Raw genomic sequence first — 115,343 nt, 5'->3', positions numbered from 1 at the left:
TATAGATAAAAAATAAAGTCCGGTAATTCATAACTTTTCATAGTGATTCAAGACTCAAAATGCGTACTCGACCTAGGTTGATAGTAGATAAATGACAATGCTGTCATTTGTCGTGTTTGTAGCAGTCAAATAATAACTAAATGCGCTCCTTCAGGCAGTGTGCCGCCACAGGCCGAGCACAAGGGAGCACAACAACACCAAGGGGAAAGTTTATGAGTTATCAACTCACACCCGTCGCTTGGGCCATAGGCCTTGCTTGCATTGCGGGGTCGTTTAGCAAACCGGTGCAAGCGCAACAGCCGCAGGCCACCAGCAGCGATATGGAAGTTATTCAAGTGCGTGGTATTCGCTCCAGCGTAGCGCGTTCGATGAATACCAAACGCTATGCCAATGCGGTCGTCGATGCCGTTACCGCAGAAGATATTGGCAAATTTCCGGACCAAAATGTTGCCGAGTCGCTGCAGCGTATTACTGGCGTATCCATCACTCGCAGTTACGGTGAGGGCGAGCGTGTCAGTATTCGCGGTACACCAGAAAGCCAAAACCGGACGTTGCTCAACGGCCAAGCGGTGGGCTCCGCCGATTGGTGGACCAACTCAGCACCCAGTCGCGGCTTTAATTACACCATGCTGCCCTCAGAGATTGTTTCTGGGCTGGAAGTGTATAAATCGCCAGAAGCAGACCTAGATGAAGGCCCTATTGGCGGCGACTACACTGGTTTAGCCGGAGATTTGGGCTGGCGTCTAAGTCAATTTTCAGCGCCCTTCCCTGAGCACTATTTACGCCATATTGGCAGCAGCGATACTTTGAAACGTTACGCCTATGCCGATACCCAAGCGCTGGCAAGGCAATATCGTAGTATTGACTTTCATCAGTACGAAGAGCGGCCCAGCCGCTTTGAAATTAACGAGCGTTTATTGGCCGGTTATACCCAGCTTCAGGTTGGGGCTGACACTTGGCAAGGGAACCTGGGGGTGCGCTTGGTGGCCACCGAGCAGCAAGCCGAGGCCTATGCCGGCCCAGTCCACTCGGGCCGAACCCACTCGGGCCGAACCCAGTCAGGCCGAACCCAGTCAGGCCGAACCCAGTCAGGCCGAACCCATTCGGGCCGAACCCATTCGGGCCGAACCCATTCAGTGGCAAACGCCAGTACTGTACAACTCGGGCAATGGCAACAAAGCCGACGCCGCTACTGGGATTTTTTACCTAGCTTAAACCTCAGTAGCCACTTAAATGACAACTTACTGCTACGCCTTGGTGCGGCGCGGGTGATGTCTCGCCCGCAGTATCATCACCTTATGCCCTCAACCAACTACAACGTCACCCAAGCGCAAGGCCAAGGCGGCAATCCACAACTTGACCCTTATCGCGCCAATCAATTTGATGCCGCCTTAGAGTGGTATTTTAATGATATAGGTTTGCTCTCTGGCACCGTATTTATGAAAGATATTGCTTCGTTTATTGAATTCGAGCGCCGACAGGAGGAGCATGAGGGCATTTTGATGACCATAGATAGGCCCACCAACGGTGCGGGCGGCACCATAACCGGTGCAGAACTCGCATTACAGCATGAGTTTTGGTATGGCTTTGGGGTGCTGGCCAATTACACTTATGTACAAGGCTCTCGGGAAGCTCACTCTGCGGGGACACTCAATGCCATCCCCGGGACGTCCAAGCATTCGGTGAATTTTTCTGTTTATTATCAGCAGCCATTGTTTGATGTTCGCTTGGCTTACAACTACCGGACCCGCTATGCCACCGGCGTAGGCGAAACCTTCATGGACAACTATGGCCAACTTGACGCCAGCGTTCGCGTCAACCTTACCGAGCAATTACAACTGAACCTAGATGTGATCAATCTCAATAATGAAATCACCTACCTGTATGAGCGTAGTCACTTGGCGCCCACCGGCATCTACGAAAATGGTCGGCGTTTTTACACGGGCCTACGCTACACATTCTAAAGGCAAAATGTAACTTTCTGTCAACTTGGGTAATAGTATGTAAAACACGGAATTATTAGCTGTTTAGCGCGTCTTAGTGGCAGCTAATAAAGAGAGTGCGCAAACGTACTCGCTAATGTTTTTAGCCATTGCATAGATAGTAAACCCAATCCCAACCTTAGGGGCTCCAACATGGGGCCCTTTTATCGCAGCCAGTGTGACCTTGGGCGCAAACACTGGCTTTCACTTGTTGCTTTTGTACAATAGCCAAGGCTAATAACAAGTGAAGGACTAACATGAAACTACTGACAACAGCGTTAGCGCTGGCAACAGCCATGGGCACCAGCCTATCGGCCCAGGCCAGTGATACCATTACCGTTGAAGATATTCCGAAAGTTAAAAGTGTGATCCAAACCGCTATCAGTCCAGATGGCGAGCAGGTTGCCTTTACGCGCTCTTTACCACGCGAGCTGTACGTTGATAAAAATGGCTACAACTACAGTGAACTCTACGTGGTTGATGACGAAGGCGTAGAGCGCCCTTTTATCACCGGCAAGGTAAATATTAAAAGCATTAGCTGGTCAGCAGACGGTCAAGACATCTATTTCCTCGCCAAGTTAGGCGAAGACAAGCACACCGCCTTGTACCACATTCCGGTAGACGGTGGTCAAGCTCAGCAAGTGTTTGCCCTCAAAGGCCGCTCAATCTCCAGCTACGAGCTTAGCCCAACAGGTAAGCAAGTCGCAATCCTGGCCATGCCAAGCAAAGATAAGTCGGAAAAAGAGCTAAAAAAATTAGGCTTTATGGCCGAAGTGTATGAGCAAGGGCTGAAAAACAAGCAACTGCATTTAATTGATCTAGCCAAAGCTGACAAGCCGCTAGACCCTGAAGCGATTGACATTGATGGCTATGTTAGCGACATGAACTATGCTGACGATGGCAGCAAATTATTAGTCAAAACTCAGCCGACTGCATTGATTGATGATAAATACATGAAGTCGCAGTGGCACTTGTTTGATGTCCAAAGCAAGGCCGTTACGCTGTCGTTTAAAACGGAAGGGAAATTAGGCGATGCCGAACTTTCTCATGATGGCCGTTATGTGGCTATCTTAGGCGCCGAAGATAAACACGACCCTGCCACCGGCCGTTTATATCTAGCCGATACGCAAAGTGGCGAGATTAAAGAGTGGTTACCTGACTTTATGGGCCACATTGCCGACATTGAATGGGCCAACACCGAAAACACCCTTAACTTTATTGCCGCTGTAAGCCCCGAGACCTTTGTTGGGCAAATTGAGGTAGGCGATGAGGACTATGACACCTTGATTGAGCAAGGCGAGTTTATTGCCAGTCGTTTGAGCGTGTCTGACTCGGATAAAACTATCGCGCTACGCGCTAACACCGCCAAGCACCCGAACGAAGTATTTATGATCCGTGGTGATGAGGCAACGCGCCTAAGCGATTCAAACCCATGGCTCAACGATAAACGTTTTGCCAAACAGCAAGCGCTTAGCTTTGAAGCACGCGATGGTGTAGAGATTGGCGGCGTCTTGGTATATCCATTGGATTATCAAGAAGGTCAGCGTTACCCACTGATTATGGCCGTGCATGGCGGTCCAGAAAGTCACGACAAGAACGGCTGGGTAACCAGTTATTCTGATCCGGGACAAATGGGCGCGGCGCGCGGGTATGCGGTCTTTTATCCGAACTATCGCGGTTCTACCGGTAAAGGAGTTGCATACTCTAAGCTGGGCCAAAATGACTACGCTGGCAAAGAGTTCGACGATCTTGTCGATATGAAGCAATACTTGGTAAAAATGGGCTTAGTCGATAGCGACCGTGTTGGTATTACCGGCGGCTCTTACGGTGGTTATGCATCAGCCTGGGGCGCCACTAAATTAACCGAGCATTTCGCAGCCAGTGTGATGTTTGTTGGCGTGACCAACCAGCTTTCTAAGTTCGGTACTACCGACATTTCCAACGAAATGTACTTAGTACACGCACGCTCTTACCCATGGGAAAAATGGCAGTGGTACTTGGAACGTAGCCCAATTTACTGGGCGGGTCAGTCTAAAACACCGCTATTGATTATGCATGGTAAAGACGATCCCCGTGTACACCCAGCGCAATCAATGGAGCTATATCGCTACATGAAGGTGCAAGGGAAAGACGTTCGTTTAGTGTACTACCCTGGTGAAGGTCATGGTAACCGCCGTGTCGCTGCCCAGTATGATTACAGTCTGCGCTTAATGCGCTGGATGGATAATTACCTGATGGAAGGCAACAAAGACATGCCTGATTACAAAATTGACCACGCCAGTAAATTAAAAGCAGTTAAAGACGCCAACAAAGCGGACTAAGCTGTACTCCTTGAGAAGCCTGCATCACGCAGGCTTTTTCATCTTAACAATTAACGTTCTGTTGTATGACTTCCGCCCGCGTGCCTAAATGGATGCTTGGTGTGGTGAATTTTCCATTTTTACTTGTAAAAGCTACATTGCCTCACTTCTTTAAAATAAAAAATATTTACTAATCATGGACTTGAAATGTGGCATTTGACTTGCTCTGTGTAGTTGGTAGCAAAGTAAAAAGGAGACACTATGACCATATTTGAAGCACTACGTCATGACCATGACACCCAACGTGAGCTCATTGATAAATTGATCGAGACCAGTGGTGACACTAAAACACGCCATGGCCTGTTGGAAAAACTCAAACATGAGCTGCAAGAGCATGCCAAATTTGAGGAGCGTTACTTCTATGACCCACTTATTTTTAAAGACCTAACTCAAGAAAAAGCGCGTCACAGCATTGCCGAACATCATGATATTGACGAATTGATCGAAGAGCTTGAAAGCACCGATATGAGTTCACCTGCTTGGCTGGCAACGGCGAAGAAGTTACACCATAAAGTGCACCATCACCTAGATGAAGAAGAACAAGAGGTATTTCAATTAGCTGGGCGTGCCTTAAGTGATAAACAAAAACACGATTTGGCACAAAAATACGATGCGAATATGCACTAAGCCGTAACAGTGATGACGCCGCTGCATCTAGAAAACTAGGTGCAGCCCTATCCAAGCTAGGCGATAAGCCCACTTACCCTTGCTATACATCCACCATTGAGAAATGATGGCTGGCGATGTTAAAACCCTCACGCAAATAGAATCGATGTGCAGCAAAGCGTTGAACGCCCGAGTCTAAGTGAATTTGCTCACAATTATTAGCCCGCGCATAAGTTTTAAACCAATCCAGTAAGAATTGTCCTACACCACGCGAGCGATACTTCGCATTAGTCACCAAATCCTCAATATAGATATGTTTACCCCAAGCCAGTTTTTCACCAACACTGAACCCTGCCACCGCAAGCACTCCATGTGAGGATTTCACATACACAAGCTGGTAATGATTTACTAACGAACGCGCTTGGATAGCTATTAATGATTCTGAACATTAGATACTAGACAATCCAAACTTACTACTAATCTGTTGAATTTGTCGCCAACATAATACAAAATGCATCCTTTGAACATTAGCAATAAGGATGTTATATGGCTCAAATGGATACCCAAAAAGCAGTCCATGCGATTCAAATTGAACCAGCTGATTTACTATTAGGAATTCGTCAAACTATTAGAGAATCAGGTGCAGTTTATCGCTTCCCAGATTCGGAAAAACTAATATCAGACGTTCTCGACCAAACCTTAAAAGAGACAGAGCGCCAACTTTCAGAAATAGAGATAGCTCAGCATGCTGCACGTCTCTACAATCAAATAGCCACTAGAAGTATAAAATTCGGCCTTATGGCATACTCAAAATATGCTTCACAAGCTCGCACTATGACAAAGGACATGCTTCTAACGGAAAAACACAGACCAAATAGAATGACGCGTTACATGGCCGCTACCGGTTCAGGTAAAAAGCCACCGAACACGGCTACTCATGCAATTGTTTCAGGAACTCATGAATTAGCTAGCGCTGCTAGAAAAATTCTAGCAAAGTTTAAAATACGAATAGATGACCCTGCTAACGGCGTTTATTTGCCAAAAAATGAAAACTACATACCTCATCCACAGATGCCTGATGCGTCAAATCATGCAAAAATTCATACAGTGCAGTATTACCTGAATATAACGAACCAGTTATCATTGGCAAATACACGTGATGAATGCGTTCAAATTTTACATGCCATCGCTAAAGCTTTACAAGAAGGAAAATACGGATACTAATGAGCAAAGTAATATATAAAATCACGCCTGACGTGAATAATTACAGAACAATTTTTCCTGATGATGAGTCCCTTTGTGAGCCTGATTTATGGAAGCCTAATTGTCAATCCAAAGAGTCAACCTTGCTAAACTTTAACGCACATTATAATCAAGAAACCGACACTCCATTGGGTGACTTTACCGCAATAAACCTGCTTGGTCTGGCGATTCAAGATTCAGTTGCAAATGAACTCGCACAGTTATTGGAAGCTTCTGGTGAGTTGTTACCATTCTTTGTCGGTAACGATACTTGGTATTACTATAATGTAACACGACAAGAGGCAGGGATTTTAGACATCGAAAAAAGCGCTTTCATGGTTCCTGGGCTAAACATTGGCTTGCAAAAAGCTGTATTTGTACAAGATAAGTTGCCTAAACGTAGCTGCATTTTCAAAATACCAGAAGACCGTTTCGAGGGCACTTATATACTCGACTCTCGTTTAGATGATAAGGATATAATGTCTAATCTATTTTGTGCAGTGCAGGCCCATAACTTTAAAGGACTTACCTTTGAGGAAATTGCTCGATTTGATTAGTTGATACGGCAGCCATCTATAGGTGGGTATATTGAGAATATGGTAATATACCTGCCTTCACTTAATACGCACAGATTCTCGCTCTACTAATAGCACAAAAACAAATCATCTTGCTTGCCCAACTATTTGTGAATACGAAGTAATAGCTAACCCCTTTAAATTCCAAGTAGACACTATTTGTGTATTAACACCTGATTTCAGATAATAAGTGCGACACTCATGGGATCGCGTAGAAGAGGAAGCCAACTGCTGAAAGTGGTACGCTCTTCTCGCCAAAGAAACAAGCAGTACTACCATGAGATATCAGCAGCTGACCGAGGGCAGAAGATACCAGATTTCCATATTATTGGAAGAGGGGTTCTATGCTAATGAGATCGCCAAAAAAGTAAAATGCCATCGCTCCACCGTTTATCGAGAGTTAAATAGGCATAAAGTGAAAGAAGCCTATTGCCCTGATTCGGCGCATTTAATGGCTATGGGGAAGCGTAAAGCAGCACAGAAATACCGTATTCCCCAAAAACGTATCAGATTTATCCGAATATTGCTGCAAGCAGATTGGAGCCCAGAGCAAATTTCAGTCGTTTTGACGAGCGTGGAACAGCCTGTCAGTCACGAGTGGATTTATCGCTATATTGCACAGGATAAACGTGGTGGTGGCAAGCTATATCAGCATTTGCGTCAAGGATATAAGCGATATAGGCGAGGGAGAAAGGACAAGGGTCCAGCGATTTTGAATGCGACTCCGATTGATGAACGGCCAGAAATTGTTGAGGGCCGAACACGCCTTGGAGACTGGGAAATTGACACGGTACTGGGGAAACAAGGAACGGGTGCATTGGTCACCGTTTTAGAGCGAAAAACACGTTTTTACCTTGTTAAAAAAGCCGCATCAAAATCAGCAGAGGATGTTGCGCAGGCAACCATAGAGCTGCTTGCGCCGTATAAAAATCACGTGCATACAATCACAGCAGATAATGGAAGAGAGTTTGCAGCTCATGAGCTCATTTCGGCGACTTTGAAAACAGGGTTTTACTTTGCACACCCCTATTGCTCTTGGGAGCGTGGGGCAAACGAAAATGCAAATGGTCTGCTACGACAATATATAAAGAAAGGCACCGACCTGAGAGAAGTAAGTGATACAGATGTTGATTTCGCGATGTCGCGGATAAATTATCGACCAAGAAAGTGTTTGAGTTTTAAGCAGCCAGCTGTGGTATTTAAAGAAACGACGGAGGCTGCTTAATTTTGGAAAGAGTGTCGCACTTCAGAGTTGAATTCGGGAACGTATCTTTTAAATTGAGTCGCGAACCTAACTCGACCACAGCAGTTTGAAACTACGGATAAGGAGTCATGAGTGTCTAAAATTCTTACGCCACTGAAAGATGCAGCTTACCACTTAGAGAATGTGCACCCATGATAATCGCCAACCCCCCCCACCCCCTTACTCGCATATACTCATTACTTGTCACACTAGTCCTTGGGGTATTCAGCGTCGGATGCGCCGCCAACGAATGCGTTTACGAGCAAAAAGAGAACCAAAAACAACTGTATGCCGCTAATCCAGCGATTAGCGTTCAGCAATGGCTGGAGTCGAGCAACGAAGTAAAAGGGGTGTTGGCTAATGGCAATTTATTTTCAGTGAAGCATTGGTCATGTGAGCATTATGGCAAACAGGCATTGATGGTTCTCGGCCCGCACATGGACACCGCTGCAAATCAATTGAACGCTTCTGTGTTACTGCTTGCAAAAGTTGCTCTTGATGAGCACGAGTTAAAACTGCTCACGCAATCGCTGCAAAACAGTAAACTGCGTCTCGCTGATGCGCCACTTCAGCATAATATCGTCAGTAACGAATTTGATGAGTTTTACGTTCAAATCGCTATCACCGACAGCCTCATCATCATTGAGATTAAGCTATATCACAGTTAAGTTCCCTTTTTATGCAGCAAATGAACTTGTACGGAGCACTCAAAGCCTGTTCGCTGTATCGCCCCTTTATAACTCACTTTCTATCTAAGTAAGCTCCGCTGCAAAGCGCGCACTTCAGACCTAAGCTTGCCTTCACTGAATATACTGATTACTCTAAACGCAGCGATTTTAACTGGGTGATTTAGCCTATGCAGCTTTGCATGTACATTATTGACGCCTTCACTCGTGAGCAGTTTAGCGGGAACTCTGCGGCGGTGGTGGTGCTTGATTCACCATTACCCGATGCACTCATGCAACAAATTGCCAGTGAAAACAACCTCTCGGAAACCGCATTTATCATTGCTCACCCAAGTGGTGGCTATGCCATACGCTGGTTTTCACCGCTGATGGAAATTGACTTTTGCGGTCATGCAACTTTAGCCTCGGCCTTCGTGCTATTTGAATACTTTCAGTGTCATCAGACCATACGCTTTACCACTCAGCAGGTCGGTGATTTAACGGTATGGCGCCACCATGATGGTTGTATTGAGATGCGCTTTCCCAACCTTGCTCCTACAGCAGTAGAGACTCCTGCGGCGTTGTTGGCAGGTTTATCACGCCCTCCGAAGCAGGTGTTGGCCAACGCGCAGGCCTATTTTGCGATATATGACGATGAACAGGACGTGATCTCATTGCAAAGTAACAGTGAGCAGTTAAAAACCTTGGCACCACGAGATGTGGTGGTGAGCGCCAAAGGAAGTGATTGCGACTTTGTCAGCCGCTACTTTTGGCCCGCTAACGGCGGTGATGAAGACCCTGTGACCGGCTCTATCCATGCTGGACTCACTCCCTATTGGGCAGAGCAACTAGGTAAAACCAAGTTTCACGCAAAGCAAAAATCCATCCGTGGCGGTGAGTTATTTTGTTCATTAGATGCAGAGCATGTTTTGGTCAGTGGCTACGCTGTGCTTTACGCGCAAAGCACCCTGCATATAGCCACGGCTGCAAGCTGACGGTGGCCAACAATCGCTTATTTGGTAAATAATACCCTATGGTGTTAAGACGTATCAAAGTCGCGCGCTGGCGCGCAAATAAACATTTACAGCGGCAACAGAGCCAGTGGCAGCCGCATAAAATGCGCCTGTTAAAACGTTGCCAGACGATTTGGTTTAACCTTGGCAGCGCACAAAAGCTCTACCTGCTTGCCATTCTCTGCTTAGTAGTGCTGCAATCAGGCTGGCTGGCCACTGTCATCACTATTATTGCTTTAGTGGTAGAGTTTTGGCCTAAGTTTAACCAGCTGTGGCACTCACTGGCAGGTAAAGCACTGATTTTGGTGTTCTATGCCACCATTGCGAACTTTGTGCTCGCCAGTGCCAGTGGCATTGTCAATGAAGTCACTGGAGTGTCGGCCAGCCACTTCAACTACACCCATAACTTTGCCACGTTGTTGTATCTGCCCCCTTGGGCGCTGGGGATCACCTTATGTACCCTGTTGTTGTTACAGCTTTTTCTACCATTTTATATTGTCGCACTGCTGCTTATTAAACCCTTTGGCTCGCAGCGCATTAAATTTATCAGCCAGAGCTATTCGCCACTAATGACCGCGTTGGTGCGATTCTTTCTCGCCAGTGTGGTGATTGTAAATATCATTTCCTTCGTTGATGACAAACCTGCTGAGGCTGTGCTCGATGATATCACCGCCAGCTTTAGCGAGGGTAAAGCCTTAGTCGATGAGTCGCCTGCTCGTCAAGAGCAAGCGGTGCAGCAACTGAGCGAGAAAATCCAACAAGATTTGCCCACCCAACACTCGGGCGCAAAACAACCCGGCAACAGCGCCGAAGTGCAGGTTGAGGGAGACACCGAGGCAGCAAAAAACATCCAGCAGTTTTTACACACTAAGGGCTATTTTGAGCGTAGCAAGCGCCTTATTGCCATGTTCGCATACAGCTACGAAGCCGATAGTTTCTCCCGCTGCGAAAAAGCGAACAGCGTCAAAGCGGTGGAGCTTAACGACTACGAAATCGTCGAAATTGCGCCGGATGATAGTATGCCCTATGGCTACCGCTTTCGCGTCAGAGCCTGTCAGTCACCCGGGATATCTCCGCCCTAGTAGGGACGAGTTGAAAACCTTAGGTTTTAGTCAGCACGGATTATTACCGCAATGCTGGGTTATTGATGGCCATTGCGCTGGCTCAGCGCTTTATGACCTACTTACTGAGGAGGTTTTAGTGTATGAGCACTCACCAGGATAAAGGTAAACGCGCTTTTGTCATTGCTGCGCTGTTAAGCTTTCTTGGCGCACTGGCGCATTTACTGACCATTTTCGCAGGAGCGCACTGGTATCGTACCACGGGAGCCGGTAAAGCGATGGCAGTCACAGTGCCAGTGCTAAGAGATTACTATTTGTAGGTGACGTGCAGGGGGATATCAATAAACCTCGCGAGGTCTTCTCCGTCGCGTTCCAAACGTTTTTTAAACCCTTTAGGAGCGAGGTTGAAACGATCGCCGTTAGTTAGTTGTAAAAAAAGCCGCGCATCATGACGGTCTAGCATCCGTTCATCCACAACAACCGCCTCGATATCACCAAATTTAATATGTTTTGTTTTTATCGGAAACAGCATCTTCGCGCGTATAGTCACGGCCTGTTTACGCTTATCAACCCACACCGCATAACTGCCAAACAACCCGATAAGACCAAGTGTAGTGACCGATGCCCATACAAACAGTGGCATATCACCACGGGCCACTGAGAACAAATTCGCCGCGCCAATTAAGGTAATAAATACACCGATAAACCGAGCAACGAAGATTTTACTGCCTTTGTTTAGCACCGCTAATTCATTAGAAATTTGCTTAAAAGACACGATGTAACTCCTTGGCAATAAGGCCGACCACTAGCAAAAAGAAAAATGGCCCGAAAATAAACTTAGCGAGCGCAGTTTTATCCCAAAAATACAGTTCTCGGCCAACGCGAGGGGGTGTATCAGTAGTCTGGTTTTGCACGGTTTCCGCTTGCTCTTCACTTTTGTCAGTGCCGAAAGAAATCGTTTGCTCCGTAGCCGTAACACTCTCTTTCACGCTCAGTTGGCAGCCGAAGTGCTGCGCAAGAAAGCGGGCCGCCGCTTGGGTGTCAGCAAGTGTCCCTAGCGTATATCTTTGCCCACATAACGCAAACTGATAGTGCGTGACCATGCTAGGGATGGGTTGCACCACAATTTTAACGTTTGCCAAATGACCAATAGGCATGGGAGTGCCTGCTCTGCCCGCGAAACGTGACTCTATATATGCTTGACCTTTCGCTGCATCGAGCACCAAATAATGGCTCTTAAGCCAACAAAAAAGGCAAGGGATCAATAAAATAGGTGCCACCACCGCATAAAACAGTGAATCATCAAAAACCGCGACCACGGCCGCTGATATTGAGAAAAACAGCAACAAAAAACGAAAGGTCACAATTACGTGGTGCGTTTTTGTTTGCAGCGCGACACGCTCAGGTAAGAGATCCGCTTTAATATGATGACGCGCACCTTTGGATAGTTGGCTATACTGCATTTGCTTATTACATCCTTGTTTACTCACTGTATTACTTTAAACGCTCTGCATCTTTGATTGAAGCCTTTTTATCATAAAAAGGCCTGCTTGATACCACTGTGGTTGGGTTGCTCTTTTAAAGCATAGCTACCGTTCAACCCAATCAGTGAACAGTGAGCATATGCGCAATCACCAGCAGGTGAGTGGCAGCGGAAAGAGCGATTCAGCTGTTATACCCCTTTGTTTGCGTTAACAATTAACATAATTTAAACATTCAGTCATGAATTAATAAGGATATCGCCCTATGGAAATGGCAGATTAAACATGGATACACTTTCTCGCCATCGTCGGTGCGGTGATTACCATGCATTCAGGCATAGCGCTCACATTTTATCGCCTGCATGTACTCAATGCCGATTTTGGCCCTAACTCTATAAAAGCACTGGGAGTGATGGTGTTTTTACCGTCGCTGCTGATCCTTGCCGTGCTCACCGACTTCGGCAGTGAAACCTTAGCGGCATTACTCGGTACCGTGGCAGGTTATGTTTTATCGGGTTCAGAGCCCAAGCCCGAACAAGGTCCTCACCAGTAAGTTCTAAAAATAGTAGCAGTGCCCCGTGCGCTGCTATCTCCTTTACCTTCAGTTACCTCGCCGATCACACTGACACAACGTGAATTTTTATCACTTTCTCCCGAACAAAGCGTCTCGCTTGAGCCCTTCCTCGCTTGCACCTGGTAGGTAGTCACCCCTTTAAATAGCCGGATTTACTTTAGAGCGGATGCATTATTCGAGTATGAATAATAGACATGTAATAAAAATGTAAGTTAAATTAATCCTTTTTTATTATTGTCAGTGATAACCATTATCATTACGATCCCGTTTCTAATCTTTGTACCTTAAATGGAGTTGCGTCGTGAATCAATTAGCCCCTGTGCTTGATAGCCAATCAGCTAGCAATAGTCATAGTGACCCAAGTCACCCCTATATTTTTAACGAGAGTAACCTGCTGCATTACGAGATGGCTTCTATGCAAACCATGTCGTTAATCCATCAGGCCATACGCCGTGCTAAAAAGGTTCATTCAGGTGTTAACCACCAGCAGCTTAGCCAATTGGTTGCCGATATAGATTTAAGTCAGCCATTACACAGCGTGGATAAAGCACTGGATGAAATAAAAGCACTGTACTTAGATCATGCAGTCTATTTTCACCACCCTAAGTACGTGGCGCATTTGAATTGCCCGGTCGCCTACCCTGCGGTGATAGCCGAGCAATTGCTCAGTGCCATTAATTCTTCGTTAGATACCTGGGACCAAAGCGCTGGCGGTACCTTAATAGAGCAAAAGCTAATTGACTGGAGCGTGCAAAGAATAGGCTTTGATAGTCACGCCGATGGCATCTTCACCAGCGGCGGCAGTCAGTCCAACCTAATGGCATTATTACTGGCGAGAGACGATGCGGCCAAACGCCTGCATGGCCATGTCATACGTGATCATGGCCTGCCCGCACAAGCCAAGCGCTACCGTATTTTCTGCTCAGAAGTAAGTCACTTTAGCATTCAAAAATCGGCGGCCCTATTGGGACTTGGGTATAACGCAGTGGTACCAGTGAGTGTTGATAAGCACTTTAAAATGGACTTAGATGCGCTCGATGCGGCCATGTGCCAAGCCCGAGCACAAGGTGACATTCCCATTGCCGTCATCGCCACGGCAGGGACCACCGATTTTGGCTCAATCGACCCATTAGCGAGCATCGCTGAGCGCTGTCAAAAACAGCAGGTATGGATGCATGTCGATGCCGCTTATGGCTGTGGCCTGCTCGCCACCGATGATTACACCCATCTACTTAGCGGCATTGAGCATGCCGACTCGGTCACCCTAGATTACCATAAATCTTTCTTGCAACCGGTGAGCAGCAGCGCCTTTATCGTCGCCGATAAACAGCAATTCCAACATTTAACCCACCACGCTGATTACTTAAACCCCTTCAGTGATTGCCCACAGGCAGCACCTAATTTAGTGGATAAAAGCCTGCAAACCACTCGCCGTTTTGACGCTCTGAAGCTGTGGTTGACGCTACGCATTATGGGCAGTGAACAGGTGGGCCGCGTGTTTTCAAGCGTGATGGCTTTGGCGCGCAGTAGCTTTGTGACGTTAAAACAAGATCAGGAATTTGAACTCGTTCACGAGCCAGAATTAAGCACACTGGTGTTCCGTTTTATTGACCCCCATCTCGATGACGAGCAGCTCAACACACTGAATTATCAGATTAAAGACGAGTTATTCAAACAGGGTGAATGTGCCATCGCACGCACCAAATTCAGGGGTATTAATTACCTCAAATTCACCCTACTCAACCCCAACACCGCCATTGAGGACATTAAGACCATTGCCGCCGAAATTAAAGCATGCGCCTACACCCTCAAAGCGCGCTTATTCGAAAAGGAGACAAACTATGAATAAGGTGTATGACTTTATCGCCATTGGCCTCGGCCCTTTTAACCTCAGCCTAGCCTGCTTAAGCGACCCAATTGAGCAATTGGATGCCTTGTTTCTTGAGCAGCGCCCGTGCTTTGATTGGCACCCAGGTTTGATGCTCGACGGCGTCACCTTGCAAACTCCTTTTATGTCGGACTTGGTGACTTTGGCGGACCCCACCAGCCGCTTTAGCTTTCTAAATTATGCCAAGCAGCAGGGAAAATTATACCAATTCTATATTCGCGAAAGCTTTTTCTTACTGCGTGAACAATACAACCAATATTGCCAGTGGGCAGCGAGTGAGTTATCCAGCGTGCGCTTTGGCCACTGCGTTCGCCGTGTCGAATTTGATAATAGCCAAGATTGCTACCAGTTAACCGTTGATACGCCAGAAGGTGAAAAGCGCTTTTTTTGTCGCCATCTCGTGCTCGGCACCGGTCCTTCGCCGTACTATCCACCCGCAGTGCAGCCCGATGCAGCCAATGTCTGTCATGCCACTGAATATCTGTATCGTCGCGATGTCCTTAACCAAAGTAAGAGTATTACCGTGGTGGGCTCAGGGCAAAGTGCCGCAGAAATATTCTATGACTTATTATGTGATATAAAACACCAAAACTACGACCTGCAATGGGTCACCCGCGCTCCGCGCTTTTTCCCCTTAGAGTACACTAAATTAACCTTGGAGATGACCTCTCCTGAGTACGTCGATTACTTTTACCAATTAGAAGACGCCACTAAAGAGCAACTGCTTGCCAATCAGCGTAACCTCTACAAGGGCATAAACAGTGAGCTGATAAACCAAATTTACGACAAGCTTTATGAGCTTGATGTTCAAGGTATTCAGCGAGCGCGGTTATTTACTAACAGCGAACTCCTTAAACACCAAGGAGAGAGCCTGCAATTCAAACATTTAGAGCAGCAACGTAGCTTCACCTTGCACAGCGAGCAAACGGTCATGGCCACCGGCTTTAATTATCAGTTACCCGATTTTCTCAGCGGCCTAATGGATGAGCTCTGTTGGCGCGACGATGGTCGTTTCGCCGTTAATCGCAACTACAGTATCGATAAACGCCAACGCGTATTCGTACAAAATGCCGAGCTCCATACTCATGGCTTTGTCACCCCAGATTTAGGGATGGCCTGTTATCGTAACAGCTGCATCCTGCGCGGCATTCTTAAGCGTGAGCCCTACAAGATTGAACAGCGTATCGCTTTTCAAGAGTTTGGCGCCCCAGCCAGTGTTCAGCAACCACAAAAGAGTCCAGTATGAAGCAACAAGCGCTGAAATCGACGCTTATACTGCTTACGGTGATCTCGGTGGTGTGCGACACCATGATTTTGCCGTTTTATCCGCAGTTTTTTGCCACTGAGTTCAACGTCAGCTCCAGCTTGCACGTAGGCAGCTACCTTGCCACTTGCTGTATCACCGTGATGTGCGCCTTCCCGCTCTGGGCTAAGGTGGCACGTCGCGTTCATGAACTGCACTTGTGGGTGGTGACCCAGATCATTGCCGGAGGGTTAGGAGTGGCGTGTTATTCTGCCACCGATCTCCTCGCATTCTGGCTACTTTCGCAAACGATGTTGGTGTTTAAGGCTAGCTATTTACTTATCTACCCCTTTGTTCTCAGCCTTGAAGAGAAGGAAAAGCATCTAGGCATCGTCGGCCTGTTCAGTGTGTTGATGCACTTCGGTGGCATTGGCGGGGCGTTATTGGGTGGTCTGGTCTTACACAGCTTTGACCCTCGGGCGCTGTATCTCATTATGGCGGCTGGCGATGCTGTACAAGTGCTGCTGTGCCTGTACTTAATTCGTGTTTTAGCGGTCACTTGGCATCAACGAGCGCTTGGTGAAAGTACCACTGAGCGGGCACGCATCCCCCGGTTTGTGCTCGTCCTTGGGCTGGTATCCATGGGAGTCTACTTCAGTGCCTTCTTGGCGCGCCCGTTTTTCACTCTCTTTTGGCAGCAACTAAGCGGGTTCAATAACGATATCCTCGCCGGCTTTATTTTTGCCATCCCGGCTTGGGTGGCGCTGGTATGCCTGTACCGCAATCATCGCCGCCCGCGCTCACAAGCGCACCATGGCAAAGACATCGCCTGGGCTATGCTGCTTGCCAGCATAGGTTTACTGCTGCATGGCGCACAGGCATGGCCGGTGATGATCTTTGGCCGAGTACTACTCGGTATCGGCTTATTTGTGGTCACGGTACGCCTTGAGGTGGTGCTTTTTGCCCTGAGCGAGCCTCGCTTTTATGGTAGCGACTTTGCCAAGGTGCACTTTATGCAAAACATAGGGCTGATCAGCGCCTCGTTTCTCGTCGGTTCGTTGGTAAGTGACGGCAATTACACACTGCCCTTTTTCGTTGCCAGTGCCGGCTTTGTGCTCACGTTGATGGTGTTTTATGGGCTTTATATGCGCCCGGAAGCACAGCAATTTAATCGCATTTCGCAAACCAGTACACCCAGCCATTAATAAGGAAACAATCATGAATACTCACCGTCTAACTGCCGTCGACTTTGTTCGCGGGTTTAGTGTACTCATCATGGTCTGCGTACATACGCTGTGGATGTACGGTTCCAGTTATACCCAGGGGCAATCGTTACTGGGGGAGATTATCCATTTACTTGGCAAAGGCACCGCTGCGTTCCTTATTGCTATGGGGATTTCCTTATTGCTTTCTCGGCATCATAGTCCGCGAGCCTTGGCAAAACGGGGCGTAACTATACTCGCGCTGGGCTATGGTATGAATGCACTGAAGTTTGTGCTCCCTATCGCTCTTGGGGTATTACCTGAGAGCTTTATCAAAGCGTATGGCTGGCAATCGCCGTTACAACTCCCGCACTACCTGTACTTGCTGGGCACCGGCGACATTCTGCAAATGGCTGGGCTCTCGCTACTGTTGTTAAGCCTTGTGGTGCACCCAAAGCGCAGCCCATGGCTTTATATTGCCTTAGCCTTGCTCGTTGCTTTTGTGACGCCGCTGATACGCGGCTGGCAAAGCGGTATGACTGGGCTGGATTACCTGAGTGATCTTTTTGTCGGCGCGCAGTTTAACGTCTACTTCCCGGTATTTCCATGGCTGGCGTGTGTGCTTTTTGGTCTTGCACTATCAGCGCGGCTACGCCAAGGCCGCCCTCTTGAGCGCAGCGCCCTACATCTTGGTCTGCCGCTGCTAATCGTCGGCGGCGCGCTTTGCCTATGGGATAAAGACACTCATTTTAATGACTTTTTCCATCTTGGCCCCGGTGGTGCCTTGTATTTAAGCGGACTGAATTTAGTCGCACTCGCGGCTATCGACAGGCTGTTGCGCTTGAGCCAAAACTGGCCTGTGCAACAACGGATTATGACGGTATTGACCTACTGCTCTCGTCATGTAACCAGCTTGTACATTACGCAATGGGTACTGGTGTGTTGGGGCATGGCGTGGGTTGGCTTTAAAACTCTCACGCCTTGGCAATGCGCCGCGATGATGCCGGTGATGTTACTGCTCACTTTCGCGATTCATCGTCTTTTATTTGTACGTCAGCGACGCCCTGCCACCACGCAGCCCCACACTCATAAAGTTATTGACTGAACTACTTTATCAACCAGATTGAGAACGAATTATGACGAAAAGTACTGTATACACGCACTCTCATCCACTGTTAGGCACGCTTACCTTTCGTGCTCTGGATCTTGAACACGACTTACCCCTGTTGATGCAATGGTTGCATCATCCGCAAGCCCATTTTTGGGGCGCAACGCAGCAATCTGCCGAAGAAATTAATGACTTCTATCAAGCACTCAATAACGACCCAGCGCAGTATGCTTTTATTGTCGAAATCAACGATAAACCCAGTGCGCTTATCGAGGTATACCAACCGCAGTTACTAAACCTTGAGCAGCACTTAAATCTACAAAGCGGTGACTTGGGCATGCATTTGCTCTTAGCACCGGCGCACTTGCCCGTGCGCGGCTTTAGTCTGGGGGTGATGACTTCGGTCTTACACTTTATGTTTACTGAGCTTGATTGCGAACGCGTGGTGGTTGAGCCGGATGCCGGTAACCATAAAATTCATACCCTGAATTTAAAAGCGGGGTTCAGCCATCACAAGGTGATCCAGCTAGGTGATAAAACGGCGCTGCTAGGCACCTTAACGCGCGCGCATTTTAATTATCTCAGACAGTTGCCTGAACGCTTTGATAGCTCAAGGCAAAGCCCAGAAAAACAGCGTATAACACCGAGCCTAAGTGGCCAACATTTGGATGATGAGTCATGGCAATACGCCAATCGTTTGCTGATCGCGAAAATGCTGAGCGAATTTTACCATGAGCGCATCTTTACCTACGACCAAGATGCCGAGGGTTATGTGCTCAGCACCCTCGGCGGACACAGTTATCACTTCCAAGCCCACGCCATGGCGCTCAACCATTTGCAAGTTGATCCGCAAAGCATTACCAAAGTGCACCTTGGGCAACACCACGCCCTAGACGCCATTGCCTTTGTGTTAGAGTGCAATGATAAATTAGGCGTTGCCCAAACTATGCTGGGTACCTATTTGGAGGAGCTTGCCAGTACCCTCAGTGGCTTCGCATTTAAGTATCGCAATAACAGCCTCAGCAGTGCCCAACTAGCACAGGCTGATTTTCAGGTGATTGAAACGCAGATGACTCAAGGCCATCCCAGCTTTATCGCCAACAATGGCCGCATCGGCTTTAATGCTCAGGACTTTCACCAGTACACGCCAGAGGCGGCCAGCGCATTTAATATTGTTTGGCTTGCGTGTCATAAACACCACACTACCTTTAAGAGCACCGCCGATTATAGTTATGAGGTCTTAATTACGCAGGAGCTCGATATCGCCGAGCGACAACGCTTCGATGCTCAGCTAGGCGAGCAAGGGCTAAACCCTGACGACTATTACTTATTCCCCATGCACCCATGGCAGTGGTTCAATAAGCTGGTGCATGTTTACAGCTACCACGTAGCGCAAAAACAAATAGTGTGTTTGGGCTACAGCCAAGATAAATACTTACCACAGCAATCCATTCGCACCCTGTATAACATCACAAAACCGCATAAATGCTATGTGAAAACGGCCTTATCGATTCTCAATATGGGCTTTATGCGCGGTCTTTCCAGCGCGTATATGAAAGTAACCCCTGCCATCAACCAATGGTTATTTGATTTAGTTGCCGGTGATGATTATCTGCGCCAGTGCGGCTTTATACCGCTTCGAGAGGTGGCAACTCTGGGCTTTGACGAGCAGTATTACACCCACCCGGCGCTCGGTGATAACCCCTATAAAAAAATGATGGCGGCACTGTGGCGAGAAAATCCACGCCATTATATGGATGACGATGAAAGCTTAGCGACCATGGCCAGCTTACTGCATATTGACATCCAAGGTCAGAGCTTTATCGGCGCCAAGATTGCAGCGTCTGGGCTCTCGCCACAGCGCTGGTTAGCGCATTACCTGCAGGCCTATATGACGCCTCTGCTGCACTGCTTTTATCAATACGATCTGGTGTTTATGCCCCACGGCGAAAACCTGATTTTACGCTTTAAAAACCATATCCCCGTCGGGGTGTTCATTAAGGATATCGGTGAAGAGATTGCACTATTGAATAGTGACATGGCCATCGCCGACGAAATCAGCCGGATCAAGATTGAGGTACCTGAAGAGGTGGCGGTTCTGTCTATTCTTACCGATGTGTTTGACTGCTTCTTCCGTTATTTGGCGGCGATTATGGTCGATGCCAAGTTGATTAGCGAAACAACATTTTGGCGCTGCGTGGCAAAGAGCATTCAAGCATACCAACAGGCTCACCCCGAGCTGCAAGACAAGTTTGCCAAACATGATTTGTTTGCGCCCTCGTTCCCATTGTCTTGCTTAAACCGCTTACAACTGCGCAATAACCAACAGATGGTGGATATCGCCGACCCCGCCAGCAGCATGCAATATGCCGGTGACTTGCGCAATCCGCTTGCCGATTATGCCGATGTCAGCGAACGTGCATAACAAGGCCATTGAGCAGCAATTACGCCAACAGTGCTCACTGTTGGCGTTTGCCGAGCCGCGCCCGGGTGAAATCTGGTTTGCGAATAACCACCTTGAGCGGCAGCCGTGGCAGGCGTTGTTGACCCGGCTAAACGCTCGCGCCGAGAAGCTGAGCTCAGCGTATCTCAGCGTTAATAGCTTTTTGCAGCTTAGCTGGCAACCGCTTTACCTGAGTGTTGCCTGTGTCGAAGGGTTGCACTGCGTACCTCAATTAGGCGTGATGCAACAGCAGCTGCACGCCAATGGCAGTATTTATGGTCTCAGCGCAGTGACCTATCAATATGTTGATAAGTGCATAGATAAGCAAGTATTAAGGAAGCAGTGCCATGCCCAGCTGTTAACACTAAGCCAAGGTTGGCTGCAGCACATCTCAAGGTATGCGGGGTTAAGTCTAGGGTTAGCCCAACGACTGTTAAGTGACACGTTAACGTCGGCACTGCTACATGGTGCCACGTACAGCAATGAAGCGCACCTGCACCAAGCACATCAAGGTTGGCAACAGCTTTTTTATCCGCGCTTTCGGCAAACCATTCACTGCTCACAGGGTCAATATCACAGCTCACGTATGACGTGTTGCCTGCACTATCAACTCAAGGCACAAGAGGCTTGTCAGAACTGCCCTATCAAGTGCAAAGCACAGCAAAGCGCATAAAAAAAGCCCCTAGATAGGGGCTTTAGCAGGGTAGAATAATATTAGAAACTGACGTTCACACCCGCAGTGACGCGTCGTCCAATGACGTCATAGTACTCACCGTCAGTGAAGGCGAATGGATTACGTGGCGGTGTGCGATCAGCCAGGTTTTGCACGCCTAAACGTACATCGACATGGTCATTCACAGTGTAATCGAAGTTAATATCGAAGGTTGTGTATGATGGAATGTCGTTGTAGTTATTATCCTCGATACTCCATGCAGGGCGCTCTTCAACCGTTGCATGAGTGTAGTTCGCCGCAAATACGGTACGCAAATCACCAACTTGATACTCGGTCGTGAAGCGTGCTTCCCAGCGAGGTTTGTGCTGCTCACCTGTGCGAGTACGGTTATCTTCTGCGTTACCTGTCGGGTTGAGCTCATAGTTGTTCAGATACGTGGCGATAAGCTTCATTTTAAAGCCGCCAATGCGGGTATCAAAGTCATAGACCGACTCGATATCGACACCGCTTAGCTTTTCTACTGACGCATTCAGGGACGTCTCGTAGAAATCAACAACTTCATAGGTGTCTGGGTCACGAGTGAAGGCATCACAGAACGGGTTGTTTAGGCTTTCTGAGCGATAACAGTTGCGGATTGAGTCTTCGTAGCCGAAAAACGCAATGGCGTTTTCAATTTCAAAGTCCCAATAATCAACAGTGATGTCGAAGCCTTCTAGGAAGGATGGCGTATAAACAAAACCAACGGTGATATCGTTTGATACTTCGTTATCAAGATTCGGGTTGCCGCCAAGTTTACCTTCTAGGGAGCCACCGTCACGCCAGTCGTCAGACGGAACCCAACCCTCAGGAATACCTGCAGCCGCACAGTTACGAGTAACTTGCTCTTTATACTGATCTTCTTTCGCGATGGCATCAGCCGCACACGGCTCTGCACGTTCTTGCGCATATTGCGTCCCTGACGAGCTATATAGCTCACCGATATTAGGTGCACGCACCGAGCGAGCTTGAGCAAAACGCACACGGATGTCATCATTTACTTGCCAAGTGAACCCTATTTTATACGCATAATCAGTCCCTGTAGAGCTGTAATCCATATATCGATAGGCAGCTTCCAAGTTCACTTCCTGCATTAGGTATCGGTCATAAACGAGCGGCACTAAGAATTCTGCCGCATACTCATCAACAGTTAATGAGCCTTCATAAGGCAATCCTGAGTTACCGAATATAAGGCCTTTGCGAATACCCGTTCCAGGTGTTTCATAGGCACTCTCACGACGCCATTCGTAGGTGAATGCAGATGACACATAACCCGCTGGCAACTCCATCAAGTCACCGGTAACGGTTGCACCAAAGCTTGACTGCTCATGGCCTCGTTCGGCTTTGGCAACAGTTGAAATATACTCTAACGCTTCAGCTGAATGTTGCGGTTTACCCAAGAAGTTAATTGGCGCACATCCTTGTAGTGCACCGATCACCTCGCCGTCTTCATTACGATCAGCACAAACAACTTGCCCTTCGTACTCTACGGCATCAAGAGCGTTAAATAAATTCTCAGTAAATACTTCACCGTACCACGATGTATCTTGAGTCATTTCACCGTGCTGGAAGTAAGTGGAGTAAGTCCAGTTATCATTGATATAGCCATCTAAGCCAACCGATACACGGAAGGTAGAACGGTCTTGAGAATATTTACGAGGACCAAAATCATCACTCAAACGACGCATATTAATCTGCTCTACGCCATTTTCATCCATAAGCGACGCTAGGTCGTCTTTAATGAAAGCGTTATCACGGCGAATCACCAACTCGTCACCACGTAAGAATATAGGTGTTCCCTGACCAAATGCTTCACTCTCAGAGTAAGTCACGTCAAAGCTAAGGTCATGACCATCAACAACTTCTTGGTGGCCTGCCAAATTAAACGTATGACGTTCTAGCGGCGTACGGAAGAACTCATCAACGCCATATTGGATACCATCACCGAATGGGCCTGTGTAGTACCAGTTAGTTCCTGCGCCAGGAAGACCACTGCCTGGCAATGGACCATCACCGTTATCAAAAGGACGTAAGTTTAAGTTCTCATCAAATGTCCATTGTTGCCCACCTAGGAAAAATTCACTAGATTCGTCATACAATCCATAGTGCTCTTGGTCATAGATAGGAATACGGGCCGGAATGCCATCGTCGCCTGATGTGTCGTTAGGGTTTGGCGTCGAGCCTACCGCATCAACATACCAATCTTTGTCTAATCGGGCCATCTGCTCTTGATCGGTGTAATCATAGTTAAAGATGAAACCGCCACCATCAAACTCACGGCCAAAGGTTAATGAACCGAATTTCTGGCTACCACCGCCCTCTAAAGGCTCAGTTGTAGCCAAGTCAATTTCGATGCCATCGAACGACTTACGAGTGATAATGTTAACAACACCTGCCACTGCATCTGCACCATAAACAGCCGAGGCACCGCCTGTCGAAATTTCAATACGCTCAATAAAAGATGTGGCGATGTTGTTAAGATCCACAGAGTTTCCACCCGCCTGACCCGGTAGGAAACGTCGACCATTTACCAGTACTAAAGTTCTGTCTGAACCTAAGCCACGCAGGTCGGTGGTATTCAGACCGTTCGCATAAATGAAGTTGTTTGAATTCTCTGGGCTAAGACCAACAGAGGCTGAAGGTAGCTCTGCTAGGAAGTCATTCACGTTGCTGACACCCGCATCTTCAAGTTCAGTGCGACCAATGACAACCACAGGCGTTGGCGCCGTGGCACCAATACGTTTGATTTTTGAACCTGTTACCTGAATACGCTCTACTTCTTGTTGCTCACTTTGTTGCTCGGCTGCAAGCGCTGTCTGTGCGCCAACTACACCGCCGAAAAGGATTGCAGAGTGAACTGCAACCGCTAATTTGCTTGTTTTTATCATAATTAATCCCTGATTGAACTGAAAACTTTTTTATTTATATATGCACTACTAAGTAGGTACATTATGAATGTGTAACATATCAAAATAAAAATGTAACCTTTTTTAAGAAAAAATAACTGTTTAACTACAATGAGTTATACAGAATAACAAGGGTAAAAATAAAACAGAAAAATAAAATAAATGTAAATTGAGAAAAACCAGAAACAATTTATTAAATATAAAAGCAATATTTAAACACACTTATAATCATAACTATGGGGAAGGGTGCACTGTATCAAAGAGTAAGAGCAAGGGGAGGTGAAGGACGGCGGTTCAAAATCGCCGTCCTTGTGCAGGTTACTTCAGGCCGCAGCGATTATCTAACCAATCAACTAATTCGGAGTAAAAAGTCATTTTATGGTCAAAAAACAACGTGTCAGAGAAATGGTCCGCATCCTCTAACACCACATACTTAAAGTTTTTGTTATGTTGCTTTAGCTCATTTACAAACGCGTCACTATGCTCAATAGGTACACGCCCATCAATATCACCATGAATAACCAAGATAGGAACATTCACTTTTTCCACCTGCTCCACAGGAGAAACACCAGCAATGGTAGGTTTTTGCAGTTTACTCAACAACGGATTATCGTTTAGCGTGGCATTAATGCGGTTTAAGTCACTCACGCCAGCCCCAGCGACAGTGCATTGATAGATATTTTTATCACGCATTGAAGCAGCAAATGCGGCATAACCACCGTAACTCCAACCAAACATAGCCAGCTTATCCTTGGTTGCAAGTCCTTTATCAACAAGATACAGGGCGGCATCATCAAGGTCGTCTTGCATCTTCAAACCCCAGTTCTTGTCGCCCGCCTTCCAATGCTCTAAACCATAGCCTGTCGAGCCCCGATAGTTAGGCTGGATCACCACATAGCCATGAGAGGCAAGTAGTTGTGCCCAGTCATCGAATATGACCGTATCGCGCACCCAAGGCCCGCCATGAGGTAACACGACAGCTGGGAATGGCCCTTTCCCCTGAGGAATGGTTAAATAGGCGCGAATCTTACGACCGTCACGGGCTTTATAGCTAATATATTTAGTCTCTCCCAGTTTATTTTTATCAATAAAGGGCATTTTCTCGCCCAGTTTGACGATGTCTTTTTTGTTCAAAATGACATAGTAAGTACCGGGGTCATCGTCCGACTGTGTCATCACCACTAAGGTGTTATCGTCTTCAGAGCGACTGACTACGCGAACAAATTTGTCAGGATACAACTGTTTCACGCCATCCTGGACAGCTTGATACTCGGGGTTGGTAAAGTAAAACTCCGGATGCTTTGCCGTGTAGGAAAACCCAATTAGGTTGTCTTCTTTGTCCTGCAATACTGCATCCACATCGACGGACTTCAGACCAAACAAGCGCTCGGAATACGTTTTCTCAACAATGTCATATAGGTATACCCCGGTGGTATTCTCGCCTTGGTTTGCAATAACGTATAATTTGTTTGGTTGCTCAGCAGACACACCAGCGATGTCAAAAGTTTCACGCTTTTCACCGCTGACACTGTGAATTTTAATCCATTCGTCATCGCCCTTTTTTCGCGCAAATACATCAATAGCCTGATCAGCACGATTAAAGCCTTGACCAACACGAACGTCACCATCTTTATCGGCAATAAAGCTACCATTTACCTTGTCGCTGCCGCGCACCAAAGTTTTGGTTCGACCACTATAAATATCAAGTTTTACAACATCAGGGATGTAGTTGTCATTGACGTCACCTTCGACCAAGATATGTTTGTTATCATCGTGCAATAAATCAATGATTGAGAATCCCTGACGGCTTTCACGAAAGGGAATAAGCCACTCCCCTTTACCATTTGCATTAGTAATCGCAAATTGAGTCACCCAATACTTACTGCCACTGTCTTCGAGTAACTGGCGAAACATCACACCAATTTTTTCGTTATTTAACCACGAGACACTGGATATACGCATTTTATCTGCGCCCAAGCGTACAGGTTCTGCTGCCATATCAGCTGTTTTTCTAACTTCAAGAACGTAATCACCATTCTTGCTGGTTGCTTTTAACACAGCAAGGTGCTTGCCGTCAGGAGACGTTTGTACACTGCGAATCGCAGGTAGTATAGAGAAAGATTCGATGGTAGAGACTGAAGGCTGCTCAGATTGGGGCTCAGCATTAGTCCCTGGAGCGACCATCACTAGCATTGCTAAACTAAAAATTGAGGTTTTTAACATTTTTATGTCCTCATAACGATTGAACCTAATTGTCCAAAAAAAAGGCTCCTGCAAGCAGAAGCCTTTTACCAAATTTACTTCTTTAGCTTAAAACTGTGCTTGGAAGTTAATAAATGGTGTACGACCATCTGTATCATATCCAACACCTAGAGGGATGTTAGAGCTTGAGAATGAACCATCAGGGTCTACTTTTGGTGGCTCTTCATTAAATACATTTCGAACACCCGCATTGATACTGAAGCTATCAAATTCATAACGGAAACTAATGTTATGAACATAGTAATCATCAGTGTAACCTAGTGGGCGACACTTCAACGGCTCACCGGCATTATTAGTCAAACCAGTACAGCCATCGGTACCTTCTTCGAAATCGCCAAGGTCATCCGCATCTTCAGTGCCTTCACTGATATAACGCGTTTCCCAGTTAAATGCGAGGTCGTTGTACTCAAGTTTCAAACGAGCAGTACCGCGCCATTCAGGATACTCAGGCTCGCCTAAGTTGTCATCAACGGTTCCAAGAACGTCATACAGCGACTCAGTCATCTTCGTTGCTTGTAAATCGACGGTAACACCTAAGTTGTCCTCAAACACGACAAAGTCTTGTTTATAGTAGATGTTGTAATCGTAACCTTTCGATGTAATCAAACCGATGTTAATGAAGCTAGCATCAACTAGGCCGATTTGTTGATTTTCGTCACGAGTAATTCGGCTACAGAATGCATCGTTGCCATCGGCTGAGTAACACTGATCAATACTGTAAGGTGCACTTGGCTCAGCAATCGAGTTGGTTACTTCAATATCAAAGCGCGTTAATGACACTGTGAGGTCAAAGTCATCACTAAATGGTTGTTCGAATACGAAGCCATAAGTTTTTGCGATTGATGTCTCTGGCGTAAGCTCTTGTGTACCACCGGTAACGATCTCTGTACTGGTCGAGTTAGTGAACTCTTCCTCACCGTTTTGGCCCAGACCAAGTGCAGTCGGATCAACACCTGAAGCTGCACACGCATCCAATACGCCTTGAGTACGAGTGTCTTCCGCTGGGTTATAGGTAGCTGGAACATCGTCATTCAACGGATCTTCGATTCGAGCATCATCCGGAACCACACAAGGGTCAATTACGGTGTTAAAGCCTGAAGTACCGTTTAAGAAGCGCTCACGTAAGTTGGGAGCACGGTACGAAGTACCTTTGGTTGCACGAAGCGTGAACCAATCAACTGGACGATATACGGCCTTTAAACTGTAAGTGCTTTCTGCATCATAGAAGCTTTCTTCTGAGATACGACCTGACGCTGTAAAGGTCAATTCTTCAGCCCATTGCTCGCCACGAATAAGTGGGAATTCCATCTCGGTGAAAACCTCTTTGAGGTTTCGAGAGCCGTCAGCTCCTTGGTCAGAGAAATAACCCCAAAGCAAACCTTGTGCAGCCACATCATTTGGATTTGACTCAATCTCGTCGCGACGGAACTCAGCACCAAACACCGCACTGACAGGCTCACCGTTCCAAGCGATATCGAACAGGTCACCGCCAATAAAGCCATTCACCACCAATTGGTTAACTTTTGTCTCAATGGTGCGGTCAACAAACAAGTAGTTCGCTTCGGCGTCTGTTAACGTACCACCGCCTGGCTGATAAATATTTTCGCTAAATAGGTTAACCGGAACACAGTCTGCGCCACAGGTCACTGTACCGTCATCGTTAAGCACCGCTTCGTTAAGTGACTTCAAAAGTCGTGCTTCTGAAATACCTTGACGGCTATCAGTACCTGTTGAGGCGCTGTAAGATACATATGCATCATAATACCAATTTTCTAAACCGATAGCCTCTAGAGCCGGTAGGTCAGCGGTAAAGCCCGCGACTGCGCGATATTGCTCAACCTCGATATCAAAGTGATCACGGTCACCACGAATATTGATAATCGGTAGCACGTCTTGCGCACCGTACGGGAAGCCAATTCCTGCGCGACAATCGGTTCCATTTACACCACATGGGTTATACGGGTTTGAAGCTGGCACGTTTTCAAACAGCTGAGCACCAGGGTTAAAAATAGGCGATTCACGCTTGGCATAAATACCTTCGTAGTAGAACAAAGTGCCATTGTCGTCATCAAAAGAGTATTCACCATTGAGCATAACGGAATAACGTTTGTTACGACTGCGGTAATCACCACTGCGATAATAGTCTGACTGCTGTAACGCGTATAGTGGATCTTGGAAATCTACGTCACGGTAACCGTCGCCGTTGCCATCAGGGAACCATACGTCATTGACACCATCACCATCTGAGTCACCGAAAACCCATCCAGGTACACCGAAATCTGGGCCAAGCTGCCCCCCTGTCGGATCCGTTGTTTCGCTAAAGTTTGGAACGCCGACGTTAGAGCTGCCGCCTGTGTAGTATAGGCTACCCCAAAACGGGACTGACACACGGTTTGTTAAAGGAAAGATATCACAAGTATCGTCGCCACGGGCAAGTGGGCCATCACCGCTGTAACGGGTAATGATATCACCCTCTTCTGTTTCCCAAATACGCTCTTCACAACCTTTTGTAAAAGGGTTGCCAGCATATGACTGAGCTTGGCGATCGGTGTACTCTGCACCAATAGTTACAAAGCCATTATCGAAGGTTTTACCCCACATTGCTGATAACGACGATTCTTCACCACCATCGCCATCAGGTTGTTTATATGAGCCTTGTACCTCAAAGCCTTCTACATCTTTACGGAGAATGATGTTGGCAACACCCGCAACGGCGTCGGAACCATAAACGGTTGAAGCACCATCAAACAGGTTTTCTACGCGTTGGATCATCACCCCTGGTACAAGGTTTAAGTCAGGTGAAGTTGGTGCACCACCTACCCCTGCAGGTGCCATGCGTCGACCGTTGATCAGAACAAGAGTACGTTCAGCACCTAGGCCTCGGAAGCCAATTGTTGCTGCGCCTGGACCATTATCTAGAACGTAACCACCAAAGGTATTGTCAATTTGCGAACCCGATGCTTGGTTCGTACCTTGGAGCATTTCGCCAGCATCAAAAAGACCCATTTCACGAGAAAAGTCACCACTGATAACCTGAATTGGTGAGGCATTAGAAAATTCTGCTCGGCGAATACGTGAACCAGTCACCTCGATGCGCTCTGGTGCTTCTTCTTCAATGACCGTTTCATCCTGTTCCTCAGCTGCATAAGCCCCAGAAACAAATGCTGCAGACCCTAGCATAAGAGAGTATTGCACGGCTTTTGATAGTACCGTTTTTTTAAACATTGTTATTACCCCTGACATTGTTATTTTAATTCAATGTAACATCTACTTACATTGGTCACAATTATGTACACAATTGACGGTAAATTAACAACAAAAATCGATAAAAAGTACTAAAAAACACAGTGACTTTGTAAACATTTGGTTACTTCCGTTTGATTCTTAGTTTGATGGTACAAAAATTCATCTAACACGTATCCAGTACTTGCATAACTTTGCGGTATTTATCTTGGTAGGAAATGGACGAAAAACACCTACTGAAATAGGAGGTTTAGGGGTAAAAATAATATGACCGCACTAAAATTAGCGCGGTCATATTCATTTAACAGTAGAGTTTATTTTTATCTACTCGAAAGTCACTGTCACTTCATTCGAACAAATATCCCCTTCTTGACAGATTTGATAGGTGTAAGAAGTTTGGTCTGCGCGGCGTTCAAAGTCACGATAGCCACCGGTATTGGCAGTGCTTTCTAAGAACTCGCCATTACGGTACACATCCACTTGCTCAGCGCTGCTTCCCTGCCATGCCAACTCAACGCGCATAAAGCCTAAGCGTGTTTTATTAGCACGTACCACTTCGAGTTGCACATCATCTGCGCTTAAAGTGACTTCTTGAGTTAAGGTATCACTGTTACCTTCACTGTCGGTCACAGTCAGGCTTACACTGTACGTGCCATAATCCGCGTAGGTATACATAGGACTAGCATCAGAGCTGCTGGCACCGTCACCAAAGTCCCACATCCAGCTAACAATATCGCCGTTCACATCAGAGCTTGCATCTGTAAACTGAACGCTTAGGTCATTAACGTCATAGCTAAAGCCTGCCTGCGGCGGCTGCGCCGTTACTTCGCCAATGCCTGTAAGGTTAAGGGTCCAAGCGTTTAATGTTCCCGTGTCAGCACCTACATTATCAGACACCGTTAGCGTCCAATCACCGGTGGCCACTTCACCATTAAAGGCCTCTGAGTTGAAGGTTTCGTTAATGTCATCCGCACTACCGCCACTGCGATTATGAAGCGTAGCTACCGTGCCTGATGGCGAAGTAAGCGTGACAATCAAATCGCCAATCCAAGTGTGGCTGATATCTACGAAAGTATTGGTATCAAACACCGTGACGTCATCTGCAACAGTGATCACTGACGTGATACCTGTTGCGTCATTATCAGGAATGTCCACAGCAGTGGTGTTTTCATAGCTAAACTCAGTTAACCCCTGAGGTAATACGTATAGCTCAACTGACTTTTGCTGTGCTAAATCACCCGAGGTTGCATCAATGGTAAAGCTGTACTCACCCCATTGCGTTTGCGCCGTCGTTGGCACGCTCAGCGTTACCACATCACCTGGCTGTGCAGTGTTGCTCGACAAGCTTGCGCCATCAATGCCTGCAACAAGCGCAAGGTCGATTGTTCCTTGCCACTCGGCCACCGAACTAAAGCTCAGCTCATAAGTCGCAGTGTCACCGGCAACAATCTCTTGGTTACGGGGCGCAGCCGTCATTCTAAAGCCTGGCTCAGGGTCAGCATCAATCACCGCTTGGTTCACATTTAAACGTGTACCCGCAACGGTCATTCCATCTAAGTCAGCATTCGCATCACCACTGCTCATTAGCAATTGCTTCACTTCTACTGCACTCAAGCTCGGATTCACCGACAGCACTAACGCTGCAGCGCCTGCAACATGAGGTGTGGCCATTGAGGTGCCAGAGTAGGATGCATAACCGCCCCCCGGCACAGTAGAAAGGATAGCGCTGCCTGGAGCACCCATATCAACACTTGTTAAGCCCCATTGTGAGAACCCTGACATCGCATCGGTGTGCGTTGTACTGGCAATAGAAAGCACTGATTCATGCTCATAGCTCGATGGGTAGTGAGGGTTAACATCGTTATCAACCGCGTCATTACCTGCGGCGGCAACGAAAAGAATGTCGGCATTCTCGCTCGCCGTAATGGCATCCGCAAGCGCTTGGCTAAAGCCGCCGCCACCCCAACTGTTGTTGGTAACACGAATGTTGTGACCGTCATTTTTCAGGGCCACGAAATAATCGATACACTCAATCGCATCCGATGTTGAACCCGAGCCTGTAGCACTGAGGAACTTACAACCAGCGATGGATACTTCGTGGTTTACACCGACAACCCCCTCAGCATTATTACCGGATGCGCCGATGGTGCCAGAGACGTGCGAGCCATGACCTTGGTCATCCATGGGGTCGCCGTCGCCGGTGATGGCATTAATACCGTGAACATCATCAATATAGCCGTTGCCATCGTTATCCACACCGTCACCAGCAACTTCACCAGGGTTCACCCACATGTTCATGGCAAGATCGGGGTGTGAGTAATCAACACCAGTATCGATAACACCGACAATTACATCTGCGGAGCCGGTGGTAATATCCCACGCTTCAACAGCATCAATATCTGCATCCTCTGTACCACCTGTTTGCCCAAGGTTATGAAGGCCCCATAACTCGTCAAAACGGCTGTCATCAGGCACGCCTAATGCTTTTACTTGGTAATCTGGCTCGGCATATTCCACACCTGGGTGCTTATTAAGTGCCGCCAAGGCTTGTTTGGCACTGATGCCATCGAGTTTAAAATTGGCAAGACGACCACCAAGCACATGCTTGTAGCGATCATCAACTTCATCAGCATTCAAATCGCTGATTTTTGCTTTGACTAAAGACCGTGCTTGAGCACGCACTGCGGCAGAAGTGCCTTGTTTGAATACCACAAGGATGCTGTCGTCATTGTCAGTGGCAGCTGTATCTTTAAAGTGAACGCCCGCATGAGCGCTTAATGAAAGCACCGGAACGAGCGCTAAAGTCAGCGCAGATAGTTTGGTTTTCATAGATCTATTCCATAGAAGTTGTCCGTGAGGCCCGAAGGTACACGGAAATAAGTTCTCTTCTCCAAAAGAGCACATACGCAGTCAATGTGTGGCAACCTCTTTGTTGTAGCGACTATTTTTGGAACAAGCAAAACAAAGGTGAAAAAAAGGTTAAAAATCACTCTTTTTTGTTAACTTTAATCCACACAGGTTGAGGTCCTCATGCTTTTTTTTGATCCCACTTCGAGCAATTTCAATTCATGTTTTCTCATTCTTTTTTGGTAGTAACCGCTAACCTCCGCGATAAAAAGCCACAAAAACAAACGCAACACGCTGATTTTAATGAATAAATAACCAACCACAAAAATTGCTAGTTTATCTGCTTTCAAAGTGAACTTAGAGTGAATACCTCGGTAGGAAAATGAGTGTTACTAATATTGATACCTTGCAGCACCAATCCATGCACTGTGCATGCAACTATCAATAACCCAGGAGGGAAAATGGCTCGTTGCAATTACTCAACAAAGCATTGGAAGCAAGTTTTTCCCATGCATGCTCGTAATTGCAACTTAGTGACGAGTTTTATTTCTCTCCCAACGCTTACCGAACTCTTAGGCTTCTCCGTATTCCAGCGCCCGGCTACTTATTTACGGCTAAGGCAAAGGAATGACGCCATACGCACCAGTGACCGTTGGTTTTTACTACTGCCAACACCTTTTAGGACAACAACGCTGCGCTCGTTCATACGCTTTTTTGATTAACCCAGCTCAGGTCGGCAACCCTGAGATGAGCCTTTTCATTTGTAACGTCGTCGCAGTAATAACAAACAACAAGGAGATAAGCGTGAAGCTTTCTAAATCTATTTTAACCTGCGCCATCGCGATGGCTCTATCAACAGGTGCTTACGCACAAAGCGAAGACAAACCTGGGTCAACATCTGCACTTGCTAACGTAGAGCGTGCAGCCGCCGTTGGCAATGAGCTCACAATTTCACAAACGTCTGTACAGGGTCTTGGTAACAGCGCCAGCTCTTTGCAACAAGGCGACGCCAACCTTACTGAGATCACTACGGTAGGTGATGGTAATCAAACAGATGCCATGCAAATAGGCAACGGCAATGTGGTGTTGGTGACCACACAAGGCGACAACAACCAGCAATCTTACAATCAAGATGGCGAAGCGAATGGCGCATTAAGCGAAGTGACTGGCAGTGACAACCAAATCGCGATTGAGCAAAACGGCACTGGTTTCTTAGGCATCAACAATGAGGCCATCAACGTGATTGGCGGCGATGCAAACCAAGTTAATGTTGTTCAGGGCGACGGCGGACACTGGTTCTACAACCTAGATATGCAGGGCAATGCCAACGTGGTTAATGCACAGCAAGCTGGACTATGGAATGAAGCGCAATTTACGTCGGTTCAAGGTGATGCCAACGAACTGAGCGTAGAGCAGGATGGTTTTTGGAACCAACTATCCGTCACCTCTATTAATGGCAGCATGAACGAATTTGCCAGTGAACAGCTAGGCGATACCAACGTCATCAGCATTGGCGATATTTTCGGAGATGAGAACGAACTCGCTGTTGAGCAGGAAGGCGCGAATAACAGCACTGATATCGTCTCTCTCGAGGGCAATGAAAATGCCCTGTCAATTGATCAAGAAGGCAGCGCGAATACTTTTGAGTCGGCTTTATTCTCTGGCGATGGGAACGAGCTAAACGTTATGCAAATGGGTGATAATAACGCAGCATCAGCTGAGGTATTAGGCGATGAGAACGATTTCAGCGCAACCCAAAATGGCAGTGGCAACGAAGTGTACCTTGGCGTGCTAGGTAACAACAATGAGTTTGATGCTATGCAAATCGGCAACGACAACGCCACGCATGTTGTTAACTTCAACGGCAATGACAACGACGTAGCAGTTGCCCAATCTGGTGACATGAACACCGCCGTTATTGAATCATCTTACCCAGATCCAAGCATTGCCAGCAACGATAATGATATCGCTATTACTCAAAGTGGCATGGGCAATGAAGCTGTATTGACCATGGGCTCAGTGATGGAAAGCTCAAGCAACCAAGTCGACTTGGTACAAAGTGGTGAGCTCAATGCTATCGACCTCATGGTAGAAGGCAGTGGCCACAGCATTGATATCGCCCAAGAAGGCGGCATGAACATGGTTGCCGGCATGGGACAAGGTGCGTTCGCAGTCGCAGGTGAAGGTAATACTGTGTCTATCAGTCAACTTGGTGAGGGTAACTTGGTTGAAGGCTCGGTTATGGGCACTGGTAACACCGTTGCAGTTACTCAAGTTGGTGACTATAACTCTGCAACTGTTGTACAACAGTAAAGCTCTAATGGGAGGGGTAACCCTCCCTTTCAGCCGATGATGAAGTATTTTCTCAGCATCTTGATTGTGCTCTTTGTCCTGACTCACACGTCAAGCAAAGCACAAGAAGTGGAAATTGATGGCCTCGTACTCGATCGCAGTATTAGCCGCTTTGGCCACCAATTTTACTTTAATTTCTCACAGTTATGGCGCGATCTACCTGATACCAGCGGCACCAACGTGGTGATCAAAGAAACAGTGCTCCCTCGTGCTGGCACCCGCCTTGAAGTACTCATGAATAATGAATTGGTATACGTCACTTTTATGGGCCGACGTGGTGGGCCACTTAAAGAACGCGTCGAAAGCGCGATGTTCGCGATTATGGATGCCATGGCGCGCGCCAGATTTAAACAACACTCCCCTGATCTAGCAGCAAGTGGATGGTAAAAATGAAAACAATAATTTATGCACTTTTGCTTTGTGCGTCACTGCCACTGATGGCCACTGAGCTTGTATACAAACCTATTAACCCATCATTTGGCGGAAACCCGTTAAATGCCAATATGTTGCTCTCTAAAGCACAAGCCCAAAATAAGCACCGGGCCCCTATCAGTGAAAAAACTTATGGTGAAAAGTTTCAAGAATCGTTGGAGCGTACGTACCTCAACCGCATGGTTCGTGAAATTACCGATATCGCCTTCGGTGACGATGTTGAAGACAGTATTTTTAACCAAGACTCCATCTTTATGAGTGGCGACTATCAAATCCAGATTATCACCAGCACCCCTGATAGTATCACCGTGCAAATAACCAATACCCTGGATGGCACTGTCACCGTAATCGAAGTACCAAGGTTTGGCTAATGAAACATATATGTGCATTTTTACTATTGACTTTGCTTAGCGGCTGTTCGGCTATCACCTCGACTGTGCCCCCTGATGAGCAAATTGCTGAGCAATTGGCGCTCACAGAGACCTTTGCCGAACTAAAAGCGCTACCTAATCCCAGAGGCGCAATTCCCGTCTCAGTTTATTCATTTCGCGACCAAACGGGGCAATATAAGCCGCAAGAGAACGTCAGCTCGTTTTCTACCGCCGTAACCCAAGGTGCGAACTCTATTTTGATGCAAGCGCTGCATGAAACCGACTGGTTTGTGCCCGTGGAGCGTGAAGGATTACAAAACTTACTTACAGAGCGAAAAATCGTGCGAGCGGCGATGAGTGATAAGGGCGACAATGCCCCAGAGCTGCCGCCATTAACCACCGCCAAAATCATTCTTGAAGGCGGGATCATCAGTTACGACAGTAACGTAAAAACCGGAGGCTTAGGTGCAGAATATTTTGGCATTGGCGCCTCAGAGCTGTACCGTGAGGATGTTATCTCTATTTATATGCGTGCGGTCGATGTGCGCACCGGGCAGGTATTGCTGTCGGTTGCTACCAGCAAAAAAGTACTCTCACAAGAGATGCGTGCTGGCTTTTTCCGCTATGTGAGTTACAAGCGCTTGTTGGAAGCCGAAGCGGGCTTCAGTGATAACGAACCCATGCATATTTGTGTCACGCAAGCGATTGAAAAAGCACTGACGTTACTCATAAAAGACGGCATTAACAAAGGAGTATGGTCGGCGCGAACCAGTTGATTACCTCGGCACTGACACAATAAAGGCGCCTCGTTTGGCGCCTTTATTTTTGCTCAATGGTAACCTCGCGCTCAATAGCATGCTGAGCAGGTTATTGACGTTGTTCCATGACGCGAGATGCCACCGGAATATAGCGCTGTGCCCAATTGGCCAATTCAATACGATTACGCGAGTTGGTCTTACGAAAAGCACTGTATATATGCGTTTTCACTGTGTGATTACTGATGTTCAGAGCGCAGGCGATATCATCATTTTTAGCCCCCTTAGCCAACAATGAAATCACCGACTTTTCCCGTGCGGTTAGCACACTTAAGTCGATGTCGCTGTGGCGTTGCGCCGATAGCGCATCGGTGGCAGGAAGCTGTTGAATTAGATCGCCAAAGGCATTGGAGATGGCCTTGCGGCAAAACCATAGCTCGCCACCGAGGACGCGGCGCACGCCTTTAAACATATGCTCAGGACTGTCATCGTTATAAAGCGCGCCTTTAAGATTCGCCAGCAGCGCTGTGCGTTCGTTCAGCGCGTGGCGCTGAGCATTAAACAACGCAACACTGTGCTGGCGCGCCAACTGAATAATCACCTCGCTGAGCATTTCTTGGCAATCACAATATGCAGCATCCACTAAAAATAGTGCAATGTGTTCGCGCTCACCCACCTCTGGCAGGCGGGAATCGACCTTAACGGTTGTTGCGAGCGTTTCCAATACTTTGAGTAACAACAAGAAATCATCGCTTTGAGTATTTGCATTATCTTTTGTTAAGACAAATAACTGCTTGTAATTCATTACTTCTTCCTCTGAAGCATCCAAACACTAGGGGGAGGGGGAGCATTGAGTGTACCTATTTAAGCTTTACTATCAAGACTAACCCCACATAAAACAAACATCTTGTTTACATAACAACAATAGAGCTAAACCTCTAACAACGCCTTTATTGCATCATAAGAGTGCAAAAATGCACTCTTCGAACTAATAAATTTAATGGCGTCTAGAGATAGTAACCACTTGCAGACATTCATTTTATATTCAGCTACTTTTGCGCTTAAATATATAATTGCAAAATAATCACTAATTTATTTAATAAGGCCTGCTTGGGTGTTCAACAAGGCATACAACTTGCGCCACCACATTTGTCTTTTTGGGTATTGCACGACCACAGATTCAGGGTCTGCCGCGCCTGCATGATAGTGAGTGACAAACTGCATCCCTAGGTAGGTGACAGTATGGATGAAAGGGTCCACAAACGCTTGCGGTGCCCGCTCGGTGTAACTAGTGGAGAGCAAGGATGCTTGCTTAGTGCGCAGTTGTCGTAACTGGCTACGCAATTGGGGCTGATCCATGTATTCCGTGAGTCTATCAAAAAACGCCTTCATCTGCGGTGTGGTGTTATACCAATAGACGGGCGATGCAAATACCCAATGGTCAAACTCCAGTAATCGCGTGATTAACGCGCGGAAATCATCGCTTTGTTCGCGGATATCATACCGATATGGGTTAATCTGATAGGCGTCTAAATCAATGAATTGCGCATCTAGGTGTCGGGCGAGAGTGTCGGCAGCTTGGCGAGTATTGCCTTGGCTTCTAGCACTTGAAAAAATAACAACATGTTGGTTCATAATTGCTTTCCTGCATTTGTATGTTTAACCTAAGGCTAAAAGCTCAAGTTAAGTTTAGGTCAACAACAAAATGACATTGGAAGCAAATTTATCTGTCGGCACTGTCGCCAAACGTGCTGGGGTCGCCGTATCGGCGCTGCATTTTTACGAGAAAAAAGGACTTATTCGCAGTTGGCGAAACCAAGGGAATCAACGCCGCTACAAGCGGGATGTACTAAGGCGCATTGCGGTTATCAAGGCCGCACAAAAAATGGGGATCACCCTAGAGGAGGTAAAAGAAACACTCAGTACCCTGCCCGAAAAACGCACCCCGAATAAAGAAGACTGGGCCAACATGTCACGCCAATGGCAGCGCCAACTCGATGAAAAAATTGCCTACATGCAACGAGTACGCGCCTATGTTGATGGCTGTATTGGATGTGGCTGCCTGTCAATGCAACGCTGCCCTATTTATAACCCTGAAGATAAGCTCGCTAATGTCGATGGTGGAGCCGTGTTATTAGATCACCCTGAGCTGGGAGACTAGCGCCAACAAGACACAGGCTGTTTATTACCGAGCGCAGACAATCACTCAGTGAGCTATGAGGGGAGTCACTTTGGGCCGCCGCAGATGTTAAATTTCTGTGGTTAAATGTATAAATTCACTTGTTTATTGCATAGAGTAACGTCTTACTCTTTCAAATTTGGATATGAACTGGTAGCGTACGCGCCTTTTTTTAACCTCGACAGGTGATATATGAAGTTAGGACCTGGACTACTGGTTGCCGCCGCCTTTATTGGCCCGGGCACCATTACCACCGCCAGCGTAGCCGGTGCAAACTTTGGCTTTGCATTGCTATGGGCCTTGGTGTTTTCAGTGCTGGCAACCATTTTATTGCAATCACTGGCCGCGCGTTTAGGCGTGGTCACCGGCCTAGATTTAGCCCAAGCACTGCGCGCGCATATTGAAACCCCTGTGTTTCGTTGGCTTGCCGCATTTTTGGTGATCAGTGCCATTGGCATTGGCAGTGCCGCCTATGAGGCAGGTAACCTCAGCGGTGCCAGTCTCGGTTTACAAGGGTTATTTCCCTCCGCTTCAGCGCAGCTGTGGACGCCCTTGATTGCTATTATCAGCGCCGCACTCTTATACAGCGGCAAATATAAGCTGATAGAGGGCGCACTGATCTTTTTAGTGTTGCTGATGAGTTTAGTTTTTTTAGCGACTCTGGTCATCGCCAGCCCCGATCTCAGTGCCATGTTTGCAGGTTTTAAGCCTAGCTTCCCTGAAGGATCACTGACCACCGTATTGGCGTTAATTGGCACCACCATCGTACCGTATAACTTATTTCTTCACTCTGGGGTGGTCGCACGGGCCAGCCAAGGTGAGCAAGATAAACAACAGGCCATTCGCAGTAGCAACTGGGATACCGGTTTATCAATTGGTCTTGGGGGATTGATCACCTTAGCTATCGTGTCCACCGCAAGCGTGGCCTTTTTTGGTCAGGGCAATAGTCAGCTCAGTGCCGCCAATCTCGCTTCGCAATTAACGCCTTTATTGGGTGACAGTGCCCATTACTTTTTTGCACTCGGGCTATTCGCCGCTGGGTTAACCAGCGCCATAACAGCGCCTCTGGCGGGTGCCTACGCGGTGTGTGGCATGCTCGGGTTACAAGGAGATACCAACAGCCCTCGCTTCAAGCAAGTGGCGTTGGTGATATTAGTGTTTGGTGCTGTTGTGGCCAGTCTTGGTTTAGACCCAGTGGCGGTGATTATTTTCGCGCAAGCCACCAATGCACTGTTGTTACCCATTATCTGCATTTACCTGCTGTGGCTAATGAATCAAAATAAGGTCATGGGCAGATTTAAAAACTCACTGCTGATTAATGTGCTGGCGATGCCGCTGCTGATACTGATTATCACGTTGAGCGGATATAAACTACTTACGCTCATATAATGCCTATTAAGTGAGCGCAAGGCGCTTGCCTCTGTGCTCACTTTCCCCTACCATCTCGGCTCATTTTACCAAGGAGTCGGTTATGGCAACATCCCCACCTCAGGACAAAAAAATCCCCAAAGTGCTGCAACAAGTCGACAACAAAGAGCTACGCAGTACCGGTTTTTGGCTCAACCAAGTATTTTTGGTGCTATCCACCATTTTTGGTGTCTACCTCGCCGCACAAAGCGGTTTAGAGCAGGCAATTAAATTCGATACCTACTCTAAAATGGAAGATAACTACTATCTGCGCACGTCTCTGTACGATGAGTTGCTCGACAATCAACGTAAAATTCAAGCGTATGCCGAGCTACTGGCTAAGAGCCCACCTACATCTGAGCTTGAGTTCAATAAGCCCACTTTAGATAAATATGTGTGGCACACCATGCAATACTCACCCACGACTTTGGAAACCCCAAGTGCCATTCTCTCTGCTGCGCGGCGTTTTTATAGTCAAAGTGAGTTTTATATTGAACGCGCGCTAAAGCGCAAGGTGTCAGCGCGTCACGCCAGTGAAAAGCTAGGCAAACTTGCAACCGACCTAGAGCAAAATACGCTCCCCTATTTAAAGCGCAGTGCCCAGGCACTGAAACAAGAATTAGCTGATAACGACGTGCAAATTGGCAGTCTCAAGGAGTTAGAGCATGAATAAACGCTGTCCCCATTGTGTTGATGAATACTTAGAAGTGACCGAGTATCAAGGTGAAGAAATTGATGTGTGCCTAGAATGTGGTGGCCTTTGGTTTGAAAAAAATGAAGTCAATCGCATGTTGAACGAGGTCAACGACGGTCCTGTGGGTGAGAAATATGAACACAATTTTGGTGAGCATTTAGGTATATCTGAGCGCGACTGCCCCGATTGCTCAACATTGATGGAGCGCTACCACTTATTAGAGCACTACCACAGCGAAATCGATGTATGCCGTCATTGCGATGGCAGCTGGATCGAAAAAGAGCAGTTAGAAAGTGTCGAAAATAGCCCACAGCTAAAAACGGCACTTGGCGAGCTCAACCAGAAGGTGTCATGGAAAACCTACTTATTTCAATTTCTAACGCAAATGCCAGTAGAGTACAACATCAAACCACATCGTACCCCGTGGGTAACTCGCGCTTTGGTGGCGTTGAACGTATTGATATTTGCCGCTTACTTTTTTGTTCCCAGCCATTTTGAGTTTGTACTTGAATATTTTGCCATGCGCCCGGTGGATGTGCTCGCCGGGGAAGAGCCTTGGACCTTGCTCACCTGTGTGTTTTTACACGGCTCAATTATGCACCTGGTAGGCAACATGTACTTTTTATACATCATTGGCGATAACCTCGAAGATGCACTTGGCCACTGGCGCTTCTTAGGCTATTACCTGCTTTGCGGGGTGCTCGCCTCCGTTGCCAGCCTCATGCTCTCAAGTAATGGTGCAATTCCCAGTGTCGGTGCCAGTGGTGCCATTGCTGGTTTATTTGGCATGTATTTAATGTGGTTCCGCTACGCCAGCTTGACCTTTATGTTCATTATTTACCAGAAGAAGCTCTCTGCTATGTGGTTCTTCATTATTTGGTTGGGCATTAACTTATTCGGATTATTTAGCCTGCCCGATGGCGTTGATTATGGCGCACATATTGGCGGCTTTATCGTCGGTCTACTCATTGGCTATGCGCTTAAAACCAAAGTAATGAGCGACAGACCTATGATTGCACTACTAAATAAGCCAGCCGCCCAGCTTAAACGCTAATACCGGGTTTCATCAGGTGAGTAGCGTGCATATATGCCATGCTGCTCACCATCACCTACCCCTTATTCATGATGGCGGCGCTCGATGGCCTCTAACTCGCTTTGCGGTTCGCTAGGCGCACTGGATTGCATGGGCGCAACTAAATCACACTCAGTAATAGTGTCGGACAGTTTCTTACACTCTTTATTGCTTTTACTCTGCGTTGGTTTTTGCAATGCACCGAGGACCGCCGAGTCAATCGCCAAGCCAAGTTTAGCGAAGCTAAAGCCGTCATTATCTGTTGGCGTGTAACTGGATTTACCCGGGTCGCCTTGGATGCTGGCGGTATAGTGCTTTTCTGCGCGCTGCTGCATATTTGGCTGCGCATAGCCATCGACTAAGATGCCCACCACCGTACAGCCATTTAAAATACTCAGCGCGGCCAGCGCGATAAATAATTTAAGCATGCTACGTATCCTTTCATGCCTTCGTGTGCTCGTTCTATCACTTTAACGGTAAACATTAACGCAAACTGTAAGAAAGTGTACCCTTTTAATTTTTGCACCTTGGCGGCGGTGGTTTACGCTTAAAGCTATGCACACATTATATGCTGTAAGCGCCATTGTACTGCTCATGATGCAGTTATGGTCATCATCAAGCGTAAACTGGGAGCTGACGCTAGCGGTGGCCATCAAGCGTCAAGAGAGTTTTTACGAGCAGGCTGTGCAGCGCTCCCCCATTATTCTCATTGCTGAGGAGTACCCATACCCTGATGAAGTCTATAGTGCACTAAAAGCACTCAATGCTGATATTGTTACTCGCTCCTACTACTAGTCAACAGACGCGCAAGCTAAATCATTTTTCTCCACCCTGAGCGATAGTCGCGTCGATGCCATTGTGGTGGATAGAACCTGGGCTGCGAAAATTATTCAGGATTTCGATTTGCCCGTTGCGCTTTTACACAACCTGCATATTGAGCCTCAATACATCGGCTACCATCCTAATAACGAAAAAAAGGCGTTGCGCTTGCAACACCTTTTGTCATCTATTCCTGAGAGCGTCAAAAAAGAGATTGAACGCCGCTATCAGCAACCCTAGGCTGGTTTTGTTAGCCTGTTATTGCACAGAAATATTCAAGGTTACACCGGAGTAATTGCTGTAAGCACGAAGACCTACATGCCAAGTGCCAGCTGCTGCGGCCTCTGAACACGACTCGTTATTGCCTGAACGAAACGGGCGACAATCATAGCTAGAGGTCGTTGGCTGCGCGCCTTGACGAACATACAAATCGACATCACCGCTGCCACCGGAGGTACTTACATCAACCGTGCTCGCGCCCGCAGGCACATCAACAGTAAAGTATTGCCACTGACCTTGGCTACCTGAGAGGTTTGACTCAGTGATCTCAATCGGTAAATCGCTGCCACTTTGCTCATAGCTTGCCACTAAGGTTGCGCCACTATAGGCGTTGTAACCATGGACCATAATTGAGTAAGTGCCTGCACGCGTATCTGTACAGCTCTCGTTATTCCCATTTTCATAAGGGCGGCAATCATAGTTATTCTGCGATGCCGTTGCGCCGTATTTTACATACAAGTCTAAGTCACCTGAGCCACTTGAGCTGGTAATGCTGATATTGCTGGCACCGGCTGGTACTTCAAAAGTGTATAGCGTTTCACTGCCATTAGCACCGCTGATGCTAATAGGCTGACCATTTTCAAGCTCGTTTGGAGGCGGTGGTGGCGTGCCGCCACTGCGGAAATTAGCAATCGTTGGACTGGTAATATTCAAAACACGCGTGTTGTCGCTGCGCGTGGTTGTGCCCATCGCCGTGCCATTGTAGCTCTTGTTTGGGTTTGACCAATAATTGATACGAGTACAACCACTGTTGCAGTTATACGCCATCACCGTACGCCATTGCGAGCTTGGGTCTTGGTAGCCGTGACCGTAGGCATAAGGCGAATTAGTGGGGTCGTTTTCAGGGTTGTGACGCGCCGCTTGGAGGTGACCAATTTCATGACCGAAAGAGTAATAGCCGGTAGCACAATCATAATCAACCATGGCAAAAGCACTGCTGGCGCTGGCACCAATGGCATCAGCTTGACCACAATAGCCGTTAACATCGTTCACTAATACCACCACATCGGCACCATACTGGTCACGCAAACCATGCACCTCATCCATGTAGCCATCATTGGTCCCGGCCAAACGGTTTAAATCAGTGCCTGAGCTACTCGCTTCGGTGTAGTTGACCTGTGCTTTGTGGGCAAGACTGACGGTGGCATTCACACCTGAATTTTGATAACCCTGATTGGTTTCATTGATAGCAAGGTCTATCAAGGCATCAATGTCGCCAGAGAGCTGAGCAGCCTTGGCAGTGTAAACCACCAGTAGGTCGATTTGCGTATCGGCAACGGCCTGCGGTTGCGCGAAAATACTAGGGCTATTATTGACGCTAACCTGCTTTGCGAGTGGGCCTTCTGGCATAACGTGTCCTAGTTGGTGCTCTGGTGGCATTTGCTCAGGCTTGAGTGTACGCAGCTGATGACCATGAGCGCCAACAGGCTTAAGCTTTAGCACGTCACCGTTGGTTTTAACCGTACCAGAGATGCCTTTTGCAGTTTGCACTAATGTGACCGAGTCACCATTGTCATTTTCACCTTGCCAAATAAGGTTACCGCTGGCGCTAAGGCTAGCGTTTTTGCGGGTAAAGTGTACCTGCGCACCATCAACAGGCAAAGACAAGGATGCGGTGTTGCTGGTTAATTGGAACTGCGCGCCACTGAGCTGTGACATATTTGCTTGTGCAGCGTTAACGCTGTTAGCCATTTGCTGCGATGACACTTCAAACAGTGGACCTTGAGCAAATACAGCGGTACTGCTAAGCAGCGCGCTGGCGATAAGGGTGGGTTTAAACATGGGATATCCTAGTTGTTTCTTTTATGGGAAACAGCAAAATAAAATAACATCAATCTGTTTTCAATTATTTTACATTTAAACCACCAAAACTTTGTAAACGCTTGTAAATATGAGATATTAAAGAATCAAATGCAACAAAAAAAAGAGCCAACTATTAACCCAAGGTTAATAATCAGCAAAAGTGATCTCTTTATTCTTTTTTCTTGAGCTTATCGAGGCTGTGTCTCAAGCTTAAATAAGGCCATGCTCTACCATTAAGGAACTACTATGAAACCTTTGTTTGCAGCGCTCGTGCTGCTATTACCGACTCTCGCGCTTGCGAAGAGCTCATTGTCACCTCAACTGAGTGTTTTCGAACCCTACTTAGGCACTTGGCAGGCACAGTTTCAACCCGCTCCCGCTCAAGAGCAGGTCACAGATGTAAGCCACTGGCAGCGAGCCCTCAATGGCACTGCTATTCGCACCTTACACAGCATCAATGACGGCGATTATGGTGGCGAATCACTGATATTTTGGGACCAAAGTAGGCAAAAACTGGTGTTTTATTATTTCACTACCGCCTCTTTTTACACTCAAGGCTGGCTTGAAGTGGGCGATGACGGCAGCTTCACCGCTTATGAGGAGGTAACCGGCAGTGCTCAAGGGATCACCCAAGTAAAATCCACGAGCCAATTCGAGGATGGCAAAATAGTAGTCAGTACACAATACTTACAAAACGAGCAATGGACATCACCGCAAATCCGCACCTACACTCGCTCAGATAAAGCGGTCGTTTTTAAGTAGATTTTCACAAAGAGGTATTCATGTTTCGTAAGCTGCTAAGAGCTTTGTTGCCATCGTTTGTGCCCGCTGAGGTTGACGCTAATTATGCGTTTTTTGATAAAACACCGGAAAATGAGCCCTTACCGTTCGCCGATAAAGCCCCTGTCGACGACCAAGCAATACCTTACGAAAACGACTTAGAGGGCGCCTATCTCGATTACTTATTTGGCTGTGATGCTCGACCAATGCAGCAGAGCGACAGCCTCAGTCACTTTATTTACCATCAACTGAGCCTGTTAATGCATGAGCCTGAGCAGTTGCTGTCACATCTACCCGTTATGCCGGCCTCCATCAGTCAGGTGCTTAAAGAGCTGGATAACCCTGATTTCGACGTGCAGCGATTACTCGCTGTGGTAGAGCGGGAGCCTGCGATGGCAGCGGATCTTATCAAGCTAGCGAACAGCCCTCGTTACCGCCGCCGCGAACAAGAAATCACCGAGCTTAAAGCCGCTTTTATGAGTATGGGGGCCAACGGCCTGCTTGAGGGCGTGGTGCAATCTTATATTAAGCGCTTTACGCCGCGCCCGAGTATTTATTACCGCCAGTTTGGCGAAAAAATATGGCAGCACGCGTTGCAAACGGCTGACTTTGCCAAGTTAGCAGCTGTCGATAGCGAAACCGACCCTGGCGCCGCATATTTTACCGCACTGCTTTACAACCTCGGCACCATGATTATTTTTGAGCTTATGATAGAGGCCTTTAATGTTGTTGATCCCGACGTCACTCCTAGCAGCGCAGCCTTTAAACGCCTAATTAGAGAGTACAGTCACGATTTAACCTTAACCTTGGCAAATTATTGGCAGTTGCCGCAACTGATTGTAAAAGGGTTGCACCACAGTAGGTTGGACCGCAGTCGGGCTCAACTCTCGCCTTTAGCGCAATTGTGTGAGCAAGCGGACATAGCCAGTAAACTGTGTTGCTTACAAAACCAGCAGCAGGCGAGGCAGCTCAGCGACCACCTCACCCACCCTGTACTTAAACAGCGAGTCGACACCCATTTATCGGGTGTTTGAACTGGACAATAAACACTTAGTTGGGCTGCGCTATCATAATCGATTTAACATTAACGAATTCACGCATACCAAAGCCGCCGTGCTCGCGACCGTAACCGCTGTCTTTAACGCCGCCAAAAGGCAGGTTAGGCTGTGCTAACGAATAGCCGTTAATGTTGACCATTCCGGTATCGAACTCGGTTTTTGCCAGCGCCACGGCTTTTTCTGTGTCCTCACTGAAAATACCGCCACCTAAGCCATAACGCGAGTCGTTAGCCAGTTGCATGGCATGCTCATCGTCATTGGCACGAATGAACGACGCCACCGGGCCAAATAACTCATCATCGTAGGCGGGCATGCCCGATTTAACGTCTTCCAATACGGTGATCGGGTAGAAAAATCCTTCCCCTTGGGGCACATCACCACCGAGAATACACTTTGCACCGGCTTCAATGGATTGCTGCACTTGCTGATGCAATTGGTCGCGCAAATCATCTCGCGCCATCGGGCCGAGATCGGTGCTGGACTCTTTTGGGTCGCCCATTTTCAGGTCTTTGGCCGCTTTAACAAAAGCATCGCGAAATTCATCGTACACCGCGTCAGCGATAATGAAGCGTTTGGCGGCAACACAGGTTTCACCGTTATTAACCACACGGCCTTGAATACAACACGACACCGCATGCGCAATATCAGCATCGCTGAGCACCACAAATGCGTCGTTACTGCCAAGCTCTAGTACCGACTTTTTCGATACCGACGCGGCCTGCTCCGCCACTTTCTTACCGGTTTCGTCACTGCCCGTAAAGGTTACACCGCGTACTTTATCGTGCGCAATAAGTTTACTCGCGGTAGCGCCATCGATAAGCAGTGATTGATAACAGCCCTCAGGGAACCCTGCTTCAAGAAACAGCGCTTCAATTTTTTTCGACATACCAAACACATTGCTGGCATGCTTCAACACCGTAGTATTGCCCGCCATAATATTCGAGACGCTATAACGGATCACTTGATACAGTGGGAAGTTCCAAGGCTGGATCCCTAAAATCACACCTATGGGCTGATAAGTCACCAAGGCGTGCCCATCTTCAAAGAAACGGTGTTCATCTTCTAATTCTTTGGCGCCATGCTTGGCGGTGTAGCGGCAAATTTGCGCGCACAACGCCACTTCTTGTTTACCTTGGTCGGTGACTTTACCCATTTCCTCGGTCATTAAGGTCACCAAAGCGCTCTCATTTTGTTCGATCAGGTCGGCGAGTTTGTTCAGTTTCTCAGCGCGCTCTGAAAAAGACGTTTTGCGCCATTGGCCAAACGCGTCATGGGCAGCATCGACTGCCTGCTCTGCTTGAAACTGTGATAATAAGGTGTACTCAGCTAATGGGTTACCATTACTTGGATTTACGGTTGTTACCGTCTTTGCCATAACCTTCTCCTTTAAATTTAATCGTCGAGCTTATGGGAGCAAAAACAGCACCAACTATTTAAACCTTTAAAAATCAACAAATTAAGATTAAACAGTAAAAATGAGTGGCTCTGTACTAGCAAGCACTACACACACTCAGTGAAGATTTTTCAAAAGCGCGCTTGAGCAATGCTGAGCCTATCTTTTGTTGCACTAAAAATAGGGTCAGATAAAATAGCCGCAAAACAAAGGAGTGTAAGATGTTAAAAAAATCTCTCAATATCGGCCTATTGGCTTTACTAGGCTCACCTTGGATGAGTGCCGCCGCACCCACACCTGATTTCGATGCCGCCTATGACGCCTTTGAGCAAGCACTGCACACTGGCGAGAATGTGCAGCAGCATGCACAAACCGCCTATGAGGTTGGCCTGAACACCTTTGGTGAAACATCGCCAGCTGTTGCTAAGTTAGCCATTAACTACGCCAACGCGATGGCCCCTTCACCCACTAATGCGCAGCAACGCGCGACCCTTTATAAACAGGCGTTGACGATATTAGAGCAGCAGCCTAACCCAGACCCGCTAAGCCTTATCGACCCGTTAATGGGCATCGCCAAAAGTGCGGATAAGGCACACACCGTTGAGAAGGCCATCGAACGTGCGATAGATATTGCAAAGCAGCAACAAAAACCTAAATTGGTCGCCGATTTAAAAGTAGACGGTGCCGAAATTTACTTTCGCCGCTTGGACTTTGATAAAGGCCGTGCGGCGGTAGTCTACCTCAATGAAGCCGAAGCATACTATCAAGCGCATATCGCCGATGACACGGTAGAAATGATTAATGTCACCATGCTATTAGGTGCAGTAGACAAAGCCCGAGGGCGTCGACATACGGCCATCGAGCGTTTTAACAAAGTGGTCAATATTTTTGATGATAACTTTAGTTTTGACCACCCTGCTGAGCTGCAAGCTCATTCGCAGCTCGTCGCGCTGTATGAGCAAGAAGGTGAATCCGAGCAAGCCACTAAGCATTGTGTTGCCATCGCAAAAATGCGTCCGTGGACTAAGAATCAAGAACAAACCCCATTGTATCGCACTCCTCCGCGCTACCCCGCTATCGCCGTGCGCCAACGCCGCGAAGGTTGGGTACAAATGGAGTTCACCGTGAACGAGAGCGGCTTCGTTGAAGATATTAGCGTACTGGACTCCGACGGCAGTGCGGCGTTTGAAAGAGCGGCTGTTAATGCCGTAAAACAATGGCGATACGCACCAAAATTTGAAAATAATCAAGCTGTTAAAGCAAAAACCTCGGTCCAGCTTGATTTCAAAATAGGCTAATCACTCGGCCCTTGGAACATCAGGGCCTCCTACTTTTTACTTAATTTAGAAACAAATGTTAATTTGGTGTTTATTTTTTGTTTGTTCTCTTATAGGGTAATTCCACTGCCTTGATCAAAGGCGATACCGATGGCTTACAGGAGTATAAGCAGTTGTAGAGCCCGTGGAATGATTCAAATGGAGAGAACAATGAAAACACTTATTGCATCAGCCGCTCTACTGATTGGTGGACTATTTAGCGCCCAAGCAAGCGCCGACAGCATGGAATGTTATGTCGATACTCAGGCATACGACCAATTTACACCTAACCGTTGTTTCGCACTGGTTTATGGTGCGAGATCAAGCACCGCCGTTTTTCGCGTGGTAGGGAACGGTTCACAAATCGACAGCGTTATTTGGTCTAATGCGGCCTCATCGTGCGGCACCTCGGGCACGTCGTGCTCTTTTGAAATTCGTGCTTTCCGCCCATATAAAGCCGAAGCAACCATTCTTTACAGTAACGGCTCGTGGAGCAAAGTTTCAGCTACGGCGTCATTTGAAGACGGCCGATAGTTAACAGCAACCGCCACGCGGTTGCAGGTACCTTGTTCATTGAATGGACACTTCGTGAATGTGCAAAAGCCGACTCGTTCGGCTTTTTTTATGGCTCACACAGCAAAAAAACGCAGCCAGTTGACACCCACTGCGTTTATGATGATGTGCTTGGGGTTAGCTGTTTTTTAGCTGCTGCTCTATTAGGTAAGCAGCCACCTCATCCAGGCTTTGCTTTTTTAAGCGCTTAGCAATGTTTTTGTCCTGATTATCGGTTGGCTCACCGGCTACAGGCTCGTATGCTCCTGCCTTTAACATCCCGGCACCAACGTCATATTCATCTCGCCAGGTGCACGCAAACGCTTTAGCATTCAGCGCTGTGGCAAGAGCGCCCATGGCTGCTAGCTGCTCATTAGGCTCAGGCATGTTTAAAAAATCATACTGAATTTGCAGGCCCTGAGATATTTTCTCGTACGGCATTGATAACTCTTCACACAATGCAAATAATGGCTGCTCGTGTTCTGGCACCTCGTCCTCAAAATCAGGGCGTGTTTCAAAGTCGATATAAAAACAAAACCGTGCTAAGTCCGCTTCATTGGCGAAGCTTGCAACAACCACTATGACATTTTCCATTAGGCTGCACCCTCCTTGGCGGCTTTAATATAAGGGGCGAGTAAAGCATGCACTGAATCGGGCAAGTCTGCTTCATTGAATAAACGGGTAAACTCTTGCGCCGTTTCCACAAAGCACTGCGGGTAATCGTCTGGGGAGGCAGTAATTTTTTCGAGAGCAGCAAAAAAGGTTACTAGGTTTTCCTTTAATAGCTCTTCTTTGAAGTCAGAGTCTCGATAATGCATAAATGCGCTAATACAATAAGGTAAGCGGTAACGGTAAATGAAATTAGGGTTAGGCTTTTCCTTGTTAAAGTAAATAGCTAATTTAGCAATGAATACATTTAATTCTTGCTCACAATCATCACTTATCTTGTCTTGCTCATTTCGTCTCTGACAACCGACAAACCAAGACTCATCCTCTACCGAAGCGGGTAATAATAATTCGGCCAATAATTGCTCTTTACCCTGAAAAAAGCTAGTGTCTCCATCATCTGTGGCACTTTTATGAGTTTCATAATCTCGACCACAAAGCTGTAACAAGCGCTCTCCGCCGTTGTAGTAGTCTTTAACTCTATCATTTGGGTTTCGTGTACCCGGTTCATATTTATCAAGCTCCTCAACAATATACGAGCACTCAAAAGAGGGATGAAGCCAAACCACTATCATACCGACATGACGCACTTTGCGGCGCACTTCACCGTAATTATTCACCGTTCTCAGGGGTTCTTTATCTGGCCCGTAAAGGAAATACTCTTTTATTAATTTAACGTCCTGTGGAGTATAAAAACGCATTTCCTTTAGTGACTCTTTCACTTCTTTCCACTGTGCTTTGCGTGCTTTTAACCATGTTTTATCGTCTGGGTACCAACTCATTGTCTTTACCTTTTTTATTACTTTAGGGCCAGTTAGAATTGTGGGCTCATTTCAATTAATTCTTTGACCAATTCAGGGTCTACGTTTTCAATAAGGGCTTGCCCTTCTTTTTTAAGTAGCCAGTCTTTAATATTAAACAGATTTAAATGCCTTCTTGCATGGCTCGTTTTATAGGCAGCATTATGCTCTTTGGCATCGGCAAAGCCAAGGCTAATGGCGCCAATATTATTAGCTTTACGGGGGAGTTTACGAGCATATTCCGCGACTTTATCTAGGTCTTTATTATCGTAACTTGTTACTTTGGAGCCTTTAAAACTGCGTTTAAAATCTTGAAACCACCACTCGAAGTTAGAAGCAAGAGGTGTCACTGATTCTCCATTGAGCTTGCGCCCTTCAGAAATAGCGACTCGATCGAGGTAGAATTGGCGGTGATTTTTTGTATAGCCCGCTTCTTTTCCTCTTTTATTCTTCTCTAAATCCCCAGTTTGCCAATAGTCGGTAACCTCCCCTTTTGGCTTACTATAGGACTTAGTTTCAATAAAAATACTCTTTTGGCTGACATCTTCTTCATCGCCACCAGCGACAACAATATCGACATAACGCTGATAAGTCTGAAACTTACGAACGCCATCCAAGGTTTTTACCAATAGCATAGGTTCAGCCAGATGCTCAATGGCAATAGGGCGGCGGCGGCCGGTTTGCTCATAAAGAAGATGCTCGGCAGCAATCACTAAAATTTGAAATAAGTACCCACTGTGACTCGGCCGAAAATACTTCATTTCCATATCCTCACCTTTGCGGATAAACTTCAGCGCCGCTTGCCTATAAACCTTAGGTAACTGCTCCTGAATGTCACTATGTAACGGTTTACACGAGTCACCAAAGCTGGGGTCGCAGTTCTCTACACTTCGTGACTCTAGGTACATAACGGCAGCAGCCACCGCTATTGGCGACACCCGTAAATTTTTTGCTCGCTCATTAAATTTCTTAACCGCGTTTTTGCCAAAAATGGTGCCCAGGGCAACCCATTGAGGAATATGAACGGCTTTACGTAAACTGCGGTTGTTGGTTTTCTTTGCGCCTTCGGTGACGCCCCTAATACCTGCAACAAGCTTCTTCCTTTGCTTGCGGGTTAACTCCTCGCCGCCTTTACCAAATAGTTTACCTAGCTTATTGATCATTTGGGCAAACTGTTTTGATGTGACTGATTTAAATCCACCTGGCTTTCTAGCTGCGTAAGCTGAGCCAATGAATCCCCATTGAGGGCTTTGCTGCGCTGCAGGCTGATAGCCTATCTCAACATTGGGAGGCTCCGATTCGCCATCCCACCCGTCAACTGGTAAGTTTAAATACTCAACCCAAGTTAGTAAATCGTCAGTAGAAGACACGGTTTTTATCACCAGCATAAGGCTTTGACGAGATTCACTATCAAACGCCATCTCTCCGGCAATAACCAAAAAGGGAAGCAGGTTAACCAATGTATCAAAGCGTTTGTCCAAAGCTTCGTCAGCCACTTTCCCGATTACGCCGCCTACAGATTTCATAAATTTGGGATTGGCTCGCTTAAGCGGTCTAAGCACGGCTTTAAGGGTGCGAACAACCGGTAATAAGGGCTTAGCAAGGGGGATGACGGTGATCACTTCTAAACCATTAAGTACAAGTTCTGCGGCATCAAAATCATCGTCTCCACTGGCGAGGTAATAAACTTGCTTAACGAACTCTATGCCTGCCTCATACGGAATTAACATTCCTACCGCTTCAACAAGGATTTCATAGGCATTATCCATGACCCAGTCAAAAAAGCCCGCATGGGCCACGGGGATGAGAGGGAAAGGGGTATATGGCTTATAATTGGCCGCGTATTCAGGGTAGCCTTGTGGTTTAGCAATACGCATATATAGATTCGCCATTTGCACGTAGTACTGCTTGGCTAACACACTGGCGTAGTGCAACTGACCACCGACATTTAAACCAATGCGTAAAAAAGCAGCCTGCTGCTGAGCACTGTTGAGCTGCCCTGAGCTGACGATTTCAACATTATGCTCAGTTTGTGCTGCGCTGAAGCTTATTTCTTTCTCTGTACTGCCATCACTGAATGTCAAAAGTGGCGCGGCATTGTAATCATAGAGTTTGACACTACTTAAATAACCGGTGTAGTTCTCACCAATGGTGAAACCACGCTGAGTCACTGAGTATGTTAGCTCACCGCCGCCGTCTTGTTGATAAAGCTGACCGGCTGCTTCAAGCATTAACACTCCATTTTTATAGCGTCCGGCGACAGTATGCCATTGATTTAGTGCAACTGGGTTGCTGGTAACACTTAGCTTGCCTTGTTCAGTGAAAACCGTGTAGGTCAGTGAGCCGTTGGTATTGAGAGTTAAATGCTGTACCCCCCCCTCTAAGTCGAGAACCTTACCGCCGTAGAGCTCTGGTTTCATATCAAGACGAAAACCTACGCTACTATGAGGGCGCAACTGTTCACTTGCGGGAATGGTAATACGACTGGATTCCCATTCATCTCGAGGGTTCAATGCACCTTGCTTAGAGAAGTAATAACTCTGGCCAACGGATGTGGGATGTTCATGGTGCAGTTTAATGTGTCGCGCAACGCCATGATGCTGGCCGTTAATATCCCTCGCCTGCTCTTCATCTAAGGTGTCCATTAAAAATGCAGCCACCGGCTGAATATTGGGTTCGGCTAACGTACCTAAAACGATCCGTTGTTTGCTCCCTGCGGCTCCTGAGATAGGCATAGAGGCTTTGGCTCGGTATGGGATCCCCATAGTAAGGCCATCTTGGCGTAAGTGCTCAGCGGTGCCATTTTCTTGTTCATCACCTACTAGCATTATTTTGCGGCTATCGGCGCTTAAATGGGTGTCTTGAGTACCCGCTTGAGTCTGATAATTAGCCTTTGTAAAGTCGCCACTTTGCGTGGTTGGCTGATCGCCGATCTGCTGTTGCATTGACAAATTAGTAGGGGCGTTTGCTGTGACTTTCCCTTGTACTACGTCTCCACGAACAAACCCCACTCGCGCGGTTATCTGCAAATTATCGAGACTATAGAAGCCCGTATGCAGATCAACCTGGGCAATGCCCTGACCATTAGTGGGCGCTTGTGAGCGTGTGAATGCTCCTCCGGAGGAGTGAAACACCACAGGGACACCTGAAACAGCTTCACCACCCTCTTTGGTTACTTTGACGCGCACGGAATGGGATTCATTTGCGGCTATTTCAGTTGGGTAATCTTCTATTTCTACGTGCAATGGTCGCACGATAAGATCGATAGTTTGCGACACATCACCCACTGTAACAGTTAATTGGAGATCATCGTCTGGAAAGCTATGGCCTTTAACGGTTGCTGTTGCGCGGCCACCTTGTGTGCCACTCAAGGCATTGACTAGCTTCCCATGACCATCAAGAGAAAAGTCAACGGAAGTACCATCGGCGACGGCGTTACCATGGGCATCAAAGGCCTCAACTTGAACGTCGATGCCTTCTACACCCTCAATATAGGCTTTCCCGCGCTGAGTCACGGCAAGATTAGCAGGCACTCCCGGAATAACTTCTATATTGTCAAAGTTGACTGTGTTACTGACGTCATTGCGCATGAACACATAAGGGCGAGTCCGTGCTCCCGTTATCGGCGGCAGCTCAATGTCCGCATTGGTTACACCGTTGATTATATTGTCGTTACTAATATTGGTAACGATGGCACCACCGCCTTCGGTGGCCCACTCAATATTCAGTGGACGCTTATTTTGACGGCTCGCATATCCCGGGACAAAAGCATGCATCGGTACTACGGGGTTATCAGCACTCACGTAGACAGTGCCATCTTCACCGACATCGTCATAACCAACCCAACGACTATTGATGGCAATACTTTCAAACGCATACTCCCATAATACATTGGTGGGATCTGTATTGTTGTAAAGGCTCAGCGTTACAAAATCTTCTACATCAAGTGCTGCGATGTGATCAAGGCGCTTAAATATGACTTGGCCGTTTTCGCCAATGGTGGCTTTGATCTCATCAGCACCCAGGGCGAACACCAGCTCTTGCCCTTGACCTAGGAATTGCAATGCATCACTTTGCGAAGCAATGACTTTGTAAAGCAGCGCTACCATGTTGTCACTGCTACCAATAAGCGGCCGAGACTGCGGAAACAGGTTAATACTTTCGCCTTTGCTGTTTTCACGAATTATATTTTGAACGTCTAACTCATAAGTACTGAACTGATACTCAGGACGGTACAAATAACGATAAACCGGCTTGGGCTTAGGGATGTTATTGGCCTCACCATTTGCTTGTAATTTTTTGTAGGCATACCACTGCTGATTGGTTTGCAGCTCGTCAAAAACCGGAACTTTTATAGGTACATAGTGAGCTGGGCGATACTTTAAAGGCCCCTCATCAGCGGCACCTATGGTGGCAAATGACGGAGACTCGGTAATCGGTTCACCACTGACATGAATGTAGAAGTGTTCATTTCTATTTGCCTGCTGCGGTAAACGTATTTGCACTACGTTCCGTCCAGGGCGGATGGCAAAGTTAGCCATATTGCCGCCTACGGTAACCAGGTTATTAGGCCCTTTTACTGCGGACAAACGTCCTGTGTAACCGTACTCAGCTAAGCCATCAGGTAGCGGCGTGCCGTCGTGATCAAGCCACTGTGTGGTCACCACAATCATGTCATCGGCGCCGGTGGCTGATCCTTCATAACTGATGATGTGCTGCTTTTCCCCTGGGTTGGCGGTGTATTCATCAGCTTGATAAAAGCGCTCAGCAGTTAACTGCAAGTTAGGTGGATACATGGCAATGCGCGAGACAAAGTCAGCGGCGTGCTGCATACTTGCGATATCGGCAAAGGTCTTAACTGCCGTTCCGATATACCCTGTTTTGCGGTTAATTAATACAATTTTAAGGCGCTCGTGAGGACGCAGGTGATCAGCTTCGCGGCGGTGTAACTCGGGATTCATGTGCGACTCGCCCTGGTAACGGGCGAAACCGGCTTCCCCTTGGCTACGTCCTGATGGGCTAAATGCTGAAGCCGCAGGGCCACGCATAAACAGTTGATACATGAAAACGTTTTCTTCTACCCCATAACGACTTAGGCCATCTTGTTGGCTAAGCCCTTTACGTTGGGTGACGAGCATCCCCGTTGACTCGCGAAACACTAATATGTCGGTGTCTTGTAGGTCCACCTCGGTGATTTTCTCTAACAGCCCCTGCGGCTGCATGTCGATGAGGGTATCCGCCACTCGCACTGCATCGGGCTGAACCTCTTCATTCTCACTGTCAGTGCAGTCTAACGCTGGCAGCTGGCTATAATTTGACGAAAAGTAGACCCCGACATACTTCCCTTCAGCACTTTGCTGCACACAGAAAAAGTTTCCCTGCTCATCAATATCACCCAAGACGAAATGCTCAAAGCTGAGATCACCATCAAAATCTACATTTGGAAACGCAATCGGTGCTTGTTCGGGTTGTTGATAGCTATATCGCGTACTGTCTCCAATCGGGAGCGGGCTGCCATCGTTGGTGACGAATGCACCGCCGGTGATCAAGTTAGTATCGACATAAAAGTTAGTGGGTTTTTTGACAGGTTCGCTGAGACTAGCAAGAATACCGATAATGTTGGCTTTAACCATGAGCCCAACAAGATCTGTGGCTTGCAGGGCATCATAACCCACGCAGACATCGTAACCTGGCTTTATTTGGTAGTCGAACCCAGCACCACTGCCCCTTGGGTTATAAGCCCCATAATAATATTTCATTATCGCTGGCGTGCTGTACTCGAAATGAAACATCGGACAGGGGATCAGCCGATATTGTGACACCCAACGACCTTCCGCATTCGTTGCCGCATGACCACCTAATGGCGCTACAACTTCAACCCCGGCTCCCACAAAGGGCGCATAAGTTTTCACGCCGTTTAAATCTTTAAGTGATGGAGGGAGAAGTTGCTCCCCTCCCTCGCCATCATAAAATGCCGCTTTAAAGCTGATGTTATTAGCCGACTCATGAACCACGGCTCCTCGACCATCCAACAGTAGCGAACGTATACCACTGCTAGGCGCAGAAACACTATTCAGATCAAAGCGTGCTTGCAGCAAGATATGTGCTTGAGAAGAGCTCAAAAGTGTACTTGGATCGCGTATCACCACCGATTTAATATGGCTGGGCAAATAGACTTTAGCTAAGGTGGTATCGAGGGCCGTTTTGAATTCTTTTTCACGATACTGCTCAGCACTAAGAATAATACTTTGAGGGCTTTGTGCTTTAATCACATTTAGCAGTTCATAGGTGGCCCTGACTTGTTGCGCTGATAACACGTAACCTTCGGGAAGCTCTGCAGCACTCATTGAGAAACCGCCAGCTAGATTACCTGCTTCATCATATTCGACATAAACAGGGTGACCTTCTTCTAATACTAATCCACGCGCCAGCACCCAGCCGGAACGAGCTCGATTGACATCTTTCCACCCATAAGCATAGGCCTGGCTTATTTCAAAAAAAGCACATATAGCCAACAAGCCCCCTAAAAAGAGGCACTTCATGATGTGTAAATACGGTTTAGAGGTCATGCAATTATTCCTTTAATTGAGCCGAGCGCGAAGCTGGCTCAATGACAACTGTCCCTGAGCATACTGCTGCAAGTATTTTTCTAAATCGGGGTGTACCCGACCAAAGGCTATGTAGTCTAGCGATCGGGCTTGGACTTCGCCTTGGGATTGAATGTATTTTTCATGGCGCTGAGCAACGCCTACTAACACTAAGCTATTGGTATCTGGCTGGCGGGCAAATAACGGCACCCACCGGCCTACATCAGGCAAATAACTGTAATCACCTAACATACCCGCCGGCTTTATTTTTAATTTAAGCGGCCCAGATACTCTCACGCCCTGTGGCTGACCAGCGAGAAGGTAAAATACCGGGATTTGATCAGGAAGCGCCATTTTCGCTATAGCTGGATCCTGAGTAGTAAATTGCATCGCTATCGAGTCACTGCCTTCAAAGCGTACTGCTGTTTCACTCAGGTCAAGTGTGAGGTCCCCGTTGCCTAATATAGACTGCGGTAGGTAACTAGCAACGACGTTGTATGCGACCTCTTTAGCTATGAAAGGCAGTTGCACTACACCCATGTTGTGTTGCTTCCCGGGCGTTAATTCAATATGACGAATGTAGCGACCAAAGCCTCGTTGCGGGCTGTGAACATTAAATTCAATGGTATATGTGCCACCTTCAACCACATCTAAAGACTGGTTTTGATAACCAAAGGTGAACACGCCCGATTGGCTTGTTTTAGTTGTAACATTGAGCTCTTTAATGTGCACATATACGTCGGCAACAGCCACATTGAGTGGGTCTTTTAGCGCACCATCAATCAGTGTTGGCAGCATTTGCGTATTGTAATTAAAGCGCGCCAACTCCTTGCCTTTTACTTTAATAGATACATTAATACTGGCGCCGTAGCCCAGCTCACGGTTTGGATAAAACGCGTAGCTATGATCTCCTGGTAACGAAGAAAGCTGACCCAGCACGCGCTCATTGTTACGATGTACGGTTTGTAATTCGTAGCCATGTTGCGAGAGTAAAGAGTCTTGAGGCTTACTGGTGTCCACATAGGTTTGCCCATTCAAAGTCTCATGTAACTCAACGTCAATATCTTGTATCGGTACAGATTTGTTAAAGTAAAAAGCGACAAACCCATTCGGCTGTGCATTTTTTTGCCCACCTGATGGTGACGTTTTTAGGATGCGCAAAGGGATATCTTCTTTTGCTCGAACGGTGATTTCCACTAACTCACTTGTTATTACATCACCTTGCGGGCTGATGAGCTCGATGTGAATTTGCCGTTTTTCACCTGCCGGTATTGATAGTGATTCATTTATAAAACCGTCAACAATAGGCACAACTTGGGGGCTACCTTGATCCACATATACTTGTGCTGTTGCATTATCGGCCCCCGATACTTGAGCAACAAGCTGCAATTGTAGCTGCCCGTCATCAACCACAAACTCTTGATCCATGGTGGGGGCGATGACTTCAATTTGCGCCGTAGCTCGGTTGATAAGCGTAAACTCGTAAGTTTCAGAGTTACCGGCGCTGTCTTTAGCAAGCAGTCTTACAGGTTGGGCAACCGCTGGCTGTAACGTTACGTTCTGTGAAAACTGATAACTATCGGTTGCTTCAGGCTGTAAATTAATCGCTTGATCATTAATGAATAAACTAACTGACTGCTCATCTCGCACTCGACCTGATACTGTCACGGTGGCAGCTGTAACTTCATGCTCGGTATTTGCAGACCAGCTCTGATCCAGTTCTATCATAGGGGCTTGCTGATCGAGCTGATAAACAAGCTCTTGCTGCGCTGCGCCAAACTCATTTTCAGTGCGTACAAGCCATGGTCCATCGTTAAAGTCGGCTGCGTAACTAAACTCAAAGCGCTGCGGGGAAGTCCTATAAACATGAGCGGCTTGACCATTTATCTCTAGCGTTGGTAATGAGCCACTTGCTATCACTCCCTGAATAAAGAACGAGCGATTATCTAGCCATGTGCCAGAGATGGGGTTAATTACCTGAAAACGTGGCGCACTGCCTGATGGTTCTTGAGGGCTATAATGCAAAGTGAGGTAGGCAAAACTATCACCCGCATTAGACTGCACGCCGAGTTCAATAATATTTTCACCCTCGACTAGCTCAAGTCCCTGGTAGCGGGCTTCGTAGTTGCCCTCATTTAAGGCGATAAGTTCACCCCCAGTGACACCATTGAGTGTTAAACCAAGGTGTTCTGCTGAGAGATTGGTTGTTACTTGGGCTACAATGTCAATGCGCGCCTCGTTCACACTTTGGCCATTGCTGTGGCTAAGGATGGAAATTTGCGGCCTGTTCGGTAACGCTTTAACAACTTGGACACGAGCGCTTGCCTGCTGCGCGAGATTGTCTTCCACTGTAATAGTAATCGTGTTGTTCCCATCTAATACAGGAATATCCCCTTGATAGCGCTGTTCAGCGACTAACAAATTAAAATGGGTTTCAGGGAAGCGGTCAGAGTGCGCAACCAACTTGGCTACGCCAGAGGGGACATATAAAGCTCCGCTCAAGGTGATAACGTCTTCTGCGGTCTGCATGGTTAACGTATCGGGGGTAACTTTGGGTTCAGGGGCTTGCGTTAAAAATTCTAAAGTGACGTCAGTGTGCCAACGGTTGTTATCCAAAACGCTAAGCTGCCAGGTGTGCCCTAAGGTTAAATCTATTGCCAACTCAAAAGGTTCATCGTGCTTGATATGTGTATTTTGAGTCACATCACCCACTCGCAGCTCAATCGTATTGTCTTTCAACGCATTGTGTAGCTCTCCACTTAGGACTAGTTGCTCACTATTTTTACCCACATACCAAAGATACTTGTTCCCTTGGACAGTGGCGTTATCGAATGTAAACGATAAGCTTTTAACAAAGGTAATTTGCGCGCTTGAGCTCCAGGGACCGTAAACCCAGGACGCTGCTTTAGTAAATGGGTTGGCCACCTCAAGGGCATAACGAGCTCTATATAGGTACTGTAGACCATGCAACACGTCGAGATCTTGCCATTGTTGCGCTTGAGTCAGAGCACTTCGATGCCATTGCTGACCCGCTACTTGGCGTTGAATCTCAGTGCTAAAACTTCCAGAACCACCCCAGTTGAGCTTGACTCCTTCGCTGATGGTTTGTAGTTGCAACTCGGGATTGCCATCAAGGGCTTGTACATAAAAAACTTGTTGAGATTGGCTGACTCCTAGCACGCTATCTTCGGCATGAGCTTCTAAGTAATACACATAGCCTTTGGCAAATTCGACTTGTGTATCACTCCACTGGCGAGCGTTTTTTTGTAACTGCGCGATTTCTTTAAAGTCGCCGCCGTAAGGCGCCTTAAATACCCTAATAAATTTTAAATGTTCACTGTATTCAAGCTCCCACGTTAAGGATATTTGGCCTACTTCAACTACACTACTAACGTTGAATGATATAGCCGGAAACCAGCGCTGTGGGTCATTAGGGAATGCGTCAATATTGTTGTCATAGCCATCTCCATCTATGTCAGGGTCGGAATTGTCGCCGATCCCATCACCGTCTAAATCTGACCATTCCTGAGGGTTGCTTGGAAAGGCATCTTCATTGTTGTCGTACCCGTCGCCGTCTAGATCTGAATCTGAATTATCGCCAACACCATCGCCGTCAGTGTCTTGCCATTCATTAGCATCGAGTGGAAAAGCATCAACTGCATTGTTATAGCCATCGCCATCTATATCTATATCTGCATTATTACCAATACCATCGCCGTCGGTGTCTAGCCATTCATTGGGGTTTGTTGGAAACGCGTCCTCATTATTTAAGTAGCCATCATTATCAATATCAGGATCACTATTATCACCAATGCCATCATTGTCGGTGTCTAACCATTCACTAGGGTCTTGAGGGAATGCATCCACTGCGTCGGCATACCCATCACCGTCGGTATCCACCTCATTTGGGTCGTTACTCCAACGGGTCGGATCATCAGGGAAATCATCTTCCTCATTAAGAACCCCATCACCATCTCTATCGGGGTCAGCGTTGTCACCAATGCCATCACCATCTGAGTCTCGCCATTCATTGGGGTCATCGGGATAGAGGTCGTTATCATTGTTGTGTCCATCACCATCGCGATCGGGGTCTTTATTATCCCCTATACCATCGCCATCTAAATCCGACCATTCCGTTGGGTCATATGGAAACGTGTCCTGTTCATTTGCAACACCATCATTATCAATGTCAGGGTCTGCATTGTCACCCACACCATCACCATCGGTGTCGGATGTTTCATTGGGGTCATGGGGAAACTGGTCCTCTTCGTTGGCTACGCCGTCACCATCAATGTCTGGATCTGAATTGTCACCTATACCGTCGTTATCGGTATCTTTATGCTCTGTGGGGTCATCAGGAAATGCATCGTCTTCATCGGCCACACCATCACCATCGCGATCAATATCTTTATTGTCACCGACTCCATCACCATCTAAATCTGACCACTCTGATGGGTCATCCGGAAACGCATCATCTTTGTCCGCCACACCGTCACCATCTAGGTCGGCATCGCGATTGATTTTCTGTGCAATTAGCTCTAAAAGCTCAATGAGCTTTGCAAGAAAGCCGGGTAAAGAAATCCTTATTTTTGGCGCCCTATCAGCCACTCCACGGTGATACATGATGATAAGAGAATAGCTGCCTTTTTTTAGATAAACGCTACGATGAGTGCGCGTGTCAGCCGAGCGGTTTGTCGAACTTGCGGTGGAGTGGTCTCCTTGGTATTTACTTTGTTCAATATTTACAGAAGCTTGGCTATCATTTTTGAAAATGGTGTGCTGCTCCAAACGGACTTCGATGTCACCATAGTCTTCGAAATAGAAGGTCGCTATGCCATCTTGCTCAACTTCAAGCTCAGCATCATAAATAACTGTAAAAGGCCTGGACCACTGGCTATTGTCTACTGCATGTTCTAAAAGGCCAGCCATATTAGGTAAGCGTGACTGCGCATCATCGATAAACAGGCTTTCTTGGCCATGGAAATATTGATAATTTACGCCTGGAACAACTTCCTCTGGTGGAATGCTAGGTGGTACTGATGTAACCACTGCTCGTTCGCTTTGTAAGCGCAGTTCATTGACGGACTCATACTGAACAGATCCCTTTGCTTGCGTCGTATATCCTAACGCGAGGGCTAACGCTGGTTGTTCTGACCCTGCTTTCATTTTTAGGTTGAGGCCATAGTGCCCAGCTTCTAAATAGACGCTTTCGACTATCTCATGATGCGTTGTTTTTGTGGCGGTAATTTGCTGGTTGTTAAGAGCTAAAGAGGCATTGTCATTACCTTGGAGTAAAAAGCTATATAAACCTGGCGTGTCAATTTCTATCACACCCCGATAGCTAAGAATAAAGTCGTTATTGCGATTACGGACAGAAGCATCGACATGCTCTATGTTAGCTTGCTCTATAAGCTGTTGCGGTGAAAGGTTGTCAAAATCAAGGTCCTCACCCTCATAATATTGGTAAAGCCACCCTGGTACGGGATCATTGAGACTCAAGGTCTGACTGGGTACACGACTGATTTCTGACTGCTCAACAAATAATTCACCAGCCATCAGATCAATTACTCGACCTGATTCAGTTGTCAGTGTAAATATTGCGGTGGTTTGCCATTGCGGTTTGGCGACTGCCAAAGAAACTTTGTGATAGCCCGAAGCTAACGCAAGGGTACTGCCAGATTCAACTACCTTATTGTTTACACGAACACTATGTTCTGTGCCGGTTTTGATATCTAAAGTAAAAACATCGTTTTCGGCTATATAAAGGTAGCTTTGAAAAGATATTGATTGCCCTTGTTTGGCCAGCTGAAAAGACACTGTAGGCATAACGCCTTCATAAAGGGGAGCAGCCGAGGCCATATCAGCAAGTGCAACATGGTCAGAAAATAGCGTATATCTAACAGCAGATACGGGCTCTTTAAGCTCCTGACCTGGTTGATAATCATATGGCTTTTCTGGAGTGTCTGCAGGTTTTGAACACGCTGACAACAACAATATGGCAAGCAGAGGGACACTCCACTTAGTAACTTTAAAAATATTGCTAATCCATAGCATAACGGGTGACTTGGGCTTGTTCTGATAACCTCGCCGCTTCCTCTTTGATTGCTTGTTTTAAGTTAATTGGCGCTAGCGCTTTTTTTATTTCGTTTTGTACTTGAGTGAATGGCTTGGCCGCTATATGTTGTTCCGTGAGCAATTTAAACTTCACCAGCTTACCTTGATAGGTGTAAACAGGTGACACATCACTTGGCTTTAACTTTTTAAGAGCGCCGATATAGAAAGGGTCAAGACCTTTTTCTGCTTGATGACCAGCCGAGTAGCTGAAGTACGAGTGTTGTTGAGCTTGATGCTGCCAATTACTATCGGCATCGAATTGTTTAGCTTCTTCTCGCAGTAACGACTCAGATTGCTGTGTATTATTCTTAGATAATGGCGCACTTACCATTGCAAAACGACGAATAACACGCTGTCCAAACTGCGGCAGGTTATTGTCATAGTAGTGCTTCGCCTGCTCCAAAGACACTGGGGAAGCAGTAATGTGCTCTTGTATATAGCGCTTTGCCAGAAGTTCGTCCCGATACACATTCATTGCCAATGCGATCTCTGCTTGTTGCTCTGCATCTAATGACTGCTGCATTTGCTCAACCATTAGCTTTTTAATGATGAGACTCTCAAGAATTTTCTTCTTGGTATCTGCACCTAGTTGCAATGCAGCAAACTCGCCGAGTGTATCATTAACTACCCAGTTGAGTTCAGCTTCAGTTATGTTGTGCTGGTTAACTTTGGCAATAACAGGGGACTGAGTATTACTTTGCTTATGTTGCGGCTTTTCTGCGCTGCACGCACAAAGTAGCAATACAACCCCACAAACGATTCCATGTTTCATAATCTATTTTTCTATCTTTATAGACTTTTTCAAGCGCTCTAACTCCGCATCTTTAGCGGCCTTGCGCAGTATGCGTTTGATATTTCCAGCGACTGACTCAAAGGGTTGGCGTACAGTTTTGGGGGGTTGCTCTAACTTGATAATATGAAAGCCAAATTCCGTCATAATAGGGGCTGAGACTTGTTCACTCTGTAGGTCTTCAAAAACAGCTTTTGAAAATACAGGGCTGATTGCTCCCTCTGCGACCCATCCTAGTTGACCACCTTTAGAGGCGGACACACGATCTTCAGAAAGCTGTTGAGCCACTGTTGCAAAGTCCTCTCCAGTACTAATGCGACTATATGCCTGCTGAGCTTGGGTAAGCTTCGCTTGACGTACGCTCTCGTCTGCATCAGGGCTTACCCTAACCAAAATGTGTGCTACTTTGGCTTGCTTGGACTGATATTTTTCTTGGTTTTGCGCATAGTAATTTCTTACTTGCGTATCCGAGACCGCTTGTTCTAGATAGGTATTTAGGTAGCGGCTGATGATAACATCTTTCTTTAACTCAAATAGCTCTGCTGCTACTCGGTTACTGTCAAAATCCGGTTGTTTTGTAATCGCCTCTACAAGTGCGATATTATCTAAAAAGTGCTCTACGGCCCTGTCTTTGGTTTGTTGATCCACGTTGGACAGACGCTTATAGGCAAGATAGCTATTCACCTCTTCTTGCGTCACTTCCCTATCGCCAACGACCGCAACCGACGATGGCGCTTCTGAACAACCACTGACACATGTTAAACCGGTTACAACTGTTGCTAACACTGCCATGTTCTTAAACTTCATGTTCATCCTTTTACCTAAATAACGATTATATAACGCAAATTTAACCTTGCTATTATCCACTATTTTAGAAACTAATGCCAAACAATATTTGCACCTGATGCGGTGAGTTTATCCGCAAATAGTGGATTCGCTGCGCCCAGAGCTACCTCAGTATTCGGGTCTATTTCTATATACTGCTCTTGTAGTATCTCTACTCGGTTATTTCCGAAATCCACTTTAGCACTGTTTAAAATGCTAATACCTTTTAGTTGAATCACACCTTGAAGTTGTGAGCCCATATAGTCTGTTAAGTCCTGATTAGTTTGGACAATGATTGAAGTTCCAGTATTTGCAATAACCGTCAGTAAAGCATTACTTTCATCACTTGTATCAATATCAACCAAACGACCAATCAAACTACGCTCTGGCTGGTCCTGAGAATCAAACCAAGGTGCTGTAGCATAAGCAGACTCATATTCTTTCGATTGACAATCTATGTCTAAACGCCATTTGCCTGCTCCTAAGGACTCGACGCACTCAATAGTGTGAGTCCCAGCGCCACGAATATAAGTCCCCGCCCGATAAGGGAAGTGTCCTGCATTATCGATGACAAGGGTGCCAACCTCTTCTTCACTGCTGGTCACATAAGTAGTGCCTGATGCAGAAGGTCGGTACGTACTCATAGACAAAGCGGTGTTGTAGGAACCTGTGAAGTCATTTTGTTGAGCGTATACGGCAATACGGCCACCACTTCCGGGGTAATAGTTTCTGATACTAGAAGTGCCATAGGCATCAATACGCCCTGCACCAGTGAAGTTTGCGACAGAAATATGAGCGCTACCTCCTGAACCACCCACATCATATCTACGACTCGACATCCCTTTGATATCTATATAACCATCTAGCGTTAAAGTGTTAGCATTAATGCTTACCAAGCCCCCAGTCACGCCCATATTCTCCCCTCCAGCTCCGAGGTGGTGCGCAAAGCGATAATCGCCATAAGCACAGAGGCTCGCGTCATTTGTTGAGAGAGAGCCGCCGCTGAAACAACCATAGTTATTGTAAGATGATGCACGTGCTGAGTAGCTAGCTTTTAGGTAAGCTAAAGGCGCAATGCTAACCTCTCCTGTAGCATTGACACGTAAGCTTTGCTCAGCCGTTGCTGAGGCTGATTGATGCATGTTCCAATATCCTTGGATGTTTAGCAATGCGCCGTTTGCGAACCTCAGAGAGGAACTCTCTTTTTGTTCTATCGAACCCAAAGTAAGAGGTTGATTATTTGTAGATAAAGATAACTCAACTGATGTTCCAAGCTCTAAGACTTGGCTTACCGACAGAGTCTCTACAGACTCAAGTTCGACATCTTGTTGCACCACCATATTCCCAAGCACATTAAGTTCACGACCCCAAGAGCGCGTCGATGTGTCTGTATCAATCCTCAGATCGCCCTCGACTGTAAGCTTTGCTCCATCTTGTACTTTCAGCCTCGTTTGCTCGTTCAGGTAGAGATCTCCCTTGACAACGATCTGATCGCGGACATTGAATATCAGTGAAGCATTGTTATTGACAGAGATATCACCATCAATAATTAATGTATCAGCAAACATCACGTGCTCTTCATCGTTCATTAGTAACAACTCACCATTATGAGTGTAATGTGAAGATATCTGGCGCACACCTTTGTTTGCAAACCAAGGCTGCATACTTGGATACGGCTCGGACATGGTAATAATCACGTCTTCACCCGCCTCAGATAAATCGAGATTATTGATAAATAGCTTGTCATTACCAAAGTGGAGACGAGAGCTGATCCCCAGGTTTACACTCTCAAATACATGTACCCCTACAAGTTGTTTGCCAACAAAAGAAGACAACGAATGAGAAGCGCTTACCCGGAGGTAATTATGGCCAAATTGGTCTATTTGATAAAATTGTTCTTGGTTATCATTTACGTCCAAATCGACGTGAACACCTGAAATTCCCATTCCTGTAGCAGAATTAAGATGCTGCCAAGGAGCTCCTGCAACAGTGATCTTCCAACTATCACCACCAAGCGACTCAACGTCCGTTATAGTGTGTTCACCCACCTCATTGAAGTAAAGAAACTCATCCTGAGCATAGTTTGGCTCAAGATTGTCGGTATCAGTACTGAGCGACACTGCCTCTGCGATATTAAGTGAATTAGATGATACCAAAGATCCACGCCCCCGAAGATCACTGTCATCAATTTGCGCTGATAGGTGAATCTCTCCCTCAGTAAAGCCACTTCCTTGTATGTGCTGAGCCTTGACATACGTGTTGTCACCAGCAAAGTAGCCATTTAAGACAAGCTGATTCACATCTAACAAGATGGCACTCACGCTTTCTTGAGGGCACTTGTCACCTAAGCATTGATTACTCAGCTCACTGATTTCAGGTCTTTGTCGATAAGAAAACAGCGTTTTGTCTCCATCAGGGATCGAGCTGTGATCACCACCAATGCTGTTGACTTTCATAGAGCCGTCGCTACTCACTGTCATGGTGCCACCGACATTGAATTCGGCGTAACTTTGCTCTGCAGGTGCGGACAAGGAAAGTTCTGAGCTCTCATCAATATAGAGGTCTCCGGTGATATTAACCTTCGAGGTCCTATATAGTTGGTGCTTACCATAGTAGAGATGAACATTACCGGCGAAGTCAATCTCATCACTGGCGATCTCGGTCATATTCCATTCACTAAAGCGCGTCCCCGCACTTAGATCCCCACCAATATAAAAGGAGCTGGTGTAAGCAACAGAGAGGAAGCCGCCAATATTCACGTTTTGCAAGAACGACACGCTTTCCACAACCTCAGCAAGTCGCAATCTCGAATGAGGCATCTCTACCGCTTGATTCACTGTGAAACTCTTTAGCTGCTTTTGAGCCCTTATACTACTAAAGTTGTAGTCTGTGGTGGCTAGTAATTGGCCCTCAAAGCTCACATCTATCTCGCTGACTGTAACTGGCGGTTGCTCTGTGTCGTGGTCGGACCCCATAGATTCGAAGAGGATATCAGCACGGTCCAACTCAACATTGTTAGCGAAGGTGATATCGCCGGAGCCATAGAATGTTAGCTGCACGCCTTCTGCTAGGGACACGTTATCTCTGAAGGTAACATTACCAGCACCTTCGAAGTCTATGCTCTGTCCCGGCGGCACAAAAACCTCTCCATTGATACTTAAGTCACCGAACACCACGTCAATGAATGCATCGTTTAGGTTGAGGTCCCCATTTATAGTGATCCCTTCCTGCGCACCAAGGTGTGCTCGGAAGCGTATCTCGTCAACCACTGAGTCGATTAACAAACTTCCTGAAGAGATGAGTCTGACAAACCGGTTTCCATCAGCAAACTCGTTAACCTTGATATCTCTTGCGATAAGAGTGAAATACCGCGCTCCAGAGAGTGTATCTACTTCTACATTTTGATTTACTCTTAAGAAGCTTTGCTCTAAATCAGCTGAGGCAATAAAGTTATTTACCACTGTTTCGGGCAAACTACCTGCATACAGGCCTCCGTAATTCATCCACAGAGCCTCTACTTCAACCACCTCATCACCGAAGAAGGCATAGCCATTATCTAGGCTTATTGACTTAAATCGATGTAATCCTTTCAAGTTCTCTACCTGAATACCATTGAGGTCGTTCTCCAAGGTCACCGTAAGCATTGATTCAGTATTACCGACAATGCGCGCATCGACAAACTGGCCATCTATATCACTAAGCCTAACTAGTCTACCAAGCAATTCATTCTCACGTTCACCAACGAGGTGTTGCCATGGCGCGCCTTTGACAAAGAAGCGCCATTCGTTACCACTTACCTGCTCAAATTGTTCGACTACTTGGCTTCCGACACCGGAGTAATCGACCCAGTATCCGTAATCAAATTCAGGGTCGACAGTATCAATCACCGACTGTGCACTACCTAGGCGGTCATCAGCAAGACTCTCTGCTGGCTCACCTATATGTTGTTGCGTGCCCTTTGAGGGTTGTTGCGACGATGCTGCACTTAACATCGGTCTGTTTCGAGGCTGCTCTTCGGGGGCACCTACAGCGATATGTGACTCTTGATTTCGTTTATCGAATAGATACACAGAATACAGCTTAGATAAATAGGAGTTATAGTTTTGCACTATCGCCTGTAAAAGGGCTAGATCACTTAGCGTGCTTTGATTTCCTTCATTATTTACTGTAGTGCGCAGCTCGGTGTCAGCTAGCTGAGGCCCACTGGGTGGAGGCAGTGGCAACTCTGAAATATTTATGTCTAAGGTATCAAACCAAACTGCTATACGCCCCTCCGATAGGGAGAAAGTGTCCCTCGACTCAGGGAAGTAATCGTCGTATCTCGAGACTACCAGCTGCTGCGTCTCGCTAATAGTCAAAGCTCCAGCATCGATGAACACACTACCACCAGCGCCAGGATATGCAGAACTTTCCCATTCGCGGTCTGGCAACTGGCCGCTTATATCAATCCAAGACGTCAGGTCTTGGACTTGCAACCGGTTCGCCTGAATATTAACAACCCCCCCTCCTGCATAGTCGACAGAGCCTGAGCCAAAGCTGGACGGAGCTCTGAAGTTACCGTAGCTACAATCAGGTGTTAACGCAGCGCTATGCGCCCCCAGGCAATAACCCTGTCTAAAGCCTAAACCGTAGCCGGCTGGATAGCCTGCTCCAGCAGCATCTATAGCAGCGTTGGCGGAGAATTTTTGCCCTACGCTGATATCAAGTGGATAAAGCTGCTGCTTTTGTAAATCTGCTGGGCTTGTGGAAATAATACCGTTTTGATTGAGGTTATTAGTAACGACTACTCTTCCTGTTATAGCAAGTTTTAAATTGCCATTTAGGATATTCATATCCTCACGGACAAACAGGTTACTACCTAACAATGCACTACTACCAGCAGTATTAAGGTTGGTACTGATCTCTATATTCTGATTATCAACACTTAAGCCCGCATCAAATAGGTTCATTGCACCATTGACTGCTAGGGGCTGTTGCGAATTTACAGCCATAATTGCAGGCGGGGCAATGGCATCGTGAGTGTAGACCATATCTAGGTTGTAATACCATTCCATACTTTCGACACGCACTCGGTACTCCCCCTGAGACGGAAGTATACACAAGGTATCGGAGCCACTACTTCTATTCGTACACAGCTGCTGATATGAACCGTCATCTAGGACTTGTTCAACCCAGAAGTAGTACCCTTGATCGTCATTGAATTCCATTCTCGGATTTACATGCCCCTCCTGGACTAACACATTGTAAGTAAGAGTTTCTCTGCCGTAATAAGACTCTGTCTTACCTGCAATCATATATCCTGATGGCGTATCGTCTTTTTCCCCTAACGTCATATCACCGTTAACAGTCAATTGCGATAGCGTAATGTTTAAATCCGCTGCTGGTTCGACGATGAAGTTCTCGACCACGGTGAGGCTACCAGCTATATCGACATCGACATCTCCCCGAACAATAATTGATTGAGCGAAATAATCTTCTCCTAATGACACGGTTTCGTTGTCCCATACGACATGCCCTAGGCTGGGCACCTCGGAAACAACTAAACGTGACGTATCACTGTGGGCACCAAGTGTTACCGTTAACATTGCTTCACCTTTAGCAACCGGAGTAAACCCTTGATATGAGGGGATCGCTACCGACTCATTACTAGAGGTGAATACGAGATCATAGAAACCAGCATCACTGACATCGGCAGAATAAGTACGACCATCTAACATCAGTTGAGCCACAACAGTTAGACGCACATCCTCATTTTGGAAGTTAATGTTATAGGTTAACTCTTTCGGCGTTACTTGAATCGCTGTAACAAGTTCAGGCTTAATAGCTCGACTGTGGCTATCCGTAGGATCCGACCCTGAAGCAATCTCAACAGCATCGTCAATACCGTCATTGTCACTGTCTGCACTTAATAGATCCGTTCCCCACTGATACTCAACACCATCAGCAACACCATCATCATCACTGTCTTGCTCTCTAAGATCAGCTCCTAACGCGACTTCAGTGGCATTGTTTAGACCATCTTTGTCATAATCTTCTTGACCATCCGCTACTCCATTACCATCAGAGTCCTGCAGTAGCGGATGGTAACCAAGTTGGTGCTCTAAAAGGTTACTCAAACCATCGCTATCATAATCAGACGTAGCAGTGAGCAATATAACAGTACGGCTATTTGCAACAGGCAATGCCTCGTTACCATTGTGCCCTTCTAAAGTGAGCGGTAGCGCTTGCCCCTCTTGCTCGTCGGTAAAGTTTGGCGCCACAAAAGAGCTACTCTCAGTATCAAGATCTAAGCGGTAGTCAGCAACGATTACCTCTGGGTGGTAACTAGCATAGTTCACATCTACATCGCCCCACTCGATATCTAGCTCGTTTTCAACACCGGCTAAGACATAACCAAGGCTTTGCTCTGGCAAAGACACCCAAGGGCTAAAGACGCTCAATTCATGCTCAACAATTTCATCTCCTTGAGCAACTCCGCGTAGTGATGAATCAACACTGGAAACCGTATACCATTTACCTAACTGCAATGGCTGCTCAGCTATAAATTCAATCGTGTGTTCATCTCGCAGCTGCGCACTACCATTGATAGCCTCTCCCTCTGGCCCGTAAATAAATATTGGTTCTAGGCCACCATGAGCGATCACTGGTTCCGAAACTGTAATAACAATCGGAACAATATCACTGTCGATAACCGTCTCAAAGGTCACCTCTGTCATTACCGGTGGACGCTTAGCAAAATCTAAACTGAGTGATGCATCAGTGCTTACATCCCAGTTAGCATCAAGATCTAAAATCGATATAAATAAGCTTTGTGCCACCTCTGTGCTTATACTTGCCTGCGCTCGCCCCTTGTGGAGAAGCAGTGTTACAGGGTTGACTTCATCGTTAAATAGCCCATCACCGGAGGAAACTAAAGTGATATTGGCGTCAGCACTTAGCTCCTCATCCATAAACTTCACATGAGTGACCGCATTACCAAACGTGTCAGTTAGGACCAATTCGAAATTGACAACTTCACCTGTCTCTAGCAGATCAGTGCGCCCCAATAGGTGCTCATCTATGGATGAAACCTCAAACGCAAAAGTATTCGCAGCACCCGGGTTGACAGTAATAAAGCCTGCATCAGTCACTACATACTCACCAGAGCGTTGCTCTTGGTACGCAAGGTCAATATCCTGTTGGTTTGTACCAACTAATTCAAAATAGTATTCACCTGCTTTTTCAGTGGCTTCCACTTCAATTTCTGCAGCGCCTCTGGCTAGACGAACCGTTGCCAGCTCACCTAGGTAATTATTTTCAACGTCATAATGTGACTGGGTGGATACATTACTGGCAAAGGCGAAATGGAAGTCTGGATTATTGAAAGCCAGCTGCACCTCAGCGTCTGCAATTTGCGTTGTAGTGTTACCAGCGCTATCAACCATCCGCATTGTCAGCGCAAAGACTTCGTTTGCCTCAACGTCATCAATATGCGCGATTCGAAGGGCTTTAGGTTGCCCCGGCAATACATCAAAATAGAGTGATACTGGGCTAATTGATGGATAATTACTTAAGCTAGCGACAACGCGATAACGCCCTGTTGTCAAACTATTGGTCGGTACACTAAAGTACGCATGACCTTGCCCATCAGTTGCAGATTGCCGCGTGAGTATCGGAGCTTCAGAATCACTGCCATATAGCGCTAAACGCACACTCTGTAGCGGTACACTACGGTTAGCCATATCCTTTACTCTAAAACTAAACTCGGCGACATCACCGACGTTAATAGCGCTGAGGTTAGTCCCCTCCTGAACGCCTCGAACAATCGCATTTGGCTGCTGCGTTAGCGCCACGGTGAGCTCTTCGCTCGTGCTCTGCTGACCAAGTTTATCGGTCGCTCTCAAAGACAAACTGATAGAGTCGCCACTAACCATCTCATTGGGCATAGTTGGCGCAATATATTGAACGCGAGAGCAAGTTCGATAAGTATTTGGGCTACACACTGTTTCTACTTGCTCACGACCATTGACAGTCATTACAACTGCTACGGTTAACTCATGTAAAGGTCCATCATCGATACGCTCCAGCCCACGCAAAGCAATATTATGTCTATGCCCATAAATTGCTGCTGATTCAGTGTAAATGTTTTCTAAGCGCGGTGTAGGAGCCCTGTCAGGAGCGACATTTACTGGCACCTCTAGTTGGACGGCTTGAAGTTGGTCATCCCATACCTCAACCATGAGAGTCTCAGTATAAGGTTTTTCTAGACGGTTAGTACGATGGTCAGTCAGCTCCAGCATTAATTGCGAGCGTTGTCCTGACATCGCAAACTGCTTTTCAAAATTAGGCCACGTCGCTTTTGCACCAGCAAGTTGAATATCATCTTTTGCCTCTAACAACACCGTGAATTTACTCAATTCACGCACTGGTTGTTGAATGTCAACAGATCTAATCACCGGCGCTGCATCTTCAACAACCTGAACAGCGAGTAAAGTACGAGCGGTATTATTGGCATTATCTGTTACTTCCAGAGTATAGATATATTCTTCACCTGTTTGCTGAGCTTGCTGGGCTATCGCAATCTGCTGAGTTTCAAATCCTGCCCAAATAACCTTATTGTCACGCTTGAGTAACGCTAGAGAGATACCACTATCAGGATCGGAAATGGACACATTTATATTGTAAGGTTTTGTGATCGTTACCTTATTCGACTCATCCAATGCAGAATCTAGTTCCAACATGGCAATGGACCGTTGCTCATCACTTTGACGAACAATTTCAATTGCACTCGATTCTGTAACATTGCCATAGACATCGATAGCTCTTGCTTTTATAAATTGCCCGCTATCTTCAAGGGTGAAGTTAGTACGAACAATAAACTCTGGGCCGTAATGTTTCCTGATTAACTTATATGGACCATCAGCATCATTTGCTAAGTAAAACTCTACTTGTCTTATATCCGCTGTCGAGTCTGACACCAACGCTTCAATTTTTAGTGGTGCTGGTACGTAACTTGGGTTCTTCATTTGCAGACTAACAGAGAACGGGTTTGCAGGAAGTTGCTCACTACGAAGCAACAACTGACGCTCGAGTCCTTCAAAGTGCTGACCTCTGTAGTCTGTGACATGAGCTGAGACTGTGAAGGTAGAACCATTTTTGATACTCGCTGGTATGTGCGTTGTCACATCAAAAGGCGCGCGTTGACTTCGGCCAACAACTTCACCGTTGACCAAATACTCAACATATCGAACAAACTTAGTATCCTTTAGCTTCAAGTTCAGCTTGTCGGTATGAGTGAACTGAACTAGTGGCTGCGGACTTGCTAAATCTGCAACCGCTCTGTGCTCTGTACTATGACCCCAAAAAAGCGCGACTCCATGAGTAGATAAGGCGAGCGCTATTTGATCGCCAGATACATCAAAGCCGGTTATTGGTCTTGAAGCCTTAATGATAGGTCTAGCTAAAGAGCCATCAGTTGTTGAAGGCAAACGTAAAAGCGTATCTCCTTGCGCGTACCATAATTGGCCGCCATGAGCCTTAATACTTTGCACATTAGCGTTAATAAGTTGCTTAGAGCTGTTCGTACTCAAATCAAATACCGTCACATCCGTGTCACTTTGCAGTATGATTTGATCACCCATTAACTCTATTGACTTGAATACTTTTTGCGACGCAAAGAGCTCACTGACCTCGATAGTAAAAGTATCTATGGGATGAGTTCCGTGTGTTAACCGTAACAAATGACCACTCAATGTTGCGACATAGATACCATATTCGTCAGCCGCTAAGGCTGTTATCGGATCTCCATTAGCTATGGTGTACTCGAGAGCCTGTAGACCTTGCTTGTCGCTTATAATAAGTTGCTCACCTTGGGCGATATACAAAGAGTGACTATTCGCAGCAAACGCATCAAATTGAGGATAGTTCGCGATAATCCTTGATTGATCTAGATTCACTTTATCTAACAACATCAAGTTACCGCTTTGCATGTCGTAACTATACAACTGGTCACTAGAGGGATACAGCGAACGGTAATCTCCTGCATATGCGCTTGGATACACTTCAGCCTGAGTATTTTCTGGTAGATCAGTGTATTTGGTTAGCGCATAACCTCTATTTGCACTAAATACACTTCCTTCATGTAGGAAAACATCCTCACTGGCTCCTCGCGCTCGTTGAGTCTCGTATAAAACTTGATAGTTATCCTCAGAGGCTCTTTCAATACGCCATGCTTTTCCACTACTGCTGCGAATAAGGTCATCACTGATCGAGATAAGATTAGTGTCGATTCCTAGTGCAAAACGGCCAATAACGTAAGGCTCGGATTGGTTAAAACTTAAAATATATGCTTCACCAGTGGCGAGACTATAGGCGAACGCTTGTTCAGCAAACGATACAATGCCATCAATGCTGTTAGTATCAAGTTGCGTATGTTGAATGGCACTACCGCGTTGTCTATAAATACCACCGCTGGCATCTGTGACTATGATACTTCCAGATACAAGAGTCATACCTGTGGGTTGCGCGGCGGTGGCCACTTCAACACGAGTATTAAAGGTTGAGACATCTAGGCTTAGAATACCGTTTTCGCTAATCAACCAAACAGCATTGCCGTCAAATAATACTTGTTTAGCGTAGACGTTATCAGGTTGATTTGCAGAAGGGACTAGGCTATTTCCATTAATATCAAAAACCTGAACAAGTCCTGATGCCATAACTGCAATGAGCTGATTTCGCACTACGGCAAAATCTATAATATTTTCAAGTGAAGGGTAATATCCCAATACATCATATGGGGCTTGAGCTTGAACGAATGCTAGACCAACTCCTTCTAAGGATAAGAGTAAACGGTCTTGTACGTAACTTGCACTGAGCACATCACCATCAAAACGAGCTAGCAGCCCATCCACTCCGTACATCTGGCTACCAGTGAATTCATAGCTATGCTTTTTATGCACCAACAGATGGCTATAGGGGCGTTGTTGAGAGCCAGCGGACAGTATGTAGGGCTTGTCTACAAATACGGTCTTCTCCACCAGCGCTTGATTCCCTAGCCCATCATCTAGCTCAGCTTGAATATGCAATCTGGAAATTTCGGGAACAGTAAATTTCAATGGCGCTTGACCACTAGTTAACAGATTACCGCCCTCATCAGTTACTTGAATAACAGTATCGACAGCACTATTTGTTGAAAGAGTTAGGTCGCTACCGACTAACACTCTCTCCTCTACGCCAACTATTCTCGTTTGCAAGTTCTGTCTTTGAGGTACTACACGCACTCGGGCGATACGCTCAACGTAATGATGCTGCCTGCCAAAATAAACACGAACACGAACAGTGTAAGTATCTAAGCGATCAACTTCTGACAACACTAGTTGAGATTTCAAGGCCGCTTTGTCACTGAGTACTCGATTGATTATTTGTCCGTTAAAATCTAATAGTGCTAATTCCGTATAGCGCACTTTCTCGCTATCGAAACCACTAGCTAATAACTCTACCTCTATCGTGTCGCCTTCATAAAAACGCGCATTATTGATTGGGGAAACTAGGCTGAACTGTCCTCTCGGCACCTCGTTTTCAATTGCTTGCGTTTTAATTGTGGCGAGTTCTTCTTCTAGTGTAAGTTGTATTCCATTGCTGGATTGCTCACCGCTAATCCAAAACGCGGACCCCTGGCTACTGTGATATAGAGGACTTCCTGATGAGTTAGTTAACGGTAATAATGAGCCTCTATCAGTTTCCACAATGACTCTCGCCAATGCGCTTTTAACCAGCTCTTCACCAATATCACTGACTGTCACTGCTGTGGCTGAGGAAACACTATCAACAGCCAATGATTGGTTCTGCTCATTTACAGCAAGGTTTACATGAGTTGAGTCACCAACCTGAGAAGTATTTACAAAAAGCGTCTGTCTATCAATCCAAACCGGCATTAGCAGTTGACCTTCATCGGTCTTAATCCGAACTTGATCAAATGATGCAGAGTCACCAATAGGGCCTATGGTCCAACCATTTGGAGTTGTCAAAGCCATTAAGTTACTCATATCAACTTGTGCTGATGACACTAGCTGTTGGCGTTTAATGGTTGATTTATCGAATATCAGTAACTCATCTTGTTGCACAGTTATTTGATGTGGCCAATCAATTACACCTTTTACCTCTCCACGCTCTAATGCGAGCCAAAATCTTTTCTGTTTTGGAGTTTCTAGCAGCACCCATGTCATCTCTGCTTGTTGCGCACTGATATAACGTGCAGCCAAAGGTTGTTGAGCTACAAGCTCAACAAGTTGATTATCGTCTGTTTCTTCGAAGTGACTATAATGCTGCTGTGAAAATACAGTGATCCCTGAGGTTCCTACTGTGATAGCGTCCCCTGCGCTAAAGCGATAGCTGTATTGTTTAGTTAAAGCGAGCTGAAGTGCATCGAACTTCAGTTTGACGATCTCTGAATTCGTCAAGACCCATACTTGATCACGCCAAACAGCAACATCACGCACTTTTTCATGAGCTTGGAAACCAATAACTTCTATTTTTGGTTGCCCTAGTAGATGAGCATTAACTACATGATTGTGGACTGAAATTGCTATTTGCGAGTTCGCTGCTGATAGCTTCCCATCAAGCTCGATAACAGGTCCTAAGGCGAAGTCAGTAGTATTAAACTTACGCAAGAAATGCTTAGGGCCATTGGTAACATGGGCATAGACGTGACCATGCACACTGATCAATGAGTTTAGCTTACCTTCATCTTGTGTAACTTTAACTACATCGTTAACAAGCAGTTGATAACCGTTCGTTCCATTTTGCACCCCTAGTAGTAACTCTCCAGAGTGCGCAAGCTTAATAACATCAACAAGTTGCCCTGCTGTTACATCCATCTCATACTGAGAAGTAGCATTGTCGAAGTACGGGCTTTTTAATAAGACTTTATGCTCGGTAGCCGTGTTACCTGATAAGTCTTGTAGCGTTGCGTCAACCGTGAAGCTTTCTAACTCTTGGTTCGTTGCAAAAATACGGTCAACAGGAGCCAGTGGTTGCTCTAATTCTGGTGTATTTCCATCTTTAATTACTAGGTTTGATGCCTCGTTATAGTCATCCATAGTGGGAGGAACTTCACTGAGTACTCTCACCCCTAAGCCTGCCTTCACTTCGGTACTTGGCCAAGTTGTGAGCTCGGGTAACTCTTGTATTTCGTTATCTTTTGTCACATTGATGAAACGACGAGCTATATAGTTTTCACTGGTCAATTCTAACAGTAGTACCAAACTTTCATTTGCCTTTGGAAGTTTGATAGGAACTATTTGCTGCCCGCCACCAAGATCTGGGTTTTTGATCAATACCGAAGGCGGATTACGCGAGTCATCGGCATCAGCTCCCACCTTGATCGAAAGAGTAGCTTGCTCTATATGTCTCATGCGAACCGCTACAGAAATGCTCTGCGCATCCTTGAACTGTTCTCCGTTTTGTGGAGAAACAATTGCCAACTCAGGTTCACCTTTCTGCGGATCAAAGCTGGTAACTGTAACAGGCTGCGAATAACCGACATTACCATTTGGATCTGTAGCTTTGGCTTGTAGAGTAAGCGTCTGCTCTGCTACCGGAGTAAATGTGTACAAACTCGGGTTCGTTATAGGCTGATACTGAGCACCATCTAACGATATAAAGACGTCCTCAACACCATATTTGTCGAAGGATTTTAGCACTACCTCAGCTAATTCCCCGATGGGAAATTTATCGCCATTCTTTGGCGTAAGAATTTCAATCGTTGGCGCTGTAGCATCTTTGTATAATCGATATTGTTCACTATGGATGCGAACATCTTGGTAGCCCAAGTGAATACGGCTTTGTACTTCAATGTGCTCAGCGGGTGCAATATCTGCCAGCGAAGGATGTAAATAGGTAAAGCTGACTGTGCCTTGCTCAGTACCTGCAGAGTAAACCGCTCTGTACCAACGACCATTAATTTTTAGATCGACAGAGTTAACTAAGTCGAAATCGCCTTTTATATTGTATTGCAATGTTGCCGTTGTTAACTCTTCGACTTTCTCTGGAGCTGTTTTTATCGGCTCTATAGTTAATTGAGGCTCAATTACAGAGGCGATAAACGTTGAACTGGCACTGTTGCCATTATCATCTACTGCAATGACTTTTAACCCCAGCTGACTAAAACGTTGGTCAACAGGAACCAACACATATGCCTGTCCGGGTTGGTCAAAATGAACTTTCAGCTGTTCTGAGAACAGTACTCCATCAACACTCAGATAGGCCTCTAAACCGACACTTTCAGAGATATTATCAATTGCGGATAGATTAAAACGATACTGACGGCCTCGGGTTAGGGTCATCGCTGCATTAACTAATTGTTTATCACTATCCCGCTCTGCTCGTATGGCTTTTGGAGCCAGGGTGTCATGCGTGATAATTATTTGTTCATAGGTACCTTTCGGGCTATTGTGCCCAGTGTTAAGTAAATTACCATCGGTATCACTGATCCCCGTCAATGTTATTTGGTAACGGCTATTATCGAGCAAAATTTGGTTTTGTCGTAAGCTGACAACAACATGAGGCCCGCTAACTTCAACATTAAAACTATCACTGACATCTTCAGACTCTTCGCCGTTGTAGTCCAAAGCAAACCGAGTGACTGAAAGATTCGGTAAAGATGCACTATCATCCAACGTCAGCGTTAAATTCTTTCCATAACCAAGCTGTTTTGCTGAGACTAAAACAGGTGCGGTGTCATCAATTGCCGTAAACTTCTGTTCATAGACAATACGTTCATCAGTCGCAGGCTTTTCCAGTACTAAAATATAGTCATACCCTGGCTCGACTGTTGGTGTACTTAACTTTAAACCTTGTTCGGTAAGTTTGTAATTTAGACGCGTAGCCTCCGAGCGAGCTTGTGCCAGTTGCTCTGAGTACAGGTAAACTTTTATATTTCCACTGAGCCCTGAACCAGCGATCTCTAACGTATCACCACCAGAATCTGATAACAGGTACAAACCCTGGTCATTATTCGTTTGCGCACTGCTGATACTCATCGCTTGACTTATATCCAATGCCGCGATCATTGCATCCGACTGCTCTTTCTGAACAATTTCGATACTCCGTATACCTGGCTTATCAAAGCTGGCGACGAAAGTGAGTTCCCGAGCATCATCACTTACTGTGAATTGTCTTGGTAAAATAATAGTGTTACCCAGCCTAACTTCCTCAACCAGGTGCAGGTTATGGCCTCGAATCACATAAGTCGTATCTCTGCCAGTAATACTGCTGGTTGGCGTCAGCCTATCAATCGAAGCAGGAAGATCATCAAAGAGCGGGTGCACCGTTAAGGTATGAGGCATATCGAACTCGATGTAGCCACCATTTATTTTTTGTTCCGGCTTAGCAAACAACGATAGTTCAACATCACTGCCAACAGTAAAGCCTGGCTGATAAGGTGTATATTCCAGCTGTTCAGAAAATACCTCCGTGTACCCTGCAATAGGCTGATCAGCTGTCACAGCCTGTAAAGAAGCTGGCAGCCAATTTTCTTCTCCACCTAATACCTTAAAGTATAGAGTTTGCTCAGCCCCTGTAATGATTGGTGAACCTGATTTAGTCAAGTTTACAAGTGGCGTGTACGCACAATGCATTTTCTTATCTTTGCTAAGAGCACAGATGCTGTCGTCAAAGAACCACGTACGGATAAGCTGAGATGTTGTATTATTATCGAATACAACTGGCGCTACTTTATTTGCTGATAATTGCAGCATTTCCACGTTTAAGTCGTAGACGCTGAACTCATTGCCATCAGATAAAAGAGCCAATTCACCATTTACGGAAACAGAGTTATCACTGCCAAAGCTAGTAGTAGTAGCAATAATATCTAACTGGTTTTTAATGATCGGAGCGCTGTTTACCAATGTCGATGCACTTGAACCCAATATCATAATCTTGTCTGCTAACTTAATTAGCTTCGAATATCCACTTTCAGGTAACTGCATAACATCAGAGACAGGCGAGAAGTTCGTTGGCTCAAATAACTGAAGGGTATCCTTATTAAGAACGACAATACGCCCTTGCACATATAAAATATCATCTGCCGGGGCAGGAAATGACACGGCACTTTGAGCGTAAACGGAGAATAGTTCTACGCCATTATCTGTAAATAATACTACGGTATCTTCTTGTACATCCGCGCTATGTATAGTGCGGCCTTGAGCTAACTTGACCCGACTCACCAGGACCAATTCGCCTGTCGGCAATAGCTCATACACTGCAATTGTATTGTCAATCAACACCGCTGCAATGAAGTTCTCGCCATGCCCAATTATTGAAGCTTTCTGCGGCAAGGCTACTCGAGCTAACTCGTGTATTTTCTGTGAAGATAAGCGACTAACCACCAGCTCTTGATTGCTACCTTGCATTGTGACAAGAAGGTTTTTACTGAGTGAAACATGTTCAATGTCCTCGAGCATGAGCGTGCTTTGCAGATGAATAGATAGCTCATTGTTGTGGGCTTTGGCCATTACATTGTCGCGATTGTATACAGTGACATCTAGCGTACCAATATGTTCTGCTGGCAACGCAAACTTGATTACGTTAGCGCTCACTTGCTTTACATCTTGCGCAGGTGTGTCATTGATCATAATAACCGTCTGAGCTGACAAACCATCCCCTGAAATAGCGACGGTCGCGACCTCATTATAGGCAAACTGTTGATCTAAAGGTTCCGGCAGATTGGTTTGCTGATTAAACCGACCAATCATCTCTATTTTAGGATCAGCTATGTATAAAAATGCTCCGTCAACAAAGTGACTTTGTCGCCCATGGTAAACTTCAAGCCCGACTAGCCGGTTACTAGCTGGCTGCTCAGCTAATCCAGGAGCAAATATTTCGACCTTGTTCTCGTTGATAAAACGAATGTTGTCACGGCTTATCTCAGAATTACCTAATTTAAATTGACTTTGTGAAGTAAACCCTTCTCCCATAACGGTAATCAGAGTACCACCACGCCAAGTACCTAACTTCGGTGTAATCACATCGACATGAGGAGCTTCATACTGTTCGGTGTAGAAACGATAGTTATAATCTCGGGGTAGAGTTTGACTGTCGAGGCTCCGTATATCCTTAGAAACAAAAACCTCAAATGCTTTGTTTACAGGTAGAGGCTCATTCGCTTCAAAAGCCAAAGTAGAGCCGGTATTATTCGCCGATAGTACCCATTTACCAGCTATCGGAGCCCCATCTAATGTTACAGCTAGAAGCTGTGATTCATAGTCACTAAGATATTGTGTATCTAACACTTGGTTAAATTGTAATGTTACCGATTGCTCAGGTGAAAGCAGCCCATTAATACTTGGAATATGGGACAAAATAGAAAAGTTCTGATTAGCAAAACTAACCACTGCACCACCGACTCGAGCAAAAGACTGTCCTTTAGGTATAGGACTCTCGACCGCATTACCTTGCGAGTCTTTTAAATATGACGTAGCAGCATACAAGGTGTTTTCGTGCGAACTTAAGCCGTTGACAGAACCAGTAACAGCATAATAATTATGCAACGAAATGTTGCTCGACCACTGACCCAGCAACCAAGATGCAATATCATATTGCTGCACATCGCCATGCCCTGCAGCGATAGTTAGAAGAGTACCTTGTAATAACATCTCTCCGGCATAAATATCTCCGCTGCGTAACAAGTAGGCTAAGCTAATACGGTTCAGGGACTCGCCAGAATGACGGTCTAGTAATTCGATAGTCGCTGCATTTCCAGTAGAGATAAGGATCACTTCAGGTGTGATAATAAAATCATCTATTGCTAATCGCTGACCAGATTGATTCTTAGCAACAATGTTTTCTAAAACTTGAAATTCTCCACTAGCCATTTCAAGTGCAATGAGCGAGCGGCTAGAGCCTATAGCCGCCCACAGCAAGTTGTCCTTGATTTTTAGCTTAGTAGGTACACCCCTCAAGCTTGAGCTAGAGATAATATGTAGTTGTTCTAAAAGGTCTCGCTGACGTTGATAAACAATGATACCGGCTTGTGTCGCTACGTATACAAGCTTCTCAGAGACATCAATATCATAAATACGGCCTGGCAAATCTATCTTCTGAATATGCAATGGTTCATTGACCAACGTAACGTCAAATATATGCAACTCTTTGCCACCACCAGCTAATAGTAAGTTGTCAAACGTCACGATTTCAGAGAAACCCAATGGCTCAATGACCTTGGAGAAATGGTACTGCTTTTCTTGATTACCTTGCTTTTTTGGAATGACTTTCAAGTTCACAGAATCAGAGCTATCAATCACTTGCAACTGCGCGGTATTAGTGCCTAAGGGCTTGATCGCTGAGCCATCAGTGTCGTAGCCATGATATTGGCCCCCTACTACCGCATGTACTAAGTTTTCACTCGCATATAAAGCAGAAATTGGGTTGTTCTCATCTTTTCCTAAAGAAACTCCCGAAGTTTGCTTCTCTGCGTAAAAGTAATCGACTGAGGAGAGAACAATTTGTTCACTAAACTGCGGGTTTACCGCAGATACCTGCGCTAGACCAAATGTTCCCGCTGGAACTCTCACTTTCGCCTCGGTCGCAGAGCGAATATCTATATCGTTTACTTGTTTATCAGCGAAATAAAACAAGGTATTCGGTGTGAATCCAAAACCACGGATTGTCACTATGTTGCCGCCCTGTGGAGGCCCCGTGACTGGCGATAAATCTTGTATTACCAGCTTAGGTAAAATGATGGCTGCGCCTACCAGATGTGCCTCATCTCCAGGTTTTTCTATCGAAACACTCACTACTTGTGAGTCATTCACGAACAACTGAGGAACTTTGATGTCAATACGAGAATCACTAAAGCTTAAAATGTCGTCGACGCGAATCAATGTACTGCCGAAATATATGTCTAGTAATTCAGCGTTACTACCAAAGCCTTTGCCTTCGATAACAGCAACCTCAGAGCCATCTGCATGGAAGTAGTTGTTCAAAAGCTGACTATTTGCCGATAGTCTACTAATAGCGTTAATTTGAACTGGCTCGTCAGTTGTGTAAGAGAAAATAAACGTGCCGTTGGCGCCAAGCTGCTCACCATTTATATTACTTAATGTGGCAGCGACTTTTAATGTTAATTCACCTTCCTCTAAAGTCGGCACAGTAATGTTAATTTTACCGCCACTTAAGGTGTTGATTGCCTCTATGCCAATATCGGTCTGAACCTGACCATCTACTAATAACGTAACTTTTTGTTGGATATGTTCAGCCTGAGTATTTATCAAGTTATTAAACTCGACTGAAATAACGTCCCCAGTGGTGACCTTACTACCTGTACCCGGAGTCACCTGAGAGATAGCTAGTCCATTCGCTATGAGTTGTACTAGTCCACCTTCTGTTGAGTGGAATTTCATGGCTGAACCTTCCATCAATACCGAGGTGTGTTGCTGTTGTTCGCGATGACGCAACGAGAAGTGTTTATTGTCTGATGAATCCAACCATAGTATGTGTGCGCCCAATGTAATTGTGGCAGCACCTGACTCAACCTGCATACTAACAGGGCCGCTTACCTCATCTATCTCGGCTAATTTGCTTATAGAGTAGCTCTGGCTATTAGGTAGATCAGCAAAAACCACAAGATATACTTCATTTTGCTTTCGCAGCAAGACATGTAACCGGCCGTTGAACCAAGCTAGCTGCTCAGGCTTACCAAGCAGTTCACCCTCATTAAAGCGTATGGTTCCATAACCTACCGGCGGCGCATAGTCGGCACTTGTCAAATCGATAAATCGAACGTATCCATCACCTAGATCGTTACTAGCAGAAATTGCGGCAATAGGCTTTGCCGAATGTATAGCTACATCTTTGGCATCATATGCCCCAAGGCTGATAGTGTCGACGATATAAGGAGACGAAGTGTCTCGCTTATCCACGATAACGATACCTTGGCTATTCACTGCAGCGACGAGTAAGTTATCAAGGCTGCCCATCCCAGTAACACTATCTTGAAGATGGATCTGGGCTAAACGAATCGGGCTTAGCGGCAGTTGGGTATCATATATTTCGATACCGTGTTGCAGTAAATAAGGGTTTGCGCTAGAAGGGTTTGCACCATCATGCACACCTACAAACAGGGAGTTTTCACTATTCAGTAGTGACCCTATGGTCATAGGTGGGTAATTAGGTAAATCAAGTATAGATCCGCGTTGAAGCTGATAATTGAATTCACCAATATGATATTCACGCTCTCCACTAAGCAGGTATAGCTTATACCGGCCCGGCGCAGTTACTTTAGGAATGCGAAACTTCAGCTCAGAACTTGTAACGATATTCTCTTCTAGGTTTAGAGTATAATTACCGTCGTCAGCAACTTCTGTATAAAGTTCATTTCCTTGCTCATCTCGCATCAATATTCTATCACTAGGAAGAAACACTGAATTTGATGCAGATACTGTTTGTAAGTAAGAGCCGGCAATAGGGCCGGAAGTTAAACGCACTGAGAAATCAGCACTGGATACTGGCTCTGCAATAAATACAGCTCCATCAATGCGTGTGCTTTGCTCACCGCTCTCTATGGTAATAGCATAGGCTCCAGCATCAATATCATACAGTTCCAGACCTAATGTATCTATTGTGATCCGCTGATCATGCAATTGAATAGGTAATTCGTACGGACCAATATAAGCGCGTGTTTGTGATATAAACCCACTTCCATCGATATGAATTTTTTGCTGTTCACCTAAACGAATACGAGAATTTGACACGCTACTAATTGATAAGCGTGGCTCATCATGAACATGAAAATCTAAACTATACGGTGTGAATAAACCAGAACCACGTGTATTTCGAGCATTATTAATTCGTAGATTATAGTGAGTATCGGGTGCCAAGTTGTTGTTAACTTCAAATGAGCGACTAATACTACTTTGTGCTCCCAAAGCTATCAGTTCGACGACTTCGCTATCACCTGTTGCTGAGTTAGTAATGACCCCTTCTAGAGAGTCCGTCACTATTGCTTCGTTGAAATGAATATGCAGCTTCTCGGCTTTATAAAGGGTGCCCTGTTGTTCGATACTTGCGTTCGAAACTATCGCACCAGGCAAAGCGTAAGAGACTACCCCCTGATCCTGCTCAGCTGAAATAAGACTTCCGCCACTAACAACTGTGTCTAATACTTTCGCGTGCGTTCCAGCAGATATTAACTTTGGCGACTCAATATCAGAGATGTCATAAATCGAGACGCCACCAGTATCTTGTGCGACAAATAAAGTTGAGCCTTGAATGTTAACTTTAGTGCTAGCTCCTACTTGGCTTTGCTCGGAATCGGTTAATTGTATATAGGTCTTTACCTTATTTAAGCCCAAATCAGTAATAGCAACTCCCGAGGTTCCCAAAGCTACTATTAAATTGTTTCCGTAGCGCTTAATATCTAAAACGTTACCCGGGAGTTCTAATTCCTTGATGATTTGGGGAGAATCAACATTAATTGCGCGTAATACATTACCTTCTACTTGGGTTTCAGGTTTGCTTAATGTGCCCGAAGAGATTAACCCACAAGCGCCCGGTTCACCCCAAACCTTCGAACTAACATGACCACCCACATAAAGCCAAGGTCCATGCAACAATGTTTTATTATCTGCTGACAACTCTACATCGAGGTCTACTCGAATCGGATCTGCCTGCTCCAGTAAATTTAGCCTAGATAGCTTCCTTAAAACTGTTTCCCCACCTTTTGCAGTGCAAGGGCCAGGCTTTTCTGTACCATCTGGAAGCTTATTTGTAATAGAAGTTGTATAGATGCTAAAGCCACTAGCTGCACTTGAGACAGCTATCTGACCGGAGCCAAGTGGTTCTTTATGTAATAAAGGCAAATTGCTAGCATCCTGCGCAGAGTATATAAGTACACCCGCAGCTCCACTGGTTCCTACCAGAACATCTTTAGTTGACACTGAGCCAGGTACCGGTAAACGATAAGGGACCAGTGATACGCTGTCCAAACTAAACTCTTGTCTATTCGGTAAGTGGTAATCTAAAAACAGCTGCTCTTGTGTAGTCAGCTCAATATTATGACCAAGCAGCTCTGCTTGCATTTGCTTGGCTGTAATTTCGTTGTATACGAGTAACTCACGCAGCGAAGCCTCAGAAAAACGGTCGCTTCTTAGAGCTGAGTTTGCACCAGCAACCACCAGTTGCTCAGGGTCGTTCGCGTCAATACTAAATAAAGGCGAAGGCATTGGAATTGGCTGTTTTTCCACAACTTTGGTTGGCTTATCCGCGCTATAATAACCTGTGGTTGCAGCTATAACGCCAGGCTGGTTAGTGATATAGAGATTAGTTGGTTGAGCATGCTCTCTCGTGACTGAGTGCTGCTTTATTAAGCCATACCCCAAAGAAAGCGGAGTTTCGATATATTCAGTGGTTTTAGGAGAGATTACACTTAAAGGATGTTTTCCCGAACTATTGCTTGGGGCAACAAAACGTAATTCTCGACTTGATATCACCGTGACTTGCTGTGCGGGTGCATTTCCTACTTTTATATACGTGCCATTGGAGACACTGGTACCCGGCTCAAAACCAGTTCCAGTAAGGGTGATAACCTCCCCACCTTGGGCTGATGTCCACAGTGGAGAGACATTAGTTACATTGAGTTCAGAATCAACAGAAAATGCACCAAGTAACTGTGCGGTATATTTAATACCCTCATCATTAAGATCTACTACGATGTCATATAAGCCCGCTTTGTCAAACGCTGGAATTTCTATTTCTGCTACAAGAGCCCCCTCATTTTGCTGACTTTGTTTTATCTCTTTAACAGCAACAGAAGCACCACCCACTTTAACGGACAAATCTGCATTGGAAGAAAGCCGTCCAGTTAGGGTTAGCTGCGCAGATAAAGACTCGTCAACACGAGTGCGCCGAGGTGCGACGTCATCAATTCGAATGATTGGTTGCTCGTTAACACTATACCTAAAATAAAAACTGTAGGATTTCGAGGTAGAATATAAGGTTATGACTTGATCTTGTGAAACAGGCTTAACATTCTCGATACCCGCTTCAACTTGAACCTGTACTTTATCGCCATGATTAAGGGAAGTGCTGTCCAGAGCTACAACAATATCATTTCCTTCCAGAACGATATCTTTATCCAACCGCTCACCAGCGCTGCTATAGAGTTTAACTTTTGCTTTATTTTTATCATTTAAAGAAATAGATTTATTGAACCGCACTCGAACCTTGTCAGTTTGCGGATCAAGTACTCGGGACAATGGCAACACTTCAACAATATCTAACTCATTATCAACGTACCTATCAGCCAAGTACTCGCGCTTGTACATATTTTCATAGTTTGAAAAACCATATAGTGCATAGCGTGATTTTAATAAGACTTCTACAGAGTACTCTGAATTAATGAGACCAACAGCAGGGGTAGGTGAAGATTTATCACTCACATCAAAAGCCTTGATGCCCTCATGTCCTAAGGCAAGGTATAATGTATCCCCTTTAACAATCACATCATAAACGTGGCCAACGTTTGTCAATCTTGATAGCAGTTTAGGCTTATGTGGAGTGCTAAGATCAACAATCGCGGCTCCCATACTCCCCATAGCCAAGTAAGCATATTGAGCTTTTACTTCAACTTTTGAAGCAGGTAAGTTAAGACTCGCGATATCGGTTAGGCCGTTTTCAGAGTCATTTGATAGTACGTGAAAACCACCCTCTGCCAGACTATGTGAATCTAAACGGTCAAGCCCAAAATCATATTTTCCTGTTACGGAGACAAAAAACCGTTCAGCTTGTGAATCTTGGAATGTGTTCACATCGAGTGCCGGATACGCGAAGCGCTTTTCACTGGCGACATAGAGCTTGGTATGTAAATAGCTATCTAGTAACTGCACGCCCGCTTCACCTGCCGCTACGACTAGCTGGTAGTTTTCACCAATCACAGACTTCGCAAAAGACGACGAAGTTGGTAACTCTTTGACTAAAATAGTTTTGCTAATATCAAAGCTGTTAATAGCAAGAATAAAAATACGGCCAGAGTCCGCTATTGGCTTTCCGTTAGAGTCAAACTGAGCCGCCGCAACAACGAGCCTATCACTACCTCGCTCAAAATAACCATATAACCCCAAAGCGTGATAATTATTGGGGAGCGCGTAGTTCGCTACCTGCGAGTCTAGGTCTTTCTCTGCTCGAGAAATATCTTGGACAATAATTCCATCGGAACCAGCGGCCAAAAATAGGTAGTTACCTGACGGGTCGGCAACTGCATCGACTATTTTCCCTTCACCTTTAAGACGCATTTGGCTGGGGACACGATATGTGAGTGCATTGTTAAGCTGCGCGCGTTGGTGATTTGCTAATAATTTTACGCTTGCAAGTCCTGGGCTACCTGCTGGAGCAGTAATATTAATGGTATTGGAGTCAATAATAGTTACGGCTTTCGAATCTAACAGCACATCCCCTACAAATACTTTTAAGCTATCTAAAATGCCAGCAAACCCTTGCCCGTTGAGCGTTACAGAGCTTCCACCAAGTGTTGATGCATATTTAGGAGTCACTGAGTGTAAAGCTAGAGGAGCAACAACCTTAACTGCCGCAACTTCGCGGACCAAGTGATGCTCGCTTTGTACAGCGAGTGACTTTAAACCGGGTTCCTGTGCAGGGACTTTAATCCTTACCTTACCATTGACTGAATCAACATCTAGGATTTTAGTGAGTTTTCCCCCTACTTTGATCTGTAAATCGTCTGGGGTAGCTGACAGTTTTAACTCTACTTCACCACCCGAGGTGCTCAGTGTTTTAGGATAAACGTCATCAATTGCAAACCTTGTAGCGCCTTGGTGTGCTTTAAAGTTCAATTGATAGGGTGGGAGCCCTTCAGCTCGGTAGCTCGCTGTCTCACCATGTAACTTTAAAGTGTACTGTATTCCGCTTTCGAGGCTAACTACTGGGGTTACTCTTAATTCCTTATTTGTAACCTCGAAGTCAAACTCAACTGCTTTAGCCTGCTGGGAACCATCGTCAGCATATAAGGTGACATAACGCTGAATAAAATCTTCAGCATCTAACCCATCAAAATCCAGCTCTCGGCTGAGCTTTATTAAAACTGACTCGTTGATGTCAATTGTCCCACCCTCTCTGGGGTAAGTATCAACTATGTCGATAATTTTCAGATCAACCAAAGAGAGTTTACTGGTGTTTTCAGATGAGTAGTTAGCACTAACAAAAGCAACACTATCGTTTGCAACTATTTGACTCAATTCACATGTTTCATCGCATAAATTGATAGCATCTAAAAAAGGAGTTTTCTCCCGTGATGTATCGAACACAGCTAAAGAAGAGACAGCTCGCTCCGCTAAGGCATTAGCCCCTTTATTATAAAGCTGAAATGCTAGTGTATTTGTAGCGTACTGATCTACGTATCTTTGGCTAGGCAGCTTGGGAGAAAAGCCAATGTCCAGGAACTCTCCCCAAAGAACTTGCGATTGATGTTCCAGTAACCATACCCGTAACGGGGTGTATTCATTGATATCAACTACCCGTTGATAATTTGGCTGAGTAACTACAAGCGCTCCAAAGTTAAACACCTCTTCTGTCAAGACAAGCGTGTCTAAATCAATAGATTTTGTAATGGTCTCTCGCCCTTCGACGACTGATACTAATAGCCTATCTTCCAATAACACTGTATCTGTAATCTTAGTACCCAAGTCAAACTGATTGGCTACAACAGGTTGAGAAGCAATAGTAATGTCCACAGCAACAATTTCATTGTCACTGACCAGCAATAACAGGTTATCGATAAGATGAGACTTTTTAATTTCTCTGCTTTGTACAGGAATAATTGATTCAATGCCTCGGTTTTGAGGCTCCTGAGTGCCAAAATCAGGTTTGGTGAAGGTCACCAGATAGTTTGGCTCTTCGTATGCAGCCTTGACAAACGGAAATTTCGTTCCAGTTGCGGTGACATATAGATTGCTTTCACTCTGCTCTAATGTTGACGGTTTTAATGATTGAGGCAGATCGTAAAAGCCCAAGCCATGCATTGGTGCTGCGGCGCCAATATTACTCACGTCATACTTAACAATCGACAACCACCCTGGAGCATAGTATTGACGAACGTACTCTTCATCATCGACTTGTTCTGGAGACAGTACTTGCGAATCATTTACACCTTTTCCTAAGATATAAACGACGTCTTGCACTCTATCTATTGAGAAATCAACAATTTGACCAGGTGGAAGCTTGAGAGGGTCAAGCTCTCGAAATTGTTCACCTTGGTTATACTTTATGATTTGTTCTTTTGTCAGATTATTCTCTGTTAGGATCGCTCGGTCTTCGGCCAATCCTCCATAAAATAATGCTTTGTTTAGGTATGCATGTTTTCCTCGTTGGTCGCTGACTGTTACATCAACATACCCTCTAAAGGAATTACCAAAATCAGGAGCACTCAGTGTTACTCTCTGTGGGCTATATAACTGAGCATCAGAAGATGATACCTTCACACTCACTTTGGAGCCTACCCCGTCACTTCTTTGAAAAGTAAACTCTGTGGACGGGTTAAAACCGTGACCAATAACATCTATGTTTGTACCTTCACCGCTTTGACTAGCTGCTATGACAGCTGGGGTGATATAGGAAATACTTAAAATATCTGTGTAAATGTACTCACCCGGGTATACAGAAAATGCACTCTCGCTATTTTCCAACTTCAGTGCTGCCGGGCCGGCATAGTTGGGTTGAGTCGTTATTTTTACTTCTGCTGTATTATTATTTTCATCAAGTAGTTTGAAGCTTTTCTGTCTATGTTGAAGCCCACCTAGTTCAATTTGAGTAGCTGGCGTTAGGTTCTGTCCGACAATAGTTAGCTCCGTCCCCCCGTCTATGCCCCCTCGGTTAGGGGTCACTGTTAGCAGAAGCGGTCGCTCAGCGCTGTTATCTGCCGTCGAGAAATCGAAAATATAATCCGTAGTCATTGGGTATCCAGATAAACCTGGAATCGCTTTACTGGCGGTGATATAGACGCTGACATTCGCTGGCAATTGGTACCCAGGAAGCTGCTTGAGCACTACTCGCGTATAGTCAACGCCCTCATCAAGCTGCGCAAAACTAGCCTTAAAGTACTGACTGATATCTTGCCCCATACTTGGGTGGGCAAGGTTCACTCTAAATAACTTCTGTAATTCAGCCTGGGGCAATAAGGCGCCTGAAAATGAAATTTCAATATCAAGTGTTTCACGTGTAATAAACCTAGCACCATCGTCTGGATAGTGACTGACAACATTTAAACTTGGAAAAGAGATTTCGCTAATCCCCGAAAAGCCTGAAGTTGCTAAAATACGATTATCGTGGGCAACGACCATGGGTGCAATAAAGCTGTCACTTTTGATGGGTCTATGTGTCAAAACTCGTTGATTGATATCTTCACCTGTAGCGAGAAGCTTTTCTATATCTACGATTTCGATAATGCCCTCAGCAGGGGCGTGCTCTTCATTAACAGAAAACCCTGATACATAGGCTTTATTGCCTATTACGCTTACTTTGTATGCTCCTGCCGAGTTTAAGTTGTCTTGCTTGGAGGTAATCAAGTGGGTGGCTTTAATTGACGGTGAGAGAGGATCACGAATTGACGCGAGGTGGACAGCCCCCTCACCGCCCCAAACAGACGCATCAGCAATAACTAACATATCATCGCGAAGAGCTAGACTCATTGCCATACCCGCAGTATCGATCTCGCTAACAATGGGCATATTGGGCTTGTTAATATCGGCTACTACAACACCTTGATAACCTGAGGCTATATAGGCATAGCCGTCTTTAACGACAACATCTGTTACATATCCATCAGGCTTTATCTGACCCACATGATATGGTGAAGTTAAGTCATTAACATCAACAACTTGAACACCACCAAAACCATTTGCGATCAGAGCTAGATTGCCACTTTTAGCAACACTGTAAGCCTGCCCAAAGGGCAGCTCTACAGCTCCTTGGAGTAGAAAAGGTAGGCCAAACTGGTTGTCACCATTTTCTTTAGAAAGTATTAGTAATTCTGAATTTTGGTGCAAATGGTCACTAGGAAGTGCGTCACTATTGCGCTGAGACTTGAGTGCTGAAACGAACTCACTGTCCCTAGCACAATCAATGCACTCTACTTTACTTTTTACGGCGTACAGACTTCCATCTTGCGCTTCGAGATCAGTGATAGTGCCAGAGTAAAGCTCCACATTTTGATTAAGTAGGGGCGAGTAAATATAAGTTATACCATCGTCACTATCGGTATCCTCATTGACATAGTCAGCTAAGAAAATCCCTGTGTGCGGCTTAATGTTGCTACGACTATGCTGTAAGTCAACAAAGTCTATGTAAGGAGGTAATATCGTTAACGGAGAATGGGAAGCCCAGCTGGCTGCTAAACTTTGTTTATTACTTTCATCTTTGTGCTGTGCTAAAGAACTGTAATAGACAGTTTGACCAAGAGACATTAATTGGCTGTTGGGCGCGAAATATGTTTTACCTTTTATGGGTAGTGAAACTTCATGAAAAGTCTCATGCTTTACAGAGTGGTTCGACGCTACAACCTCTGTCGTTAGCTTTACGCGCTCATTTCTATGGTTTTGGTCACTCAGAATATTACCATCACTGAACTGACTCCAATATACATATTCATTAGCTCGGCGGTTGCCCGGCTCAAAACCGTGACTTTGCAGCCCTTGATCGTCTAAGAGCAATTCACGAGAAACTTCAGCCAAGGTTACCCATAACCCATCGGGACCTTGATATTGTCGAGTCCATGTTTGTGTTACTCCGCGCTCACCAGAGCTGCCTATGTCTTTCAACAAAACTCTAGAAATAATAGGCTTGTTAACATCGAGAATTTCACCATTTACTGGATAAACACTCTGAATTTCAGGCTTAACCGTATCAGTAAGAATCCCCACATTAACGGGTTGTGATACCCCTTGTTGGTTTAAACTGTCATAAGCGATAACCTGAATAGTGACGCCGCTAGCATCCACGGGAGGATGCACCAGCGCTCTGTATAAGTTGCTTAAACTATCGTCTGGAATTCGAACAACTTCTACTGGCTGTTCATTCAATAAAAACACAACTCGATCAATGCCATCAACGCCTAAGTCATCTTTCACTCTTGCAAATACTTCTATAGGTTCTCCAGAAACACTGAAGCTTTGCGCTTGACTAGGTTGTACAATCTCTACTTCAGGCGGTTGGTCCGCGACTATTGTAAATTCGTAAGGTTCAGACTTAAGAGAAGATAATCCTTGTATATCCGTAGCAACCGCACGGTAAAAAACTTTACTTCCAGGCTCCAAACTGGCGCTGGTGTCTTCAAACGAAAATGGCGCTAACTGATCTTCACCTATTTTTGTATAAGCGCTTTCTGTATCGCTACCTATAGCTTTGTATAGAGTGACTTTATCAATCCCACTTTCCACATCAGTTGCACGAACTTGCACTTTGTAGGTTCGACCAACAACTATTTCAGGCTCAGCAAACAATAAGCCGTTTTGGTCTATTAACTCGATAGCATCGATGTTTGGTACTGTATTGGCCTTAATTCTAATCGAACGGGTGGCAATACTCTGATTTCCAGCTCCATCATTGACGGTTGCGACCAAAAGAGCTGTGACAGAGTCTGTATCTACGCCAAGCGAGTCTAAATGTGGGGCCTTGAATGAACCATTGTAAGGGGCTTTACCTAAAAAGTTTTGGGCAATAACTTCATTACTCTCGAGCTTACCATTGCTATTTTTGTCGATGCCTAGCTCTGTATTAATAGCCGTGACCTTAACATTGTCTGTTGCATCCAAGCGGTAGGCAAAAGACAATCCCTCTGTCACCGTCGCATTGGCTTGAGGTGTTATTATTGTCAACTCAGGGACTACTGTATCGGCATTGACCTGCAATTCAACTGCGCTTGAAAATGCACTTCTAGCATTAACTTCTCGCCGCTCCGTAGCTTCTGCAGTAAGGGTAATTGGTTGCCCTTTCTGGCCGTAGGGGAAAGTCAAAACAAACTGATAAGGCGCCTTGACATCACTGAGCGTTTTCGCCCCTGATGCTAAACCTGAAACGTGCAAGCTTACGCTGTCGATAGCGACATCATCTGTTGCCAAAACTTCAACAATTGTGGTTTCACCTTCAGTGAAACTTGATTGGTTTTTTGGTGTTGAAATGCTCACAACCGGAGGCTGATCAGAACGTACTGCATAGGTACGAGTTTCAACAGCCTTGTGGTTATCTAAGTCTCCAAACTTTTTACCATAGCTATCGAGTGCTTCAACTTTTAACATCAACTCTTGCGTAGCTAGTTGCTCAAGATCAGGTACTTTAAAAGAAAAAGTGTAAGGGCCATTTTCAAATCGCTGTGCTTTAATACGCTGATTACCAGCGATTACTTCTGCCCGGACATGGTCAATAGCGACATCATCCTCAGCTTGAATGTTGACTGATACAGTTGCTCCAGCAACAAGACCTTGCTCCACTCGCGGGGATAAAATATCAACTATGGGTTTTTCATCAATACGGATACCGTAGGCATTTTCTACCGAGCTACTATTACCTGATATGTCCAGAGCTTGAATTTCGAACCATACAAAATATTTTGCTTCCTCGCTTAAACTCTGATTGCTGAACAGCTCTTTTATTTCCGGGACTGTTTTAATGGAAACCGACTGCTTGTAAATTGGCGTATCTATATTGGAAACTGTAACTACGTTACTGTCACGATTTGGAATTGCATCAATAACACGAATAGGCGAGCCATACTGAGTAGCAAATGTTTGCCCCCCGTCACGTACAGCGTACTTTTTAAACAAGCGAATTTGCGATACTTTGACATTATCGAAAGCCCCAAATCTTAGATCTATTTCACTATTTTCTGTCACACCTAGACTTGCTAACGGCGAGATAATTGCACTCACTGGCGGTGAATTATCTGCAACTCCAACGAAAGATAACGTATCACTTCCTACTGCATTATCAGCATCGACTATATTAGCGCTAACTTGATATATCTCATCCTGCTTAACGAGTGTATTTGGCATTTCATAACTAAGTGTAATAACCCGAGCAAATGGAGCCCCCTCTGAAGCGTAGAGGGAAGCTAAGGATTCCCCATATATGGCCTCATAGTCATCGTATATTTCAGCAAGTTTCTGATAATCATTTTCGTTGAGCTCAAGCTGAGTTTGCACGTCTGTAACAGCAAGCTCGACCCCTTCAACCTCTACTCTTAATTTGTCTAGGTTCCACTCCCTATCATCTGTAATCAACACCCGTAATTGTAAGTTAAAAGTACCCGCGACTATTTGCTGATTCTGCGCTGGTGATACAATTTTAACCGCAGGGCTTAAATTATCGAGAGGGTGAATATAGAACTGCCGTTTGGACTTATTTCCTAACGTGTCTACAGCAGTTATCTCATATAGCTGTGTATTTGGGTTATCGAAGCTAATCTGCGGCTCTAAAGTGCTTTGCTTGATCGGTATTTGACCACACTGGTTGGGGTAGATGTGCTCAAACTCTTTAATTCGTGCTCCACCTTCCTCTACACGCTCTATAAGTACATGTGATAGCGCCACATCCTCGCTAATATCTAATGATAATTTAAAATCCCCTCCTTGGCGTACCCAAAACTCACCATAATTTAGACGAGCTGCATCCGTCACCTCAATGTGCGAATAGAATCCTCTTAGACCAATTAATGGCTCTTCATTATCAGCTAGCGTGTATAGTGTTTCCTCGCTATGCGAATTACCAAAGTAATCAACAAACTCAGTTCTAAGCTTAACCGTCTGATTTGCCCTAAAAGAATTTTCTAACTTAGCAACAATCTCCGATGTAGATCCGAATAACGTAGAACCTTTTTTAGATATTATATTATCATTTATAAAGTAATTAACTTCCTTGAAGTGCGCCTGTGAGCTGCTTACATTAACTTTCCAAGGAAAGACTTCCCCAGGTCTTAACACGCTCTGCGTACTTGGTGTTGTTTGAGATAAAGAAGGCACTGCTTCTGGGGTCGTTAGCGAGCGAGAAATAGATGGTTTCCAAACACCTGACTTGTCAGCTTCATTGTTCGTATTGACGCTCAAAGTGTATACATCAACACCATGGTTTCCCATAGTTACTGGCAATCGAGCAAGTATTTTGTATGAAAACTCAATACCATCAGCTTTGCCACTAGTATTTTTCCGTTCAATGACTGGCATTGGATTAAACCAATGTGCATTACCTTGTTCATCAACAATATTAACAACTGCATCTATGTGCCTTTGGGTTACATCTAACTCGCGGTTTCGGGCAGGATATGCTTCGATCGCCATCAACTTAGCAAGGCTGAGGTTTATTTTGTTGAGAAATGGTAGTGGCTGCCCCTCTCTCAATATTTGTAGGTCGATGTCGCTTACTAGATTAGTAAGTTCACTTAGCTCTAGAGCAGAGGTGGTATCATCAGATAGGCTTAGCTCGGAATCAATACAAAGGTCTGTATCTCTTACTCTGACTTGAAGAGCTAACTGTTCATTACCCATTTGCGCATGAATACGGCTTTGCGTAGTGAGCGTAAGAGGCGACACTTGAATTTCACCATTTTCGAAGACTAACCATGGCCTATGATCAACGAAAATAGTTACGTCTTGCGTTGCCTTAAAAGGCCAGGAATAGCTCAGCTGCGACTGTTCTGATGTTTGGTAGACCAAGTCACCTTGCTTCGCAAATCCTTCTGATGTCATCAACGTCACAGCTTTTACCGACGCTTCCGGCTGCACTAGGTCATCTCCCACTAATGCAGATAGAAATAGATGGTCTCCCAGCAGCGGCTCCTCGGGGAGTAGCTCATTAAGAGAAAAATAAGTAGGTTTATCTTCAGTCACCACTACTGCGTGTTCAATAGTGTTTATATTTCCGAGCTCGTCGCTGGACTCAACAACGATTACAATTTCTTCACCTATAGGTGTTGTATTGTCACCAATTAACAGTTCATCAGACTGTGGGAGATTAACTGATTTCTGTCCCTGCAATGAAATTTCTAACAGCGGTGAACTCTCCTCCCCCAAATAGTAGGCTTTAACATCTTTTATTCCCGCCTCATCTTTAACTATTAGTTCAAATGGTAACTTTTGCCCTTCAATAATATTAGTTAAAGGTGATTGCACATGGACTTGAGGTCCTTCACTATCACCTAAAAGAAGTAAAGGAATGGAGTTACTATATGATTCGTTTCCACCACCATCTATAACTTTTACTTTAAATACCAGCTCTTGGTCTTTTGCTTTCCATAATGAAGAGGGTAGTTCAGGTGTTCCTGACACCTCGGCAACTATTATCTGCTCAACAATAGTAGTACCGATTGTGATTGGGTTAGGAATTTCTATATTTTTTAATTCATCTTTGCGGTTGAATGCTTTCCACTCCAACGAAAACTCTTCACCATTAATGTCTATAATTGGAACTATTTTTTCGATGTAAAGGTCATCTTCTGCCAGTAATTTAAGGTCAAAACTAGAACCTATAACCAGACTTACTGTCTCCGTTGGCCTCAGTAGGCTAACCGTTGCTGCATTAGTATCTTGTTTTGTATCAAGTAGTATTGATTTTTGGGTGGCTTGTCCTACTGAGTTTTTGGCTGTAAACACAACCTCAACTTGCTCTGATATAACTTTTGGTAACCGCAAATTGGCACTAAAATAATCTCCATCTTGTGACTGAAGACTTTTACTAATTATTTCATTGCCTTGCTCTAGCAGTGTTACTTCAACGTCAATGGCTTGATTATCCCCAGCCCTTACAAGTAAGGGAAGCTGTTCGCCTTCAATGAAAGAACTTCCGTCTATTGGCTGGCTTATCTCTAAGTAGGGCACAGGGTCTTTATCAACCGTAAATTGCCACTCTACTTGACTAAGTTCTCCATAAACATCCACTGCCTCAATACGGATAGTCAGACTTCCTTCAGTATTTGGCTGGAAATTGAAATTCCCCTCTAACGTTTTAGCTTGTCCAGGCTTACTGTGAACCTCTGCATCATCAACAAACGCAGTTACTCGCTGAACACTAGATTCATCACTAGCTCGATAACTTAAAGTATATGAAGAGCCCGTATACAGAAGCTTTCCGGCTTCTAAACCGGAGAGAGTAATTACTGGAGCAGAGTCATCTGTAACTACATTAATCTCCTGACTTGCATCCTCGGTGATTTGCCCAGCGCTGTCAGTTACAGTAACCCTAAGAGATAGATCATACGCACGGTTTTCTAATTTCAATTTTGACAATTCAATAGCAAACTGAGTTTGGATGACCTTACCTGAGACTAAACCATCTCCAGATACTTTCTCAGCTTCAAAAACCGTATTTGCTCCCTCTTTCAGTTCTATTTTCACTGCATTCACAGCTAAGTCATCCCGTGCCGCGACCACGATATTCATAACATCAGTCACGGTATACTGAGGCTTTGAGGTTTTGATAGATGTAACCTCAGGGTTAGCATCAGCAATAACATTCAGGAAAAGCTTGCTTGTGGTCTTATTACCCGCTTCATCAACAACCTCTGCGCTCACCTCGTAAGTATTGGCACTTGAAGAATTTAATGGCGGTACTTCTACTAAAGCGATAGCAGAAAAGCTGTTGCCCTCGCCAGGCAACTGCTGCAGTGGCAGCTCAGTATCCGTGACTACATCATTAGGGTTGCCTGTTAGCTTGTAGCGACCACCGACCTTTCTAATACCTTTCATTACTAAGTTGGTAACACCCACGTTGTCGTATCCCGTGATCTTGAGTGTTTCACTGCTTCGCGCTACGACTTTGGCTACACTTTTACCAGCGGATGTGGCATTTAACTTAGGGGAAACAAAATGCAGTACAGGTCTAATGTTATCTAGACCTACCGAAACCTCTACTTGCTGCGACTTTCCTATTTGTCCTTGAGTATCGACGCCATAAGCCTGAACCGTATAGCTTTGCGCAATAGAATTAAGCTCTGGTACCAAATATTCGAAAGAATATGGGGCGCTATTGTCAGTCCCTACTTTTTTACTATTGATGTAGAAGTCTACTTGCTTGAGCCCTCGATCATCACTGGCATTGGCCATAAGGCTAGCTTTTGTACCAGCAACCCAATAATCTCCAGCCCCCGGAGCTACTAAATTTACTGTTGGAGGTTGATCTCCTTTTGCATTAACGACAATAGTACTCGTTGTTAAATCTTCCCCATGATAGTCTTTTACAACGACATGCAGTGAAACTGGTTCACCTAACAACTCAGGATCTATGAATAATTGTTCAGTAACTGTAACAGATTGCTCAAATAAAGATCTCTGGTCATATTGTTCTAAGTCTTGAAGCGATGTGGAGCTTAACTTTTTTCCATTTACAAAAAAGCTAATATCAGTCCCAAGAAACAAAGTGTCATCCGTTACATTAACGCTAATATCAACTGTTTCACCAGCAATCACATCTTGGCCATCTTGTGGAAAGACAACCGTTGCTGTTGGTTTTTTATTCGCTCGGAGTCTTAATACTTTGCCCGGAGCGGACTCTGACTTTGATTGTCGAAATATTTTAGCGGTAACAGGCAGCGCACGCTCTCTCAAAGAGGTATTAGGTGAGAACACGTCTAAAGACCATACTTCGAAGAGGTAATCTTTCTTACCGTCTGCACTAACTACTTCTCTCGTTTCATAATTCGGAAGAGAAACTGTACCGACATTTTCCCCATCGATAAAATATTGGACTTTATCAATTCCAGACTTCTTAGCATAAGAAGTTTCCAACGTACCTAATTCATGAGTAATTTTAAATTCCAGAGGAGTATTACTAACTACAATAGTTCCCTCGGTGGGCGCTTCGAATAGATATTCAGGTATCGAGATAGCATCCTGAGTTATAACCTCAATTAATTTGACTGCAGGACTCGAATAATTACCAGCACTATCCACAGCAATCGCAGAAAGCTCTATGCTGGAACCATAACCAACTGACTCAGTGTTAAACTCAAAGTTAAATGGGGGATTCGTAGCGAGCGCAGCTCGTTTACCGTTAAGCCGATATATAACATGATCAATAGCAACATCATCAGACACGTCTGCGGTAGCAGATACTTTGTCTCCTTCAATAACGGAACTAGCAGCTGTAATTTTGATTTCCGGCGGAGCATCAACAGACGTTAATTTAGCCTTCGCAGCAATTTCAGCCATTTCTTCAATCACCACTTCAATGTAAGCATTTGATTGCTCTGAAATAGCTTGTGTCGCTGTTATATGAGTATCTGTCGCTTTAACCAAGTGACGTACGTTATCTGATATGCTCAATGTTGCAGAAAACTGCTCAGTAAGAGGCGTACTCGAACCATCATCAAATTTAACTATCAGTGATGGCAGTGGATAAGGTTCGTTTAAGCTCGGTAAGGAAATAGCTTGCTGAGGTAAATCGAACTCGAGCCCTGCTATTTGTTTACTAAAATTAACCTCTACTGGGATGAGAATTGGGTCAAGGCCTGGGTAGTTGGCTGTTATGGTTGCACTTGCTCCATCACCTGTAGGGCTGGCATATAATATCCCTTCGGGGCTGACGTGAACTATATCTGGGTCAGACGAAGTATAAGAAAATCCATGACCACTCCCAGCAAGTGAGACATTGCCACGAAACTCGAACTCTACATCAGCTATTAAAGAAATACTTTGAGTGGGATCAGTAATACTAACCTTATTCGGAAAAATATCCCAGCCTATAACTCGCTCCTCTAACGAAGAACCCGTTTTCCGAACGGCTGTAGTGGCTGAGCGATTGCCCATAGCATCTTCAGCATAGGCGTTAATGATTAACAAACCATCGGATGCAATCTGTGCGGGTGTAAGTTTACCTTCCACCGGTATTGAGAACGAAAACTCAGATTGGGTATCTGTTGAAGGATGTACAATTTCATACCCATGAGTACTGGCAAAAGCATCACTTAGAGCCTTTTCTAAAACCCCTCCGTATTGACGCAGGCTACTACCAGTTACACCTGATAAATTGACCCCCAATGCACGAATATCTTGATCATCATTAACACTAAACGTAACGTGGATATTTTGCTGTGGGGAGTTAACATCAATCTTGGTGTCAATAAGCTCTAAGCTAGGCGGAGTAATGTCATTAAATTGAAAATTCTCTTGGTAATCGAATACTGTACCATCAGTCAGCCGGACTCGAGTTTGAGGCTGAATATTTGCAGGAATATCAAAATGAAAAGCGCATGAGGAAGTTGAGCCACTTATTTCAACATACTCGGAGCCATCAAAATAACTCACTTTATCGATGCTTGAGCACTGATTGAGCTGTAAAACGAATTGGTTGGTACCATCGGAGTATAACGGAGCATTCGCCCTGATGTCTGCGTCTTCTGCCTTAATCTCGAAACTCAAGAAGAGCACACTAACCACTAAGGCTAGACGAAAAATTCCGTTTCCAATAGTCATTCCATTTTCCCAATTATTTCACCCAATGATATTAAATTAATGAGTGAAGCTACAACAAAATCCGCGCTATTATAGAGAGCTGAATCGGTACATTCAACATAAATTAACAACAAATGAACAAAGATGAAATGCACCTAACCCTTCACCAACATCGTACCTCTTTTGAGAACTCACCATTAAAGCTAAAAGCCTTTAGTCATAAAACTGTCATTTAACTGCGGCATAATTGTGCGCAAATTATCAATATTAAGCAGGATATGGCGCAGTATCGCTCCCCTCTCGCTGTGTTCGCATTGCGAAGCGAAGGGTTATTATCAGATTTCGAAACTTTGGCTGCCCGGCCAACCACTCTGGGCGGTGTGGGTGTGCCTGTGCAACTGCTGTGTCGATTGCCCAGCAGTGCGCAGCAAGGCGATGCGCTGCAGGCAAGTATCACCTTTGCACAGCAACGTGATGCCCAACTTTTGGCGCATCAGCCATTGCATTACAAAGATATCGACAGCGGTATGGTGGCATTAACTCTCTGTGCGCATAGCACGATGCAGGGTGAGTGTGATTATGAACATGCACAGTTGCAACTTACGCTACATGGCCTGCACAACACCGTAAAAGAAAGCGCGCAATACACCGTGCATATTCATCCGCAAGCGCAGTTAAGCTCGCCACAAATGATGAATTACACCGGCCTGCGCCAACGCCTCGGCCAGTATTGTCAACGCCTTTGGCGCAGCACGGCGTCAGTCGGGAAAGCTTAATTTACCCATAGAGATTTGCGGCATCCCCTCTATGGCCGCTGCTTTCGCTGGCTGACCGGCAAGGGTTTCATTGGCGAGTAAGGCAAACAACACCGCCTCTTTGGCGTCGGGGTTCATGCCCAGCTGCGTCAGTGAATCTAGCTGCACCTGTTCACCGCTGAAATGGGCAATGCGCGCCATTAGCAATGGGTTGTGCACACCGCCGCCACTGGCATAAACATGCAGCGGGCCGTGGACTTTCGCCAACCGTGCCAGCTGCGTTCCTACATGATAAGCCGCAAACTCACATAAGGTTGCCAGCACATCCTCGTGAGCCAGGTGCGTTTCCCCAAGTGCAGCTTGGCATTGTGCTAAATAGGCAAGATTAAACACTTCCGGCCCGGTGGTTTTGGGCATGGCGGCGTGTAAAAAGGGATGCTGCGAGAGCTTCGCCAAAAGAGGCTTATACACCTGCCCCTGCCGCGCCAAGGTGCTATTTTCATCGAATTGCCGTGGTGCGAAATAGCGCTGCACATAGGCATCGAGCATGGTATTGCCAGGGCCGAGATCAGCACATAGCGTATCGCCCAGCTCCCCGGCCTTGGGCAGCCAGGTTATATTGGCAATGCCCCCTAAGTTTAACAACACCCGGTGCTCGTGGGCGCTAGCAAAGTATAGGTAATCGCCATAGGCAGCCAGGGGCGCACCTTCACCGCCTGCGGCGATATGCTTTTGGCGAAAATCACTGATAGTCAAAATACCGCTGCTGCAGGCAACATGGCAGCCATCACCAATTTGTAAGGTGGCGTTAGGGTAACCATCCAAACCATGCTGAGCTTTAGGGCAGTGATACACGGTTTGCCCGTGACTGGCAATCGCATCGACCTCATCCGCATTGACCTGCCACTGTGCTAAACATTGCTTGACCAACTGGCCATGCAAACGCCCCACCCACGCATTTAATAAGGTGAGGTGTTGCAAATCGATATCGCGCTTGGCAAACACTTGGCGCAGCCGCTGCGAATACTCCTTCGGGTAGGCACAGGTGGTGAAATGTTGCACCTTAATACGGGTATCGCGACCCGCGCCGCTGATTTGGCACAAGGCGACATCCAACCCATCCATGGATGTGCCACTCATCAGGCCAACAATCGTGCGTTGCGGCTTGGCACTGAGCTCATATAGGGCATGAATGTGCGGATGCATAGGGGCTCCATGGAATAATTTATGCCAACAAAATAGCCTGTTTATTGTCATCATTCAATCTTTACGCTGCGGATGACATTGCCACGTTTTAGGCGTAAGCTAAGAGTCGGAAATCCTCAAAAACAAGCAGTTAGCCCCTGGGTTAATGATACCCAAGTGCATTTAAGCGGTACTGGGCGTGCATTTGGGTATGCAATTTTTGAGGAATAAACCATGAACCAAGACTCTGTGGAGCGTATAATTGTTATTGGCGGTGGTGCTGGCGGACTCGAGCTGGCAACCGGTCTGGGAAAGTCTCTAGGCAAAAAAGGCCGCGCTGAAATTGTACTCATTGATAGAAATCGCACCCATATATGGAAGCCGCTGCTGCACGAAGTCGCGACGGGCTCTCTTGACGCCAGTTTAGATGGCGTGGTGTACTCCGCCCATGCCGCCAAGCACCATTTTCAATTCCAGCTTGGCACCTTCTGCGGCCTAGACCGCGATAGTAAACACATTACCTTAGCCCCGCTTCGCGACGAGCGCGGTAACGCTATTCTCCCCGAGCGTACTCTCAGCTACGACAAGCTGGTAATTGCCATTGGCAGTGTCAGTAACGATTTTAATACCCCTGGGGCGCAAGAGCATTGCTTCTTTTTAGACTCGGTCAAAGGAGCGGAGCACTTTCAACATACCTTATTGGACAGTTTTACCCGTTTACAGCAAGGCGAAAGCGATAAAAGTGCGCTTAATGTGGCGATTATCGGCGCTGGCGCAACCGGTGTGGAACTCTCCGCCGAGCTTTACCATGTTACCAATTTGCTCAAAGCCTATGGCCTTAATAAAGTCTCCAAAGAACGTTTAAAAATTCATTTACTGGAAGCAAGCCCACGCATCTTACCGGCTCTGCCAGATAAAATCGCAATCAAAGCCAGCAAAGAGCTGCAAAAAATTGGCGTACAGTTGCACCTTGGACAAATGGTAAAAGGCATCGACGAACACGGTATTGATGTCGGCGATGAACGTTTGGATTGCGATATAAAGGTATGGGCCGCCGGTGTAAAAGCGCCCGACTTCTTACGCGACTTAAATACTTTTGAGCTTAATAAAAACAACCAAATTTTGGTTAATCAGTACTTACAGGTGCGCGGCGATGACACGCTTTTTGTGATTGGCGATAGTTGCGCCTTTGAGCAGCCAGATGGCAGTTTTGTGCCGCCGCGAGCACAGTCTGCGCACCAAATGGCCAGCAACGTACTTGCTAATATTAAACGTCAATATAAAGGTCAGGCGCTGCGTCCATTTCACTATAAAGACCATGGTTCACTGGTCAATTTAGCGCGCTTTAGCGCGGTCGGGAACCTCATGGGTAATTTAAATAGCAATGTGTTTATCGAAGGTAAACTGGCGAGATGGATGTACATGAGCTTGTATCGTATGCACCAACAAGCAGTGCATGGCACATTGAAAATGATGGCTTTATGGGTAAGCGAAAAAATAACGCGGGTGGTACGACCGAAGATGAAGTTGCACTGAAGCATCAAGTTTAGGGGTGCGCGGCACCGAGCTGGTTTTGCAATAACGCCGTGATAGCCTGTTGCTGCGCTGTGATGGCTTGGTTGAGCTCGCGCATAAAGCCTGTGTTACTCAGCTGATGGCTAATCAGAAAATGAATGGGTTGTGCCGAGACTACCTTGGGGTGCAGCATCAGTTGCGCGCCGCCATACTCGCTCAATAAATGCTTGGCGACCTGCTCATCCTCTATGGTGACATCAGCACGGCCCGCTTTAAGCATTAAGTAACGCTTCACCGGCTCACTCACGGTTTGAATTTGCTGTTGATAACGGCTTTGTTGCACCAGCGTTTCCACTTCTTCACCATAATAAGCGCCTGGCGTGTACACCAGCGTTAGGCCACTTTGCAGCATAGCCTGTAAATCGGCCAAAGCAGATGCTTGCACCCGCTCGCTCACAACCAAACGCACGATTTCTTGCCGATAAGGTGCGCTAAATTGGCCGATGTCTTGGCGATAAGCGGCGAAACTCACCCCACTGAGCAAGTCAATCCGCCCAGCGCGCAGCTCGTTCATAGACCGCCCGGCACTGGGCAAACGCACGTAGTCAAAACAACGACCCATACTTTCAAGTAATAAAGTAATGATGGCCATGTCTAAGCCGCTGATATGGTCATTCTCAATCGAAATATAAGGTGGCCACTCGCTGTTTACGCCAACTCGAATGGGGTTTGTGCACTGGCCAAACGCGGTGCTAGAGAAAAGTAAAATAATAAGCAGAAATTTGCCCACGCACATCTCTGTGGAAACAACCTTAAGTATCCTTGAGTATGGTGGCGAACATGAAAAAGGGCAACTTTCGTTGCCCTTGGTCTCTCAAGTAGGAATCTTATTTATAGCTGGTTCCACACAGCGGCAACGCCAGGCTCTTCACCTTTTGTCCACCACTTAGCTTCAAAACGTGCGCCGTTATAAGACACAACATCACCGGTGTTGTAGATAGACGAGGCACTCCAAACTAGGTCGCCGTTACCGTCTGTGGGTGCTGATACTGGCTCCCAAGGACCACCCAAGTCAGGTTGGTCGCCTTGAGTCCACCATTTAGCACGGTACTCAACACCGCCATAGATCACGGTATCACCACCGGTATACACAGCTTGCGCATCCCAGGTGTCACCCGGTGTGGTGGCGCCTGAATCGGTCACCGTAACGACAAAGCTCTGGCTGCTGCTGGCTTGGCCATCACTGACTGTCACCGTGACGGTATAGCTAGTATCCGCATCCACAGGGTCCGCACTCAGTGTCGCACTGGCACCGCTACCAGAAAGCGTCAACCCGGCTGGTACGTCCCAGCTGTAGGTCAAAGCGTCATTGTCAGCATCGCTGGCAACCACGTTAACGGCTAGGCTTGCGCCCTCTTCCATACTGGCATCAGCGATAGCATCAACCACAGGTGCTGTGTTGCTGCCGCTGCCATCCGCTACAACATTAACACTAACCACTTTACTGACCGTGTCTTTGCCATCAGAAACCGAAACAGTCGCACTGTACTGCGTGTCTTGGCTTACTTGCGGCGCATTGATCACTAAGGTCGCTGAGTTTGCACCACTCACGCTTAGCGCGCTATCAGCCTGCCAGCTAAAGCTGAGAGGGTCATTATCACCGTCAGTGGCTGAGGCAGTAACTGATACCGAGCCACCACTTTGCACTGTGACACTGCTGTCTACACTGAGCACAGGGCGTTGGTTGGCCGGCGGTACATCACCTAAACCTTCATGCATAGCATTAAGAATATCGCCATTATCGGCATCAATTTCCCATGCGAACAAACCACCGAGGTTATGCTGTTGCACGTATTGACCTTTGGCCATGACTGTTTGCGGGGTGTCTAAAGTGATCAGCTTACCGCTGCTGCGATTCCACACATAAGCCGCTTGTGCTTGCGCATCATAACCCGCTTCAAAACCGTTAATACCTTGGAAGTTAGCACCGAGCATATTGGCTTTTACGCCTTTATAATCAATGACTCCATCTTCCCATACACCTTGTGCTGTGGTGCCTTTAAGCGGTCCATTACCAGATGCAGTCATCGGGTTGCCTGCGGTACTCGCGTTTTCAGGATACACGCCTTCCCAACCACGACCATACATAGCCACACCCGCCACTATTTTTTGCGAGGGCACGTTTTGCGCTAGCAACAGCTGAATGGCGTTATCCATGGTGTAAGCCGGGCCTTTATAAGGCTGGCCGTTTTCATCAGTGCCGGAGCCGTCACATTGACCTGGGCGGAAGTGTTCGCCACAATAAACGGCTGTTTGGTGTCCGGTCACATTGCTCCAAGCCCCATAGAAGTCATAGGTCATGGCAAAGATGTAATCCATGTACTGCGCTGCGGTAGCATAGTCAACATCTTCAATCTTGTCGTAACCAGCACCGATGGCTGAAGTCAGCTCATACTGGCGGCCTGTTTCCGCTTCCAGCTCATCGAGCATGACGCGTAACTCACGCATCAACGCAATGTAAGTAGCGCCATCGGTGGTTGGGTCGCCAAGGTTCGGGTTAGCACCATCGCCCCCAGGGAATTCCCAATCAATATCAACGCCGTCATAGAACTTCCACGTTTTAAGGAACTCTTTCATCGATGCCACAAAGGTATCGCGGTTGGCTTTATCGGTGAAATAGTAGAACGGATCAGAGAGTGTCCATCCCCCCACTGAAGGCACGATTTTCAGATCTGGATAACGCTGCTTCAGCGCCATTAACTGTGCATAAGTACCACGAATAGGGTCATCTGCACTAACACCCGGTAGGGCTTTTTGCACTGCCGCCCACGGATCGTGAATAACCACCTCAAAGTCTTGTGAACCCTGACAAGCGGTATCAAGCGCACGCTTTGGCCCGCCAGTCAGTGAGTCATTCGGGCCACAAATCGGAATAAAGCCGTATAAAATGTGGCTAAGGTTTTGTGCTGGCATGTTAGTGACATCATAGTCACGACCATAAATGCCCCACTCAACAAAGTAGGCCCCCGTAACCATGCCTTGCTTTAAGCCATAGTCTTTGTTGTTAGGATCATAATCCATCGGTAACGGTGCTAGATGCGCGCCGTCGGTATCGGCAATGACGATGGGCTTGCCATCACTGCGCGCGCACACGGTGCCTTCACACAATTCAACATACAAGGTATGACGGCCAGCCTTATCATACGGGAAAGTGATCACGCCACTTTTAGTGCCCGCAGGCAGTGCACCAGAGTTCACAACTTGGTCATCAAAATAGACTTTATAGTTGTCACCGCCATCACCACTCCAGGCATTCCACTCGATGTTGATGTTGACTTGGTCTTGGCGACGTACCAAGGATTTATAGCCACCAGTGCCTTCTAAATCTACTTCAACAAAGGAGTACTCTTGCGGCTCCCAGTTTAAGCTCGGTGTCGAAGGCGCGGCAACGGCGACACCCGATGCCATAGCCAGCGTAATGGCTGCGGTTAATTGAGTTAATTTCATATCTTTCTCTTCTTGTTGTCTTATTAAAGGCTAAGCACGACGCATAGGTACTTGCCCGACTAGCGGCGATTTAGGCGCCTCCGTGTGTCCATCATCGCCATTGTTTACTGCTTAAAGTGCTTGCCAAACGGAGGCCTGACCCGGGGTATCCCCTTGAGTCCACCACTTGGCTTGGTATTGTTGCCCTTGATAGAGCACCGTCGCGCCACTTTCATAAGCGCGCTGACTATCCCATTGTGCGCTGCCAGCATCTTTGCTCAGCGTTTGCCATGCCGAGGATTGATCGGGTTGTTCACCTTGATTCCACCACTTCGCCTCATAGTCGCTGGCGTTGTAGCTCACCTTGTCGCCCGCTACATAAGTAGCACTGGCCTGCCACGCAGGGTAACTTGGAGCAGGGTTAGTGCTGGTATCGGTAACGGTGACGACAAAGCTTTGGCTGGTACTGAGTTCACCATCTGAGACAGTGACTGTAATGGTGTACGGGGTATCGGTATCGACATTGGCAGCGGTGATCGTTAGGTTGGCACCCTCACTGCTCATAGTCAGTGGTGCTGGCACATCCCAGCTATAGTTCAGAGTACTTTGCTCATCGTCAAAAGCATGCACATGAACGACACTGGATTGTCCTTCAGCCAAGGTAATATCATCAGGCTTAACCACAGTGGGCGCACTATTGCCTGGTGCCTGTTTCACACTTAAGCTATAGCTGTAGTTGGCATTGGTGGTGTATACCTGATTTACCAGCGGGTCGCCGCTTTGGTAGACCACTTGACCTTGCTGGTCTTGCAAACCAATTTGCATATATTGGCTGTAGTCGAGATTAAGCATAGCCGCGAGGTCTTGCTGCCAGCTTGCTTGGTTATCGGCGCTGACGGCAAACATTTGGTTAACTAGCTCTTGACCACTCTCGTCAAATAGCCGCACCCAAATAGAATCACCCACCGCCGGCGTTTGACCTTGTTGCAAGTAGTAACCAATGCTTTGCCACTGGCTGGGATCACTAGGCCCGCCATCACGCACTATGGTGATGTCACTACAGTTGTAAAACCCCTCTCCAGCTGCGTCATCACGCTGCCAGCGTGTGTACAAGATGGCATCACCTTGGCGCTCAGCGGGAATAGCGACATTCATTTCATAGTAGCGATGGCCCTCTGCGTCCTTGATAAAGTCGATATTGCCCACTTCTTGCACCAGCTCTAGATCGCTCCAGGCAAGTGTTTGCGTGGCGCCATCAAACCCGGGTTTGCTTAGGTAAAACTTCCAAAAGCTGGGGTTATGTGGAGTGGTCGCACGAAAGCGCACCTTAATCTCGCCATTAGCATTGGGGGTCACGTCACTGCGTTGCCAATGCGCTGAAGGTAAATTCATACCGCGCTTGTTGGTGTCTCCAGCGGCGCACAAGGTGCCATCGGGAACGCTGGCCTCAACCGCTGCTTGGTTGTAGTAATCAGCGGTGTTAACGGCAAATTCATGTTCTTGAATAAACTGAAAGTGCCCTGATTCCAAATAGGCTGCGCGACACGCCAAGTTAGGAATGTTGGAGCCATCTTCTGGCCACCAATAACCGCCCTGAGCCTGACAAATAGCTTGGCGAGCCTTCGGGCTATCCATGTAACCATGGGCATAAGCTTGGCTGGCGCTGAGCGCAGCACCAACGGCTAGCGATGACACAGCCAGTGATAATAATTTCGCTTGTGGTGTTCTCATATCAATGTCCTCGTTGACAAAAGAGACCCGAGGCAGCCCTTACAGGGAGGGCATGGGGCCGCCTCAAGTCTAAGATGGCGAGTTACAGGCTACAGACCTGATCCCAATCAGCGCTGCTACCCGGCTCAGCAGAAGTCCACCACTTCGCCTTATAGACAGCATTACCGTTGACCATTAAGTCGCCACCCGCAGCATGGCTAGGGTTGCCGGCGTAGTCACTTTGTGGCCAGTTAGGATAAACGGGGATATCGGCAATCGCGGTGCCTTCACAGGTACCATCGCCGCTGCCATTGCCACCGCCAGTGTCGCCGCCGCCATTGCCACCGCCAGTGTCGCCGCCGCCTGTTCCAGGCTGAGCATCAGGAAGGTGCGGGTATTGCGATTTAAAGGCATAGGTTTTGCCATTTTTCTCGATGGTAAAGTTTGCAGGACCGGTAATAGGCATGTAATACATTATCTGCGCATTCACCGTGTCACCTGGAGCAAAGGCTTTCTCTTGTCCGCCCCATTCGTTGGTCAACGTGATTGAGAAACGGTGGAACTCATTCTCAAAACCACCGATATTGTTACCTGCTGCATTCGAGCCATTGACGTCGACCGCCATGCCCAATTTCTCTTGTGCGTTCCAGTTAGACTTGAAAATGGCGGAGGTCGCCACTGGCACATCGAAAGAAATCTTGGCACCACTTAAATCAATGTTTGAGTTGTTAGTGAAAGCAAAGGTTGGAGCAATCGGGTAGTTGTCATCACCGACTGGAAAGTCCTTGGCTTCAAAGCTCACATCAACCGCTTCTGTTGGCACTACAAAATTAGTATTGCCTTGGTCAATGCTGTACGGCACGCCGCTTTGATTAAACTGATTATAAGCAAGGGTAGTGAGCGTTGAGCCCATGAAGTATTCGCCCTTGGCCTGGTCATAATCGTAGTCACCCGCCAATTCCCAGAACATAATGCCACCAATGCCTTGGTCGATAACGTATTGCACTTTAGTGGCCATTGATTCCTCGTCTTCCATAGACAAGAACACATTCTTATCGGCATTCCATAACCATGGCGCAACGGCCACGTTGTCATAATGACGCGTGTAGGTGCCAATCAGCTGATCATCTGGATCGGTTTGTGGCGTTAAACCGTAAGTTGCGCCATAGCTTGGGTAAATGCCGTTTTCTAAGTTCTTGGCATGCCAAAGAGGGTTAGAGCCTGCTGGCATTTCTTCGCCATTGGCATCTTTATCGTGCCAAAGGTTATCAATGCCAATGGCACCGTTACCGCATTTGTTTTGCTCGCCAACGCCCGTGCCTGCTGGACACTCGCTTTGGTTCGGCAGCGCCGCCTGGCCCCACAATCCATTGGTGCCACCTTGTACGTCTTTAAAACCACGGGTGTAATAAGGAATACCAATATTGATACGTCCTGCCGCTAGCGCGCCACGGAAATAGCGTACCGCCCAATCGGTGTTCAAATAGCCAATGCCTTCGAACTCCTTGGTGCTGTATACATTCCATTGCGCCAACTCCGAGTCTTCACCGGTGTCGTACAATGCCGCATTGTGCCCGACATGAGAGTTCCACGCGCCGTGCAAGTCGTAAGACATGATGTTGACGTAGTCTAAGTATTTAGTGACCTGAAAGGTCTCCATACCCCGCAGTAGGTAACCCGATGACGGTGAAGCAATCGTGAGCATATAGTGCTGACCATCTTGTTCACCCGCTTTATCAAGCTCTTCACGTAGCACCTTCATCAATTCTTTGTAAGATGCATTGAGACTAGCGCGCAAAGGGTTGGAGATAGCAAAGTCATCTGGGTGACCAGAGTCCTTCATTGACGATGGGTATTCGTAGTCAATATCCACACCATCGAAATCGTAGGTACGAATAAATTCAACCGCACTTTGTGCGAACGCGGCAATACCTGCGTGATTAATTGAGCCATCAGCATTGGTGGTCATGGTGTAGAAGCCACCGCTATTGACGCGATTGCCATTTTCGTCAAAATAACCGCCAGTTTCAGCCCAGCCACCAACAGAGATCAGCGTCTTCACGTCTGGGTATTGTTTCTTGTACTTGTTAAGTAGGTTGAAGTGACCTTTGTACGGCAGGCTTGGGTCCATTTCGGCGCCTGGTTCACCTGGCCATTCCATGTTCGTTGCTGGATTGCCTGGGGCACTGGGGTTACCAATGGACAACTTATTGTTGGCATCAACGTGTGCGAAGGCATAGTTAATATGGGTAATTTTATCCCATGGAATATCGTCAACTAAATAACTAGGTTGCTCATTGGCGCCGTTACGCCAACTGGTAAAGTAACCGATGATACGACGAGGGTGATCTGGGCCCATGAGCTCACGGCCGTCTTGATCATAAATAGTACAATACGGCGTGTTCACTCCCGGCGTTTGGTATAAACCTGCTGGGCGACAAGCGTCAACGCCAGTTCCTGGCTCAGACACATCTACCACGTTGATCACTTGAGTGGCCGTCCCCGTGGCCCCTTGATCGTCAGTCACATTGAGTACGAATTCAAATTGCCCCGTTGCTGGAGCCTGCCAAGTGTAAGCTTCACTGGCGTTTGCTGAACTCAGCACTTGGGTGCCATTCTCACTGAATGTCAGCGCGGTGACTTGGCCATCGCTGTCTGTGCCGCTGAGGGTAAAGTTCAAGCTATCTCCCACCATCACTTGCGTGGGCAGATTAGCAATTTGAATGCTTGCGCTTGGCGCTTCATTCACGGGGGTGCCGCCGCTTACGCTAACAGCATTAGCAAGAGCTGTAGATAGCGCGCCCTGATCGTCTGTAGCCACAGCGCTTATGGTCGCGTCGCCGGCTACAGCTTGCCACGTAGTGCTAAAGGGCGCGGTGGCATCAACCGCGATAGATTGATTATTAACGAAGAATTCTACCTGGCTAACTTGACCATCACTATCACTGGCTGACGCCTCGATGATAACGCTGTCATTTTCAGCAAATTGACTGCCTGCAGCGGGGCTCAACGAGGTGACCTCTGGCGCCTGGTTGACAGCGCTGTCACAAGCACCCAAAAGAGTCCAGTCTTGCCATTGTCCAGAATTCTCCACAGGATTCGTTTGCGTCCACCAGTTCGCCTCATAGGCACTGTTTTGGGCCTGGACTTGGCTTCCGCCAACGTAAGCGTCACCACTTTGCCACTGGGCTAAATTGCTGCAATCAACAGCAAAAGCACTGGCGCTGCTCATACCTAAGCTGGCAAAACACATCGCCAGGGCGCTGCGTTTAAAGCCGCTTTCGCGCATACTTTGTTTACTCATTTTGTTCTCCACGACGTAAGGTTTGTTGTGTTATTTTTATAACAATATATTTACAATGCTTTTAAAACTTATCACACCTATCCGGCTCTTCAAGCAATAGTCGACCACTTTTTAGACGTTTTAGTTCTAGAAGAACCGTTTGTTTATTCGAATAAATTGCTAAAAACTGGGGTAAGCATGCCACTTTATTCATTCAGTTTTTTGTAAGTTTGTACCTCAAAGCCGCGTGGAGTCTAGCAATCACAAAATGAACAAAAGATTAACCTTTGGTAAACA

57 protein-coding genes are annotated in these 115,343 nt (G+C 46.2%); 33 read left to right on the top strand and 24 right to left on the bottom strand.

The features are described 5' to 3' along the window. Positions 1-212 precede the first annotated feature (212 nt). From W04_RS02355 to W04_RS02345, 3 genes are all read left to right on the top strand, one after another. On the top strand, positions 213-1,964 hold the full coding sequence (locus W04_RS02355; protein ID WP_053909651.1) for a TonB-dependent receptor domain-containing protein: 1,752 nt from the start codon (positions 213-215) through the stop codon (positions 1,962-1,964). Positions 1,965-2,239: 275 nt separating this feature from the next. Beyond that, complete coding sequence (locus tag W04_RS02350) at positions 2,240-4,303, top strand: S9 family peptidase (protein ID WP_053909650.1); 2,064 nt, start codon at positions 2,240-2,242, stop codon at positions 4,301-4,303. Positions 4,304-4,543: 240 nt separating this feature from the next. Then, positions 4,544-4,969 carry a hemerythrin domain-containing protein gene (locus W04_RS02345; protein ID WP_045978902.1) on the top strand — a complete coding sequence of 142 codons (426 nt, stop codon included), beginning with the start codon at positions 4,544-4,546 and terminating at the stop codon, positions 4,967-4,969. 82 nt (positions 4,970-5,051) lie between these two features. On the opposite strand, the gene W04_RS02340 is transcribed toward W04_RS02345, so the two are convergent. Beyond that, positions 5,052-5,333, bottom strand: a complete 282-nt coding sequence (locus tag W04_RS02340; protein WP_231657982.1) for an N-acetyltransferase — start codon at positions 5,331-5,333, stop codon at positions 5,052-5,054. A gap of 161 nt (positions 5,334-5,494) precedes the next feature. On the opposite strand from W04_RS02340, the gene W04_RS02335 reads away from it, so the two are divergent. The 7 genes from W04_RS02335 (at position 5,495) to W04_RS18825 (ending at position 11,067) form a co-directional block, all read left to right on the top strand. Beyond that, entirely contained in the window at positions 5,495-6,172 is a 678-nt protein-coding gene (locus W04_RS02335; RefSeq protein ID WP_053909648.1) for an AHH domain-containing protein, read from the top strand. Then, entirely contained in the window at positions 6,172-6,747 is a 576-nt protein-coding gene (locus W04_RS02330) for a hypothetical protein (protein ID WP_053909647.1), read from the top strand. The genes W04_RS02335 and W04_RS02330 overlap by 1 nt, the downstream gene beginning before the upstream one ends. 295 nt (positions 6,748-7,042) lie before the next feature. Continuing rightward, positions 7,043-7,990: an IS30 family transposase gene (locus W04_RS02325; protein WP_053909646.1), complete on the top strand. Its 948-nt coding sequence runs from the start codon at positions 7,043-7,045 to the stop codon at positions 7,988-7,990. 170 nt (positions 7,991-8,160) lie between these two features. Beyond that, a complete protein-coding gene (locus tag W04_RS02320) occupies positions 8,161-8,676 on the top strand; it encodes a hypothetical protein (RefSeq protein WP_053909645.1) in 516 nt (171 codons plus the stop codon). Positions 8,677-8,864: 188 nt separating this feature from the next. Further along, positions 8,865-9,668 (top strand): PhzF family phenazine biosynthesis protein, encoded by an 804-nt coding sequence (locus W04_RS02315; protein ID WP_053909644.1) that lies wholly within the window; start codon positions 8,865-8,867, stop codon positions 9,666-9,668. 38 nt (positions 9,669-9,706) lie between these two features. Next, positions 9,707-10,768 (top strand): hypothetical protein, encoded by a 1,062-nt coding sequence (locus W04_RS02310; RefSeq protein WP_231657981.1) that lies wholly within the window; start codon positions 9,707-9,709, stop codon positions 10,766-10,768. A 122-nt stretch (positions 10,769-10,890) separates the two neighbouring features. Beyond that, on the top strand, positions 10,891-11,067 hold the full coding sequence (locus tag W04_RS18825; protein WP_157576240.1) for a hypothetical protein: 177 nt from the start codon (positions 10,891-10,893) through the stop codon (positions 11,065-11,067). Here W04_RS18825 and W04_RS02305 read toward each other — a convergent pair. Beyond that, the gene (locus tag W04_RS02305; RefSeq protein ID WP_053909643.1) at positions 11,058-11,522 is read right to left on the bottom strand and encodes a hypothetical protein; all 465 of its coding nucleotides are present in this window, start codon (positions 11,520-11,522) and stop codon (positions 11,058-11,060) included. The two genes, W04_RS18825 and W04_RS02305, sit on opposite strands and share 10 nt — an antisense overlap. Then, positions 11,512-12,210, bottom strand: coding sequence for a hypothetical protein (locus W04_RS02300; protein WP_053909642.1), 699 nt, complete (start codon positions 12,208-12,210; stop codon positions 11,512-11,514). The genes W04_RS02305 and W04_RS02300 overlap by 11 nt, the downstream gene beginning before the upstream one ends. Before the next feature lie 343 nt (positions 12,211-12,553). On the opposite strand from W04_RS02300, the gene W04_RS02295 reads away from it, so the two are divergent. The 7 genes from W04_RS02295 to W04_RS02265 all read left to right on the top strand — a co-directional run bounded on the left by W04_RS02295 (position 12,554) and on the right by W04_RS02265 (position 21,359). Then, positions 12,554-12,781: a hypothetical protein gene (locus W04_RS02295; protein WP_157576237.1), complete on the top strand. Its 228-nt coding sequence runs from the start codon at positions 12,554-12,556 to the stop codon at positions 12,779-12,781. Between the two features lie 322 nt (positions 12,782-13,103). Next, complete coding sequence (locus tag W04_RS02290; protein ID WP_053909640.1) at positions 13,104-14,651, top strand: aspartate aminotransferase family protein; 1,548 nt, start codon at positions 13,104-13,106, stop codon at positions 14,649-14,651. Next, complete coding sequence (locus tag W04_RS02285; RefSeq protein ID WP_053909639.1) at positions 14,644-15,936, top strand: lysine N(6)-hydroxylase/L-ornithine N(5)-oxygenase family protein; 1,293 nt, start codon at positions 14,644-14,646, stop codon at positions 15,934-15,936. Before W04_RS02290 ends, W04_RS02285 begins: the two co-directional genes overlap by 8 nt. Next, positions 15,933-17,138 carry an MFS transporter gene (locus W04_RS02280; RefSeq protein WP_053909638.1) on the top strand — a complete coding sequence of 402 codons (1,206 nt, stop codon included), beginning with the start codon at positions 15,933-15,935 and terminating at the stop codon, positions 17,136-17,138. The genes W04_RS02285 and W04_RS02280 overlap by 4 nt, the downstream gene beginning before the upstream one ends. 13 nt (positions 17,139-17,151) lie before the next feature. After that, positions 17,152-18,240 (top strand): heparan-alpha-glucosaminide N-acetyltransferase domain-containing protein, encoded by a 1,089-nt coding sequence (locus W04_RS02275; RefSeq protein WP_053909637.1) that lies wholly within the window; start codon positions 17,152-17,154, stop codon positions 18,238-18,240. A gap of 31 nt (positions 18,241-18,271) precedes the next feature. Next, positions 18,272-20,668 (top strand): GNAT family N-acetyltransferase, encoded by a 2,397-nt coding sequence (locus W04_RS02270; protein WP_053909636.1) that lies wholly within the window; start codon positions 18,272-18,274, stop codon positions 20,666-20,668. Continuing rightward, the gene (locus W04_RS02265; RefSeq protein ID WP_197275933.1) at positions 20,616-21,359 is read left to right on the top strand and encodes a (2Fe-2S)-binding protein; all 744 of its coding nucleotides are present in this window, start codon (positions 20,616-20,618) and stop codon (positions 21,357-21,359) included. The genes W04_RS02270 and W04_RS02265 overlap by 53 nt, the downstream gene beginning before the upstream one ends. 41 nt (positions 21,360-21,400) lie before the next feature. Here W04_RS02265 and W04_RS02260 read toward each other — a convergent pair whose 3' ends face one another. The 4 genes from W04_RS02260 to W04_RS02245 all read right to left on the bottom strand — a co-directional run bounded on the left by W04_RS02260 (position 21,401) and on the right by W04_RS02245 (position 32,635). After that, positions 21,401-24,283, bottom strand: coding sequence for a TonB-dependent receptor domain-containing protein (locus tag W04_RS02260; protein WP_053909634.1), 2,883 nt, complete (start codon positions 24,281-24,283; stop codon positions 21,401-21,403). 336 nt (positions 24,284-24,619) lie between these two features. Beyond that, positions 24,620-26,524, bottom strand: coding sequence for a S9 family peptidase (locus W04_RS02255; RefSeq protein ID WP_157576235.1), 1,905 nt, complete (start codon positions 26,522-26,524; stop codon positions 24,620-24,622). An 87-nt stretch (positions 26,525-26,611) separates the two neighbouring features. After that, a complete protein-coding gene (locus W04_RS02250; RefSeq protein WP_053909633.1) occupies positions 26,612-29,788 on the bottom strand; it encodes a TonB-dependent receptor domain-containing protein in 3,177 nt (1,058 codons plus the stop codon). A gap of 342 nt (positions 29,789-30,130) precedes the next feature. Continuing rightward, positions 30,131-32,635, bottom strand: coding sequence for a S8 family serine peptidase (locus tag W04_RS02245; protein WP_053909632.1), 2,505 nt, complete (start codon positions 32,633-32,635; stop codon positions 30,131-30,133). 822 nt (positions 32,636-33,457) lie between these two features. Here W04_RS02245 and W04_RS02240 point away from each other — a divergent pair. From W04_RS02240 to W04_RS02225, 4 genes are read left to right on the top strand one after another with little or no spacing between them, the layout of a single operon-like run. Beyond that, positions 33,458-34,966 carry a curlin gene (locus W04_RS02240; protein ID WP_053909631.1) on the top strand — a complete coding sequence of 503 codons (1,509 nt, stop codon included), beginning with the start codon at positions 33,458-33,460 and terminating at the stop codon, positions 34,964-34,966. A 36-nt stretch (positions 34,967-35,002) separates the two neighbouring features. Continuing rightward, positions 35,003-35,392: a curli production assembly/transport protein CsgE gene (locus W04_RS02235; RefSeq protein ID WP_053909630.1), complete on the top strand. Its 390-nt coding sequence runs from the start codon at positions 35,003-35,005 to the stop codon at positions 35,390-35,392. Then, positions 35,386-35,808, top strand: a complete 423-nt coding sequence (locus tag W04_RS02230; RefSeq protein WP_022945045.1) for a curli assembly protein CsgF — start codon at positions 35,386-35,388, stop codon at positions 35,806-35,808. Before W04_RS02235 ends, W04_RS02230 begins: the two co-directional genes overlap by 7 nt. Beyond that, positions 35,808-36,584, top strand: a complete 777-nt coding sequence (locus tag W04_RS02225) for a CsgG/HfaB family protein (RefSeq protein ID WP_053909629.1) — start codon at positions 35,808-35,810, stop codon at positions 36,582-36,584. Before W04_RS02230 ends, W04_RS02225 begins: the two co-directional genes overlap by 1 nt. 91 nt (positions 36,585-36,675) lie before the next feature. Here the strand turns inward: W04_RS02225 and W04_RS02220 are convergent, their stop codons facing one another. Further along, entirely contained in the window at positions 36,676-37,368 is a 693-nt protein-coding gene (locus W04_RS02220) for a response regulator transcription factor (protein ID WP_053909628.1), read from the bottom strand. Positions 37,369-37,655: 287 nt separating this feature from the next. Next, entirely contained in the window at positions 37,656-38,198 is a 543-nt protein-coding gene (locus tag W04_RS02215; protein ID WP_082342087.1) for a flavodoxin family protein, read from the bottom strand. 70 nt (positions 38,199-38,268) lie between these two features. On the opposite strand from W04_RS02215, the gene soxR reads away from it, so the two are divergent. The 4 genes from soxR (at position 38,269) to W04_RS02195 (ending at position 41,897) form a co-directional block, all read left to right on the top strand. Beyond that, positions 38,269-38,724 (top strand): redox-sensitive transcriptional activator SoxR, encoded by a 456-nt coding sequence (gene soxR, locus W04_RS02210; RefSeq protein WP_022945041.1) that lies wholly within the window; start codon positions 38,269-38,271, stop codon positions 38,722-38,724. 210 nt (positions 38,725-38,934) lie between these two features. Further along, positions 38,935-40,131: an Nramp family divalent metal transporter gene (locus W04_RS02205; RefSeq protein ID WP_053909627.1), complete on the top strand. Its 1,197-nt coding sequence runs from the start codon at positions 38,935-38,937 to the stop codon at positions 40,129-40,131. 82 nt (positions 40,132-40,213) lie between these two features. Then, positions 40,214-40,822 carry a hypothetical protein gene (locus tag W04_RS02200; RefSeq protein ID WP_022945039.1) on the top strand — a complete coding sequence of 203 codons (609 nt, stop codon included), beginning with the start codon at positions 40,214-40,216 and terminating at the stop codon, positions 40,820-40,822. Continuing rightward, entirely contained in the window at positions 40,815-41,897 is a 1,083-nt protein-coding gene (locus tag W04_RS02195; RefSeq protein WP_053909626.1) for a rhomboid family intramembrane serine protease, read from the top strand. Before W04_RS02200 ends, W04_RS02195 begins: the two co-directional genes overlap by 8 nt. Positions 41,898-41,959: 62 nt before the next feature. Here W04_RS02195 and W04_RS02190 read toward each other — a convergent pair whose 3' ends face one another. Continuing rightward, positions 41,960-42,343 (bottom strand): hypothetical protein, encoded by a 384-nt coding sequence (locus W04_RS02190; RefSeq protein WP_053909625.1) that lies wholly within the window; start codon positions 42,341-42,343, stop codon positions 41,960-41,962. Between the two features lie 127 nt (positions 42,344-42,470). Between W04_RS02190 and W04_RS02185 the strand changes: the two genes are divergently transcribed. Together W04_RS02185 and W04_RS02180 are read left to right on the top strand one after the other, a co-directional pair. Further along, positions 42,471-42,710: a hypothetical protein gene (locus W04_RS02185; RefSeq protein WP_053909624.1), complete on the top strand. Its 240-nt coding sequence runs from the start codon at positions 42,471-42,473 to the stop codon at positions 42,708-42,710. 66 nt (positions 42,711-42,776) lie between these two features. Beyond that, entirely contained in the window at positions 42,777-42,974 is a 198-nt protein-coding gene (locus tag W04_RS02180) for a hypothetical protein (RefSeq protein WP_053909623.1), read from the top strand. 18 nt (positions 42,975-42,992) lie between these two features. Here the strand turns inward: W04_RS02180 and W04_RS02175 are convergent, their stop codons facing one another. Next, a complete protein-coding gene (locus tag W04_RS02175; protein ID WP_197275932.1) occupies positions 42,993-44,795 on the bottom strand; it encodes a pre-peptidase C-terminal domain-containing protein in 1,803 nt (600 codons plus the stop codon). Between the two features lie 267 nt (positions 44,796-45,062). On the opposite strand from W04_RS02175, the gene W04_RS02170 reads away from it, so the two are divergent. Next, positions 45,063-45,578, top strand: a complete 516-nt coding sequence (locus W04_RS02170; RefSeq protein WP_053909622.1) for a hypothetical protein — start codon at positions 45,063-45,065, stop codon at positions 45,576-45,578. 20 nt (positions 45,579-45,598) lie between these two features. Continuing rightward, on the top strand, positions 45,599-46,630 hold the full coding sequence (locus W04_RS02165; RefSeq protein ID WP_053909621.1) for an HDOD domain-containing protein: 1,032 nt from the start codon (positions 45,599-45,601) through the stop codon (positions 46,628-46,630). Positions 46,631-46,646: 16 nt separating this feature from the next. On the opposite strand, the gene W04_RS02160 is transcribed toward W04_RS02165, so the two are convergent. Further along, a complete protein-coding gene (locus W04_RS02160; protein ID WP_045978877.1) occupies positions 46,647-48,029 on the bottom strand; it encodes an NAD-dependent succinate-semialdehyde dehydrogenase in 1,383 nt (460 codons plus the stop codon). A 239-nt stretch (positions 48,030-48,268) separates the two neighbouring features. On the opposite strand from W04_RS02160, the gene W04_RS02155 reads away from it, so the two are divergent. Then, complete coding sequence (locus W04_RS02155) at positions 48,269-49,345, top strand: TonB family protein (protein WP_053909620.1); 1,077 nt, start codon at positions 48,269-48,271, stop codon at positions 49,343-49,345. A gap of 189 nt (positions 49,346-49,534) precedes the next feature. Next, positions 49,535-49,897, top strand: coding sequence for a hypothetical protein (locus W04_RS02150; protein ID WP_045978876.1), 363 nt, complete (start codon positions 49,535-49,537; stop codon positions 49,895-49,897). 156 nt (positions 49,898-50,053) lie between these two features. Here the strand turns inward: W04_RS02150 and W04_RS02145 are convergent, their stop codons facing one another. From W04_RS02145 to W04_RS02115, 7 genes are all read right to left on the bottom strand, one after another. Further along, positions 50,054-50,509: a hypothetical protein gene (locus W04_RS02145; RefSeq protein WP_053909619.1), complete on the bottom strand. Its 456-nt coding sequence runs from the start codon at positions 50,507-50,509 to the stop codon at positions 50,054-50,056. Further along, positions 50,509-51,363, bottom strand: a complete 855-nt coding sequence (locus tag W04_RS02140) for a hypothetical protein (RefSeq protein WP_053909618.1) — start codon at positions 51,361-51,363, stop codon at positions 50,509-50,511. The genes W04_RS02145 and W04_RS02140 overlap by 1 nt, the downstream gene beginning before the upstream one ends. A gap of 32 nt (positions 51,364-51,395) precedes the next feature. Next, positions 51,396-57,950 carry a hypothetical protein gene (locus tag W04_RS02135; protein WP_053909617.1) on the bottom strand — a complete coding sequence of 2,185 codons (6,555 nt, stop codon included), beginning with the start codon at positions 57,948-57,950 and terminating at the stop codon, positions 51,396-51,398. Positions 57,951-57,962: 12 nt separating this feature from the next. Then, the gene (locus W04_RS02130; RefSeq protein ID WP_231657980.1) at positions 57,963-63,794 is read right to left on the bottom strand and encodes a thrombospondin type 3 repeat-containing protein; all 5,832 of its coding nucleotides are present in this window, start codon (positions 63,792-63,794) and stop codon (positions 57,963-57,965) included. Between the two features lie 214 nt (positions 63,795-64,008). After that, positions 64,009-64,854: a peptidyl-prolyl cis-trans isomerase gene (locus tag W04_RS02125; protein ID WP_053909615.1), complete on the bottom strand. Its 846-nt coding sequence runs from the start codon at positions 64,852-64,854 to the stop codon at positions 64,009-64,011. A gap of 3 nt (positions 64,855-64,857) precedes the next feature. Beyond that, positions 64,858-65,760, bottom strand: a complete 903-nt coding sequence (locus W04_RS02120) for a peptidylprolyl isomerase (protein ID WP_231657978.1) — start codon at positions 65,758-65,760, stop codon at positions 64,858-64,860. Next, complete coding sequence (locus W04_RS02115) at positions 65,751-103,133, bottom strand: Ig-like domain-containing protein (RefSeq protein ID WP_053909613.1); 37,383 nt, start codon at positions 103,131-103,133, stop codon at positions 65,751-65,753. The genes W04_RS02120 and W04_RS02115 overlap by 10 nt, the downstream gene beginning before the upstream one ends. 257 nt (positions 103,134-103,390) lie before the next feature. Here W04_RS02115 and W04_RS02110 point away from each other — a divergent pair, with 257 nt between their 5' ends. Continuing rightward, positions 103,391-103,888 (top strand): hypothetical protein, encoded by a 498-nt coding sequence (locus W04_RS02110; RefSeq protein WP_053909612.1) that lies wholly within the window; start codon positions 103,391-103,393, stop codon positions 103,886-103,888. Here W04_RS02110 and W04_RS02105 read toward each other — a convergent pair. Then, a complete protein-coding gene (locus W04_RS02105) occupies positions 103,871-105,073 on the bottom strand; it encodes an anhydro-N-acetylmuramic acid kinase (protein WP_053909611.1) in 1,203 nt (400 codons plus the stop codon). The two genes, W04_RS02110 and W04_RS02105, sit on opposite strands and share 18 nt — an antisense overlap. 213 nt (positions 105,074-105,286) lie before the next feature. On the opposite strand from W04_RS02105, the gene W04_RS02100 reads away from it, so the two are divergent. Next, on the top strand, positions 105,287-106,588 hold the full coding sequence (locus tag W04_RS02100) for an NAD(P)/FAD-dependent oxidoreductase (protein WP_053909610.1): 1,302 nt from the start codon (positions 105,287-105,289) through the stop codon (positions 106,586-106,588). Positions 106,589-106,598: 10 nt separating this feature from the next. Here the strand turns inward: W04_RS02100 and W04_RS02095 are convergent, their stop codons facing one another. From W04_RS02095 to W04_RS02080, 4 genes are all read right to left on the bottom strand, one after another. Continuing rightward, complete coding sequence (locus W04_RS02095) at positions 106,599-107,357, bottom strand: ABC transporter substrate-binding protein (protein WP_197275931.1); 759 nt, start codon at positions 107,355-107,357, stop codon at positions 106,599-106,601. 101 nt (positions 107,358-107,458) lie between these two features. Next, on the bottom strand, positions 107,459-110,074 hold the full coding sequence (locus W04_RS02090) for a glycosyl hydrolase family 18 protein (RefSeq protein ID WP_053909608.1): 2,616 nt from the start codon (positions 110,072-110,074) through the stop codon (positions 107,459-107,461). Positions 110,075-110,185: 111 nt separating this feature from the next. After that, a complete protein-coding gene (locus tag W04_RS02085) occupies positions 110,186-111,784 on the bottom strand; it encodes a lytic polysaccharide monooxygenase (protein ID WP_053909607.1) in 1,599 nt (532 codons plus the stop codon). Between the two features lie 82 nt (positions 111,785-111,866). Beyond that, entirely contained in the window at positions 111,867-115,067 is a 3,201-nt protein-coding gene (locus W04_RS02080; protein WP_053909606.1) for a glycosyl hydrolase family 18 protein, read from the bottom strand. Between the last annotated feature and the right edge of the window lie 276 nt (positions 115,068-115,343).

This window comes from Pseudoalteromonas sp. SW0106-04, from assembly GCF_001293805.1.
Classification (GTDB): domain Bacteria; phylum Pseudomonadota; class Gammaproteobacteria; order Enterobacterales; family Alteromonadaceae; genus Pseudoalteromonas; species Pseudoalteromonas ruthenica.
The sequence above is the reverse complement of the archived record's forward strand: the minus strand, read 5'-3'. Positions and strand labels throughout refer to the sequence as shown.

Bases quoted from the DNA above. Each gene is read 5' to 3' on its own strand.
- W04_RS02355 (WP_053909651.1), top strand. From the start codon at position 213: ATGAGTTATCAACTCACACCCGTCGCTTGGGCCATAGGCCTTGCTTGC.
- W04_RS02350 (WP_053909650.1), top strand. From the start codon at position 2,240: ATGAAACTACTGACAACAGCGTTAGCGCTGGCAACAGCCATGGGCACC.
- W04_RS02345 (WP_045978902.1), top strand. From the start codon at position 4,544: ATGACCATATTTGAAGCACTACGTCATGACCATGACACCCAACGTGAG.
- W04_RS02335 (WP_053909648.1), top strand. From the start codon at position 5,495: ATGGCTCAAATGGATACCCAAAAAGCAGTCCATGCGATTCAAATTGAA.
- W04_RS02330 (WP_053909647.1), top strand. From the start codon at position 6,172: ATGAGCAAAGTAATATATAAAATCACGCCTGACGTGAATAATTACAGA.
- W04_RS02325 (WP_053909646.1), top strand. From the start codon at position 7,043: ATGAGATATCAGCAGCTGACCGAGGGCAGAAGATACCAGATTTCCATA.
- W04_RS02320 (WP_053909645.1), top strand. From the start codon at position 8,161: ATGATAATCGCCAACCCCCCCCACCCCCTTACTCGCATATACTCATTA.
- W04_RS02315 (WP_053909644.1), top strand. From the start codon at position 8,865: ATGCAGCTTTGCATGTACATTATTGACGCCTTCACTCGTGAGCAGTTT.
- W04_RS02310 (WP_231657981.1), top strand. From the start codon at position 9,707: ATGGTGTTAAGACGTATCAAAGTCGCGCGCTGGCGCGCAAATAAACAT.
- W04_RS18825 (WP_157576240.1), top strand. From the start codon at position 10,891: ATGAGCACTCACCAGGATAAAGGTAAACGCGCTTTTGTCATTGCTGCG.
- W04_RS02300 (WP_053909642.1), bottom strand. From the start codon at position 12,210: ATGCAGTATAGCCAACTATCCAAAGGTGCGCGTCATCATATTAAAGCG.
- W04_RS02295 (WP_157576237.1), top strand. From the start codon at position 12,554: ATGCATTCAGGCATAGCGCTCACATTTTATCGCCTGCATGTACTCAAT.
- W04_RS02285 (WP_053909639.1), top strand. From the start codon at position 14,644: ATGAATAAGGTGTATGACTTTATCGCCATTGGCCTCGGCCCTTTTAAC.
- W04_RS02280 (WP_053909638.1), top strand. From the start codon at position 15,933: ATGAAGCAACAAGCGCTGAAATCGACGCTTATACTGCTTACGGTGATC.
- W04_RS02275 (WP_053909637.1), top strand. From the start codon at position 17,152: ATGAATACTCACCGTCTAACTGCCGTCGACTTTGTTCGCGGGTTTAGT.
- W04_RS02270 (WP_053909636.1), top strand. From the start codon at position 18,272: ATGACGAAAAGTACTGTATACACGCACTCTCATCCACTGTTAGGCACG.
- W04_RS02260 (WP_053909634.1), bottom strand. From the start codon at position 24,283: ATGATAAAAACAAGCAAATTAGCGGTTGCAGTTCACTCTGCAATCCTT.
- W04_RS02255 (WP_157576235.1), bottom strand. From the start codon at position 26,524: ATGTTAAAAACCTCAATTTTTAGTTTAGCAATGCTAGTGATGGTCGCT.
- W04_RS02250 (WP_053909633.1), bottom strand. From the start codon at position 29,788: ATGTTTAAAAAAACGGTACTATCAAAAGCCGTGCAATACTCTCTTATG.
- W04_RS02245 (WP_053909632.1), bottom strand. From the start codon at position 32,635: ATGAAAACCAAACTATCTGCGCTGACTTTAGCGCTCGTTCCGGTGCTT.
- W04_RS02235 (WP_053909630.1), top strand. From the start codon at position 35,003: ATGATGAAGTATTTTCTCAGCATCTTGATTGTGCTCTTTGTCCTGACT.
- W04_RS02230 (WP_022945045.1), top strand. From the start codon at position 35,386: ATGGTAAAAATGAAAACAATAATTTATGCACTTTTGCTTTGTGCGTCA.
- W04_RS02225 (WP_053909629.1), top strand. From the start codon at position 35,808: ATGAAACATATATGTGCATTTTTACTATTGACTTTGCTTAGCGGCTGT.
- W04_RS02220 (WP_053909628.1), bottom strand. From the start codon at position 37,368: ATGAATTACAAGCAGTTATTTGTCTTAACAAAAGATAATGCAAATACT.
- W04_RS02215 (WP_082342087.1), bottom strand. From the start codon at position 38,198: ATGAACCAACATGTTGTTATTTTTTCAAGTGCTAGAAGCCAAGGCAAT.
- soxR (WP_022945041.1), top strand. From the start codon at position 38,269: ATGACATTGGAAGCAAATTTATCTGTCGGCACTGTCGCCAAACGTGCT.
- W04_RS02205 (WP_053909627.1), top strand. From the start codon at position 38,935: ATGAAGTTAGGACCTGGACTACTGGTTGCCGCCGCCTTTATTGGCCCG.
- W04_RS02200 (WP_022945039.1), top strand. From the start codon at position 40,214: ATGGCAACATCCCCACCTCAGGACAAAAAAATCCCCAAAGTGCTGCAA.
- W04_RS02195 (WP_053909626.1), top strand. From the start codon at position 40,815: ATGAATAAACGCTGTCCCCATTGTGTTGATGAATACTTAGAAGTGACC.
- W04_RS02190 (WP_053909625.1), bottom strand. From the start codon at position 42,343: ATGCTTAAATTATTTATCGCGCTGGCCGCGCTGAGTATTTTAAATGGC.
- W04_RS02185 (WP_053909624.1), top strand. From the start codon at position 42,471: ATGCACACATTATATGCTGTAAGCGCCATTGTACTGCTCATGATGCAG.
- W04_RS02175 (WP_197275932.1), bottom strand. From the start codon at position 44,795: ATGTTTAAACCCACCCTTATCGCCAGCGCGCTGCTTAGCAGTACCGCT.
- W04_RS02170 (WP_053909622.1), top strand. From the start codon at position 45,063: ATGAAACCTTTGTTTGCAGCGCTCGTGCTGCTATTACCGACTCTCGCG.
- W04_RS02165 (WP_053909621.1), top strand. From the start codon at position 45,599: ATGTTTCGTAAGCTGCTAAGAGCTTTGTTGCCATCGTTTGTGCCCGCT.
- W04_RS02160 (WP_045978877.1), bottom strand. From the start codon at position 48,029: ATGGCAAAGACGGTAACAACCGTAAATCCAAGTAATGGTAACCCATTA.
- W04_RS02155 (WP_053909620.1), top strand. From the start codon at position 48,269: ATGTTAAAAAAATCTCTCAATATCGGCCTATTGGCTTTACTAGGCTCA.
- W04_RS02150 (WP_045978876.1), top strand. From the start codon at position 49,535: ATGAAAACACTTATTGCATCAGCCGCTCTACTGATTGGTGGACTATTT.
- W04_RS02145 (WP_053909619.1), bottom strand. From the start codon at position 50,509: ATGGAAAATGTCATAGTGGTTGTTGCAAGCTTCGCCAATGAAGCGGAC.
- W04_RS02140 (WP_053909618.1), bottom strand. From the start codon at position 51,363: ATGAGTTGGTACCCAGACGATAAAACATGGTTAAAAGCACGCAAAGCA.
- W04_RS02135 (WP_053909617.1), bottom strand. From the start codon at position 57,950: ATGACCTCTAAACCGTATTTACACATCATGAAGTGCCTCTTTTTAGGG.
- W04_RS02130 (WP_231657980.1), bottom strand. From the start codon at position 63,794: ATGCCTACAGTGTCTTTTCAGCTGGCCAAACAAGGGCAATCAATATCT.
- W04_RS02125 (WP_053909615.1), bottom strand. From the start codon at position 64,854: ATGAAACATGGAATCGTTTGTGGGGTTGTATTGCTACTTTGTGCGTGC.
- W04_RS02115 (WP_053909613.1), bottom strand. From the start codon at position 103,133: ATGACTATTGGAAACGGAATTTTTCGTCTAGCCTTAGTGGTTAGTGTG.
- W04_RS02110 (WP_053909612.1), top strand. From the start codon at position 103,391: ATGGCGCAGTATCGCTCCCCTCTCGCTGTGTTCGCATTGCGAAGCGAA.
- W04_RS02105 (WP_053909611.1), bottom strand. From the start codon at position 105,073: ATGCATCCGCACATTCATGCCCTATATGAGCTCAGTGCCAAGCCGCAA.
- W04_RS02100 (WP_053909610.1), top strand. From the start codon at position 105,287: ATGAACCAAGACTCTGTGGAGCGTATAATTGTTATTGGCGGTGGTGCT.
- W04_RS02090 (WP_053909608.1), bottom strand. From the start codon at position 110,074: ATGAAATTAACTCAATTAACCGCAGCCATTACGCTGGCTATGGCATCG.
- W04_RS02085 (WP_053909607.1), bottom strand. From the start codon at position 111,784: ATGAGAACACCACAAGCGAAATTATTATCACTGGCTGTGTCATCGCTA.
- W04_RS02080 (WP_053909606.1), bottom strand. From the start codon at position 115,067: ATGAGTAAACAAAGTATGCGCGAAAGCGGCTTTAAACGCAGCGCCCTG.